Annotated in this window: 53 protein-coding genes, 1 tRNA gene and 1 pseudogene (2 of these 55 running past the window's edge); 39 read left to right on the top strand and 16 right to left on the bottom strand. The window is 46.5% G+C overall.

The features are described 5' to 3' along the window. From KAI37_RS16660 to aspS, 11 genes are all read left to right on the top strand, one after another. Positions 1–284, top strand: the 3' end of a protein-coding gene (locus KAI37_RS16660; protein ID WP_071641659.1) for a hydroxymethylglutaryl-CoA synthase family protein. 979 nt of this gene lie to the left of the window's left edge; the window shows 284 of its 1,263 coding nt (coding positions 980–1,263); the start codon falls outside the window, past its left edge; it ends in the stop codon at positions 282–284. Continuing rightward, positions 281–1,042 carry an enoyl-CoA hydratase/isomerase gene (locus KAI37_RS16655; protein WP_071641657.1) on the top strand — a complete coding sequence of 254 codons (762 nt, stop codon included), beginning with the start codon at positions 281–283 and terminating at the stop codon, positions 1,040–1,042. Before KAI37_RS16660 ends, KAI37_RS16655 begins: the two co-directional genes overlap by 4 nt. 45 nt (positions 1,043–1,087) lie before the next feature. Beyond that, positions 1,088–1,837 carry a polyketide synthase gene (locus tag KAI37_RS16650; protein ID WP_023989389.1) on the top strand — a complete coding sequence of 250 codons (750 nt, stop codon included), beginning with the start codon at positions 1,088–1,090 and terminating at the stop codon, positions 1,835–1,837. A gap of 186 nt (positions 1,838–2,023) precedes the next feature. After that, complete coding sequence (locus tag KAI37_RS16645) at positions 2,024–13,165, top strand: hybrid non-ribosomal peptide synthetase/type I polyketide synthase (RefSeq protein ID WP_220029851.1); 11,142 nt, start codon at positions 2,024–2,026, stop codon at positions 13,163–13,165. Beyond that, on the top strand, positions 13,149–32,837 hold the full coding sequence (locus KAI37_RS16640) for an SDR family NAD(P)-dependent oxidoreductase (RefSeq protein ID WP_220029850.1): 19,689 nt from the start codon (positions 13,149–13,151) through the stop codon (positions 32,835–32,837). Before KAI37_RS16645 ends, KAI37_RS16640 begins: the two co-directional genes overlap by 17 nt. A gap of 50 nt (positions 32,838–32,887) precedes the next feature. Beyond that, the gene (locus KAI37_RS16635) at positions 32,888–46,288 is read left to right on the top strand and encodes an SDR family NAD(P)-dependent oxidoreductase (RefSeq protein ID WP_220029849.1); all 13,401 of its coding nucleotides are present in this window, start codon (positions 32,888–32,890) and stop codon (positions 46,286–46,288) included. 31 nt (positions 46,289–46,319) lie between these two features. Further along, positions 46,320–55,196, top strand: a complete 8,877-nt coding sequence (locus KAI37_RS16630) for a hybrid non-ribosomal peptide synthetase/type I polyketide synthase (protein ID WP_220029848.1) — start codon at positions 46,320–46,322, stop codon at positions 55,194–55,196. 60 nt (positions 55,197–55,256) lie between these two features. Continuing rightward, entirely contained in the window at positions 55,257–56,132 is an 876-nt protein-coding gene (locus KAI37_RS16625) for an SDR family NAD(P)-dependent oxidoreductase (protein ID WP_025718361.1), read from the top strand. A gap of 60 nt (positions 56,133–56,192) precedes the next feature. Continuing rightward, a complete protein-coding gene (locus KAI37_RS16620; protein WP_220029847.1) occupies positions 56,193–57,146 on the top strand; it encodes an acyltransferase domain-containing protein in 954 nt (317 codons plus the stop codon). Between the two features lie 31 nt (positions 57,147–57,177). Continuing rightward, positions 57,178–59,451 (top strand): ACP S-malonyltransferase, encoded by a 2,274-nt coding sequence (gene fabD, locus KAI37_RS16615; RefSeq protein WP_071641644.1) that lies wholly within the window; start codon positions 57,178–57,180, stop codon positions 59,449–59,451. Positions 59,452–59,516: 65 nt separating this feature from the next. Further along, the gene (aspS, locus tag KAI37_RS16610; protein ID WP_220029846.1) at positions 59,517–61,286 is read left to right on the top strand and encodes an aspartate--tRNA ligase; all 1,770 of its coding nucleotides are present in this window, start codon (positions 59,517–59,519) and stop codon (positions 61,284–61,286) included. 185 nt (positions 61,287–61,471) lie between these two features. On the opposite strand, the gene KAI37_RS16605 is transcribed toward aspS, so the two are convergent. Then, the gene (locus KAI37_RS16605) at positions 61,472–63,415 is read right to left on the bottom strand and encodes a serine hydrolase domain-containing protein (protein ID WP_220029845.1); all 1,944 of its coding nucleotides are present in this window, start codon (positions 63,413–63,415) and stop codon (positions 61,472–61,474) included. Between the two features lie 254 nt (positions 63,416–63,669). Between KAI37_RS16605 and KAI37_RS16600 the strand changes: the two are divergent. The 5 genes and pseudogenes from KAI37_RS16600 (at position 63,670) to KAI37_RS16580 (ending at position 69,888) form a co-directional block, all read left to right on the top strand. Beyond that, positions 63,670–65,731 (top strand): annotated as a pseudogene (locus tag KAI37_RS16600) (glycosyl hydrolase 115 family protein). Between the two features lie 120 nt (positions 65,732–65,851). Continuing rightward, the gene (locus KAI37_RS16595; RefSeq protein ID WP_220029844.1) at positions 65,852–66,514 is read left to right on the top strand and encodes an S-layer homology domain-containing protein; all 663 of its coding nucleotides are present in this window, start codon (positions 65,852–65,854) and stop codon (positions 66,512–66,514) included. 259 nt (positions 66,515–66,773) lie between these two features. Continuing rightward, on the top strand, positions 66,774–67,442 hold the full coding sequence (locus tag KAI37_RS16590; protein ID WP_071641636.1) for a uracil-DNA glycosylase: 669 nt from the start codon (positions 66,774–66,776) through the stop codon (positions 67,440–67,442). 16 nt (positions 67,443–67,458) lie between these two features. After that, entirely contained in the window at positions 67,459–67,881 is a 423-nt protein-coding gene (locus tag KAI37_RS16585; protein WP_076292945.1) for a YolD-like family protein, read from the top strand. A 120-nt stretch (positions 67,882–68,001) separates the two neighbouring features. Then, a complete protein-coding gene (locus tag KAI37_RS16580; protein WP_220029843.1) occupies positions 68,002–69,888 on the top strand; it encodes an Ig-like domain-containing protein in 1,887 nt (628 codons plus the stop codon). A 69-nt stretch (positions 69,889–69,957) separates the two neighbouring features. On the opposite strand, the gene KAI37_RS16575 is transcribed toward KAI37_RS16580, so the two are convergent. Together KAI37_RS16575 and KAI37_RS16570 are read right to left on the bottom strand one after the other, a co-directional pair. Next, the gene (locus KAI37_RS16575) at positions 69,958–70,260 is read right to left on the bottom strand and encodes a hypothetical protein (RefSeq protein WP_013310964.1); all 303 of its coding nucleotides are present in this window, start codon (positions 70,258–70,260) and stop codon (positions 69,958–69,960) included. Positions 70,261–70,647: 387 nt separating this feature from the next. Beyond that, positions 70,648–70,842: a hypothetical protein gene (locus tag KAI37_RS16570; protein ID WP_013310963.1), complete on the bottom strand. Its 195-nt coding sequence runs from the start codon at positions 70,840–70,842 to the stop codon at positions 70,648–70,650. Between the two features lie 140 nt (positions 70,843–70,982). Between KAI37_RS16570 and KAI37_RS16565 the strand changes: the two genes are divergently transcribed. Then, positions 70,983–71,420 carry a NucA/NucB deoxyribonuclease domain-containing protein gene (locus KAI37_RS16565; protein ID WP_076292946.1) on the top strand — a complete coding sequence of 146 codons (438 nt, stop codon included), beginning with the start codon at positions 70,983–70,985 and terminating at the stop codon, positions 71,418–71,420. Positions 71,421–71,425: 5 nt separating this feature from the next. On the opposite strand, the gene KAI37_RS16560 is transcribed toward KAI37_RS16565, so the two are convergent. Next, positions 71,426–71,578, bottom strand: a complete 153-nt coding sequence (locus KAI37_RS16560) for a hypothetical protein (protein ID WP_023989363.1) — start codon at positions 71,576–71,578, stop codon at positions 71,426–71,428. 114 nt (positions 71,579–71,692) lie between these two features. Here KAI37_RS16560 and KAI37_RS16555 point away from each other — a divergent pair, with 114 nt between their 5' ends. The 7 genes from KAI37_RS16555 to KAI37_RS16525 all read left to right on the top strand — a co-directional run bounded on the left by KAI37_RS16555 (position 71,693) and on the right by KAI37_RS16525 (position 82,225). Then, entirely contained in the window at positions 71,693–73,513 is a 1,821-nt protein-coding gene (locus KAI37_RS16555; RefSeq protein WP_220029842.1) for a sensor histidine kinase, read from the top strand. Continuing rightward, positions 73,488–75,113 carry a response regulator transcription factor gene (locus KAI37_RS16550; protein WP_220029841.1) on the top strand — a complete coding sequence of 542 codons (1,626 nt, stop codon included), beginning with the start codon at positions 73,488–73,490 and terminating at the stop codon, positions 75,111–75,113. The genes KAI37_RS16555 and KAI37_RS16550 overlap by 26 nt, the downstream gene beginning before the upstream one ends. Positions 75,114–75,233: 120 nt before the next feature. Continuing rightward, a complete protein-coding gene (locus KAI37_RS16545) occupies positions 75,234–76,916 on the top strand; it encodes a type 2 periplasmic-binding domain-containing protein (protein ID WP_220029840.1) in 1,683 nt (560 codons plus the stop codon). 244 nt (positions 76,917–77,160) lie between these two features. Further along, positions 77,161–78,051: an ABC transporter permease gene (locus tag KAI37_RS16540; RefSeq protein WP_025718416.1), complete on the top strand. Its 891-nt coding sequence runs from the start codon at positions 77,161–77,163 to the stop codon at positions 78,049–78,051. 27 nt (positions 78,052–78,078) lie between these two features. Further along, positions 78,079–78,957 (top strand): carbohydrate ABC transporter permease, encoded by an 879-nt coding sequence (locus KAI37_RS16535; RefSeq protein WP_023989359.1) that lies wholly within the window; start codon positions 78,079–78,081, stop codon positions 78,955–78,957. 28 nt (positions 78,958–78,985) lie between these two features. After that, positions 78,986–81,073 carry a beta-galactosidase gene (locus KAI37_RS16530; RefSeq protein WP_275955736.1) on the top strand — a complete coding sequence of 696 codons (2,088 nt, stop codon included), beginning with the start codon at positions 78,986–78,988 and terminating at the stop codon, positions 81,071–81,073. A gap of 102 nt (positions 81,074–81,175) precedes the next feature. Beyond that, positions 81,176–82,225: a glycoside hydrolase family 53 protein gene (locus KAI37_RS16525; protein WP_071641623.1), complete on the top strand. Its 1,050-nt coding sequence runs from the start codon at positions 81,176–81,178 to the stop codon at positions 82,223–82,225. A 97-nt stretch (positions 82,226–82,322) separates the two neighbouring features. Here the strand turns inward: KAI37_RS16525 and KAI37_RS16520 are convergent, their stop codons facing one another. The 4 genes from KAI37_RS16520 to KAI37_RS16505 all read right to left on the bottom strand — a co-directional run bounded on the left by KAI37_RS16520 (position 82,323) and on the right by KAI37_RS16505 (position 88,808). Continuing rightward, positions 82,323–84,086 carry a methyl-accepting chemotaxis protein gene (locus KAI37_RS16520; protein WP_076292951.1) on the bottom strand — a complete coding sequence of 588 codons (1,764 nt, stop codon included), beginning with the start codon at positions 84,084–84,086 and terminating at the stop codon, positions 82,323–82,325. A gap of 325 nt (positions 84,087–84,411) precedes the next feature. Then, positions 84,412–85,371, bottom strand: coding sequence for an AEC family transporter (locus KAI37_RS16515; RefSeq protein ID WP_025718424.1), 960 nt, complete (start codon positions 85,369–85,371; stop codon positions 84,412–84,414). A 98-nt stretch (positions 85,372–85,469) separates the two neighbouring features. After that, positions 85,470–87,188 (bottom strand): NAD-dependent malic enzyme, encoded by a 1,719-nt coding sequence (locus KAI37_RS16510; RefSeq protein ID WP_220029839.1) that lies wholly within the window; start codon positions 87,186–87,188, stop codon positions 85,470–85,472. A 378-nt stretch (positions 87,189–87,566) separates the two neighbouring features. Beyond that, positions 87,567–88,808 (bottom strand): nitrate/nitrite transporter, encoded by a 1,242-nt coding sequence (locus KAI37_RS16505; RefSeq protein ID WP_071641616.1) that lies wholly within the window; start codon positions 88,806–88,808, stop codon positions 87,567–87,569. 418 nt (positions 88,809–89,226) lie between these two features. On the opposite strand from KAI37_RS16505, the gene nirB (KAI37_RS16500) reads away from it, so the two are divergent. Both nirB (KAI37_RS16500) and nasC read left to right on the top strand, forming a co-directional pair. Next, positions 89,227–91,401 (top strand): nitrite reductase large subunit NirB, encoded by a 2,175-nt coding sequence (gene nirB / locus KAI37_RS16500; RefSeq protein WP_220029838.1) that lies wholly within the window; start codon positions 89,227–89,229, stop codon positions 91,399–91,401. Between the two features lie 83 nt (positions 91,402–91,484). Then, positions 91,485–93,665 (top strand): assimilatory nitrate reductase catalytic subunit NasC, encoded by a 2,181-nt coding sequence (gene nasC / locus KAI37_RS16495; protein WP_220029837.1) that lies wholly within the window; start codon positions 91,485–91,487, stop codon positions 93,663–93,665. A gap of 132 nt (positions 93,666–93,797) precedes the next feature. On the opposite strand, the gene KAI37_RS16490 is transcribed toward nasC, so the two are convergent. Both KAI37_RS16490 and KAI37_RS16485 read right to left on the bottom strand, forming a co-directional pair. Further along, a complete protein-coding gene (locus KAI37_RS16490; protein ID WP_071641613.1) occupies positions 93,798–94,871 on the bottom strand; it encodes an anthranilate phosphoribosyltransferase in 1,074 nt (357 codons plus the stop codon). Between the two features lie 19 nt (positions 94,872–94,890). Continuing rightward, complete coding sequence (locus KAI37_RS16485) at positions 94,891–95,493, bottom strand: ANTAR domain-containing response regulator (protein ID WP_025718435.1); 603 nt, start codon at positions 95,491–95,493, stop codon at positions 94,891–94,893. A 446-nt stretch (positions 95,494–95,939) separates the two neighbouring features. On the opposite strand from KAI37_RS16485, the gene nirB (KAI37_RS16480) reads away from it, so the two are divergent. Together nirB (KAI37_RS16480) and nirD are read left to right on the top strand one after the other, a co-directional pair. Beyond that, a complete protein-coding gene (nirB, locus tag KAI37_RS16480; RefSeq protein WP_220029836.1) occupies positions 95,940–98,372 on the top strand; it encodes a nitrite reductase large subunit NirB in 2,433 nt (810 codons plus the stop codon). 12 nt (positions 98,373–98,384) lie between these two features. Then, positions 98,385–98,714: a nitrite reductase small subunit NirD gene (nirD, locus tag KAI37_RS16475; RefSeq protein ID WP_025724005.1), complete on the top strand. Its 330-nt coding sequence runs from the start codon at positions 98,385–98,387 to the stop codon at positions 98,712–98,714. Between the two features lie 288 nt (positions 98,715–99,002). Here nirD and KAI37_RS16470 read toward each other — a convergent pair. Beyond that, positions 99,003–99,074 (bottom strand) — tRNA-Val (locus KAI37_RS16470). Between the two features lie 141 nt (positions 99,075–99,215). On the opposite strand from KAI37_RS16470, the gene KAI37_RS16465 reads away from it, so the two are divergent. Both KAI37_RS16465 and KAI37_RS16460 read left to right on the top strand, forming a co-directional pair. Next, entirely contained in the window at positions 99,216–99,659 is a 444-nt protein-coding gene (locus tag KAI37_RS16465; RefSeq protein WP_025724006.1) for a GNAT family N-acetyltransferase, read from the top strand. An 87-nt stretch (positions 99,660–99,746) separates the two neighbouring features. Continuing rightward, entirely contained in the window at positions 99,747–99,983 is a 237-nt protein-coding gene (locus KAI37_RS16460) for a DUF3892 domain-containing protein (protein ID WP_025724007.1), read from the top strand. 122 nt (positions 99,984–100,105) lie between these two features. On the opposite strand, the gene KAI37_RS16455 is transcribed toward KAI37_RS16460, so the two are convergent. Further along, positions 100,106–100,864, bottom strand: a complete 759-nt coding sequence (locus KAI37_RS16455; RefSeq protein WP_071641606.1) for an MBL fold metallo-hydrolase — start codon at positions 100,862–100,864, stop codon at positions 100,106–100,108. A 202-nt stretch (positions 100,865–101,066) separates the two neighbouring features. Here KAI37_RS16455 and KAI37_RS16450 point away from each other — a divergent pair, with 202 nt between their 5' ends. Together KAI37_RS16450 and KAI37_RS16445 are read left to right on the top strand one after the other, a co-directional pair. Next, positions 101,067–101,624 (top strand): hypothetical protein, encoded by a 558-nt coding sequence (locus KAI37_RS16450; RefSeq protein ID WP_023989343.1) that lies wholly within the window; start codon positions 101,067–101,069, stop codon positions 101,622–101,624. A gap of 79 nt (positions 101,625–101,703) precedes the next feature. Then, complete coding sequence (locus KAI37_RS16445) at positions 101,704–102,009, top strand: DUF1292 domain-containing protein (RefSeq protein WP_007431055.1); 306 nt, start codon at positions 101,704–101,706, stop codon at positions 102,007–102,009. Positions 102,010–102,116: 107 nt separating this feature from the next. Here KAI37_RS16445 and KAI37_RS16440 read toward each other — a convergent pair whose 3' ends face one another. Beyond that, entirely contained in the window at positions 102,117–103,592 is a 1,476-nt protein-coding gene (locus tag KAI37_RS16440) for an aminotransferase class I/II-fold pyridoxal phosphate-dependent enzyme (RefSeq protein WP_013310938.1), read from the bottom strand. A gap of 187 nt (positions 103,593–103,779) precedes the next feature. Between KAI37_RS16440 and KAI37_RS16435 the strand changes: the two genes are divergently transcribed. After that, positions 103,780–105,063, top strand: coding sequence for an MFS transporter (locus tag KAI37_RS16435; RefSeq protein ID WP_071641604.1), 1,284 nt, complete (start codon positions 103,780–103,782; stop codon positions 105,061–105,063). Positions 105,064–105,088: 25 nt separating this feature from the next. On the opposite strand, the gene KAI37_RS16430 is transcribed toward KAI37_RS16435, so the two are convergent. Then, positions 105,089–105,721, bottom strand: coding sequence for a YktB family protein (locus KAI37_RS16430; RefSeq protein WP_025724011.1), 633 nt, complete (start codon positions 105,719–105,721; stop codon positions 105,089–105,091). Positions 105,722–106,000: 279 nt separating this feature from the next. On the opposite strand from KAI37_RS16430, the gene KAI37_RS16425 reads away from it, so the two are divergent. Next, positions 106,001–106,600 carry a hypothetical protein gene (locus KAI37_RS16425; RefSeq protein ID WP_025724013.1) on the top strand — a complete coding sequence of 200 codons (600 nt, stop codon included), beginning with the start codon at positions 106,001–106,003 and terminating at the stop codon, positions 106,598–106,600. A 173-nt stretch (positions 106,601–106,773) separates the two neighbouring features. After that, a complete protein-coding gene (gndA, locus tag KAI37_RS16420; protein ID WP_013310934.1) occupies positions 106,774–108,180 on the top strand; it encodes an NADP-dependent phosphogluconate dehydrogenase in 1,407 nt (468 codons plus the stop codon). Positions 108,181–108,427: 247 nt separating this feature from the next. On the opposite strand, the gene KAI37_RS16415 is transcribed toward gndA, so the two are convergent. Beyond that, the gene (locus KAI37_RS16415) at positions 108,428–108,733 is read right to left on the bottom strand and encodes a rhodanese-like domain-containing protein (RefSeq protein WP_010345522.1); all 306 of its coding nucleotides are present in this window, start codon (positions 108,731–108,733) and stop codon (positions 108,428–108,430) included. Between the two features lie 269 nt (positions 108,734–109,002). On the opposite strand from KAI37_RS16415, the gene aroA reads away from it, so the two are divergent. The 4 genes from aroA to ptsP all read left to right on the top strand — a co-directional run bounded on the left by aroA (position 109,003) and on the right by ptsP (position 114,689). Continuing rightward, positions 109,003–110,295 carry a 3-phosphoshikimate 1-carboxyvinyltransferase gene (gene aroA / locus KAI37_RS16410; RefSeq protein WP_071641602.1) on the top strand — a complete coding sequence of 431 codons (1,293 nt, stop codon included), beginning with the start codon at positions 109,003–109,005 and terminating at the stop codon, positions 110,293–110,295. A 33-nt stretch (positions 110,296–110,328) separates the two neighbouring features. Beyond that, on the top strand, positions 110,329–110,763 hold the full coding sequence (locus tag KAI37_RS16405) for a CoA-binding protein (RefSeq protein ID WP_076292959.1): 435 nt from the start codon (positions 110,329–110,331) through the stop codon (positions 110,761–110,763). Between the two features lie 300 nt (positions 110,764–111,063). Then, on the top strand, positions 111,064–112,947 hold the full coding sequence (locus KAI37_RS16400) for a glucose PTS transporter subunit IIA (protein ID WP_023989337.1): 1,884 nt from the start codon (positions 111,064–111,066) through the stop codon (positions 112,945–112,947). Beyond that, the gene (ptsP, locus tag KAI37_RS16395; RefSeq protein WP_071641601.1) at positions 112,944–114,689 is read left to right on the top strand and encodes a phosphoenolpyruvate--protein phosphotransferase; all 1,746 of its coding nucleotides are present in this window, start codon (positions 112,944–112,946) and stop codon (positions 114,687–114,689) included. Before KAI37_RS16400 ends, ptsP begins: the two co-directional genes overlap by 4 nt. A 187-nt stretch (positions 114,690–114,876) precedes the next feature. Here the strand turns inward: ptsP and KAI37_RS16390 are convergent, their stop codons facing one another. Beyond that, positions 114,877–115,343: the 3' portion of a type 1 glutamine amidotransferase domain-containing protein gene (locus KAI37_RS16390; RefSeq protein ID WP_071641599.1), read on the bottom strand. It continues 70 nt past the right edge of the window; the window shows 467 of its 537 coding nt (coding positions 71–537); the start codon falls outside the window, past its right edge; it ends in the stop codon at positions 114,877–114,879.

Genomic DNA, 115,343 nt, shown 5'->3' with positions numbered 1-115,343 from the left:
GCTCAGGCTGCTGCTCTGAATTTTATAGCGGGGTTGTTATGCCGCAAAGCCAGGAACATCTGCGGCGTTTTGAAATTGAGCGTAATTTGAATGATCGCTATCAGTTAACTATGGATGAATATGAATCCCTGCTAAAAGGCAGTGGCGCCGTACGGTTCGGAACCCGCAACGCCAAGCTGGATTTTCAATTGATTCCGGGGGTGATAGCTTCCGGGAAAGGTAGACAGCGGTTGTATTTGGAAGAAATCTATGAATTCCACCGTAAATACAGGTGGGAATCATGAGTTATCAAACGATTCAGGTTCGTTTTCAAGAATCGATTTGTTATATTCGCTTTTACCGACCGGAGGCAAATAATACGATTAATAATACCCTCATCGAGGAGTGCTTGCATGTACTTACACTGTGTGAGGAGTCAGTTACGATCGTAGTTTTGGAAGGTTTGCCGGAGGTGTTCTGTTTTGGTGCGGATTTTGAGGGAATGCGTGAGAAAGTGGAAAGTGGACAAGAACATGCAATGAGTCCAGAGCCTATGTATGATCTGTGGTTAAAACTAGCAACTGGGCCCTATATCACGATTTCTCATGTGCGAGGAAAAGCAAACGCTGGCGGTGTCGGATTTATTGCTGCCAGCGATATTGTGATAGCCGACGAGACGGCACAGTTCAGCTTGTCAGAATTGCTATTCGGACTTTTTCCTGCTTGCGTTCTACCGTTTTTAGTCCGCAGGATTGGATTCCAAAAAGCGCATTATTTAACACTAATGACGCAGCCCGTTTCGGTTCAACAGGCCCATGTATGGGGGTTGGTTGATGCGTACGATGCTCAGAGTGAGATGGTGCTACGCAAGCATTTATTACGCCTCAGACGATTGAGCAAGCATGGGATTTTACGCTACAAGCGCTTTATGGATGAACTCAACGATTTGCGTCAGTGTAAACCACTAGCGTTGGCGTCCAATCAAGAGGTGTTTTCAGACGCTCAAAATCTTAAGGGCATTTTCCGGTACGTCGAAACGGGGCAATTTCCGTGGATGGATTGATGGCGTACGCCACAAGATGGGAATGCAGGAGGGAAGAAGATCATAATGTCACAATCCGTGGTTGAATTACTTGAAATCGAACGAGGTATTATTCAAGTGAAAATGCAAGATAGAGTTCATAAAAATACATTTACGCTTGAAATGACCCATGGACTAAGACAAGCGTTCAAGACGATCCAAGAAGATTCAACCTGCAAAGTCGTAATTCTAACAGGATACGATAATTACTTTGCCACGGGTGGGACGCAAGAAGGACTGTTGGCTTTACATGAAGGAATCTCGAAGTTTACCGATGAAAATATTTACTCACTTGCATTGGGCTGCAAAGTTCCAGTGATAGCTGCCATGCAGGGACATGCGGTGGGCGGAGGCTTTGTAATGGGGCTATTTTCTGATTTTGTAGTCCTAAGCAGGGAAAGTGTGTACACGACTAATTTTATGAGATACGGATTCACACCGGGAATGGGTGCCACGTATATTATTCCTAAAAAACTAGGGTTCAGCTTGGGAGAAGAGCTATTGTTAAATGGGGGCAATTATCGAGGGGTTGAACTGGAAAAACGGGGAGTTCCATTTCCGACCCTGCCCCGCAAAGAAGTGATGGGCTATGTAATGGATCTTGCCCGGCAGCTAGCCGAGAAACCCAGATTTTCTTTAATCACGCTAAAGGATCATTTGGTTGCTCCACTCCGGGAACAGCTTCCCAAAATCGTAGAACAAGAGCTTATCATGCATGAGAAGACCTTTCATCAAGCGGAGGTTAAAGAACGAATTATCAACTTGTTTGGAAAATAACCGAATTTTATATACAAGAGCATGCAATAGGCATATAGCCTTCCTCATCACTCGTTTTTTCTTTGATATATTTTAGCAGGCAACTCCTGGAAATGCTTCAAATGTGAATAATAGCTCAAAATGGACAGGGTGACAAGCCTTTAGCTCATGTTATATAAACTTTGTGTTTTGAGGAGTTGGTGGAGAATGATGCGAAAACATGACCAAACATGGAACCTTGATATTCCGATCGCTTCTTTTATTGAAACTTGCCGGGAATTTCCTGAAAAAGAGTTATTTACGTTTGAGAAAGAAGGCCAGAGTCCTCAAATTCTTTCCGGAAATACGCTTCTACATCAAATACAGGCTTTGGGCAGTATCCTATTGAAAGAACTGGCTGAGCAGGAACGGGCACTTCTTGTATTTCCTCAGGGCCTGGAATATATCAGCAGCATGCTAGCATGTTTTTATGCAAATATCGTGGCCATACCTACACCTATTACAGATTCGGAGCCGGATGAAAAAATCTTTGAGAAGATGATGCCTATCTATAAGGATTCCCAAGCTGTATGTATCATAACTAATACGGACTTCAAAGCATTTCTCCAAACACGGAAGGAGTTTAATTCAATCCGCATCCTGAATATTGATGAAATCTTTCAAGAAGACACCGTTGACGTTGAGATAGAGATGAGAATGCCAGCGCCGCAGGATACTGCTCTTTTGATGTATACATCGGGTTCAACATCCTTGCCAAAAGGCGTAATCCTTAGTCACAGCTGCTTGATGAATCAGGCCAAGGCCGAGCAATGGAGAATTGACCGGAATAGTCGTGTTGTTTCCTGGACGCCGCAATTCCATGCTTTTGGACTGCATAACAATATTTTAGTCCCACTTTTAAACGGGGCGTCGAGCATTATTCTCCCGCCAGAAAGCTTCGCTAAAAATCCGGAAAATTGGATTCATATGATTGACAAGTATCAGGCTACCCATACGGCAGCGCCAAATTTTGCGTTCGATTATTGCTGCTCCACGCTGGACATAGCTTCAATTAAGCAATATTCACTTCGTCATCTCCAAGCGATTATATGTGCAGGTGAGCCCATCCGGAAGGAAACTTACGAGAACTTCATCCATAAATTCTGGGCATTAGGGCTACGAGAGGATATATTTTGTCCCCTCCTTGGCTTATCGGAGCTGTGCCCTGTCGCCAGTATAAAACCAGGTCAGTCGATGAGATTCCTAAATTTGGATATTCCTAGCTTGGAGCAACGAAGAGTCCAATACACGGATGAAAAGAATAAATCGAAGTCTGTAGTGAGCTGTGGGGAGATCGAAGATCCGACGCAAATACGGATTGTTCATCCAGAAAGGCATACACAATGCTTACCGGAGGAAGTCGGCGAGATTTGGATTAAATCCGCACGGATGGCAGAGGGTTATTTAAACAGGAAGGAAGAAACGAATAGCACTTTTGAGGTAGCCCTTTCTGATACAAAAGAAGGCGGCTTTTTTCGTTCCGGGGACCTTGGCTTCATTGCGGATAATCATATCTATGTCATCGGCAGAGAGAAGGAAGTCATCATTATTCGCGGCAAAAACCATCACCCCGTCGATATTGAATGGACCATCCAAAAGAATATGCCAGAGTTGACCTTGCCCATCGCTGTATTTTCCTCTGAAATCAATGGTCAGGAAAAAGTAATCGTCGTACAGGAAATTGAAGTGCCCCTTCATGAGCAGAAATATAAACGTCTGGTCGAAAACATACTGAATGCCGTATCCAATACGCATCAACTTGAAATTTACGATATTTATTTGCTGCTTAAGGGAAGTATACCCAAAACAGGAAGTGGGAAAATCCAAAGAAAGATCTGCCGCAATGCTTACATCAAACAAGAGCTTCAAGCACTTTATCAATATCGGAGTGCGTTCTCACCATCACATTCGAATATGGAAGAAACCGCCGCAGAAAACCATGACAGTACGATTAATGCCGTTTCGTTGGTTCAGTCGAAGATTCAGGAGTATATAGTGCAATTTTTGTGTTGGGAACTGAATCTCAAGCACGAGGAAATGAATTTGAATACAAATCTTCATGGTTATGGCATCGATTCTATTCTTGTCATGAAGCTTATACGCGGCCTTGAGAAGTCCTATCCGATCAAGGTTAAAGCAAGAGAAATTTTAGAGAACCCGACGATTCAACTATTATCGGCATATTTAGCCCAAAAGGTGGAAGAAGATAAATCCACTGTACAGGTCAATACTGAGAAAAATTCGCTCAGTTTCCGAAGGAATCCGCTTTCTGAAGTGCAGAAAGGGTTGTGGCTATTACATAAAATGTCCCCTGAGATGAATGCTTACAATATACCAATATGCCTCCGGTTTAATACGAAGATTGAGATTGAGAGCATTAAACGGGCTTTTCACATCGTTTTAGAACAGTACCCTATTTTAAAAAGTGTGATTGAAGAGGAAAATGGGATACCTTATCAAAAGCTGCAGCCCACGCAGCCGCTTCATGTGCAAGTGGAGGATATTTCAGCCTTGGAAGCAGATGATATTATTCCATTTATTAGGAATAAAGCAAAGCAACCATTCATGCTGGAACAGGATCCTTTGATGCGTATTTATGTTATGTCCAGATCTGAACAGGAACATTTCATACTGGTTGTCATCCACCATATTATTTTTGATGGAAGTTCTTTCGGCATGTTTACACAAAGCTTTTTAGATGCCTATAAAAATGTGGTACAGGGAAAGTCATCGACGGTGTTGCCACCCGCAGCGAGCTACGGCGATTTTGTTAAATGGGAGCAAACGATGTTAGCGAGTGCAGAAGGGGAGAAGTATCGTTCCTACTGGACACAACAGCTGTCAGGTGCTTTACCGACCCTGGAGCTGCCATATGACCGCTCTAGTTTTCCGGCTCAAAGTATGGAAGCACAAACATATTCCAAGCCGCTTCCGCTTAAATGGGTCAAACGGGTAAAGTCTTTTGCCCAAGCGCAATATACGAGCTTGTCCACAGTCTTGTTAGGTATGTATACGGTATTGCTTAACCAGTATTCGGGACAGGAAGATATCATTGTTGGAATGCCAGTTATGGTGCGCCCGGAGCAGCGTTTTGATAAGTTAATCGGCTACTTTGTCAATATGCTTCCAATACGGAGTCAGATATCGGAAACAGAGACATTCCTGGATTTCATGAAAAAATTGCAGCTGACAGTAATCGATGGAATGGATCATGCCTCGTATCCTTTTCCGGCTCTGGTCCGAGAATTGAATGTGCCGCGGATGCAGATGAGCTCACCTATTTTCCAAGCAGCCTTTTCATATCAAAACTTCCTTCCAACTTCAAGCTTTCAGCAACTTTGCAAGCCATATAAAGATATCTTTTTCGTCGAATTGGTTGAAGAAATTCACCAAGAAGGCGAATATGAGTTGGTATTGGAACTGCAAGAGCAGGAAGAGGAAATGATATTAAATATCAAATATCGCTCCAATTTGTTCGATCATTCAACCATCATACAGATGGCAGAGCGTTATATAGAATTAGCGGAAGCAATTATGGAGAATCCCGCTTGGCCCTTGGAGGAGCATTCATTACTCTTACCAGAGGAAAAGGACATCATCCTTAATGACTGGAATGCTACCGGAACAAGTTATTCTGATAAGTGCTTCCCTGAATTATTCGCAAAACAGGCAAGAAAAACACCTGAAGCTATTGCAGTTGTATATGAAAAGGAATCGCTTACCTATGGGGAACTAAAAGAAAAGAGCACTTTGCTGGCCTTATATTTGCAGAAACATGGGGTAACTCCTGATACTCTTGTGGGGATTTGCATGGAACGTTCTTTAGATATGGTGATTGGGCTATTAGGAATCCTGATGGCCGGTGGAGCCTACGTGCCGCTCGATCCGGAATATCCGGAGGACCGATTGGAGTATATGCTTCAGGATTCCAATGTTTCACTGGTTATTACGCAATCGGGGTTGTTGGAGAAAGTGTCACGCTTGGAAGGGAACAACGTTAGCTGTATTGTCCTTGATAAAGACTGGGATCATCTGAAAAGTGATGTGAAGGGTAGAAAGACAATCAAACGGGAAGTGCAACCTCACCATTTGGCATATGTGATATATACCTCTGGAAGTACAGGGAAACCCAAGGGGGTCATGATTCCACATAAAGCGTTGACCAACTTTCTTATGTCCATGGGAGAGCAGCCCGGTTTAACAGAGCAGGACAAGCTACTTGCAGTGACAACGTATTGCTTTGATATAGCGGGACTGGAATTATATCTGCCTTTGATTAAGGGGGCTCAATGCTATATTTGCAGCTCCAAAAACATAAAGGATGCCGAAAGACTTAAGCGGGAAATTCAAAGAATAAAACCGACAATTATGCAAGCTACTCCTGTGACTTGGACCCTGCTCTTTCAAGCCGGCTGGAAGAACGAAGAGAACATAAAAGTTCTCTGCGGAGGGGAAGCCCTTTCGGAAACGTTGAAATCTTATTTTGTTCATAACAGCTGTGACGCATGGAATATGTTCGGTCCGACTGAAACCACAATTTGGTCTACAATTCAAAAGATCGACACAGATAAGCCTATTTCGATCGGTAAGCCTATCGCAAACACCCAGATTTACATTTTGGACAAACATCTTAGACCTGTGCCTGTCGGTCTTCCGGGAGAGCTTTTTATTTCGGGCAGCGGATTGGCCAGAGGCTATTGGAACCAGCCAGAGCTTACGGCTGAAAAGTTCATAGACAACCCATTCAATCCGGAAACCAAGCTCTACAGAACTGGAGATTTATGCAGGTGGCTTTCGGACGGCTCTATTGAGTATGTGGGACGGATGGATTATCAAGTGAAAATTCGCGGGTTTCGGATCGAGCTGAGTGAAGTTGAAGGTCAGGTCAGAACATATCCAGGAATCGATGATTGTGTTGTGATTGCCAAGGAACAGGGGGGGAATAAGCAGCTTGTTGCCTACTGTTTGCTGAACAATTCCGAGTCCGGTAAGCCTCCTCTCGATCCGAAGGAAGTGCGAAACTATTTAAAAACTTTCTTGCCCTATTATATGATACCAGCATTTTTTATAGAGCTAGATAAGCTGCCTTTGACCCCAAATGGGAAAATAGATCGAAAAGAATTAATGAGTCGCAGGATAGAGTTAGCAACAACAAGAAAGATCCATTTACCACAATCGGATGTTGAACATCAAGTTCTAACGGTATGGAAAAAACTTCTAAATATTGATGATCTAAGTACAGATGATGCTTTCTTTGACGTAGGCGGGAATTCTTTTTCAGCAGCAGAGATGATCGGAAGGGTCAAGGAATTGTTGGAATGCGATATTTCGGTGACAGCATTGTTCAAGTATCCGACAGTTAAGGAACTCAGTGCCTACATTACAGAAACAAGAAGCGAGAATGTTGATTTTCAAACAGAACAGTCACATACACCGGAACAAACAGATACAGCTGAAAATACAGCCTTACCGAAAATGGATTCAGGCGAAGATGACCTCAAGCCACCCTACCCAGATTATTTTGAGGATAGTCTCGCAATTATAGGGATTTCATGTCATTTTCCGGGGGCCAAAAACCATGCCGAGTTTTGGAACAATTTGAGGGCAGGGGTAGAGAGTGTCCGCTTCTTTTCCGAGGAAGAATTGGTTGGATTAGGGTTGGAAAAAGAAATCGTCGGGAATCGAGGCTATGTTCCCGGACGATGCACAATTGAAGGAAAAGAGTATTTCGACCCTGAGTTTTTCAGCTTATCACAGAAAAATGCAGAGTTTATGGACCCTCAAATGAAATTGCTGTTGCAGCATTCATGGAAAGCCGTTGAGGATGCTGGCTATATTAGCAAAGAAATTCCTGAAACCAGTGTGTATATGTCGGCAAGCAGCAGTTTCTATCAAGCATTTATCCCAAATTTGGCGTCGCAATCACCTAATGTCCTGAAGAACGCGGATGAATATGTAACCTGGATTTTAGCACAGGGTGGGACAATTCCTACCATGATCTCTCACAAATTGGGATTTAAAGGTCCGAGTTTGTTTGTGCACTCGAACTGCTCTTCCTCATTAGTCGGATTGCGTCTGGCTTCGCAAAGCCTGTTATCCGGTGAGGCCAAATACGCTTTAGTCGGAGCATCGACGATCTTTCCTTTCACTAGTTTAGGCTATGTGCATCAACCTGGCTTGAATTTCTCCAGTGATGGACATATTAAAGCCTTTGACGAGTCAGCAGATGGAATGATTGGCGGAGAAGGGGTTGGGGTTGTTCTACTGAAGAAAGCGCCAGATGCCATTAGAGACGGTGACCATATTTATGCGCTTTTACGGGGAGTAGGTGTGAACAACGATGGAACCGACAAATTAGGATTTTATGCCCCAAGTGTCAAAGGTCAGGCTGAGGTTATTCAGAAGACGATAGAATCAACCCGAATTCATCCCGAATCTATCAGTTATATCGAGACGCATGGAACCGGAACAAAATTGGGCGATCCTGTTGAATTTGCCGCCTTAAATGAAACGTACAGGCAGTATACAACCAAAAAACAATTTTGCGGTATTGGATCGGTCAAAACCAATATCGGGCATCTGGATACTGCAGCAGGTTTGGCGGGGTGCATTAAAGTTGCTTTAAGCTTATACCATAATGAGATTCCTCCTTCACTTAATTACGAAAAACCGAATTCTGATATCAATTTTCCTGATTCACCCTTTTATGTTGTTGATAGTCTCCAAAAATGGGAGAATGCGTCGGCTCCCCATCGGGCGGCGTTAAGCTCCTTTGGAATAGGCGGAACTAATGCTCATGCCATTTTTGAACAATTTGTAGTCAATGCTGAATCAGAACGATTTAAAGATAGTTCTGTGAACGAAGAAGCTGTCTATCTGATTCTATTATCTGCAAGGAATCATCATCGTCTTAAAGTGTATGCACAAGAGCTTTCAGATTTTTTGATAGCTTCTGAAGACATTAATTTGTCGGATGTATCCTTTACGCTTCAGACAGGACGAATGGTAATGAAAAACCGGGTAGCTTTTATCGTAAAGAATACGAGCGAGCTGGTACAAAAGCTCAAATTGTTCACGAGTGAACAAGAACCTATCGAGAACTGCTGGAGGGGAGAAAACAATCAGTCAAAAAATTCAGTGCAATTATTTGAACAGGAAGAAGTTTTCAAGGAATTAATGAGCAAATGGATTGCAAATCGTGAAATGAACAAGCTGGCAGAGTTGTGGGCCAAAGGCTTCTATATAGATTGGCGATTGCTATATTCCAATGTCATACCGAAAAGAATAAGTCTACCTACGTATCCTTTTGCTCAGGAGCGTTGTTGGGCTCCTGAGGTTGAGGCCGGAGTAGTTAGAACCGGAACAGCGGAAGCGCCTGCCGTTACGAGTAGCCGTACACTGCTATTTGAGCCTGCCTGGAAGGAGCAGGACGTACCGCTGGAAGCCGAAGCCCCTGCCTATGATTGGCGAATGGTCTTGCTTTGTGAGCCGGAAGAAGCTTTGCACGAGCGACTCGAAGCGAGCTTGATTGGAGCTGCGCAGGTGCTTGCCTTTCAATCCGGGAAGAGCCGGGTCGATGAGCGGTTCCAGGCCTATGCTGTTCAGGCCTTTGAGAGCATCCAAAGTATGCTCAAAGACAAGCCGAAGGGAAGAGTACTGGTCCAAATTGTGGTGTGGAACGCCGGGGAAGGACAGCTCTATTCGGGACTTTCGGGACTGTTGAAAACAGCCCGGCTGGAAAACCCGAAATTCATCGGGCAGCTGATTGAAGTGGATCAGGGAGAACAGGCGGAAGGTATCCTGGCGAAGCTGGAGGACAACAGTCGAAGCCCGATGGATGGCTGGATTCGCTATGAGGAAGGTCAACGGAAAACCGCTTTCTGGAGCAGGCTTGAAACATTTGGGCAAGAAGAGGGGCATCCATGGAGAGATGGTGGGGTCTATCTGATCACTGGAGGCTCCGGCAGTCTGGGGCTGCTGGTTGCAGAAGAGATTGCCCAGCAGACGCGAGCAGCGATCTTCATTTTGACGGGCCGGTCGCCGCTGGACCGAGACAAGCAGACGAGGCTACAGGAGCTGGAGTCTTCAGGAGCCAGCGTGGTGTACAGGCAAGGCGATATCACCGACAGGAAGACGGTTATCGATTTACTGAACAGCATCAAGCAGGAATATGGGCGTGTCCATGGGATCATCCACTGCGCAGGGGTGATTCAAGATAACTTCATCATCAAAAAAACAAGGAAAGAATTTATAGAGGTGCTGGGACCGAAGGTGAGCGGACTGGTCCATCTGGATGAGGCGAGTAGCGGTCAGGACCTGGACTTCTTTGTGCTCTTTTCTTCCATATCGGGTAGCCTGGGCAATCCGGGACAGGCTGACTATTCGACCGCCAATGCCTTTATGGATGCATACGCCGAATACCGGAACGCGCTGGTAGGGGCCAAGCAACGGCGGGGACAGACGTTATCCATCCGCTGGCCGCTGTGGAAAGAGGGCGGTATGCGGATCGATGCGGATTCGGAACAGATCATGACGCAAAACATGGGCATTACAGCCATGCAGACTCGGTCGGGAATGAGGGCGTTGTACCAAAGCTTGGCCTCCGGCAAGGAGCAGGTGATGGTCATGGAGGGGGAACCTGAGAAAATTGAGGCCTACCTGGCGAAAGCCGTTTCACAAGCCAGTGTCCGTGCCATTCAGGCAGTACCTAACCAGGCAAGCGTACCTATGCTGGATGCAGGCTTGCTCTACGACAAAACCTTGCATTGTCTCAAGGTGCTGTTTGGAGAGGTAACCCGGCTGAGCGTCGGCAGCATTGAAACCAATGAACCGCTGGAAACCTATGGAATCGACTCGATTATAATTACCCAGCTCAATGCCAAGCTGGCGGGCTTTTTTGGAGAACTGTCCCAGACGCTGTTTTATGAGTACCAAACTTTGCGTGCTTTGACGGAATATTTTGTGGCGGAATACCCGCAGGAATGTATGCAGTGGGCCGGGATGAGCCATGACATGCATTCTGTAGAGGAAATACTTGCGGCACCGTTGTACGCCGAGGAAGAAGCCGTGCCGGCTCCGGTAAAGGCGGAAGCGAAGCCCGTCCAAAGCTTGGCCGGGTCTGCTCCTGCGGAAATGCGTGAACCGATAGCGATCATTGGAATGGCTGGAAAGTATCCCTGGTCCAGGGATATGAACGAATATTGGGAAAATCTAAAAGCAGGGAAGGACTGTGTCACCGAAATCCCGCGTGTCCGCTGGACGCTGGAAGGGTTCTTCCATCCTGATCCACAGGAAGCGGTGGTGAATGCAAAAAGCTACAGCAAATGGGGGAGCTTTATTGAAGGTTTTGCAGAATTCGATCCACTGTTTTTCAATATTTCGCCACGGGAAGCACTCGGTATGGACCCGCAGGAAAGGTTGTTCATTGAAGCCTGCTGGGAAGCACTGGAGGACGCGGGCTATACTCGGGAACAGCTTGCGGTGCGGCATAACCGCCGGGTAGGCGTATTTGCTGGAATTACTAAGACGGGCTACGAACTCTATGGGCCGGAATTATGGAAGAAGGGAGCGCAAATATTTCCCCAAATATCCTTTAGTTCAGTAGCGAATAGGATTTCGTACCTCTTTAATTTGCAAGGGCCAAGCATGCCGATCGACACGATGTGTTCATCCTCGTTGACCGCGATTCATGAAGCCTGTGAGCATCTGTACCGCGGAGAATGCGAAATGGCTATTGCTGGCGGAGTAAATCTGTATCTCCATCCGCTCAGCTATGTCGGACTTTGCGCCAACCACATGCTGTCGATAGACGGGCAGTGCAAGAGCTTCGGCAAAGGAGGCAACGGGTTTGTCCCTGGAGAAGGCGCGGGGGTCGTCCTATTAAAGCCGCTGTCCAAGGCGATCGCTGATGGGGACCTCATCCATGCGGTGATCCGGGGGACGAGTATCAACCATGGAGGCAAGACCAACGGCTATACGGTGCCGAACCCGACAGCCCAAGGGGAACTGATCCGGTCGGCACTGGAGCGAGCGGGGGTCCATGCGCGGACGGTCAGCTATATTGAAGCTCACGGGACAGGTACAGAGCTGGGAGACCCGATTGAAGTGACGGGTCTGACCCAGGCATTCAAGAAGGATACACCGGATACTGGATTCTGCGCCATAGGCTCTGTGAAGTCCAACATCGGACACTTGGAGGCGGCAGCGGGCATCGCCGGGGTTGGGAAAATCATCTTGCAGATGAAAAACCAGACGCTGGTTCCCAGCCTGCATGCCCAAGAATTGAATCCGAACATCCATTTCGGTCAGACGCCGTTCGTCGTCCAGCAGGAGCTGGGGGAATGGAAGCGGCCGGTGGTTGAGATCGATGGAGAGACGCGGGAATATCCGAGGATTGCTGGGATTTCATCGTTTGGAGCGGGAGGCTCCAATGCGCATGTCATCATCGAAGAGTACATTGCGGAAGAGAAGGTGCCGATGAGCGTTACGGCTCAAAAGCCTGCAATCATCGTATTGTCGGCCAAAAATGAAGAACGACTGAAAAAGCAGGCCGAGAGATTGCTAGCTGTTATGCGGGAAGGACAGCTCAGCGAAAGCAGTCTGGCCGATGTGGCATACACGCTGCAGGTGGGACGCGAAGCCATGGAAGAGCGGCTGGCAGTGATTGCAGGGTCTATGCAGGAGCTGGTGGACAAGCTGGAAGGATTCCTGGAAGGACGGGACGGAATCCCTGAGTTGTACCGGGGCCAGGTCAAACGGAATAAGGAGGCGCTGACGGCGCTGATCGAAGATGAAGACATGGAGAAAATGATTGCTGCCTGGATAGGGAAAAGGAAATATTCGAAGGTAGTTGATCTCTGGGTCAAGGGACTGGCGATGGATTGGAACATGCTTTATGGGGATGCCAAGCCGCGGCGAATCAGCCTGCCAGCCTATCCTTTTGCGAGGGAGCGGTACTGGATCACGGATATTAAAACTAAATCGGCTTCCATTGAATCTGCAGATGCTGTAAAGCCAATAGATTCGTTCATTGCCCAAAAGACACTTGCCAAAACGGCAAATGTTTCGGAAATGAATAAGGAAGACATCGCTGCTTCAAATCCCGAAGCTATTCCTTCGTATATCCAAAACATCCAGAGTCATATTTCTGCCAGTGTAAAAATAAAGAAGATGCCAGATCTTTCTTATCTAGCGGCTGCATACGAGACAATGTCCTCGACTACAGTCGACAGCAAAGCTTACTCGGAACAGGACGGAGCGACACGAGGGGCTGAACGGGAATGGAGGCTTACAGATGAAGGAAATGAATGATATCTTATGCAGGCTGTTATGGAGCCATTTGCGCTTGATGGGATTATGTCCATATGCGCAAATGGAAAAGAAAGCTATGATCTCAGATTTTAAAACAAAAACCGCCTTACTGAATTTATACGATCGTTGGCTTGAAGAAAGCATAGAGATTTTGGTACGGAATCAGTATTTGTACTGTAATGGAGAGTCATATAGCGTAGCGGGTACCGCTCCGGTCGATCTGCAGGCTGTATGGAAGGAGTGGGAATGGAAAAAAGGGGCGTGGCTGAAAAATCCGGATCTCTCAGCCTGGGTATTTTTGGTGGAATCAACCTTGCGCAAGCTGCCGGAAATTTTAACCGGGAAAATACCAGCCACCGATATCATTTTTCCTAATTCCTCTATGAAACTGGTAGAGGGTATATATAAGAACAGTCCTGCAGCGGATTACTTTAATGAAGTGTTGGGAGATATCGTAGTTTCCTATCTGAATGAGCGGATTAAGCATGACCCGTCGGTACCGATTCGAATCATTGAAATTGGTGCAGGCACTGGAGGTACTAGCGCTTTGGTCTTCCAGAAGCTCGAACCTTATCGGGAGTATATTCAAGAATATTGCTATACCGACAAATCCAGAGCATTTTTATTACATGCACAAAAAGAATACGGTCCGAAAAATCCTTACCTGACTTATCAAATTTTTAATGTGGAAGAGTTGGCTCAGGGACAAGATATTGATACAGGTGGATATGATATTGCGATTGCCACCAATGTATTGCACGCCACACGGAACATTCGCCAAACGTTACGCAATGTCAAAGCGGCGCTGCGAGAAAACGGTCTGATTCTTATAAATGAAATCAGCGGTAACTCTCTGTTAAACCATCTATCCTTTGGCCTTTTAGAGGGATGGTGGCTTTATAATGACCCGGAGCTGCGCATTCCAGGCTCTCCCGGGTTATATCCCGAAAGTTGGCAAAGGGTATTGGAAATGGAGGGTTTCCGGTCCGTTTTCTTCCCCGCTCAGGAAGCGCATGATATAGGTCAACAAATTATTGTGGCGGAAAGCGATGGTATGATTCTGAACAAACAGGAGCCTGAACACGACAAATCTCAAATGAAACAGCGTGACGAAGGAATTCGATCAGATATTGATGTAACAAGCGAGATGGCTGAAGAGTATGTCCAGGAGCTTATCGTAGGGAAGCTGGTAGAGGCTTTGAATGTGGACTTTACTATGATTGATATTCATGAGTCATTCGCAGATTATGGGCTGGACTCCATTCTTGGCGTTAACTTTGTGCAGGCTGTCAATCAGGGGCTGGGGATTCATTTGCAAACTACCGACATCTTCGATTACAGTTCGGTAAAACAACTGACGCTATACATTTTAAGCCAATATGGAGATAAAGTTTCACAAGTCTTGGACCAGAGCGCTAATCCAATAGACAACATGGAAGATGCTAGTCGCGACATCCAAAAACTTAAAGACACGGATTATACGATTCATCCTGTTGAAACGGCAAGTATATCCTTTGAGCAGGACAGACCCAATAAGAAGGATAAAGAGAAAGCTTTAACACCAAGGGAGCCCATTGCGATTATTGGAATGAGCGGGCGGTTTGCTGGATCTGATAATGTACATGAGCTTTGGAATCACCTTAAGAACGGTGACGATTTAGTGGAAGAGGTAACCCGGTGGGATCTTTCGAAATACCAGGAAAAACATGCAAGCTACTGCAATCACGGCAGTTTTTTGGGGGATATTGATAAGTTTGATCCACTTTTTTTCAATATCTCAGGATTGGAAGCGACCTATATGGATCCGCAGCAGCGATTGTTCCTGGAGGAAGCGTGGCATGCTCTGGAAGATGCTGGCTATGCGGGGACAGGGATGGAGGGTCGCCGTTGTGGAGTGTATGTGGGCTGTGCCGAGGGAGATTACCAACAATTGCTGGGTGAAGACCTGCCTCCACAAGCGCTTTGGGGTCATATGGGTTCCGTGATTCCGGCTAGGATCTCCTACTACTTGAATCTTCACGGACCAGCAATAGCTGTAGATACAGCTTGTTCCAGTTCGTTAGTTGCAGTTCATCTGGCTTGCCAAAGCTTATGGACCGGAGAAACGGATATGGCTTTAGCGGGTGGTGTCTATATTCATACGACCCCTCGCTGCTATTTGTATGGTGACAGGGCAGGGATGCTGTCTCGCTCGGGACGCTGCTATACCTTTGATGACAGGGCAGATGGAATGGTTCCGGGAGAAGCGCTTGGCGCGATTGTGCTCAAGCGACTTCATGAAGCTGTTGCTGATGGAGACCACATCTATGGAGTGATTTCAGGCTCAGCGATCAACCAGGACGGTACCACGAATGGACTTACTGCGCCAAGTCAGAAATCTCAGGAGCGACTCGAGCAAAATGTATACGATACATTTCATATCCACCCAGAGCAAATCCAGATGGTGGAAGCACATGGAACTGGCACCAAATTGGGAGATCCCATTGAATATCAGGCACTGACTCGAACCTTTAGAAAGTATACCGACAAGAAGGAATATTGCGCTATAGGGTCCATTAAGACGAATATTGGCCATACGCAAATTGCGGCAGGAATTACGGGAATGATCAAACTGTTATTGTCATTAAAGAATAAGCAAATTCCTCCTACACTTCATTTCCGGTCGGGCAATTCAAATATTCAGTTTGCGGATAGTCCTTTTTATGTCAATACGTATCTGCAGGACTGGGAGGTTGAGCCTGGAGCCAGACGCTGTGCTGCGGTCAGCTCCTTTGGTGCCAGCGGTACGAATGCTCATATGGTTATAGAAGAGGCTCCACAGACGGAACGGAGACATTCCGAAAAGCCAGGTTATTTCATTCCGCTGTCGGCACGGACTTCAAAACAATTGCGCCAGCAGGTAGAGCAACTGCTTGCTTATTGTGAACAGGAGCCTAAGGCGGATTGCGGTAATATGAGTTATACATTATTGCTTGGGAGAAAGCACTGTAATCATCGGCTTGCCTGTGTTGCCCGTAATCAAGGCGAGCTTGTTATGTCCCTTAAAAAGTGGCTGGAAAAAGGCAGTGCTTCTCAAGTTTATCATTCTGAACTGCACGAAAAAGATCAACGCATACAAACATCTTTGAAAAGATACGGGGATGAATGTATTTACAATTGTCAAAATGCAAGCGATACCCGCGAGTATTTGGAGCTTTTGACTACGATTGCAGATTTGTATGTTCAGGGATATTCGTTAGACTTTGAGTGTTTGTTTTCAAATGAACAGTACTCTAGGATTCCGTTGCCAACTTATCCTTTTGCAAAAGAGCAGTATTGGGCGCCTAAGAGTGAGGACAAAATTACAGGCGGCAGAGCGGCAGAGCGTGAACCAAAATTTACGGTCGCCAGAGCTGCGGAAGCGCCTGCCGTTACGAGTAGCCGTACACTGCTATTTGAACCTACATGGAAAAAGAAGAATGTACCGCTGGAAGCCGAAGTCCCTGCCTATAATCGGCGAATGGTCTTGCTTTGTGAGCCAGACGAAGCTTTGCACGAGCGACTCGAAGCGAGTTTGAACGGAGCTGTGCAGGTGCTTGCCTTTCAATCCGGGAAGAGCCGGGTTGATGAACGGTTCCAGGCCTATGCTATTCAGGCCTTTGAGAGCATCCAGAACATACTCAAAGACAAGTCTGATGGGAGGGTGCTGGTCCAAATTTTGGTGCGGAACGCCGGGGAAGAACGGCTCTTTTCGGGACTTTCGGGACTGTTGAAGACAGCCCGGCTGGAAAACCCGAAATTCATCGGGCAGCTGATCGAAGTGGATCAGGGAGAACAGGCGGAAGGCATCCTGGCGAAGCTGGAGGACAACAGCCGTAGCCCGATGAATAGCTGGATTCGCTATGAGAACGGACAACGGACAATCGCTTGCTGGAGCAGGCTTGAAACATCTGGGCAAGAAGAGGGGCTTCCATGGAGAGATGGTGGGGTCTATCTGATTACCGGCGGCTCCGGCAGTCTGGGGCTGCTGGTTGCAGAAGAGATTGCCCGGCAGACGCAAGCAGCGACCTGCATTTTGACGGGGCGGTCGCCGCTGGACCGAGACAAGCAGACGAGGCTACAGGAGCTGGAGTCTTTAGGAGCCAGCGTGGTGTACAGGCAAGCGGATATCACCCATAGAAACACCGTTATCGATTTATTGAACAGCATTCAGCAGGAATTTGGACGTGTTCATGGGATTATCCACTGTGCAGGGGTGATTCACGATAATTTCATCATTAAAAAAACTAGTGAAGAATTTATGGAGGTGCTGGGACCGAAGGTAAGCGGACTGGTCCATCTGGATGAGGCAAGCAGTGGCCAGAACCTGGACTTCTTTGTGCTCTTTTCTTCCATATCGGGTAGCCTGGGCAATCCGGGACAGGCTGACTATTCGACCGCCAATGCCTTTATGGATGCTTACGCCGAATACCGGAATGCCCTGGTAGGGGCCAAGCAACGGCGGGGACGGACGTTATCCATCCGTTGGCCACTATGGAAAGAGGGCGGAATGCGGATTGATGCGGACACGGAACAGATCATGACGCAAAACATGGGTATTACTGCCATGCAGACCTGGTCGGGAATGAGGGCGTTGTACCAAAGCTTGGCCTCTGGCAAGAAGCAGGTGATGGTCATGGAAGGAGAACCTGAGAAAATTGAGGCCTACCTGGCAAAAGCTGTTTCACAGCCCGATGTCCATGCTATCCAGGCAGCTGTCCCTAGCCAGGCAACTGCACCTAAGCTGGATTCGAACTTGCTCTACGATAAAACCTTATATCGACTCAAGGTGCTATTGGGAGAGGTGACTCGGCTGAGCGTCAGCAGCATCGAAGCCCATGAGCCGCTGGAGAGGTATGGAATCGACTCGATCATGATTACCCAGCTCAATGCCAAGTTGGCGGGCTTCTTTGGAGAGCTGTCCCAGACGCTGTTTTATGAGTACCAGACCTTGCGCGCCTTGACGGAATATTTTGTAGCGGAATATCCGCAGGAGTGCATGCAGTGGACCGGGATGAGCCATGACATACAGCCTGTGGAGGAAACACTTGCGGCACCGCTGTATGTCAAAGAAGAAGCCGTGCCATCTGCGGCAAAGGCGGCAGCGAAGCCCGTCCGAAGCTTGGCCGGGTCTGCCCCTGCGGAAATGCGTGAACCAATAGCGATCATTGGGATGGCTGGAAAGTATCCCTGGTCCAGGGACATGAACGAATATTGGGAAAATCTAAAAGCAGGGAAGGACTGTGTCACCGAAATCCCGCGTGAGCGTTGGAGGATGGAAGAGTTCTTCCATCCTGATTCACAGGAAGCGGTGGCGAATGGAAAAAGCTACAGCAAGTGGGGGGGCTTTATCGAAGGATTTGCGGATTTCGATCCGCGCTTTTTCAATATTGCGCCACGGGAAGCACTCGGTATGGACCCGCAGGAAAGGCTGTTCATTGAAGCTTGCTGGGAAGCGTTGGAGGACGCAGGCTACACCCGGGAACAGCTTGCGGTGCGGCATAACCGCCGGGTAGGCGTATTCGCCGGAATTACCAAAACGGGCTTTGATCTATACGGACTTGATTTATGGAGAAAAGGAACACAAATATACCCTCACACATCCTTTAGTTCAGTGGCTAACAGGATTTCGTATCTCTTTAATTTGCAAGGGCCAAGCATGCCGATCGACACGATGTGTTCGTCTTCGTTGACCGCGATTCATGAAGCCTGTGAGCATCTGTACCGTGGAGAATGCGAAATGGCTATTGCAGGCGGAGTAAATCTGTATCTCCATCCGCTCAGCTATGTCGGACTTTGCGCCAACCACATGCTGTCGGCAGACGGGCAGTGCAAGAGCTTCGGCAAAGGAGGCAATGGGTTTGTCCCTGGAGAAGGCGCGGGGGTTGTCCTATTAAAGCCGCTGTCCAAGGCGATCGCTGATGGGGACCTCATCCATGCGGTGATCCGGGGGACGAGTATCAACCATGGAGGCAAGACCAACGGCTATACGGTGCCGAACCCGACAGCCCAAGGGGAACTGATCCGGTCGGCACTGGAGCGAGCGGGGGTCCATGCGCGGACGGTCAGCTATATTGAAGCCCACGGGACAGGTACAGAGCTGGGAGACCCGATTGAAGTGACGGGTCTGACCCAGGCATTCAGGAAGGATACGCCGGATACGGGATTCTGCGCCATAGGCTCTGTGAAGTCCAACATCGGACATCTGGAGGCGGCAGCGGGCATCGCCGGGGTTGGGAAAATCATCTTGCAGATGAAAAACCAGACGCTGGTTCCTAGCCTGCATGCCCAAGAATTGAATCCGAACATCCATTTCGGTCAGACGCCGTTCGTCGTCCAGCAGGAGCTGGGGGAATGGAAGCGGCCGGTGGTTGAGATCGATGGAGAGACGCGGGAATATCCGAGGATTGCTGGGATTTCATCGTTTGGAGCGGGAGGCTCCAATGCACATGTCATCATCGAAGAGTACATTGCAGAAGAGAAGGTGCCGATGAGCGTTACGGCTCAAAAGCCTGCGATCATCGTATTGTCGGCCAAAAATGAAGAACGACTGAAAAAGCAGGCCGAGAGATTGCTAGCTGTTATGCGGGAAGGACAGCTCAGCGAAAGCAGTCTGCCCGATGTGGCATACACGCTGCAGGTGGGACGCGAAGCCATGGAAGAGCGGCTGGCAGTGATTGCAGGGTCTATGCAGGAGCTGGTGGATAAGCTGGAAGGATTCCTGAAAGGACGAGACGGTATCCCTGAGTTGTACCGGGGCCAGGTCAAACGGAATAAGGAGGCGCTGACGGCGCTGGTAGAAGATGAAGACATGGACAAAACGATCGCTGCCTGGATAGGGAAAAGGAAATATTCGAAGGTAGTTGATCTCTGGGTCAAGGGATTGTCGATGGATTGGGACATGCTTTATGGGGATGCCAAGCCGCGGCGAATCAGCCTGCCGGCCTATCCTTTTGCGAGGGAGCGGTACTGGATCACGGATATTATGAGTCCATCTGTAGAAAGAGCTGTTACGGAAGCTCAGGAAAAGGCAATTCCCGTCCAGACTCATGCGATGCAGCCAACAACCCTAATACAACCCAGTTTTTTGAATAGTTCTGAAAAACCAAACGCCATATCCTTATCGAATTTGTTGGACCGTCAGCCGCACCTAAGCAAGTCTGCCAACCAGGAGGGGACGACGATCATGTTAACTTCACTGGAGGAGACATCGCACACATTAGAGGATGAGAAGAAGACGGAAGCGCTGTCGTCTGTTCCATCTGCAATATCGGCGGAAATATTGCAGGAGGAGCTGACAACAAGCCTGGCGCAGGCTTTATATATAGATCGGAGCGATATCGATTCGGATAGAAATTTTGTTGATCTTGGATTGGATTCCATTATAGGCGTAGAGTGGGTTCGTAGCATTAATAAGCATTACAATACAGCCATAACAGCGACAAAAGTCTACGATTATCCAACCATCCGAGATTTTAGCAAATTTGTAGAGAAGGAATTGTTGAGCAAATCAATTGCGCCATTCTCTGCCCAGTCTATTTCGGATCATTCTCCAGCAGAGTATTCACTGTCATCGGTTGCATTAGAGCCGGAGAAATCGGCAGAGTCTTCCATTCAGGTGAATTTGATGCCGATTTCGTTTGAAAAGCAGGCGCAGGCCAGCATGGCTGAGTGCAGCGCCTCTGCAGAGCTGTTACAGGAAGAACTGACGGTAAGCCTGGCTGAGGCTTTGTATATGGAACGGAGCGAGATTGAGGCGGATAAAAACTTTATAGATACCGGACTAGATTCCATTATAGGCGTAGAGTGGGTTCGAAACATTAATAAACGATATGGTACATCTATAGCAGCGACCAAGGTCTACGACTATCCTACCATTCGCCAATTCGCTACATTTTTGGCACAAGAAATCAATAAGCGTGGAGGAAGCTCCAATCAACAGTCCTTGAGCACAGTTCCGGACATGGACAAACCTATTGCGAAAGTCCATTCGAAGGGACCTGACACGCTGCATTGCTCTCCAAGGCTAACGCCTAAGGAGGATTCCGAGCCATTCCACCTGGTAAAGGTAGCAGAAGATTCATCGACTTTGCCTTCGGAAAATAAAGAATTAATTGCAATTGTCGGGATTTCGGGAAGGTATCCTGGTGCGGAAGATGTGCAGCAATATTGGGATAATCTCGCTCTAGGCAAAAATTCCATTATTGAAATCCCGAAGGACCGTTGGGATGTAAGCGAATATTATGATCCTCGTCCAGCGCAAGAGGGGAAAATCAATTGCAAGTGGCTGGGTGTTTTAGAGGATATGGAATATTTTGATCCGTTATTTTTCAATATTTCTCCTACCGAGGCGGAAGGGATGGATCCCCAGCAGCGCATTTTTATGCAGGAAGCATATAAGGCAATTGAGGATGCAGGCTATAGTGGCTCACAGTTGGGAAATAAAAAATGCGGGGTTTACCTTGGAATTTTAAATAATGAATATAGTATGCTGCGGTACAAGCATCAAGCGCAGTTCACCAATACTACTGGGAACAGCAACGCTATTGCAGCGGCTCGCATCTCTTATTTCCTCAATCTGAAAGGTCCAGCCATATCCGTAGATACGGCATGCTCCTCATCGCTTGTGGCAACCCATCTGGCCTGCCAGGCGTTATCTAACGGAGAGATAGAAATGGCGTTGGTTGGCGGGGTGTCGCTATATCTGACTCCTGAATCGTATGTAGGCATGTCTGCATCTGGAATGTTGTCGCCAGATGGCCGCTGTAAAACGTTTGACAATAGCGCCAACGGCTTTGTTCCGGGGGAAGGAGTAGGGGCGCTAGTTCTGAAGCGGCTGAAGGATGCTGAAGCTGATCGGGATCATATATACGGAGTTATTATCGGGTCCGGAATCAATCAAGATGGAAAAACCAACGGGATTACCGCTCCAAGCACAAACAGCCAAATTGAGCTGGAGCGGGAAATATACAACAAATATCAGATTGAGCCTGAAAGCATTAGCTATGTTGAAATGCATGGGACAGGAACCAAGCTGGGCGACCCTATTGAATTGGAAGCTTTATCAACCGCCTTTAAAGAGAAAACCGATCAGAAGAACTACTGTGCCATAGGTTCGGTAAAAAGCAATATCGGGCATACTTCTGCAGCAGCGGGCATAGCAAGCGTGCAAAAGGTGTTGCTATGCATGAAGCATAGAAAACTAGTACCGACACTGAATTTCAAGAACCCGAATGAGCATTTTGATTTTGATAATTCTCCTTTTTATGTCAATACAGAATTGAACGCCTGGGAACCTTCCCGCAGGAACCAAAGGCGCGCCGCTGTGAGCTCTTTCGGATTTAGCGGTACGAACGCCCATCTTATTATTGAAGAATATCGCCCCGGGACTGGAACATCTGTGACATCACCAGCTGCCGCCGATATTCATAATCCCGTTCTCTTCGTTTTATCTGCTAAAGGTGAAAAGCAACTAAAAACGTATGCCGAAAGAATGAGGAGCTTTATTGCATCCCAGGAAAATCTTAACCTCTCGGATATGGGGTATACGCTGCAAGTGAGCCGCGAGCCGATGGATTACCGGCTGGCTTTTGTGGCAGATTCAAAAGTGGCATTGCTAAAAGCGCTCGAAGGATTTGCGAATCATGATCTGCTTTCTGGCGTCCTAACGGCACAGGTGAAAAAGAGCAAAGACGGGATTGTGATGTTTGAGGCGGATGAAGATGCCAAATCGTTGCTTGAAACCTGGATCAAGAAGAGAAAACTGAAAAAAATAGCGGAGTTGTGGGTAAAGGGGCTAACTATTGACTGGAACAAGCTGTATGGGGACTTCAAACCTTACCGGATCAGTCTACCTACCTATCCTTTTGCGAGAGAACGCTGCTGGGCGCCTGAGCTTGACAGCAAGGCAGGCAAAGGCATGACTTCTGTCATTGCTGCTTCGCTCCATCCTTTACTGCATCAAAACACCTCCGATTTCTCGGAGCAGCGGTTCAGTTCGACTTTTACAGGCCAGGAGTTTTTCCTGAAGGATCATGTGGTGAATGGACGCAAGGTTCTATCCGGAGCTGCTTGCCTTGAAATGGTCCGGGAGGCCGTGGATCAGGCAACAGGTTCTGATGAGGGCGGGCCAACCGGAATTTGCCTTAAAAACGTGGTTTGGGCACGGCCTATTATCGTAGAAGATGGGCCACTACAGCTACACATCGGACTTTTCCTGGATGATCATCAAGAGATTTCCTATGAAATATATGGGGAGAGCGCAGAAGCTGATGCAGGGATTGTGATATATAGCTACGGCAGTGCTACACGAAGATTGGCTACGGAGGTTCCAGCACTGAATATTAAAGACTTGCAGAATATATGCAGTCGGAACTTCGATCCCTCACAATTGTATGGAGTTTTCAGAGATATGGGAATTGATTATGGCCCTGGACATCAAGGAATTGAGATGGTGTATGCGGGAGAGGGTCAAGTGCTGGCTAAGTTATGCTTGCCGTCTTCCGTTTCTGACAACCAAAGCCAATTTGTCCTGCATCCAAGTATGATAGATTCGGCCTTGCAGGCAACCGTAGGCTTGACGCTGGGGTCTGGCGAGATCAAACCTTCTCTGCCTTACGCCATTCAAGAAGTTGAAATTAGAAAAAATTGCAGCTCCATCATGTGGGCGTTGATTCGCTATAATGCAGACGGTCTAGCTGAGGAAAAGGCACAGAAGCTGGATATTGACCTGAGCGACGAGACCGGAGCCATCTGTGTCAGGATAAAAGGATATTCATCAAGAATTCTGAATAGGGACTCGATTTCTTCGGATGTTCAGTCAAATTCCAGTAACTTGATGCTTGAACCCGTATGGAAAGAGCAAGGGATTGCTCTAGAGGCCGATATGCCTGTATATGATCGCCATGTCGTGTTACTCTGCCAGCCGTCCGGGATTTCCCGTGAACAAGTTGAAGCTCGAATGGACGGCGTGCAATGCATTGTACTGCAACCCGACCGAAACGGAATCGCGGAACAGTTCCAGCGTTACGCCGTCCAGGTGGTTGAAGAGATTCAAAGCATTTTCAGGGAAAAACCCAATGGTAAGGTGCTGATCCAGATTGCCATAAGCGGACAGGAGGAGCAGCAGCTTTTCTCGGGACTTTCCGGTCTTTTAAAAACGGCCCGGCTTGAGCATTCAAAACTGGTAGGTCAGTTAATAGAATTGGGACAGGATGAGGACTGGGGAGCAATCATAGACATTTTAAAAGAAAACAGCCGTAGCCTCGGGGATATCCAGATTCAGTACGAGAAAGGCACACGGTGGGTTTCCTGTTGGAACGAAGTTCACATCTCTCAGGAAGCAGCGGGTAACCCGTGGAAGGATGGCGGAGTGTACCTGATTACCGGCGGTGCTGGTGGATTGGGACTCATTTTTGCCAAAGAGATTACGGATAAAGTCCATAAAGCCGTCTTGATTTTAACGGGGCGTTCCGCGCTGGATGAGGGCAAACGGGCTGAGATAAAGAAAATGGAGGCATTAGGGGCACGAATAATATACAGACAGGTCGATGTGACTCAGGAGCAGGCGGTGACCGAATTAATCCAGGAAATTCAGGAGGAATTCGGAAACATCAATGGCATCATTCACAGTGCAGGAGTCATTCGTGACAACCGCATACTCCAAAAAAATAGCGAGGAAATGCTGGAGGTTCTCGCACCCAAAGTAATAGGGACAGTGAATCTGGATCAGGCAAGCAAGAACCTGCCGCTTGATTTCTTTGTTCTATTTTCGTCTGTAGCCGGAGGATTAGGTAATCAGGGACAGGCCGACTATTCTGCAGCTAATGCGTTTATGGATGCTTATGCCGGATACCGGAACACTCTGATAGCATCAAAGCAGCGCCAGGGTCAAACGCTATCCATCAATTGGCCGCTATGGAAAGAGGGCGGGATGCGTATTGATGAGGAAACGGAGAAGCTGGTAAGGCAGCGTACAGGCATGAGCGGCATGTCAACCTCTTCCGGCATTCAGGCCTTGTATCGTGGCATGATCGCGGGCGTTGATCAAGTTATGGTGATGGAAGGCAATCTCGCAAAAATGAAGAAAACCATGGGTTTAATCACGACTCCAGAGATTAGGCAGCCTGAAAAGGTGAAGGGAATTTCAGATGCTTCCCCTGAAAGCAATGCCGTACCGGATCTGCTGGACAAGGTGCAGGCCGCTATGATACAGGCCGTGTCAAAATTGCTGAAAGTCAAACTTGAAGATATTGATGAACATGTAGAACTGAGTGAGTATGGCTTCGATTCCATCCTACTTACACAATTTACCAATAACATCAATCACTTATACCAGCTTGAACTGACGCCGGACATATTTTTTGAATACACAACGATTCATGACTTCACCAGGTATTTGGTGGACGAATATGATGCCGTGCTTGGCGAGCAGTTTGCCGTGCATGCCCGGACTGAGCCTGCTGTCCAGGCCGTGGAGGATGATAGGGAAGACAGTACCCACGTTAGACGGCAGCGTTTCCGGTTTGCAGGCGGGAATGTGTTGTCCATGCCGCAACAGACTCAGGCTGTTCCTGAACCCATTGCCATTGTGGGAATGAGCGGTGTATTTCCCATGGCTCGGGATGTGGATGAGTTTTGGAAAAATCTTGAGGAAGGCAGGGACTGTATCACTGAAATCCCTGAAGATCGCTGGGATTGGAAGACGTATTACGGTGACCCTGAGCAGGAGGCCAATAAAACAAACATCAAGTGGGGCGGGTTTATTGACGGGATCTATGAGTTTGACCCGCTATTCTTTGGAATTTCACCACGGGAAGCCGCACTCATGGACCCGCAGCAGCGTCTGTTGATGACCTATATCTGGAAGGCGATTGAAGATGCAGGCATTCAGGCAGGGAGTCTGTCGGGGACCCGCACAGGAATCTTTGTAGGTACCGCGAACAGTGGCTACAGCGGTATGATCTATCAGGGAAATGTGGGTGTTGAGGCGTATTCCTCCAGCGGTATGGCACCGTCTGTTGGGCCCAATCGAATGAGCTATTTCCTTAATATTCATGGTCCGAGCGAGCCTATCGAAACGGCGTGCTCCAGTTCGCTGGTCGCCATTCACCGAGCCGTTAGAGCCATAGAGGATGGAAGCTGTGAGATGGCGATTGCAGGCGGTGTCAATGTGATTATCACACCTGAACTCCATATCAGCTTCAACAAAGCAGGGATGCTGTGTGAGGACGGTCGGTGCAAAACCTTCTCCGATAAGGCTAATGGCTACGTGCGTGGTGAAGGGGCTGGCATGCTCTTCCTGAAAAAGCTGAAGGATGCAGAGAAGGATGGAGACCATATTTATGGTGTAATTCGGGGTACTGCCGTCAATCACGGAGGCCGGGCCAATTCCCTGACAGCGCCTAATCCGAGGGCTCAGGCGGATGTGTTGGTAAATGCATATACAAAGGCCGGAATCGATCCAAGGACTGTCTCTTACATTGAGGCCCACGGGACAGGCACCGAGCTGGGCGATCCGATTGAAATTAACGGACTGAAAGCAGCTTTCAAAGAGCTTTATGAGAATACAGAGGGACCCGGGATCACAGAATCCCATTGCGGATTGGGCTCGGTGAAGACCAATATCGGACATCTGGAACTGGCTTCTGGAATCGCGGGCGTCATAAAAGTACTGCTTCAGTTAAAGCATAAAAAGCTGGTCAAAAGCCTTCATTGCGAGGCAATTAATCCCTATATAAAACTTGAAGGTAGTCCGTTCTATATCGTTCAGGAGGCGCGGGAGTGGAAGTCACAGCGGGATACTCAAGGGAAAAATATTCCTCGGAGAACGGGTGTTAGCTCCTTTGGATTCGGGGGTGCCAATGCCCATTTGATAATCGAAGAATATATTCCTGGAAAGCAGGAGCAGAATTCTATTACCCTTACCACCCCAAAATCGGCTATTGTGGTGCTGTCAGCCAAGAGTGAAGGGCAACTGAAAGAGCAGGCGCAGCTATTACTAGCTGCAATCGGGGAGCATCCGTTCACAGACAGTAGTCTGGTAGATATAGCGTATACCCTTCAGGTGGGGCGCGAAGCGATGGAAGAACGTTTGGCCTTCGTTGCAGGCTCTCTCCGGGAGCTTGAAGAGAAATTGAAAGGATTTGTGGAAGGCCGGGATGGTATCCACGGCTTACACGTGGGACACGCCAAACGCCATAAAGAAGAAAATAGAGCTCGTGAAGACGGAGAGGGTGCGGGCACGACGATTGATGTTTTGGTTAGCGAAGGCAGCTATGGCAAAATCGCAGACCTTTGGGTAAAAGGAGTCGTTATTGACTGGGCCCTGTTGTACGGAGAGGCTAAACCAAACCGTATCAGTCTGCCAACCTATCCCTTTGCCAAAGAACGATATTGTATAACCGATATCAATAAACGGACGGGAGCAAGCGGTGTTGTGTTGGAACGGGAGACAGCAGTCGGCATTCATCCCTTACTTCAGCGTAATACGTCCGATATTTATGGATTGCAGTTCAGCTCCACTTTTACGGGGAAGGAATTTTTCCTGTCTGACCATGTGATAAGGGGGCAGAAGCTCTTGCCTGGAGTGGCCTACCTTGAAATGGCGCGGGCGGCAGTAGAGCAGGTCGCAGGATCTCCAGAAGACAAGTGGACGTCCATCCGGTTAAAAGATGTGGATTGGATCCGTCCAGTTGTGGTTGGGGAGGAGTCGGTTGATGTCAGTATTGGGCTCTATCCGCAAGATGGCGGGGAGATCGCCTATGAAATTTACAGCAAGTCTGGAGCAACGGAGCCCGAGCTGGTGGTGCATAGTGAAGGCAGGGCAGTAATTGTTCCGGTGGCAGAGGTCCCTGCTATAGATATTAAAACCTTGCTGGAGCAGTGCAGTCTGGGCTCCGTTTCATCCCGTCAGTGCTATGAGGCGTTTGCGGCGATGCGAATTTCCTATGGGCCGGGACATCAGGGAATTGAGAAAATATATATTGGGGTGGGTCAAGCGCTTGCCAAGTTGTCCTTGCCTTCTTCCGTTTACCATACGATGGAACGTTTTGTGATGCACCCCAGTTTGATGGATTCCGCTCTTCAGGCGACGATAGGCTTGATTATGAGTGCAGGTGATCGCAAAGCTTCCATTAAGCCAGCTTTACCATTTGCATTGGAAGAGTTAGAGGTATTTAACAAATGTACATCAGAGATGTGGGCCTGGATTCGTAATAGTGAAGACAGCAGGCAAGATGGCCCGCTGCAAAAGTTAGATATCGATTTGTGTGACGAGCAGGGGAATGTTTGTGTGAGGATGAAGGGATTCTTATCACGAGTTGCTGAAGGAGGAACAGAGGGTCCAGATGAATGGACTGCACCTGAGACTTTGATGCTTGAGCCTGTGTGGGAAGAACAAGCGATTGCTCTGGAAGGAACAACACCTGACTATCAACAGCATCTGGTAATTTTATGCGAACCGGGATATATTTCCGGGGAAATTATTGAATCGCAGATGAACGGGGTGCAGTGCCTCGTTCTCCAATCCGAAGAGAAGAGCATTGATGCACGGTTTAGGACTTATGCGACACAGGTGTTTGCGGCAATTCAACATATTCTTAAAACGGAATCCAAAGGCAAAACATTGGTTCAGCTTGTCGTTCCGGTGCAGGATCACCAACAGGTATTCTCGGGACTTTCCGGACTCTTAAAAACGGCATGGCTGGAGAATCCAGCACTGGTTGGCCAACTGATAGAAATGGATGTGGAGCAGAATTCAGCAGGTATGATAAATATCCTGCAAGAAAACAGTCGCAGTTCTATAGAACCACATATTCGCTATCAATCAGGTAGACGGCATGTTGCCGTATGGACGGAAATTAAAGCCTACGGGGAAGCGATCAGTATTCCGTGGAAGGACAGGGGAGTATATTTGATTACCGGCGGAACCGGAAGTCTCGGTTTGATTTTTGCCGAAGAAATTACACGACAGGCCAGAGATACTACTTTAATTCTTGTTGGACGCTCCCCGCTTCGTGGTGACACCAAAGCAAGGATTGAGGAGATAGAGGCTTTAGGTGCAAGAGTAGTATTCCGACAAGCCGATGTCGCCGATAAAAGGGCGGTTGAAGTTTTGATTCGGGATATTCAGGAAGAGTTTGGGAAGCTGGACGGAATTGTGCACAGCGCAGGAATAGTTAGCGATAATTTCATTATTAAAAAAACACGGGAGGAATTGCAAAACGTTTTGGCACCAAAGGTTACGGGATTGGTGAATCTAGATCAGGCTTGCAAGGAAATCCCGCTGGACTTCTTCATCCTTTTTTCATCCGTTGCAGGGAGCCTCGGGAATATAGGGCAGGCTGACTATGCTGCTGCCAATGCCTTTATGGACGCCTATGCCAAGTACCGTAATACGCTGGTAGAGCGAGAACAACGCCAGGGGCGGACGATTTCAGTCAATTGGCCACTCTGGAAAGAAGGCGGAATGCGTATTGATGGAGAAACAGAAAAGATCATGGAAGGGATGGGGATGTTTGCAATGGAGACTGGTGCAGGAATTCGGGCTTTGTATCAGAGCCTGGCTTCCGAAAAGAATCAAGTCATGGTGTTGGAAGGGCATGCCAGTCAGCTAAGAGAAACGCTCTTGCAGCAACCGTCCCTGAATCGGGCTGGAGATGCCTCCTCTATGATAAGGGAAAGCGAGATAGATTCGGTTATCGGACAAGACCAGCTTGCCGAAAAAGCGGCAAATTATTTAAAGCAATTGCTCGCTACATCCATCAGGCTGCCGGCAAGGCAGATTGAAACCGATGCACCTATGGAGAAGTATGGCATTGATTCCATTATGATTAAACAGCTAACCCGTGAGTTGGAGAAAACATTTGGAACACTGCCCAAAACTTTATTTTTTGAATACCAGAATATCCGGGAATTGACTCAATATTTCCTTAAAGTCCACCAGAAGCAGCTGATTAAATTGCTTGGAATCGAGACGGAGGTCAACGCTGCGAAAGAATTCAAGCCTTCTACGATGGAAAACGACCCGGGAAGGTCACTTTCTGATAATCGGAAGCAATCGCGTTTCATGCCAGTTCAGGCAAGTTTCCAACCGCAACCGGAAAGAGCAGGCGGATCGGAGGAAATTGCCATTATCGGTTTGTCAGGCATGTATCCCGATGCAGAAAACATTCGGGAATTCTGGAACAATCTGCGCGATGGGAAGGATTGTATTACGGAAATTCCCAAAGATCGCTGGGATCACAGCATGCACTTTGACGAGGACCAGAACCAGTCCGGAAAAGCTTACAGCAAGTGGGGAGGCTTTATCAAGGGTGTGGATCAGTTTGACCCCATGTTTTTCAATATCTCTCCTAGAGAAGCACAGATAATCGATCCTCAGGAGCGTCTATTCCTGAAATGCGTCTACGAAACGATAGAGGATGCAGGCTATACCCGGGAAGCGCTTGGACTGGAGCGGGGCCTTGGGCAGGATAGGAATGTGGGTGTTTTTGTCGGGGTCATGTATGAAGAATACCAGCTTTATGGGGCACAGGAACAAGCTAGGGGCAGAATGATTGCCGTTCCTGGCAATCCAGCTTCCATCGCAAACCGGGTATCTTATTTCTGTAACTTCCACGGTCCGAGCATGGCTGTGGACACCATGTGCTCTTCTTCATTGACGACCATTCATCTGGCCTGCCAAAGCTTGCAACAAGGCGAGTGTGAGCTTGCCATTGCTGGCGGCGTGAATGTATCCATTCATCCGAACAAATACCTGATGCTTGGGCAAGGCAGGTTTGTATCGAGTAAAGGACGGTGCGAAAGCTTTGGACAAGGTGGAGATGGATATGTGCCGGGAGAAGGCGTAGGAGCCGTACTGCTCAAACCACTGGCCAAAGCTATTGCAGATGGCGACCATATATATGGGGTCGTAAAGGGGACCTCGGTGAATCATGGAGGGAAGACCAACGGATTCTCCGTCCCGAATCCGAATGCGCAGGCCAGTGTAATTGGAAGGGCCTTTAAGAAAGCAGGAGTTAACCCCAGAACCATTAGTTACATCGAAGCGCATGGCACCGGGACATCTTTAGGTGACCCTATTGAAATCGCCGGATTGCAAAAAGTGTTCCAGGAATATACGGAGGATAAGCAATTTTGCGCAATCGGATCGGCAAAATCAAATATTGGGCATTGTGAGAGCGCGGCTGGGATTGCCGGAGTTACAAAGGTGCTCCTTCAGCTCAAATACGGACAAATCGTGCCTTCATTGCATTCAAAAACACTAAACCCGAATATCGATTTTAGCGATAGTCCTTTTATAGTTCAGCAGGAGCTGGGAGAGTGGAAAAGACCCGTCGTCACAATAAATGGGAAGACAGTTGAATACCCAAGAGTGGCAGGTATTTCCTCCTTTGGCGCCGGAGGCTCCAACGCACATGTGCTCATTGAGGAATATATCCCTGAGGAGCAGGAGACTAGACAAGTTACCATTCCACTGCAAAATCCTTTAATGATCGTGCTGTCGGCGAGGAATAAAGATCGACTGGATGAACAGGTGCAAAGACTGCTTGCTGAACTCAAAGAGCCGGAATACTCGCAAACCAGCCTGGAGGATATAGCATTTACTCTGCAGGTGGGACGGGAAGCCATGGAAGAACGGTTAGCAGTCATAGTTAAGTCTACCCGTGAGCTTACAGAAAAGCTGGAGAGTTTTTTAGCTGGGAATGAGGATATTGACGGGCTGTATTTGGGTCAGGCAAAGAAGAATAAAGACATCCTAGCTGTTCTTGAGGCAGACGAAGACATGGCAAAAATGGTGGATAGTTGGATAAGTAAGGGTAAGTATACAAAGCTGGCGGAGCTTTGGGTGAAGGGGCTGCTCTTCGATTGGACTAGACTTTATGAGAATACCAGCCCTCGTCGGATTAGTCTGCCAACTTATCCATTTGCCAAGGAGAGCTATTGGATCTTCGCGCGTGGGGGCGAATCCCGGGACGTCGAGGCGGAAACTCCTGTAGTCGATGTGTCGGTACAAGAGTTCGTTTCCAGCCCTCCTGCAGTTAACCATAGCAACGATAATATGCAGAGACAGACTTTGGCGAAAGTACCTGAAAAACCGCAGGGCATTTTGCTAAGCTCCGTTTCCAACATCCAGATGGTAGCAGATAAGCCAGAAAAGTCAGCCGTGCTGGCAGAATCCAAGCCTGCCCCGCCGCAACCTGAGGCCAAGCCTTCTTCGCCGCCGCCCGTTGTTGCCAGGGATGAGGCAAAGTGGTCGACATATGCGCCAACGGCTGTACGGGTAGAAACATTGGAGAAGGAACTGGTAGAAAGTCTTGCGAAATCCTTGAGTATGAATGAAAAGGATATTGGCCGGGATGATCAATTTATTGATATGGGACTGGACTCCATTATAGGTGTAGAGTGGGTGCAGGCTGTGAATAAACGTTTTGGAACAGCTATTCCAGCAACCAGGGTGTACGACTATCCTAACATTAAAGAATTCTCCAAATTTTTGGAAAAGGAAATGAACAAGTCGGCGGGAGATACAAACCAGGCTCCTACAGAGCCGAACCCTAAGCAGCCCATGCAAGCCTTGTTACAGAAAGTACTGCAGGGTGAGTTAGATTTTGAACAGGCCGACCAGTTATTCAACCAATTACACTCGTAGACAGCCAACACGATATTTGTCCTATTTCATACAGCTAGGAGGACATGTTTATGGATTCAAAAGATATTTTTCGTGCGGTGCAAGCAGGGGAAATAAATTATGAAGATGCTGAAAAACAATTGCTTCAATTTATTGACGAGCGCCCGGATGAATCATTGGAAGCCAGTCCACAGGAATTATCAGAAGGACGGGCTTTCACGTTGCAACCATTGGACAGCTTCCACACGCCGGAGGATGGGCAGGAGATAAGCGCCCCCCAAATAAAGGTACAGTCTGTGGTTGAATTGCAGGAATTTGAGCACGGGATTGTCCTGTTGAAAATGAAGGACACGGAGCACAAAAATACATTTTCCGATGAACTGATCATTGGCCTGAATCAAGCATTCGAAACGGTCCAGGCTAACGAGAATTATAAAGTTGTGATTCTGACGGGATATGACACCTACTTTGCCACAGGAGGCACCCAAGAGGGGTTGCTGGCTATCCATGAGGGAAAGGCGAAATATAGCGATACCAATGTTTACAAGATTGCATTGGATTGCAAGCTACCCGTCATCGCTGCTATGCAGGGACATGGGATTGGTGCTGGCTGGTGCATGGGGATGTTTTGCGATTTTATCGTGATGAGTCGGGAAAGCATCTATACCACTAACTTTATGAAGTACGGCTTTACTCCCGGAGCGGGTTCGACCCTGATTTTCCCTGAGAAATTCGGGGTTAGTATGGCACAGGAAATTCTATTTACAGGTACTAGATATAGTGGTTCGGAACTGGAAACCAAGGGGGTTCCTTTTCCAGTTGTACCGAGGAATGAAGTGGTGCCGTACGCCATGCAGCTGGCAAGAAAACTGTCTGAGTCTCCCAGGGAGTCATTAATTGAGCTGAAAAACCATATGGCCCAATCGATAAGAGAAAAGCTGGCGGCTACTATTGAAAAAGAAATAAAAATGCAGGATAAAACGTTTGTGAATCAGCAAGAGGTTAAAGAACGGATTCAATTCGCCTATGGACAGCTGCCGAATAGCAATGATTCCCACAAACCGGTCAAGCATGCTGATTCTAAAAAAGCTATGCCAGATATGCCGCGCGGTCAGGAACATAAGGAGTCTATCGCAATTATTGGTATGGCAGGGCAATTCCCCGAATCCAGGACTTTGGCTGAATTTTGGGACAATCTGGCTCAGGGCAGGGATTGTATATCGGAAATCCCTTCAACGCGATGGTCAATCGATGAATATTACAATACTGATCCCAAGGCTCAGGGAAAAACCTATAGCAAATGGATGGGTGTTTTGGAGGATGTAGATAAATTTGATCCGTTGTTCTTTAATATATCCCCTGCAGAAGCAGAGATGATGGACCCTCAACAGCGCCTGTTTCTTGAAAGCAGCTGGAAATGCATTGAAGATGCCGGATTAAATCCAGCTTCACTGTCGGAGAGCCGCTGCGGTGTTTTTGTAGGTTGTGCAGCCAGTGATTATGGGAGGTCCATGAGTGGGCAGGGGTTAAATGCGCAGGTTCTTATGGGAGGATCGCCTTCAATTCTATCCGCTCGGATTTCTTATCTGCTAAATTTGAAAGGTCCTTCTTTGGCTATTGATACCGCATGCTCTTCCTCTCTGGTGGCTATTGCTGAAGCCTGCAACAGTCTCCTTTTAGAAACAAGTGACCTTGCTTTGGCAGGCGGAGTTATGATTATGGCTGGTCCGGGGATGCATGTTATGACTAGTAAGGCAGGAATGCTGTCCAAGGATGGACGGTGCTTTACCTTTGATGCCCGTGCAAACGGGTTTGTCCCCGGAGAAGGAGTGGGGGTCATTTTATTAAAACGGCTCTCTGATGCAGTCAGAGACAAGGACTCCATATATGGAGTTATTCGGGGATGGGGAATGAACCAGGATGGAAAAACCAACGGAATAACTGCCCCAAGTGTAAATTCACAAATCTCGCTGGAAAAAGACGTATATCGACGGTTTAACATTCATCCCGAAACCATCTCCATGATCGAGGCCCACGGGACAGGAACAAAGCTGGGTGATCCTATCGAGGTGGAGGGACTTACGGAATCATTCCGATCCTATACAAGCAAGAAGGGCTATTGCGCATTGGGGTCACTGAAAAGCAATATGGGTCATATGATGACTGCGGCCGGAGTGGCTAGTGTGATGAAAGTGCTGCTGGCCATGAAGCACCACCAATTGCCGCCTACCATTCATTTCGAATCCTTAAATGAGCATATTTCTCTGGAGGATAGCCCGTTCTATATTAACACCAGCCTGCAAAGCTGGGAGCCCGAACCGGGAGTACCCCGGCGTGCGGGCGTAAGTTCCTTCGGATTTAGCGGCACTAACGCTCATATGGTTATTGAAGAATATGTTCCTGTAGTCTCTGCGGTGAATCTACCCCCAGTGGGTAAAGACAACCCGGGACTATTTGTGCTGTCCGCTAAAAGTGAACAATCCTTGAAAACCTATGCAGCAGATATGATGAATTTTGTTAAGTTGCACGAAAGCGTTAATCTCACGGACCTGACCTATACCTTGCAAGTGGGAAGAGAGGCTATGGACTGGCGTCTCGCGTTTTTGACGGATTCAAGAGAAAATCTGATAGATGAACTTGAATGTTTTATTAACGGAAACTCGTCGGAAAAAGTGCTGATCGGCCGTGTGAACTATGCAGGTGGCGGAATCGAACTCTTGGATTCGGACGAAGACACCGGAACCCTGGTTCGTGCCTGGACTGAGAAGAAAAGACTTGATAAGGTAGCCAAATTGTGGGCCAATGGCGCAAGCATTGAATGGGACGCACTGTATGGAGATATCAAGCCCAGACGAATCAGTCTGCCGACCTATCCCTTCGAAAGGGCACGCTATTGGTTATCCGAAACAGACACTGGACAAGGCAGTGTAAATCTGGCTGTGACTGCCCAAATTCATCCTTTATTGCATCAGAATATTTCCGATCTCTCCGGACAACGTTATAGCTCTACTTTTACAGGCCGGGAATTTTTCCTGTCAGACCACAGAATCAAGGGTCAACAAACATTACCCGGGGTGGCTTACCTCGAAATGGTGCGAGCAGCTGTAGAAGAGGCAGTGGGGGCCGTAGTAGAAGGCGAGACCCATATTCAGCTGAAAAATATCGTATGGGCTCGGCCTGTGGTTGTAGCAGACGGACCGGTCAGGGTACTCATCAGTCTATATCCCCAGGACAATGGAGAGATTGCGTTTGAAATATGCAGCGGGATGGAAGGAGCCGACGCTGAAGGTATTATACACAGTCAGGGAGTGGCTGTGTTGGAGAGGGTTGGGGAGATACAGTATCTGGACCTGAATGTCTTACGGGCAGACTGTACCCGCACACCACTTTCTTCGAGCCAATGCTATGAAGCTTTCAAAGCCATGGGGATAGACTATGGACCCGCACACCGTGGTATTGAGGCAATCTTTCGAGGAAAGGATTACGTGTTGGCCAAGCTGTCCCTACCATCCGCTGTACTCCATACTCAAAGTGAATTTGTACTGCATCCAGCTTTGATGGATTCAACTTTGCAGGCCACAATCGGCTTGGTAATGGGTTCGGAAGAAAATTTGCCTGTAGGCAAGCCTGCGTTACCCTTTGCTTTGGAGGAACTGAAGATATCCGAAAAATGCACTCCAGTGATGTGGGCCCGGATCTCGCAACATGGGAGTGAAGAGACGTCGAATGGATTAAGCAAGGTGGATATTGATCTGTGCGATGAGACCGGGAAGATTTGCGTGCAGCTCAAAGGGCTTTTATCCAGAGCTTTGGAAGGAGATGTGAGGCAAGCCAGCATCACTGAGGATATGGGTACACTGATGCTTGAGCCTGTCTGGCAGGAGATGCCTGTCACCACAGGGGTGAACGCTAACGACGATATCCGGCATGTTGTGATCCTGTGTGAGTTTGATGGTATCACCGGGGAGGATATTGAAGCCCGCATGGATGGTACTCGCTGCCTTGTTTTACAGTCCTCCAGCATGGATATGGACAGTCGTTTTGAAGATTATACCATTCAAATATTTGAAGAATTGCAAAGCATCCTGCTAGACATCCCCAAACAGAAAGTTTTGATACAGCTTGCAACCCATGCTCGGAAGGACCAACAGGTTTATTCCGGGCTCTTTGCAATGCTGAAAACCGCTCAAAAAGAAAATCCGAATGTCATGGGTCAGTTGCTTGAGCTTGATGTGGAAGATGATGTCGAAGGAATCATTGAGAAACTACAAGGGAACCGAAGTGACCGGCATAACGAACGGATACGGTACCAAGGGGACAAACGACAGGCTTTAATGTGGCAAGAAATTGAAGCCTTACGTGAAGATGCAGACCTGCCGTGGAGAGATGGTGGGATCTATCTCATTACTGGTGGCTTAGGCGGCCTGGGGCTTATTTTTGCCAGAGCCATCGTGCACAATGTGAAAAACTCCACCGTCGTATTGGTGGGTCGGTCATCACTTTCTGCGGACCAAAAGGCTCTGTTAAGCGAACTGAGAGCGCTGGGCGGTCATATAGAGTATCAACAGGCGGATGTGGGCCACAACGAATCGGTTACCGGGTTAATTCATGGCATCGTCGAGCAATTTGGCGGCCTTAACGGTATTTTGCACACAGCCGGAGTGATTCGGGACAACTTCATCATCAAGAAGACTAAAGAAGAAGTTAGAGAAGTGCTGACTCCGAAGGTCTCAGGGGTGATGAATCTGGACCAGGCCAGCAGAGACTTGCCTCTAGACCTCTTTATCTTATTTTCCTCGGGCGCAGGAAGCCTTGGCAATGTAGGACAGGTTGACTACTCCGCTGCCAATGGCTTTATGGATGCGTATGCCTCCTATCGAAATGCTTTGGTAACAGCAAAGCAGCGCCAGGGGCAAACGCTGTCGATAAACTGGCCTCTGTGGAAGGATGGAGGCATGCATGTCGACCTGGAAACGGAAAGGGCGATGCAAGGCTTGGGCATGATTGCCATGCAAACGGAGAATGGAATCAAAGCTTTGTATCAAAGCCTGTCTTCCGGCAGAAGTCAGGTTATGGTGATCGAAGGGTATCCCCAAAGGATTAAAGCGGCAATTTTAGGCCAGCTCTCGGAAACTGATGTCTCAGGCCGATCTGTAATGGAAAGCGGGGGAGCACCGCTTATTGGAGAAGGATGGCTAAGGGAAAAAGCGGAGGGTTATTTGAAAACGGTACTTTCAACCGTGATCAAGCTGCCCGCTGAAAGTATAGATGTAAATGCACCAATGGACAGGTATGGGATTGACTCCATACTGGTTATGCAGCTTACCAATGAATTGGAAAAGACTTTCGGCTCATTACCGAAAACATTATTTTTTGAATACCAGAATCTCCGGTCATTGACAGGTTATTTCCTTGAATCGTATCGCGGTCGGCTGATTGATGCTGTAGAAGCGACAGAGAAGAATGCAGCTCCTGATGCAGGCCCGAAAGTACCTATAAAAGCAACCATAGAGCCTTTAGCCTCGATATCGGCTAATCGTAGGCGTCCATGGCTTCTCCCTACAGGTATACAGCCACATCAGGAGAAGAAGGCATTAGACATTGCAATTATCGGCGTGTCAGGAAGATATCCGGGAGCATTAGGTATCCGAGAGTTCTGGGAAAACCTAAGGGATGGAAAGGATTGCATTACAGAGATTCCCAAGGAACGCTGGGATCACAGTCTATACTTTAATGAAAACAGAGGCAAGTCCGGAAAAACCTACAGCAAGTGGGGAGGGTTCATCGATGGAGTGGACTGGTTTGACCCGTTGTTTTTCAATATATCGCCAAGGGAAGCGGAAACGATGGACCCGCAGGAGCGCTTATTCCTGGAATGCGTTTATGAAACGATAGAGGATGCAGGTTATACGAGAGAAACCCTTTGTGCAGAGCGGGAGCTTGGCGGCATAGAAGGCAATGTCGGGGTTTACGTCGGAGTGATGTACCATGAGTATCAACTCTATGGAGCCCAGGAACAAGCCAAGGGAAGGATGATTGGACTTCTCGGGAATGCCTCGGCGGTTGCCAACCGGGTATCGTATTTTTGTAATTTTCAAGGGCCAAGTATCGCTGTAGATACCATGTGCTCCTCGTCACTGACGTCAGTTCATATGGCCTGTCATGGACTACAGCATGGAGAATGCGAACTAGCAGTAGCAGGAGGGGTCAACGTCTCCATCCATCCTAACAAATACCTATTGTTGGGACAGGGAAGTTTTGCATCAAGCAATGGGAGATGTGAAAGCTTCGGACAGGGAGACGGATATGTACCGGGAGAAGGAGTCGGGGCTTTGCTGCTCAAGCCATTAGCCAAAGCCATAGCAGACGGAGACCGGATATATGGAGTTATCAAAGGAACTGCAGTGAACCACGGGGGGAAAACGAACGGCTATACCGTACCTAACCCCAACGCACAGGCCCGTGTGATTGGTCAGGCAATTAAGGATGCAGGAATCAACCCCAGAACCATCAGCTATATAGAAGCCCATGGAACAGGTACTCCACTGGGAGACCCGATTGAAATTGCAGGCTTACAAAAGGCCTTCCGAAAATATACCGGCGATAAGCAGTTCTGTTCAATCGGGTCGGCGAAGTCTAATATCGGGCATTGTGAGAGTGCAGCTGGTATCGCCGCGGTGACAAAGGTGCTTATGCAGTTGAAATATAAACAAATCGTGCCTTCTCTGCATGCAAGCACCTTAAATCCCAATATCGACTTCAGCGATAGTCCCTTTAAAGTTCAGCAGGGATTAGAAGAGTGGAAAAGACCTGTAGTTGCCATCAACGGTGAAACCAGAGAATACCCAAGGGCAGCAGGAGTATCGGCCTTTGGTGCTGGGGGCTCTAACGCTCATGTGGTCATCGAAGAATATATTCCAGAAGAAGCTAGTCAGCAGCAAGCTGCGCCTGCATCCCTGAATCCTGTCATAGTCGTGTTGTCGGCCAAAAATAAGGAAAGGCTGGACGAGCAGGTGCAAAGATTGCTGTCTGCAATCAGAGAGCTGAATGACCCGCATACAAGTCTCTCAGATATCGCCTACACGCTGCAAATCGGGCGAGATGCGATGGACGAACGTCTGGCGATCATTGCAAAATCCATCCAAGAGCTTGACTGGAAATTGGAAGGCTTCCTACAAAAAAAGGAAGGCGTAGAAGAACTGTATAGAGGACAGGTAAAGCGTAATAAAGGAGGGCTTGTCACTCAGGAAGTCGATGAAGATATGGCTAAAATGATTGATGCATGGGTGGACAAAGGGAAGTATGGAAAGCTCGCTGAACTTTGGGTTACGGGACTGGTTTTGGATTGGAACAAGCTTTATGAGGATGTGAAGCCTCGCAGGATGAGTCTGCCAACCTATCCTTTTGCCAGAGAAAGCTATTGGATACCCGTACATGAGGGAAAGAACGCCGCAATAACAGAGGCCGCTTCGTCCCAATCATCCTTTTTGACACCTTTACTGCATCAGAACACTTCAGACTTTCTGGAGCAGCGGTTCAGTTCAACGTTTACAGGCGAGGAATTTTTCCTCAAGGATCATGTTGTGAAAGGCCAAAAGGTTCTGCCTGGCGTAGCCTATCTTGAGATGGTACGGGCGGCTGTAGAACGTTCCACAGGAGAAATGGACAACAGCTCAACAGGAATCCGTTTGAAAAATGTAAACTGGATTCGGCCTATTGTAGTGGACAACCAGCCAGTTTCTGTACACACCAGGCTCTCCCTGGAAGACATCGGAAAAATCAGCTTTGAAGTGTACAGCGGGCAAGTAGGAAGCGAAAGAGGGCATACCGTGCATAGCCAAGGTGATGCGGTGCAGGTTTACGTAGAGCAAAAACCGACACTAAACCTTAAGGCGTTACAGGCAGATTTTGGTCAACACAGGTTTAACGGATCGCAATGTTATGAAATCTTCGAGGAAATGGGAATGGATTATGGCCCGGCATACAGATGTGTGGAGAAGGTATATACACATCCGGGCAGGGTGCTAGCCAAGCTGGCAATACCTTCCTTCATTTCTAATATGGCGGACAGCTTAGTCCTTCACCCTAGCTTGCTGGATTCGGCCTTGCATGCATCCATCGGGCTAATTATGGGCCAAGAGAACGGAGGGCTACCGGGCAGCACTGTACCAGCTACGCCTCATATGCCGTTTGCCCTCCAAGAGATTGAGATTTATGGGACATGCACCCCGACCATGTGGTCGTTGATTCAATACAGCGAGGGCAGCAAGAAAGAAGACAAGGTACAGAAGCTTAATATTGACTTGTGTGATGAGGAAGGAACTATTTGCGTCAGAATAACAGGATTATCCACCCGGGCGCTGGACGGAGAAGTCGGCATTGAAAATGCACAAGGCGCAGCGGCAGGAGAAAGTGCCGCCGACCCGCTTGTAGGATCCGTAATGCTCATTCCGAAATGGGACCCGGCTGCTGTAAAAAAAGATATCGTTTCCCCGTCACCGACAGACCGATTGGTCATTGCAGGTGGTACTGACAAAGACAGACAGGCCATCCGGGAGTATTATCCTAGGGCGCATTTCTTGGAGCTTCAGGCGCACGATTCCATTGAAACAGTTGCCTCAAAGGCAGAAGAATATGGAGCCGTTGACCATATTCTGTGGATTGCACCCTGCGCTTCCGTCGAATCGGTGACTGCCGAATCCTTGATCAAGGAACAGGAGCAGGGAGTCCTTCTCTTCTTTAGAATGGTCAAAGCGATGCTTCTATTGGGATACGGGACGAAAAAGCTAGGTTGGACAACGATAACCAATCAAGCTCAGCCGATGGATCAGAACGATACAGTCAACCCGACTCACGCAAGTCTTCATGGGCTGGTAGGCACCATGGCCAAAGAATATCCGAACTGGAAAATCCGTATCCTTGACCTGCAATCCGATGCTGACTGGCCGTTATCCGATATGTTTACGCTGCCTTCGGACCGGCAAGGACGGATGTGGGTTTTCAGGAATGGGCAGTGGTACCGGCAGCACTTGATCCCATTCAAACAGACTTCAGGTTTAAAAGGACAGAGGCTATACAAAACCGGAGGCGTCTATGTGGTCATCGGGGGCGCTGGCACTATCGGAGAGGCTTGGAGCAAGTATATGGCCTGTACCTACCAGGCCCAGATGGTGTGGCTAGGCAGAAGGCAAAAGGATGCCTCTATCCAGGCCAAACTGGACAGATTTGAAGGCCTGGGACCTGTTCCATGCTATATCACGGCGGATGTAGCAGACGAAAGGGAGCTGCAGCGGGCATATGAGGAAATAAAACAGCGGTACTCCAACATAAACGGAGTGGTCCACTCAGCCATTTCATTTTTGGAGAAGGGCTTGGAAGATTTGACGGAGGAAGAGTTCCGGTCAGGGCTTTCAGCAAAGGTTGATGTAAGTGTACGCATGGCTCAGGTCTTCCAAAATGAGCCGTTGGATTTCGTATTGTTCTTCTCTTCCATTATTACCTATGTAAAGAATCCGGGACAAAGTAGCTATGCTGCCGGAAGTACCTTTAAAGACGCGTTTGCGCATCGTCTTTCGCAGGAATGGCGTTGTCCGGTGAAGGTCATGAACTGGGGATACTGGGGGAGCGGCGAAAACAATGCCTCTCAAAATGGAGGGCAGGAGGTAGAAAATTACTCCAGACTGGCGCAAATAGGTGTTGGGCTCATTGACCCGCAGGAGGGGATGGAGGCGCTGGAGACGCTTCTTGCCTCACCGGTGGACCAAATGGGGCTTATGAAAACAACAAGACATTTGGAGATGGAAGGGACTAATCCGACGGAAGAGATTGATCTTTGCCCGCCTAATTCGGATCCGAATCTCAGGGATATACAGGAAAATATTGCTACAGCAATACAATCAAGAAGCCATTTTATCGAAAACTATGCCGCAGACGATATGGGCGACCTCCAGGAAAGGGAGATGGAACATCTCCTACGCAGGTTGTTGCAGGAGCAGCTCTTGTCCATGGGGTTATCAGGGACAGATCGTCAGTCTGTCGACGAGTTCAAAAATAGACTCGGACTACCTGAGCTATATGGCAAATGGCTGAAAGAGAGCATGGCGATTTTGACACAGATGGATAACGACCTATCAGGTAGAAACTCCAGCTTGACGGATCGAGATGATGTCTGGCAGGAATGGGAAGAGCGTAAGCGTACTTGGCTGCAATATCCGCAGATGAGAGCAAAGGTCAATTTGGTTGAGACAACGCTACGGGCTTTACCGGAAGTGCTTACCGGAAAATCGCCTGCGACTGAAGTCATCTTTCCCAATTCCTCAATGGAACTAGTGGAAGGAATTTATAAGAACAATCTGGTGGTGGACTACTTTAATGAAGTACTTGCCGATACTACTGCCGCTTATATTCAGGAGAGGATTATGGCCGACTCCACTGCGAAAATCAGAATTCTGGAAATCGGCGCAGGCACCGGAGGGACCAGTGCTACGCTTTTCCTGAAATTGCGCCCATACCGCAAACACATTGAGGAATATTGCTATACCGATATTTCCAAAGCCTTTTTGATGCACGCGGAAAAAGAGTATGGGCCGGATAATCCGTATCTGAGCTATCAGATTTTTAATGTTGAAGAACCTATTGCCGGGCAAGGTATTGAGACGGGTAAATATGATATTGTCATTGCCGCTAATGTGCTTCATACCGCAAAAGACATCCGTCAGGCGTTACGTAATGCAAAAGCGGTTTTGAAAAGTAACGGCTTGCTCCTGCTCAATGAAATCACAGGTAGTAGCGTGTTTACCCACCTTACCTTCGGATTGCTAGATGGCTGGTGGGCGTATGAGGATCCGGAATGGCGTATTCCTGGATGCCCAGGGCTTCACCCTCAAATATGGAAAACCGTATTGGACAAAGAAGGTTTCCATGCAGCGTTCTTCCCGGCGCAAGAGGCGCATGATTGGGGCCAGCAGATTGTTGCAGCCCAAAGCGATGGCTTGGTTCGGCAAAAGCGACAGCACAAACGAAGAACAATATCGGTGGAGAAAAGAAACGTAGAGACGGTATCAGTGAAACAACAATCTCAACCCAAAATAGAGGTAGCACAAGCAGAGGTAGAGCATGTGCTGCGTGAAAAAAGTACGGCGTACTTTAAACATTTGCTTGGTGAGACGCTAAAAATGGAACCAGGAAGTATCGACTCAACGGTTGCCCTGGAAGAGTATGGAATCGACTCGATATTGGTTGTGCAAATCACAAATGTTTTGCGTGAAGTCATCGAGGATTTTGCCAGCACGCTGTTTTTTGAGTACAACACTATAGATGATCTAGTAGCATACCTTCTTCAAACGCAAAAGGACTCGTTGAAGAAGCTGGTAGGAATGAAGGAACAGGAGTTGACCGAAGAGACTTCCAGAGTTGAAGAGGTTTCTGCTTCACAATTACTCGCTACTGTCCCAACGAAGTTTGACCGGGGAGGGCGTTTCCTTAAGCCTTCTGACAGCACAATGGAAAAGCCAACGACACGATCCTCCACTATCAGGGATGTTGCGATTGTTGGGATGTCAGGACGCTATCCGGGAGCTCGTAATATAGAGGAATATTGGAACAATCTAAGAGAAGGTAAAAATTGCATAACTGAAATTCCGAAAGACCGTTGGGATTGGAAGACCTACTTTGACCAAGAAAAAGGGAAAAGGGGCACAATCTATACGAAATCGGGCGGTTTTATCGAAGGTATTGATTTATTCGATCCGCTATTTTTCAAGATTTCTCCCGCAGAAGCCGAAACAATGGATCCGCAGGAAAGACTTTTCCTGGAAGCAGCATATGCAAGCATAGAGGATGCTGGGTATACCCCTGCCAATCTTTGTGAGAGTAGAAGAGTCGGTGTATTTGCAGGCGTTATGAACGGAAATTACGGTTTGGGACCTCAATATAATTCCATCTCGAACCGGGTTTCCTATCATTTGGATTTCCAAGGTCCGAGTATGTCCTTAGATACCGCTTGCTCTTCCTCATTGACGGCGATCCATTTGGCTTTGGAAAGTCTGTATAGCGGTACAAGCGAGTGTGCCATTGCCGGGGGAGTCAACTTGATTGTAGACCCTATCCACTATATCAAGCTGTCGGCTATGACGATGCTTTCTAAAACGGGTGAATGTAAGTCATTCGGAGATCAGGCAGATGGATTCGTCGACGGAGAGGGTGTCGGCGCGATCGTGTTGAAGCCGTTGGAGAAGGCCATTGCAGATGGCGACCATATTTATGGAGTAATCAAAGGGAGCATGCTTAATGCTTCAGGTAAAACCAGCGGTTATACAGTACCTAGCCCTCAAGCTCAATCCTGGTTGATTGAAGAAGCGCTCCAGCGTGCGGATGTCGATGCAAGGACAGTTAGTTATATTGAAGCCCACGGAACCGGAACAGCTCTGGGAGATCCTATTGAAATTGCAGGATTGACAAGGGCATTCGAAAAATTCACAAAGGATAAGCAGTTCTGCGCCATAGGGGCAGTCAAATCCAATATAGGCCATTGTGAGAGTGCAGCAGGCATTGCAGGAGTGACTAAAATATTGTTGCAGCTTAAGCACAGTCAGCTAGTACCATCCTTACATTCAAGGAAGTTGAACCCTGAAATTAATTTCAACAATACTCCTTTTGTCGTTCAGCAAAGCCTGGAGGAATGGAAGAGACCGGTAATTACAACCGATGGAATCACAAAAGAATATCCAAGACGGGCTGGAATATCGTCTTTTGGTGCAGGCGGGGCAAACGCCCATATCGTGATTGAAGAGTATATTCCCGAGTATCAGGAACAGTCTGAAACAGAATCCGCTTCTCAGGGACCTGTCATGATCGTGTTGTCAGCCAAGAGCGAGGAGCAGCTTAAGGAAAAGGGACGGCAGCTGCTGAATGCTCTTCAGGGTCAGCTATCATCCGCAAGCCTATCGGATATTGCCTACACGCTTCAGGTGGGGCGCGAAGCGATGGAGGAGCGTTTAGCCGTACTTGTGGAATCTACCGCAGAGCTTGAGGGAAAATTAAAGAGTTTTGTGGATGGACGTCATAACATGCTCAACCTATATAGGGGACAGGCTAAACGCAACAGAGAATCGTTGTCTATTTTTTCGGGGGACGAAGACTTGCAACAAATGATCGATCTTTGGATTTCCAAAAAGAAATATACCAAGCTTTTGGAGCTGTGGGCCAAAGGGATAAATTTGGATTGGAAAAAACTTTACACAGGGAAGATGCCTCACCGTATCAGCCTGCCTACCTACCCTTTTGCTAAAGAGCATTACTGGACTTCTGAAAGCAAGGATCAAGTAAAAGCCTATGCATTATTTTCGCAAGGTGAGAGCGATGTAGACTTTGATGATATATTGTGCGGCAGACTCTTGGATGAAATGATGAACGATACCCTGTCTGTTGATGAGGCTGCCAGTGAAATCCTCAATATATGTATACGTAAATGAGAAGTTTCTACGTGCTGGGAGGCAATAGAAGATGAAGGACTTTTTTCAATATATTCTAGGCGAGGTAAAAAGCGGACGGATACAGAAAGAGGATGCCATTGTAAAAATACGCCAATTTCAAGCTCAAATGGCTTCACATGAGGCCCCGCAAAGAGGAACAAGGACTGCTGGGCCCTTGGCGGATACGGGAGTCCTTATGCTTGAGCCTTTCTGGAAAGAGCAAGTTGCTCTCCAGAAAATGGCACGCCCTAAATTTAGCCAGCATCTAGTGGTGCTTTGCGAACTGGATCATTTCGCGGAGCGCAGCATTGAATCGCTCATGAAAGGAACCCGCTGCATCAAGCTGCATGCCAGCCAAAGCAGCATGGATGAACGCTTTCAGGCGTATGCCCTCCAGCTGCTTACGGAAGTGCAAATGGTTCTCAAAGAGGACTCCAAGGGCAGCGTACTGATACAGATTGCAGTTTCCGCACAAAGCGCGCAGCAACCTTTCGCAGGACTGTTGGGATTACTGCAGACAGCTGAGAAAGAAAACCCGAAAATCGTAGGGCAATTCGTAGAATTGGAATCAGCTGGTCTGGAAGAAATGATTGAGAATTTAAAAGAGAACAGTCAATATCCAGAGGATAAAAGGATACGGTATGAGGATGGCAAACGTTTGGTTCTCGGCTGGAACGAGATGAAACCCACCGAGACAACGGGAAGAGTACCCTGGAAGGATCGGGGGACTTATTTGATTACGGGTGGTGCAGGAGGTTTAGGACTTATTTTTGCGGAGGATATCGCCCAGCGAGTCAGGGAAGCCACGCTAGTTCTTGTAGGACGTTCAAATCCGGACGAAGGCAAACAGGCCATATTGGAGAAGCTGAAGGCGCTGGGGGCCCGCGTTGAGTACAAACAGGTAGATGTAGCACAGAAGGAAGAGGTCTCCAAATTGATCCTTGAGATCAGAGAAGAGTATGGAGGCCTTGATGGTATCCTTCATAGTGCTGGAGTAATACAGGATCGTTTTATTATGAATAAATCACAGGAAGAGTTCGCGGAAGTAATGGCACCAAAGGTTGCCGGACTGGTGAACTTAGATCAGGCGACCAAGGAGCTACATCTGGATTTCTTTATTCTCTTCTCCTCAATAGCTGGGATTATGGGCAACCCCGGTCAAGCCGACTATTCTGCCGCAAATGCCTTTATGGATGCCTATGCCGCGTATCGAAACAGCCTTGTATCCTCAAAGGAGCGCAAAGGGCAGACGCTATCTGTCAATTGGCCTCTCTGGAAGGATGGAGGGATGCATGTGGACGATGACACAGAGAGGGCTTGGCAAAGTATTGGCATGGTAGCCATGCAAGCTTCAAACGGTATCCAGGCTTTATATAACGGTCTGACCATTGGTCTGAATCAGTTATTAGTAATAGAAGGTGAGCAATCCAGATTGCGTAAGTATTTTCTGGAGTCCCGACCGCAGGAGAAAGAATATGTTGAAGAGTCAGTTTCTTCAGAGGTGAATCTTGAACTGCTTCTGGAAAAAACCTTATATCAGCTAAAACTATTGTTTGGAGAAGTTACCAAGCTGAGCATTGACAAGATTGATGTCAGCGAGCCTTTGGAGAGCTATGGCATAGACTCCATCATGATTACAAGGCTTAATCAAAAGCTGCAGGGCATTTTTGGAGACATATCAATGACCTTGTTTTATGAATATCAGACGTTGGAGGCAGTGGCCGAATATTTTATTGCTGATTATTACAAGGAATGCGTACGGTGGACAGGACTCGGAAGCCCGATAAAGATGGAAGAGAAATCCGTCTCCATTTCCGCAACTGTGCATGCTGCCAGCGAGTTTTCTTTGTCACCTCTGCCAAAGGAAGAAAACAATCATATCCGCAACACGGCTACTAACAGAGATCGTGTGAAACACGAGCAAATAGCCATCATTGGTATAAGCGGACGATATCCGCAGGCCAAAAATATGGAAGAGTACTGGAGCAATCTGGAACAGGGAAAAGACTGTATAACAGAAATCCCTGCGGAACGCTGGAAGAGGGAAGGGTTCTACTGTTCCGACATCAAAGAAGCTGTTGAGAAGGGCAAAAGCTATAGTAAATATGGAGGATTTGTGGAGGATTTTGCAGATTTTGATCCTCTCTTCTTTAATATATCTCCCCGGGAAGCGATGAGTATGGATCCTCAGGAACGAATATTCCTGGAAGAATGCTGGAAGGTTTTCGAGGATGCAGGATATAGCAGGGAACAGCTCGCCGAACAGTATAATGGCCGGATTGGCGTCTTTGCAGGAATTACCGGAACGGGGTTCAATTTATACGGGCCAAAGCTGTGGGAACAAGGACAACCCGTCTTTCCGCGAACCTCCTTCAGCTCGGTAGCCAACAGAATATCCTATTTCTTGAACTTAAAGGGGCCCAGTATCCCGGTTGATACCATGTGCTCTTCCTCATTAACTGCAATTCACGAGGCCTGTGAGCATATCTATAACGGTGAATGCGAGATGGCTGTTGCTGGAGGAGTCAACTTATATCTTCATCCTTCAAGCTATATCTTTCTCAGTACGATGAGAATGCTATCGCCTGACGGGCGGTGTAAAAGCTTTGGGGAAGGCGGGAATGGATTTGTCCCTGGCGAAGGTGCAGGGGTCGTACTGCTCAAATCTTTGTCACGAGCCATTGCAGACAAGGACCATATCTATGCCGTTATTCGGGGAACCCGTATCAACCATGGAGGAAAAACAAACGGGTATACCGTGCCTAACCCGGTAGCACAGGGTGAACTGATTAGAGAGGTTTTTGATAAAGCAGGCGTAAATGCCCGGTCAGTCAGTTATATTGAGGCCCACGGTACTGGAACGGAGCTCGGCGATCCTATTGAAATCACCGGGCTTACCCAGGCATTTAAGAAAGATACGCAGGACACGGGATTTTGCGCTATCGGCTCGGTAAAATCAAACATAGGCCATTTAGAGGCGGCCGCAGGGATTGCAGGCATTGCTAAAATCATCTTGCAAATGAAAAACCGGAAAATTGCCCCTAGCCTGCATTCCCAAAAACTGAACCCTAATATAAACTTTTCCAAAACGCCATTTGTAGTCCAACAGGGTCTTTCTGAATGGGAGCGTCCGATAGTGGAGGAGGACGGCGAACAACGGGTATACCCGAGGATCGCCGGGATATCTTCCTTTGGAGCCGGTGGGGCTAATGCCCATATCGTCCTTGAGGAATACCTCCCTTCGGAACAGGATGATGACTTTCAAAATCCCTTTACTCCTCCAAGACCGGTCGTCATAGCTCTGTCGGCAAAAAGTGATGGAGCATTGAAGGAGCAGGTAAGCCAATTGGCTGCTGCAATGGATCGGAATGAGTTTTCCGATCACGATCTGGTGAATGTGGCTTATACCTTGCAGACAGGACGTGAGGCGATGGAAGAGCGCCTCGCTGTGGTCGTTGAATCAGTGGAGGAACTTAAAAACAAGTTGCGGGACTTTATTGGAGGAAGACAGAGTATTGCACAGCTTTACCGGGGACAGGCCAAGCGAGACAAGGAGAGCTTGAACATGGCCTCAGAGGAGAAAACGCTCGATGAAACGGTTGATTTACAGATTCTAGCGGAAAAGTATGAAAGAATCTCAGACTTGTGGGTTAAGGGTGTCCATATGGACTGGAGCAGACTTTACGGTGATGTCCAGCCCCGCCGTATCCCTTTACCCACATATCCTTTTGCCAGAGAACGCTATTGGATACATGTAGATGAAGAAAAGCCTGTCGCCAATACGGCTGCACATCTACATCCATTACTGCATCAAAACACCTCCGTACTTTCTGAGCAAAGATTTAGTTCAACCTTTAGCAGCCAGGAGTTTTATCTGAAGGACTCCGTAGTTGACGGAAAGCTTGTCCTGTCAGAAGCGGCATGCCTTGAAATGGTGCGGGCAGCGGTTGAGCAGTCGTTAACAGTACAGGAGAAGGGTCAGTCAAACATCACTATTAAAGATATTGTATGGACACATGCTCCCGCTATAGGAGATCAGCCGTTAGAAATACATATAGGGCTCTTTCCGGGAGATCAAGGAGCGATTGGCTTCAAAATCTACAGCAGATTAACAGAAGCCGGGGACCCTGTCTTACACAGCCAGGGTAGTGCCGAACTGAAGATGTTAAATGAAGCGGAAACGTGGGATATACAGGCTTTGCAGATGGAGTGCTTTCAGCATGTTTCGCCTGGGATAGACGATGAAGCAGTGTGGGGCATGGGAGCCGACTACAGTCCGGGACATCAGGCCAATGAACAAGTGCATATAGGACAGGGGTTAGTGCTGACCAAGCTATCGTTGCCTTCCGGTATTAGGAATACTGAGGGCTTATTTGTTTTGCATCCCTTTATAATAAACGCTGCTTTGCAAATGCCGCCGGCATACTTGTTTTCGAATGATGAAAATATCATGCGGCCTTCAGGCATCGACCCTCTACAGAAAATACGGCCGACTGCCATTGAGGGACTCGAAATATTTCGGGAATGTCCCTGTGAAATGTGGGCGTTGATTCGGTATAGCAAAGGAAGCGGGGCTGGTCATAATACGCAGAAGTATGACATTGATTTGTGTGATGAGGCAGGCCAGGTCTGCGTGCGCATAAAAGGATGCTCCTACAAGGAAGTGGGCGCATGTGAGCAAACACTTGGTGTAATGATGCTCCAACCCTTCTGGAAAGAACAGGCGGTTGCGGAGGACACGATGGTTCCCATCTACGAACGACATGTGGTAATGCTCTGCGAAACAGATACCATTGCTGCTGGAGATATCGAGTCCTCCTTGGCAGGAGTGGAATGTATCACTCTGCAATCCGGTATGGAGGAGGTCGATCGCCGCTTCGAAATGTATGCTGTCCAGGTTTTTGAAAAAATAAAAAGTATCCTGAATGACAAACCCAAAGGCAAGGTGCTGGTGCAGATTGTAACGATGCCTCAACATGAAAAGCTGCTCTTCGCTGGGCTGTGCGGCATACTCAAAACTGCGCAAAAGGAAAATCCAAAGATCCATGGTCAGTTAATTGAAGTTGAGGGTACAGAAAAAATGGAAGGGCTCATCGAAAAACTAAAGACGAGCAGCCGACACCCTGCGGATAGCCGCATCCGGTTTGCAGAAGGCAAACGTTGGATTCCTGTCTGGAGTAAAGCAGAAATGCCATCAGAGACACCGGATATTCCATGGAAAGACCGCGGGGTTTATTTGATTACTGGAGGAGCAAAGGGGTTAGGTCTTATTTTTGCTAAAGAGATTGCGCGTCAGGCCAAGGAAGTGACTTTGATTCTTAGTGGACGTTCCCTATTGGACCAGGACAAGCAGACCTCATTGGAGGAATTGAAGGTATTGGGCGCCCGGGTGGAATACAGGCAGGTGGATGTCACGCGGAAGGAAGCTGTGGTTGGCTTATTTGAAGATATCAAACAGACATACGGCGGAATCAACGGCATCCTGCACAGTGCTGGAATAATCCAGGATAACTACATGATTAAAAAGACTAGCCTGGAATTCAGGGCAGTGCTGGCGCCCAAGGTTGCGGGACTGGTAAATCTGGACCAAGCCAGTAAAGACATTGCTCTTGACTTCTTTATCCTGTTTTCGTCAGGTTCGGGAGTGGGTGGTAATGCAGGTCAGTCTGACTATGCTGCCGCGAATGCTTTTATGGATGCATATGCCTGGTACCGCAATACCTTGGTATCCTCCATGGAGCGTGCAGGCAAAACGCTGTCCATCAATTGGCCGTTATGGAAAGATGGCGGAATGCGGCCTGACCAGGAGACGGAGAAGGCCATGCAGAAGGTGGGTATGCATGCAATGAGGACAGAGACAGGAATGAGTGCTCTGTACCAAAGTATAGCCTGTATACCGGATCAGGTCATGGTGATTGAAGGAGACGTAGAGCTAATCAGTAAAATGATGATCATGGAGGGACAGCTTGAAGAAAGCGGCAAAGCATCCCGGGATCAGGCGCTCGGGTCAGAAGCTAACAACGTTCTCTCCACAGCAAACAAGACAGAGTCCGGCCAGGAAGAAGACCTGTTGCGTGAAAAGACGGCCCATTACTTGAAGACTCTGCTATCATCGTCCATTAGCCTGCCCGTATATCGAATCGAAGAGGATACACCTTTTGAAAATTATGGGGTGGATTCTATAAAGTCTATGGAGTTGACCGACCAGCTTGAGAAAACGTTCTATCAGGTGTCGAGGACTCTATTTTTTGAATATCCAGATATTCGGAGTTTGACGGAATATTTTATGGAGGCCTATCGAGACCAATTAATCGCTTTGTTTGGCATAGATCAGGTAGCGGTTGCAGGCGCGAAAGCCGACACAACTTTTGCAGCAAACAAGGAAGTGTTCGGCAGAGAAGGGGACCTGCTGCGTGAAAAGACGGTCCATTACTTGAAGACTCTGCTATCATCGTCCATTAGTCTGCCCGTATATCGAATCGAAGAGGATACACCTTTTGAAAATTATGGGGTGGATTCTATAAAGTCTATGGAGTTGACCGACCAGCTTGAGAAAACGTTCTATCAGGTGTCGAGGACTCTATTTTTTGAATATCCAGATATTCGGAGTTTGACGGAATATTTTGTGGAAGCCTATCGAGACGAGTTGATCGCTTTGTTTGGCATAGGTCAGGCAGCAGCAGCAGCGGGTGCAAAAGCCGACACAACTTCTATAACAAATAAGGTAGTGTCCAGCCAGGAAGAAGAGCTGCTGCGTGAAAAAATGACAAGTTACCTAAAGAGCCTGCTCTCTTCGTCCACTGGACTGCCGGAACATCGCATTGAAGAGGACAAAAATCTGGAAAACTACGGTGTTGACTCCATAAAGTCAATGGAATTAACCGATGAGCTGGAAAAAAACTTCGGACCGCTATCGAGGACCTTACTTTTTGAATATCCGAATATCCAGAGTTTAATAGAATATTTTCTGGAATCGCATCGAGGCGAATTGATTGAATGGTTTGGTATGGAGCAGGTAAAAGCCCCTTCTCCGATATTCCGTCGTCCCCAATTTTCGGCAACCGAGGTAGAGCCTCAGGAGGAGAAGAAACAAGAAACAGGAGCGATGGACATTGCTGTCATCGGGGTGTCCGGGAAATATCCAGGTGCGGAAAATCTTCAGGAGTTCTGGAGCAATCTCCAAGAAAGCAAGGATTGCATTACCGAAGTTCCAAAAGATCGTTGGGAGCACGATCTTTATTTTGACAAGGAGAGAAACAAGCCGGGAAAAACCTACTGCAAGTGGGGCGGTTTCATGGAACGAATAAGCCTGTCAGAGCCAGCATTCTTTCATCTCACCCCTTATGAGATCAGTTTAATGGACCCGATGGAGCAACTCTTCCTGGGAATAATATGGAATTTGCTTGAAAGTGCAGGGTATACGAGAGAGGCCATACAGAAGAAGCACCAGAACAAGGTTGGCGTCTATGTGGGCGCTACGTATCACAAATACTGCTCCTGTGATATCGAACCGGACTCTGCCCAACGGGTAACATCATTTGGATCTGTTGCAGTCGCAAACCCCATGTCGCACTATTTCAATTTCCAGGGACCGAGCATATCCATTGATACGATGAGCTCTTCCTCAGCTGTAGCTGTCCATATGGCATGTGAAAGCCTGATCAGGGGAGAGTGTCAAATAGCGGTAGCTGGCGGGGGGAATCTATTGACCAGCCCCAAAAAGTATATTGAATCCAGTCAAAATCAGTTGATTGGAAGTCATGAAGATAGCAGAAGCTTTGCAGATGGGGATGGGTACCTTCCAGCGGAAGGAGTCGGAGCGGTACTCTTAAAACCGCTTCATAGGGCTGTACAGGATGGAGATTGCATTTTAGCGGTTATTAAATCCACGGCAACCAATCATGGGGGACATAGCAATGGATATACAATCCCTAACCCAAATGCGCAGGCGCAACTAGTCGAAGAAAACTTTTTGAAAGCCGGTATAGACCCCCGGACGATCAGTTATGTAGAGGCAGCCGCAAATGGTTCTACATTGGGAGATCCTATTGAACTTGCTGCTTTGAATAAAGCATTCCAGAAATTTACGACTGAGCAGCAATTTTGTGCCATTGGCTCAGTCAAATCCAATATAGGGCATGCAGAAGCGGCTTCGGGAATATCACAGCTAACCAAGGTCATATTGCAATTGTGGCATCGAAAACTGGTTCCTACCATTAAGGCCGAGAAGCTTAACCCTAATATTAATTTCAGTAATACTCCATTTTATTTGCAGCGGGAGGTTCAGGAATGGGAGCGGCCTGTAATTGAGATTCAGGGAGAAGAACGGGAATTCCCGTTGCGGGCAACCGTAAGCTCCTTTGGTGCGGGAGGCTCTAATGTGCATTTCATTCTGGAAGAATATATCCCTTTAGAAAAAGACAACATTCATTTACGAGTGGCAGATCAGCCCCAAGTGGTGATTCTCTCGGACATAAACCGTGAGAGACTGATGGCGCTTGCCAATCAATTACTGGGATATTTGGAGCAGCAGAGCGATGATGCCTTACAAGATATTGCCTTTACACTTCAGACAGGCCGCGAAGCAATGACATGCCGGGCGGCAATCGTAGCGAGTACGCGGCAGGATCTACTCACAGGTCTTAGGGAACTTCTCGAAATAGCCGATAGCGGCAACGGGCCCGAAGGGGCATCTATTCCTTTATTTATAGGAGAAAGTGCAGAAGACTCAAACACGAGTGCGCTTCTCTCAGGGAAAATAGGAGAGACCGTTTCTCAATTGCTGCTAGAGGAGAAAAATATGGAAAATATAGCGATGTATTGGACCCAGGGGGGCAGGATTTCATGGGACGCACTTCATAAGGATAAAGATGTCCGCAGAATCCCCCTACCGATAACCCTGTTTTAAACATAAACAGGGAACCGATCACTATCAGATGGAAAATACAAAATATTCTGGAGGTAAATCATGAGGGAATTTAAAGATAAGATAGCCGTAGTTACGGGAGCTGCCAGTGGGATTGGCCGCGCTATTGCGGACCGATGTGTAAATGAGGGCATGAAAGTCGTCCTCGCGGATATTGAGGAAGAGGCCCTTCTAAGGGCAGAAAAACAATTGAAAGACATGGGTGCAGAAACGTTATCCGTGGTGACGGATATTTCCAAAGAAGCTGATATACGTGCATTAGCGCAAAAAACGGTTCAGACATTTGGAGCTGTGCATCTTTTGTTCAACAATGCAGGAGTGGACGCCGGTACGGGCTGCTTATTGTGGGAAAATACGGTGGCGGATTGGCAGTGGGTAATAAACGTAAACATATGGGGGATTCTCTTTGCAACTGAAATTTTTGTTCCTATTATGCTGAAACAGAAAACCGCATGTCATATTGTGAATACAGCTTCCATCGCCGGGCTATTGTCCGGCCCTGGTAATGGCATATATAGCGCGTCAAAACATGCCGTTTTAAGCTTGTCTGAAACGCTACACCAAGAACTCAGATTGATAGGTTCCAATGTAGGGGTTTCAGTTGTCTGCCCCGGGTTCGTACGCACCCAAATTATGGATGCTGAACGGAACCGACCGACGGAGCTGAGTAAGCAGACCGGACTAGGAAATCTTCCCCCGGAAAGACAAGTCATTAATCAATTGGCCCGCAAGGCTGTCCAGAATGGAATACTTCCAGAGGATGTAGCAAATCAGATGTTTGAGGGAATCAAAAAAGGGCAGCTATATATCATAACAGAGCCGAAATTCAAACCTGCAATAAGACAACATATGGAGAATGTCCTTAACGAAAGCAATCCCACACCTTCCCAAATGCAATTAGTTCGCAATTTACTGTGAAATATTTGTTTTAAATCGTTTTAATGGGATTTTATCAATGAGTATGTTGTGGAGGTTAGAATGGACAGATCTGTGATTTTTATGTTTTCAGGCCAAGGCTCACAATACTACGGCATGGGAAGAGAATTATTTAAGTTAAATCCAGTTTTCCGAAAATGGATGACCAAGCTGGATGAGATTCATACGGATATTACAGGCAGGTCCGTATTAAAAATGCTGTACGACGACAACCGTGGGAGAGGAGACGTGTTTGATAGCCTGTTATATACTCACCCTGCAATTTTCATGGTGGAGTATGCCCTCACACAGGTATTACTGGAAAAGGGGATTTATCCTGATTATGTTTTGGGTTCCAGCCTCGGTGAGTTTGCATCTGTTGCTGCGGCTGGTTGTATGAGTTATGAAGATACTCTTCAATGCCTTGTCAAGCAAGCAGAAATGGTAGAAACCTACTGTCCAAAGGGTGGCATGCTGGCCGTAATTGGCGACCTCAGTCTGTATGACCAAATATCCGTATTGAATGCCAACTCAGAGTTAGCATCAATCAACTATGACTCGCATTTTGTCATTTCTGGCAGCTGTGAGGAACTGGAAGAAATTGAACGCTACTTGATAGCAAATGAGGTTATATGTCAAAGATTACCGGTCCAGTTTGCTTTTCACTCTTCCTTAATGGACCCTATAGCCTTGGAATATACAGCGTATTTAAAGCTTAAAACCCTAAGGAATCCGACTATAAATATGGTTTCATCTATGTACGGAGGAAAGGCGGCATCCCTTGACAACCGTTTTCTTTGGGATGTTGCTAGAAAACCTATCCGTTTTCGGAACGCTTTAAAATGTCTGGGAGACGGGGACGAGGTTATCTATATTGACCTTGGCCCCTCTGGCACTCTTGCTAATTTTGTGAAGTACAATTTTGGTAGCAAGAAAATGGCAAGTATTTGTTCTATTCTTTCACCTTTTCAAAACGATATGAAAAATTTGGATCGTCTATTTGAAATATTCAACTAATATGCATTCACTAGCAAAAAGGAGGACACAAATGATCGCATATCTGTTCCCTGGACAAGGGGCTCAAGCCAAAGGCATGGGAGTAGGGCTGTTTGACGAATTTCAGGAATTGGTTGCAAAAGCAGATGCTATTCTTGGTTATTCTATTAAGAAACTGTGTCTTGAAGATCCTGCCAATCAACTAGGACAAACGGATTTTACCCAACCGGCGCTATTTGTCGTAAACGCTTTGAGTTATCTAAATAAATTAAAAGAGACTGGAAGAAAACCCGATTATGTTGCAGGACATAGCCTGGGTGAATACAATGCCTTATTTGCCGCAGAGGCATTTGACTTTGAAACTGGCTTGAAGCTGGTTAAAAAAAGAGGAGAACTGATGGTCAAGGCTACCGGTGGTGGTATGGCAGCGGTCATAGGCTTGAACGAGGAAGTATTTAGAGAAGTTATCGGGAAAAATAATTTAAGGGAGATTGATGTTGCCAATTTTAATTCGCCCAGCCAGATTGTCATCTCAGGACCGAAGGACATGATTGAGCAGGCGCAGCCAATTTTTGAGGATGCAGGAGCCACAAACTATGTGATTTTAAATGTAAGCGGAGCATTTCACTCCAGGTATTTGGAAGATGCCAGACAGAGATTTGAGGCCTATGCGTCACAGTTCGAATTCTCAAAATTGAAAATACCGGTCATTTCAAATATCTATGCCAGACCCTACAGGCAGCAAGATGTAAGGAGTACGCTGATCAACCAGATCGTAAGTCCAGTCAAGTGGTCGGAAAGTATAAGATATCTAATGGGTAAAAATGTAACCCAGTTCATACAGGTTGGGCCTGGAAAAGTCATAACAGGGTTGGTTAACGCAATACAACGAGAAGCAGAACCGCTGATTGTGAGGGAGGATGAGGAACGTAGCGAGCAGGCACAGGAAGTAAAGTCGAAGAATGGTATAGCCGGCCAACGATTTACGGCGGAGTCTCTTGGTCATGGCGAATTCAAACAATATTATGGACTTAAATACGCGTATCTTATGGGTTCGATGTATAAGGGGATATCTTCAAAAGAAATGGTCGTAAAGGCTGGTAAGGCAGGAATGATGGGATTCTTTGGGGCAGGGGGAGTCAAGATTGAGGCCCTTGAAGAAGCTATAAAGTATATTCAGAAAGAATTGAACCAAGGCGAAGCCTATGGAATGAATCTTATTCATGTTCCCGATCACCTGGAAATAGAAAATAACATCGTTGATTTGTACATAAAATACGGTGTTAGAACTATTGAAGCCTCTGCGTTCATGAGTATAACGCCTTCTTTGGTAAGGTACAGATTGAAGGGGTTGAAACGAAATGAAAAGGGGATCGTAACACCGCAGAACAGGATTATAGCGAAAGTATCAAGACCCGAGGTTGTGGAGGCATTCTTAAGTCCTGCGCCTCAGAATATCGTAAATAAACTGCTCGAGGAAAATAGGATAAGCCGGGATGAGGCACGGATGGCGATGGAAATTCCTATGGTAGACGATCTGTGCGTCGAGGCTGATTCAGGCGGGCATACTGATCATGCGGTTGCATATGTACTGGTTCCGTTAATGCTTAAAATGAGGGATGAAGCGTTACTTAAGTATCAATACAATAAAAGTATAAGGGTAGGGGCAGCCGGAGGGATAGGGACTCCACAAGCAGCTGCGGCAGCGTTTATACTGGGTGCGGATTTTATCATGACAGGCTCAATCAACCAATGTACGGTTGAAGCAGGGACAAGTGATGATGTAAAGGATTTGCTCCAGCAGTTAAATATACAGGATACAGACTACGCTCCCGCAGGGGATATGTTTGAAATGGGAGCGAAAATTCAGGTTATGAAAAAAGGAGTTTTTTTCCCGGCTAGGGCAAATAAATTATATGATCTTTACCGTAATTATAACTCCATAGATGAAATTGATAGCGGAACCAAAAAATATATCGAAGAAAAGTATTTTAAGAAGAGTATTGAACAAGTATATGAAGATATTAAAGCTTATTACCCGGCTGAGATCATTGAAAAAGCTGAAAGAATTCCTAAACGTAAGATGGCGTTGATATTTAGATGGTACTTTACTTATTCTACACGACTTGCAATGAATGGAGACAAACACAGTAAGGTTGATTATCAAGTACACTGCGGACCAGCCCTCGGCGCTTTTAACCAATGGGTCAAGGGAACAATCTTTGAGAATTGGAAGAACAGGCATGTTGATGAAATAGGACAAAAAATAATGGTTGAAACTGCGGAATACCTGAATGAAAGGTATAAAGCTTTAACGATAATGTGAGTATAGGTGTGGAGAAAAATAGTAATCATTAAAGATGATAGGGATAAAAGAAAGTGGGGTTTTTCATGCATAGTTATAGGACTCATAACTGTGGAGAATTGGATCAAAAACATGTCGGTGAAGTAGTGAGAATTGCAGGATGGATAAAAAATATGCGTGACCATGGCGGGGTTATTTTTATTGACCTTAGGGATCATTATGGAGTAACGCAGATTGTTGTTTCTGATAATAACGAATTGAAAGATTTTGTATCAAAGATCACCAGAGAGTCAACTATTTCTGTTACAGGTACTGTATGTAACAGATCTGAAAATACGGTTAGTCCCACTATGAAAACCGGGCATATTGAGTTAGCTGCTAATGAGATAAAAGTTTTAGGGAAGGTAGTGAATCCATTACCTTTTGAAGTATCTTTAGCAAATGAAGCTCGGGAGGATTTAAGATTAAAGTATCGTTTCTTGGATCTACGAAATGAAAAAATACACAATAATATTATACTTCGTTCTAAAGTAATTCAAAGTATCAGAAGAAAGATGATCGATTTGAATTTTTTAGAGATCCAGACACCTATCCTGACAAGTTCATCTCCAGAAGGCGCCAGAGACTATTTAGTTCCTAGTAGAGTGCATCCAGGCCAATTTTATGCTTTGCCTCAAGCACCTCAACAATTTAAACAATTGTTAATGGTTTCGGGCTTTGATAAATATTTTCAAATTGCTCCTTGCTTTAGAGATGAGGATGCAAGAGCAGACAGATCACCCGGCGAGTTTTATCAGCTGGATTTGGAAATGGCTTTTGCAACACAGGAAGATGTCTTTAATGTAGTTGAAAATATGTTATATGAAGTTTTCTCTGAATTTACAAATTTTAAAATTTCAAAGCCTTTTAGCAGGATTCCATATCAAGAAGCCATGCTCAAATACGGGAGCGATAAACCTGATTTAAGAAATCCATTAATTATCCATGATGTGACAGAGCTGTTTACAGAGACTGATTTTAAAGTATTTAAAAATAAAACGATAAGAGTTATTGCTGTTCCTGATTGTGGAACACAGCCAAGAAGCTTTTATGATGATATAGTAAACTTTGCTGTTGAGGCTGGAGCGAAAGGCCTCTCATGGATTAAGTTCAATGATGATATGTCTCTTAGTGGCTCTATTGCAAAATTCATCTCTGAAGAGGTGAAAAACGAATTAATACATGTTACGCAAGCTAGTTCAGGATATGCACTGTTTTTTGCTGCTGACCAACTTAAAAATGTCGAAAAAATAGCCGGTGCTGTCAGAAATCAATTAGGAAAAAGACTGGATTTGCTGGAAAAGGATATATATAAATTTTGCTGGATAGTTGATTTTCCTATGTTTGAATTGGATCCTGATACTCATAAAATTGGGTTTAGCCATAATCCTTTTTCAATGCCACAAGGTGGTATGGATGCGCTGCTGAATATGAATCCTCTTGATATCCTTGCGTACCAATATGATATTGTATGTAATGGGATTGAACTGTCCTCGGGTGCTGTCCGTAACCATGATACGGAGATTATGGTAAAGGCCTTTGAGATTGCAGGTTATACATATGGAGATATCAAGAGTAAATTTCCTGCACTCTTTAATGCTTTTCAATTTGGGCCGCCGCCTCATGCAGGTATAGCACCTGGAATTGATAGGATTGTTATGATCATTGCAAATGAATCGAATATCCGAGAGGTTATTGCTTTTCCAATGAATAGCAAAGCGCAGGATCTATTAATGGGAGCACCTTCGGAGGTTACTGAGAAACAATTGAGTGATGTTCATATAAAATTGGTAAATACTCAGCCAGAAACAGAATAAACAGATTCAATCACATACTGAAAGCAAAGGCTGAATTCGGCACGTATTTGAATCTCATTGAGTGTGTTAAAAACTCTCCCTGCTAGATGCAGAGGAGAGTTTTTTTATTTAGCTCAGATTGGGTTTGTTCACGATGACAATTTTCATCGGTATACTGGATGGTATGGCAGGCTTATCGAGTAGATCTATGCCAAAAAGTAGAAATTATAGGAATACAGGAAAATCGAAATAGCTAGAAACGAAAGAATCAGCGTTGCGTTGTATACCTTTCTTAACAATGGAGTTTTGGTAACATTGCATCTTCTCACAGCAAGATAGGCAGCCGGTACAAAGGCAAGCCCAAGTACCCAGAAAAAGATAATATTCAAATTGAAATTGGACATAGGCTGAAAGGGGTCGCCTATCAATTGGATGCTGGAAGCAATGAGATTGACGATCACAAGCAGACCCAGCAATGGTATTACGGTTACACTGTCAGGCAAGGGAAACCGCGAAGTACTCTTTTGCTTTCTTGCGTCCTTGAGCTTCCGCAGCCATCCAATAATACCGAAAATAGACCCAAACGCAAACCCAATACCGCATCCTCCGACCAGAATATAACTGAAAATGGATGTTTGTAGGAAGGATATCGGCAATTGGTCATCGATGACTCCATATGACAACTGCGTCACTTTGCCATCGGCATTGGTTAAGAAAAAAAGACGACTGATGTTTAAGCCTGCGTAATCATAAGGAGTGCTCCCGGGAGTCACGCGTTCAAAAAAATAGGGTTTGGTTTCTACATAATCAACATGAATATTCATGGATGGAATACTCAGAGTGATTCCGCCATTGCCGTTGGCTGTGACCACTTCTTCTGCATTGGATAATACGGGGATAAGCTTCAATATACCAGATGATACTGCGCGAGCAGAACGGTATTTCCCCGCCACATCCGCGCTATGTTTCAACGTACTGTCCGCTTGCGGAGTAGCGTGGGAACCCCCGACAAACAGGTCAATGAGTTCGCTTCTCGCCCCGGACATTTCATTTTCCACATTGGTCAGGATGCTGATCCCAAAGTTTTGATCCGGCACGATAGAGACCAGAGAGGAGAATGAATCTGTATTTCCACCGTGCTCGATAACACGGTAATCCCCCGCGAACCGTTCCCAAAAGCCATGGGCATTCCCCGGAAGCTCAGGATAGTGGGTATATGAAGCCTCATGCATTTCTCGCAGGGTTTCATTCTTATTGAACAGCGAATATTTTAAGGAATGGTCCATGTTCAGATGAGCAAGCATAAAATGAGCCATGTCCTCCGAAGTAATGTTTAACGCACCAGCCGGCACATCATTAAAGAAAACATTCGGCTTTGCAACCCAGTCTCCATCCTTCTTGGAGTAGCCTGTTGCTTTATGTTCGATAACCTCTGGGATAAGATCGTACCGTTGTGTAAAGTAAGAATGTTTCATGTCTAGAGGCTCAAATATATGTTTCTGAATATAGGTTTCAAAAGGCATTCCGGATACACGTTCTATAATATAACCGGCCAGGTTGGTCCCATAGTTGGAATAAGCAATCACTGTTCCAGGCTCATAAATCTGTTCAGGCTGATTTCCGGGTGCGATATGCTCCTTGAGAGGCCTAAGATCAGCAGGATCATGAACCAAAAGTTTTTCCAGGCGCTCCTCAAAACCTGCCGTGTGGCTCATCAGTGATTTCAGGGTAATAGGCTTATCAAAAGAAGGCTTGAGAAAGCCGTCAGGCAAGTATGTGCGGATGTCCGTATTCAAATCCAGCTTTCCTTGCTCAACCAGTTGCATTACTGCCGTCCAGGTGAACAATTTCGATACGGAACCAGCCTCCATATAGGTTGTTTCCGTACTCATGGGTGTTTGTTTCTCAATGTTTGAGTATCCGTAACCTTTTGAAAAAACAATTTTCCCGTCCTTTACTATGGAAACGGCAGCACCAGGAATCGCTGTTCCTATATATTTCTTCATAATTTGATCTGTTCTGTTTTCGATTTCGGAAATTGGAATTCCAGAGGGAGTGGTTGGAACGGACCCAGAAGCATACGCCTGGACCGGGATAAATGCCATCAATGCCAACAGGAACAAAGAGGCAAATCGTTTTTTCAATTTCATATCAAGTCTCCTTTGCTGCGCTTGAATCTTTAAGGGCAGTCTGTTTTTTGGAACATTTTTAGTGTAGCAATCAAGTCTTTCTTATTTCTCTCCTGTTCCTTACTTTTTTCTTTCTCGAATTAAGCTTCAACTCTCAAGTAATTTACCAAAAAAAGCTATATTTACGTTGGAACAGCTTTATATGTATGTTGCCAACCTATAAAATAAAGACAAGAAGAATCCTCATAGTTGAAAAAAATAGGAGATGACAATAAATGAAAGCCTGTGAACCTCTAACTATTTCATCTGAAAGCGGATACAATCTTCAAACCGATGAAAGTGTGCCAATTGCCCACGCTTGGAACATGATTGCGCGAGATCATAAGCGAGTGTTTGGCCGCGAGCCATTGCAAACAGAAGTAGAGCCCTCGATCATTATCCGTTATGCGCAGGAAGGAGATAGCTGTCCGCATTGGCCAGAGGGCTATTGTCTGCGTTTTGTTGCTGGTAGCAAGGGAACGGTACTCCATATTATTGGCCGTGATGAATTAGGAATTATTTATGGACTGCTTCATTACAGCCGATTCGCTCTGGGTGTGGAGCCGTTCTGGTTCTGGGCGGAGCTTATCCCGCCTAAGCGGGATACCATCGTTTTGCCGAGTCAGAATGTTGACAGTATACCGTCCAAGGTCCGATATCGGGGATGGTTTGTCAATGATGAGGTATGCTTGATTGGCTGGAAGGATGATTATCCACCGACGGAGCAGGTGTGGCAGCCCGTTTTTGAAGCGTTACTGCGCTGCGGTGGAAATATGGTGATTCCCGGAACCGATTTACCACGCACAGGTATCCATCATAGGCTTGCAGCAGACATGGGCTTATGGATTACACATCATCATGCTGAACCGTTGGGGGCGGAGATGTTTTTGCGCGCCTTTCCGGGTAAACAAGCTAGTTACAGAGAGCATCCCGAGTTGTTTGAACAGCTTTGGCAGGAAGCGATTGAACGGCAGAAGAAAGAGAAAATTGTATGGGTACTGTCTTTTCGCGGGCAGGGTGACAAGCCTTTTTGGGAAGATGATCCTTCCTTTAATACGCCGGACAAACGCGGACAATTAATCTCATATGTGGTTCGCAAGCAGTACCATATGATCTCTAAATTTGTGGAGCATCCCGTGTGCTGTATGGCGATGTATGGTGAGATTGCTGAGTTATACAAGCAGGGGCATATTGAGGTACCCGAAGGGGTGATTAAAATATGGGCGGACAATGGTTACGGTAAAATGGTATCTCGGCGCCATGGGAATCTTAATTATCGTGTACCAGCATTGCCTGAGGCGCAGGATGGGGGGGGGGAATGGAGTATATTACCATGTGACCTTCCACGACTTGCAAGCGTCGAACCATCTTACCCAATTTCCCTCCTCAGCCAGCTTGATTGTAGAGGAATTGACAGCAGCGTTTACTACAGGGGCGGACGAGTACCTGCTGGTCAATTCAGGAAATATTTTGCCACATCTATATACGCTGGATTTAGTAGCAAATTTATGGACGAAGGGTAACGTGGATGCCGAAGAGCAGCTTATTGATTTTATCGGGCGGCTGTACAGTAGTCAGCTTCAAGAGATTTCCCAATTATACCGGGATTATTCCCGCTGCACTATCGTGTATGGCCCGCATAAGGATGATCGAGCAGGGGAGGAATTCTATCACCATCCGGCTCGGCAAATTATGGGGTATTGGCTACAAGGCAAAGAAGGCAGTGATGAACGGCTGTACTGGGCTACTGGAGAAAGGCCTTTTCCTGAACAGGTACGCTGGTTCAAGGAAAAAGCCGAGTCGGCAATCCCGGGCTGGGTTGAACTGCGAGAGCGGTGTCTACGAATCATGAAGCAGTTGTCTGAAGATGAATGTCAAAGGCTGTATAATCAACTGCTTGTGCAGATTGAACTGCATCTGAGTGGTTCACGTGGACTGGCAAGCTTATGTAGCGCTTATGGGCTGTTCCTTGAAAAAGATTATCCACGGGCTTTTATACAAGCTTCTCATGCCGTTTGGAGCTACCGGATGGGTAAAGAAGCGCTCTCGCTCGCAGGAACTGGAAGATGGGAGCATTTCTACCGGGCAGATTGGTTAACCAATCTAGATAACACTATTTCTCATGCGGACACTGTGCGGGGATTTCTTCGTCTTCAGGGTGACAGTCCAGATATGTTCCTGTGGTCCAAACAATATTTAATGCCAGAAACAGAGAAATATATCTACCTAGAGAATACGCATCGCAAGCCCCTTCCTGATGATGAGTTGGCACGCTGTCTGGAGAAGGTATTATATTAAAAAGGAAGATATGTAGCATCAGAATCAACAGCGTCTGCCTGCAACCTTTCCAGCTTATACTACGTCAATGAAGTTGTTAATGGCCAAGCGGCCTAATTCAACTACAAGGTGGAACTTAACATGAGTATGAGAAAAAGTGCATTTGCAGCCATTACAACTGTAGCCATTTTGTCCTTCTCCGTTGGAGGTCAAATGTCTGCGGCAGACCGTCAATTCAAGGATTTGGACAATGTAAGCGGCAAAGAAAAAATTATATCCCTTAAAGATCAAGGTCTGCTCAAAGGTGCCTCTGACACGCAGTTTCTCCCGTCATCTAAAGTGACCACTGCCCAGGGCATTCAGTTGATCTCCGGCGGACTCCAGCTTAGTTTGGCCGCTATTGATTTTAATAAGGCGCCACAGGCCAGCGGACTGTTTACCCATGTTAAGGATACTGCATGGTATGCCGAAGCCTTTATCAACGCGCATTATAATGGCGTAGAGATTCCAAAAGATATCGTTCCTTCAAAAACCCTGACTAAGGAAGAGTTCACCCACATGCTGATTCAGGGCATGGAAAAAGCAGGCGCTCTTCCGATGATTAAAATCGCACCTGCGAATATTGCGGATGACAGCGAACTGGAGCCTTCTTACCAAGGTAGCATTCAACGCTCGCTAGTCTACAAGGTCAATACCTTGGATGTAAGTGAAAAGTTTCATCCAAAAAGCGAGATTACACGTGCCGAAGCTGCTGTTATGTTATATAATGCATTGGAATACCTGAATGCTCATACAAAATCGTAATAAATACAGCAATAAAGAGCTTTTCTTCTGAGGGAATTAAGCTTTCAGTTACTTGACATCATTATCGTTAATGTTATAATAAGGAAATCGAATTTAGACCTGCGGTAGCTGATTACCGTAAGGATATTTTCCTGGTCCTTCGGCATATAACACAGGTAACGAATAAATAAGCTGGCTCCGGATGAGGAGTTCAGCTTATTTTTTTGGATCAAAAAGCTTACCGTTTTCACAGATCTACATATTGAGAGGAGACAGGGGTATGTTTGAGAATGACTGGGATGATGTACTACGAGAAGAGGTCGAAAAGCCATACTTTAATGAATTAAGGTATACGTTAGCCCGAGAGTACAAGTTACATAAGGTATATCCTCCAAAGGAAGACCTGTTTTCCGCACTTAAATTAACGCCATTTCATCTGACCAAAGCGGTTATATTGGGACAGGATCCATATCATGGAGAGGGACAAGCTCACGGTTTGAGCTTTTCTGTTAGACCTGGTGTGCGAACACCGCCATCTTTACTAAATATATACAAGGAGCTTCGCGATGATATCGGCACTCCCATTCCGAATCAGGGATACCTCGTGCCTTGGGCTGAGCAAGGTGTGCTGCTGCTAAACAACGTGTTAACCGTGCGTGAAGGACAACCGCAATCTCACCAGGGAATAGGTTGGGAACGTTTCACGGATGCTGTCATTGAAGCGATTAATGAGCGCGAGCAGCCAGCAGTGTTTATTTTGTGGGGGAGCCATGCTCAGAAAAAAGCAAGCTTCGTGAATACCAGCAAGCATTTGGTGCTGAAATCCGTTCATCCGAGTCCATTGGCGGCTCACAGAGGCTTTTTTGGCAGCAAGCCTTTTTCGCGTACCAATGCATTTTTGCAGGAGCATGGAATGGAGCCGATTCGGTGGGAGATTCCTAACCGCTAGCACTGGAGGTGAGGACATGCGTCAGTGGAAGGGACGTCAGGTCATTTTATATCACGGCAACAACGGTCATACCCAGAAGGTGCGCGGCACGCTTGAAAAATGGGATGATATACGAAAGTGTGTTATTTTAGGCCCGAAAATGCTGGCTATTCCTTTTGAAAATATTACGCATATTACCATGCTTCCTCCGGGGCGTGAGCGTAGAAGCCGCCATCCGGCGAAGCTGAACGCTATCGGTTATGTAATGAGCGTTCCGTTACAGTTTGATAATGCCATTCATTTTCAGTCGGCGGTGACGATTTGGAGAGAGGATCATCTGATCGCTTATAATGTAAAGCTGGTTAGTCACTCGGCACACGATGTAATTCTTGAAGATGGACAAGCCTTATCTAAAGAAGAGCATCTGTTTGTGGTAAGGTCACTGCGTGGAGAACTTTAACTGTAATTATTCACCTTTTTTTGATGAAGGGTTCAATTTAGTTAGCTACTAACCGATAAAAGTAATGGGATTGTTAATTATATCCTATTTTATAGAGATGAAACTAAGGGAGAGAAACGAATGGAGCGTATGAAACGTATGAGCAAACGGAGTACCTTCTTACTTGCTTTGCTGATGTTTGTATTTGCAGCATGGCCAGCGGGTTTGATCCGGGCTGAGGAGAGCACGACCTCCACGGTACAGTGGGACAGTCAAAATCCGACTACATTGAATCTGGGTGGAAGCCCCGCTCAATTAAAAGTGTGGTCATTGACAGAAAAGGGCAAAGAAGATGTTACACAAAAGGCAGAATGGATCTCTGGGGATTCAAGCATTTTAAAGGTAGATAAGGGACTTATTACTCCTGTGTCAAAAGGGCAAATTAAGATTGTTGCCACATATGAACAGCAAACGGTAAGTACAACGATTACAGTAAAATCGCCTTACAGCAAGCTGCAATTAAATCCGTCTAGTCCCATTAATTTGACGATTGGTGGAGAATCAAAGCAACTAACTGCTCAAGGTGTACTTACTGGAGGTGGGACGGAAAATGTATCCGGTGTCGAATGGACTTCTTCGAATGCGGCTGTTGCTACCGTTGAAGATGGTCTGGTTCGTCCACTTGCCAAAGGCGTGACTTACATTAAAGCAAGCAAAGATGAACTCAAAGCACAAACGATTGTGTATGTGCGTTCTTCTTCTCAGGCATTAGTATTGAATGCAACTGGGTCCAAATCGGTCTTTCTGGGTAGCTCCCCAATTCAGGTTAGTGCAACCGATGTCAACCTGACTGGTGGCAAGACAGATGTGACCAACACGGCAGAATGGACTTCCTCCAATCCGTTGGTTGCCACAGTCGAGCAAGGTAAAATCACACCGATGGATGCAGGCAATTCGACGATTACAGCGTCCTATCACGGTTTGAGCAAGACTCTGAAGATTAATGTACTTCCAACGGTTGAAAAACTGGTTTCAAGCAAAGCCAGTCTGACTCTCGAAACAGGAGGCAAAACTTCTCTTCCGAGTATATCTGCTTATTTGGTCAATGGAGCAAAAAAAGCAGTTCAATCCGATGTAAAATGGAGCTTAAGCAGTGAAAGTGCAGTTAAAATAGCAAATGATAAGCTGATTGCAGTGAACCCAGGCAGTGCAACATTGACAGCAACGGTAGGTGCGCTCAAACTGGATATTCCAGTGACTGTGCAATACAAAGTGCTCAAGCTGACAGCTTCTGAGAAAAAATATGTATTGGTTGCAGGCCAAGAAGCAAGTATTCCGACAGTAAAAGCACACATGGCTGGTGGCGGAATCCTGGATGTTACCAGTCAGGTAAGCTGGGTAGGTACAACAGCCGCAGTAACAGTAGCAAATGGTAAAGTAAAAGCGGTGAGTGGCGGTAACTCTGGAATCAAGGCTATGTATATGAACAAATATGTGAAAGTACCTGTCATTGTGGAAGGAGCCATGTCTACATTGACACCAAGCTTTTCGAGTGCTGATATGAATTTGAAAGGAAGTAAGTCCATCAAAGTCATCGGCATATATACGGATGGTAAAAAAGCTACGCTGAGCAGTAAAGTGAAATGGACATCATCGAATGCTTCCGTAGCGATCGTAAAAGGCTCTTCCATTAAAGCCGTTGGAATTGGAACAGCAACGATTACGGGCACATATCAGGATAAGTCGTTTAACGTTGAGATCAAGGTCACACCTAAGCTGCTCAAACTGGTATTGAGCAATAAAAACCTGAAGCTGCCTAAAGGCTCCTCTCAAGTGCTTAGTGTGAATGCAGTTTATGATTCAGGCGCTACTACTAATGTGACAAGCTCAGCGGTATGGACATCTTCCAAACCGTCGATCGTACAGGTTACTGGCGGTCAGGTGAAGGCGATTGATACCGGAAGTTCCAGTATCAAAGTAGTCTATGGTGGTAAGACTATAGCGACATCGGCCAGAGTGTTAAAATAGTCTACGCATATTGCCACATCCACTTATACAAAATAACCCCCGGTCCAAAGACCGGGGGTTATTTTCAGCTTATTCTACGCCGTCCTGATAATGATTTTTCCAGTGCTTATCGCCTTTGTGTGCGAAGTCTTCAACTGTCTTTTCCAAAGTAGCTACCAGTTGGGCTTTAATCTCAGAAATTGTGTCTCGGAACAGTCTTTCTTCCGTACCATTGATTTTTTCACCGTATAGAGCCTGAGCGGCTATAAATTGACGATGTTGCTCCACAAAACTGTCAATCGAATGCAATGCATGCTCCACGTATTGGGAAATGCTATGATGCTCGTTAGGCAGTTGCAATTTTAATTCATGAACTCTGTTTAATAATGCCATGATGATCACCTCGTGCGTTTTGTTATGTCAATAATTATACATCATTTTCGGAAAACTTTCATTAAATTTTGATTAAAATGTGACTTTTATTATGTCATGATTGCATTTTCACTGGTGATCAGGCCTAATTTTCGGAATTATTTCATTTTTTTCTTTGTGTCGTGATTTTAAAAATTAATATATATGGTACGAAGATGATATAAGAGCAAGCTGCGACAGCTGTCTTTCTGACATGTTATAATGGGGAAAAAGCCCAGTCGGAAAGGTTGTCAGTATGGTATGAAGCTTTTTAAAGGTTTATTTTGGGGGATTCTGATCAGTCTTCTCCTGTGGTGTGCCTTGTTTGGGCTTGTCCGCTGGATGTCTCATTAAGTCGCTTCCTGTATCTTATACAATAACTCTTGCGACTGTATCCACGTCATTAACGGAAATCGTATATACGTGTTCGTCATCATAGAGCTTGAATTGCTGAGTTTCTTGGTCAGATAGGAGCTTAGGCCAGCCAATTACGGTACTTCCATTCAGTAACCGGATTACAACGGCTTGCATTTGGCTCACGGCCAGTTTGATCTCATCGTTCATTCGTACAACCTCCTCTCTATACTATTTGTCGTCGAATATTCAACCTTTTTTTATAGTCAGTAAGGGGTTACAAAAAATAAAATCCGGGGATTACCTTAATTGAAGGCATCTACTGGAATAGCTTGAAGGGAAGAGGAAAATTGAAGAAAAAATTGCTAAGTTTTATAGCTTTAGTGCTGCTAGCTTTGGGCGCGTATTGGTTTGAAGGAGGCAATCTTCTTACGAAAATGACAGGAGAGAACCCGCCTTCATCGGCTCAGGTTACGCTGCAATTCCCGTCAGGTCGTTACCCTGAAACGGCGCAGCATATAAAGGAAGCTATTCAGGCGGGAAAATCTCCGGTATGCACAATTGACCGTGAAGGAGCCGAGCAAAATCGCAAGCATTCGCTTGCAGGTGTTCCCACTCGTAAAGGATACGATCGTGACGAATGGCCGATGGCTATGTGCTTAGAAGGTGGCAAAGGTGCAAATATCAAATACATAGCTCCTAAGGATAATCGTGGGGCAGGATCATGGGTCAGTCACCAATTGGATGAGTATGAGGATGGAACTCGTGTGAAATTTGTTGTGAAATAGTGCTATTACTTTTTATTACCTTGGGCTGTTTCCTGTCTGGCCTTAATCAACGCCAGAAAATCAAAAAAATCACCTAGTGTATTGAAGCCGGCACCTAAAATGGCCAAGTCTTCAGCGGATAGTTGGTTAAACCATTCCATTTGCTTAGCATCAAACATATTATCACCGCCAACCATTGATAATGTATAGTATGTACTGACGGCAACGAAGGTCAGGGCTCTGGCATACCATTTAAGTATGCCTGTTTTATGTGCAGAGGATGTGTAGAACTCATGTTTAAATTTAATTTTTATACTAAAATCGTCTCCATCGTTATCGTATTGCTTATACCTATGCTGATCCTGTATGTCTATTCTAATCAGACAACGACAGGTGTATTACGTGAGGAGCTGAATCAATCTAATTATAATCAGCTGACTTTTTTTCAAAACCAGGTGAATACGAATATTGAAATGATTTCCTCCTGGCCGCATCTGCTGATTCATGATCCCGATGTAGCCAGTTTTCAAGCGATTTTTTTGAAGGACAAGGTTCTCAATCTGGATGGAATTAACCTTGTCAAACGGATTCAAACCAAGCTCGGGCTTCAGGAAAGCTCTTCTAATTGGAGAACCGGGCTGAGTATCTATTCTCCTTCGCTTGGACGGGTTGTATCGGAGAATGGAGCAGGTTTATATGACCAGAAAAAACTAAATCAGCTGATAAAAGACGGCTGGCAGGTATCCAAAAAAAGATCATACGGGAAAGACCAATTTATATTTTCATTGTATACATTATCCCCGTTTTCTTCACTTGGTAATCCAGAAACCGCTAACACGATTATTAAGGTTGAATTTGACAGCAGTAATATTCAGGACATGCTTGACCGCTTCAAAGGTGATGGTCGAAAGGAGCCTTTTTATTATAAAAAAGGCGTAGGAGTGATCTTTAATCGTACTGCAAATGAAGAGCTGTCTGGAAAGCTGATTTCTAAATTGGAAAAAATGGGACTCCATGAAGTTGATAATCTGACCGTGAAAATTGGAGAAGAAAGCTACCTGGTTCATGCCGTTCTTTCGCAAACGACTGGTTGGTATTTGATTGATTACATGCCTTTGTCCGATATGATGTCTCCGATTTACTCATCGAATCGACTGTTTTATATAACGGTTGTTGGCTCGCTGCTGGTAGGCTTGATTGGCGCTTACTTGCTTCATTCACAGGTACAAGTGCCGATTCTTCAGCTTGTGCGGGCATTTCGGAGACTAAAGGATGGAGACTATGCTGTTCGATTAAGTCTAAGGGGGAGTCACGAATTTGCTTTCCTGTCTAGTCAATTTAATCTGATGGTCGAACAGATTCAGGAGCTGTTTGAGAAGGTGTATGTTGAGCAGCTACATGTCAAGGAAGCGCGACTAAAGCAGCTCCAGTCACAAATCAATCCGCATTTTTTTTATAATTGTTTTTCGTTTATTACAAGTATGGCAAAGCTGCGCAATCATGAGGCGGTTGTTGCCATGGCTCATAATTTATCCAGGTATTATCGGTATACGACAAGACAGGAGCGGGATTTGGTTCCATTGTCAGAAGAAGTCGAGTTTGTTCAATATTATTTGAACATACAGCAGATGCGTATGCCGAGGCTAACGTTCTTAATTCATGTTTCTTCACAAGCCAGCAATCTACTGATTCCGCCGCTTGTAGTGCAGCCACTGGTGGAAAATGCGGTGCTGCACGGGATAGAGCCTCAAGCGGAGGATGGTATAATTCATATTTTAACCGAGCGTGTTGGCTCGTATATGTACCTGATTGTGGATGATAACGGACTCGGTTTGAATAGAGAGGCTATAACTGCCCTGACGTCAACGCTTGACAAGCCTGTGGAAGAGGATCATGGATACGGTTTGTGGAATGTGCATCAACGCATGCGATTACATTTTGGGGAGGATGCAGGGCTGGAATTCTCTTTGTCTCCATTGGGAGGATTGCGTGCAGTTTTAAAATGGTCGATCTCAACAGAGGCAGAGCATGCGAATGGTTTAATTGAGCCTTCGCCAAATTCGAATATAGTTAAAACGGAGGGTCCAGATGGTTCAGATATTACTAGTAGATGATGAGAGTTATGTAACAGAAAGTCTGGCAGCTACCATTCCGTGGGAGACGCTAGGCATCGAGAGGGTTCATCAAGCGGCTTCCGCATTAGCAGCGGTGGATGTGCTGGAAGCGTACGATATTGATATTCTGGTTACGGATATTCGTATGCCTGGCATGACGGGACTGGAGTTGATTGTTGAGGTAAACGAACGATGGCCACACATCCGAAGTTTGTTACTGACAGGCTATGCCGATTTTGAATATGCTAAAAAAGCGCTCCAGCTTAAGGCTTTTGATTACATTTTAAAGCCGGTGGATGATGAAGAATTTATCAAATGTGTGTCAGCCGCCATGGATTCGCTAAAGGAAGAATGGGAAGCATTTGACAAGGTTCATCAATTACAATATAGCCGCAGAAACGATTTTGGTGTACTGCGGACCCATTTGATGCATGATTTGCTACTCGGGCGTGATTTGCCAGTACCAAAAATAGAGAGCAAAATGTCCGAGTACGAAATCAAGCTACGCACGGGACATCCTGCCAGTATGCTGCTTATTCAGCTAGGGAAGCATTTTTCTGATATGGACTATCATTCAGTCTCCTTAATTGAATATGCGATTGGAAATATTGCCGAAGAAGTATTCGCACCTGATTTTCACGTATGGCATTGCAAAGCGCCGCATGACTGCTTAATTGTATTAATAGAAGGGAATTGGAATTCATTTCCTGAACGGAGTGTGGATGAGCAGAATCGTTTTCTGAGTGCGGCGATTGAGAATTTTCGAAAAAATGTGAGCAATTACTTGAAAGGGGAAATTTACGTTGCATTAACCGAATGGTTTAATTTTCCAGAGGAGCTGCCTAAGCTATATCAGACAGCGATTAGATCCTTATACTGGAACCATCAGGAGGAGACGGATACACTGCTATTCATAGAAGAACAGACAGAACAGCCACACAGCTCAGTTAAGTCACTGGAGGGGCTTTATATGCATCCTACGCTTACTCATCTGCTAGAGTCCAGGCAATGGGAAGAGGCCGAAGCGAAAGTGAACCGTGTATTTGGAAAAATGGAAGAGGTGGGATATACACGCGAGCATTTATATGAGCTGTTTATTTCGGTGACGAGCGCCTTTATGTATACAGCGCACAAACAAGGACGTTTTATTACACAGATGGATCAAGTAGGCTTCGATCCGTTACATGCGCAGAAAATGGTTCATTCGTTTCTCCACCTCAAAGAGTGGATACTTTCCATGATGAACAAACTTAAATCTGAATGGTCCGCAAGCGAGCAAAGCGCTAAAAGCTATGTGGTCAAGCAGGTTCAGGAGCTCATCTCCCAGGATAAAGGTCAGGAGCTGTCTGTTAAGACGATTGCTGATCAGGTTTATCTTCATCCAGTCTATCTGTCTAAAATTTATAAAGCTGAAACCGGAGAAGGTCTGGGTGACTATATTATCCGAATGAGAATGGAGCGGGCTCTTTATTTGCTTAAATATTCCAACAAAAAAATATACGAAATTACGACGGAACTGGGCTATCAGAATCCCCAATATTTCAGTAAGATGTTCAAAAAGCATTACGGAATGACTCCGCATGAATTTCGGGACCAGTAAAATGAGATGAGTAAAGATCAGTTGGGAAAGGTGCAGAAATATTTATTTTGTGACATAGGCTGCGAAGAAAAGCCCTCTTATAATAAAAGAGTAGAAAATGATTTTTAGAGGGGGAACAATATGCGAGTTCATTCGAAAAAAAAGTTGTTGTCGTTGCTCGCCGCAACTATGGTATTAGGAGTTGGCCTTGTGGGCTGCTCAGGTGCGGGAAATGATGGGAATGCGGATAGCACAGCTAAAACTGAAAACGTATACAAAGAAAAATACAATCCAGAAGTCACAATTTCCACGGTATGGGGTGTAGATCCCGCCTTAAAATTTAAAAATGGTGAATCTATCGAAAATAACATTGCGACAAAATGGGCTAAAGAGAAATTCGGTATTAATATCAAATCACTCTGGTCCGTCACAGATACGAATGGCGCATTTGCTACGAAGCTGCGATTGGCTATGTCCTCCGGTCAGGAGATGCCGGACGTCGTTGTATTGGGGACGGAGAATGAGCAACTGGCACAGGACATGATCGATTCTGGTATGTTTGCAGAGGCTGGTCCGTTGTTTGACAAGTACGCTTCGGATACCTGGAAGCAGGCGATGAATCAAGATACGAACGTATGGAATCAGTATAGCCGAGATGGCAAAAAAATGGGTATTCCTGTGCTTGATTTTGCCTATAACCATGATTATGTATTGTGGGTACGACAAGATTGGTTGGATAAGCTGGGTATGAAGGCTCCAGAGACGATGGATGATCTGGAAAAAGTGATGGATGCCTTTAAAAATAAAAATCCGGACGGACTGGCTCCGAACAAAGTGATTCCGCTCAGCATCGGTTTCAAAACATCCATGAACACTTGGATGGGTGACCCGTCCTGGATTTTCGGGGCATATGGCACTCTACCTCAGCAATGGAACAAAGGCACGAATGGCAGTTTGGAATATGGCTCCGTGCAGCCTGGCATGAAGCCGGGTTTGCAAAAGCTGAGCGAGTGGCTCAAAAAGGGATACATCCCTCAGGAAGCAGCATTGTGGGATGAAAATAAAACGTCAGAACCTACAATCGCAGGCATAGCCGGTATGATTCCTGGGCCATATTGGATGAGCGGCTGGCCGCTTAAGGATACAGTCAAAAATGCGCCGGGTGCCGTATGGAAGCCGATCAAGATTCCAGCGGGTCCTGACAACAAAGCCATGCGTCACGGAACGCAATACACCAATGGTGTTGTACTAATCAACAAACAAATGCAGCATCCTGAAGCTTTTTTCACTTATCAAAATTATTTGTTTGACCATTATGCTAATGCTAAACCGGACGGTGATTTGTCGAATGGGCTGTTTAAGGGCTACGATTATGATTTGGATGCGGGCGGAAAGCTAATGTCTATCGACAAAATACCAGGCGGTTATGTAAACTCTTTTCGTTATTTGCTAGTTCGTGATGGTGCGCGTATACCTGATGCCCAAATGAAGGCTTTGTTAAGTTTGGCTAACGGCGCAGAACCCAAAACCCGTCTGGAGAAAGATGTAATGGTGAATTACGGGAAAGATACTCCTGCAGCTGCCAAAGTGCTTATGGAACAGAAGGATATCTCCATGAAAGATCAGTTCACAGGCCCTACTACGCCAACCATGAAGGCTAAAAAGGACTATCTGGATAAGATTGAAAGTCAGACCTTCAATGAAATTATTTATGGCAAGCAGCCGATCTCTACTTTTGATACCTTTGTACAGACGTGGAAAACAGCTGGTGGCGAACAAATTACAAATGAAGTAAACGAATGGTATAAAAGCGTCGAAAAGTAAAATCATGATGTTGTAATAGATTAGGAGGGCTGTCCCAAGGTGGACAGCCTTTTTACTACAGCTTTATCAGGATTGAGTGGAAATGAATGCGCTATTATGATGTGTGTGAAAAAAAGTTTCATTCGTTTGGCGTGCTTAAAAAATGATTGCTTTTGTGCCATGTATGTTGGTTTTTTGAACTGTTGGGACAGCGAAAACGCTTTTATAATTGAAGTATACCATGAGAGTTACAGGAGGAACTGCAATGAGAAGTCTGCAACGTACGTGGCCATTTCATATTATGCTGCTGCCAGCCATCATTTTCTTAATTGTATTCAGCTACATTCCGATGGGCGGCATCGTGATGGCCTTTCAAAATTACAAACCTTGGCTAGGCATAACTGGTTCCGAGTGGGTTGGACTGGATAACTTCCGCTTTTTGTTTCAACGGGAGGACAGTCTTCAAGTCGTCTGGAATACACTAATTATTGCTGTGTTAAAGATGTTTTTCAATCTGGTGGTTCCGTTTGTTTTTGCTATACTGCTGAATGAAATTCGCAAGGTCGGCCTTCAGCGATCCATTCAGACACTGGTTTATCTGCCACACTTTCTTTCGTGGGTCATCTTGGGCGGAATTCTGATTGACCTGTTGGCTACAGATGGATTTATGAATCGTATTCTCGGTAGTTTCGGGATTCAGCCTATCTTTTTTCTGGGAGAAAATAACTGGTTTAGGTTTACTGTCATTGTATCGGATATATGGAAGGAGTTCGGATACAACACCATCGTATTTCTTGCTGCACTGGCGGGTATTAATCCTTCGTTGTATGAGGCTTCTGAAATGGATGGAGCGAGCCGCTGGAGACAGACGCTGCACATCACTGTACCTTCGTTAATTCCGATGGTAGTTGTTGTTGGAACACTTGCACTTGGCAATGTACTGAATGCTGGTTTTGACCAGATTTTCAACCTTTATAATCCGCTGGTTTACCAAAAAGGCGATATTATTGATACATTCGTCTACCGGACAGCGTTAATCAATGGGGAAATGGGCTTTGCCACCGCAATCGGCTTGTTCAAATCCGTTATTAGTATGATTCTCATTCTGATATCTTATCGACTTGCTTACAAATGGGCAGGTTATCGCATATTTTGATTCCACGAGGCTGAAAGAGGGAGAGTCATGTATCATAAAACAACGCCATATCGCATCTTCAATGTGTTCAACATTTGCTTGCTTGTGATTTTGTCCATCATGTGTATCGTTCCGCTGATTCATGTGTTGGCGGTATCATTTAGTGCTAAATCAGCAGCAGATGCCAATCTGGTTGGACTGTGGCCGGTGCAATTTTCATTAGAAGCCTATAAGAAGACGATGAATAACCCGATTTTTCTGCACTCCATCTGGATTTCTGTCTGTCGGACTGTATTGGGAACCGGCTTGACATTGCTTATTACCTTTTTAGCTGCTTATCCACTTTCAAAGGAAACATCTGTGTTCCGTAGCAGAAACGTATATTCATGGTTGTTCGTATTCAGCATGATTTTTAACGGTGGTCTGGTTCCATTCTATATGGTTATTCAAAAGATCCATCTTATGGACAGCTTCTGGGTACTTGTTTTGCCAGGAGCGGTCAACACATTTCTGGTCATCCTTATGTTGAACTTTTTTAGAGGAATTCCTAAAGAGATGGAAGAGGCCGCATTGATCGACGGAGCAGGACATTTTCGGACATTGTTTAGTATCTTTTTACCGATATCCCTGCCTTCCATTGCCACGATTGCGCTGTTTAGTATGGTATTTCATTGGAACTCCTGGTTTGACGGTCTGCTCTATTTGAGCAATGCAAAGGACTATCCGCTGGCGACGTTCCTGCAAACTGTAATTATTCAGAAGGACATGAGTTCCATGAGCATGAGTCCCAAAGAGATGGAATTACTTTCTCAAACGACCGTTAATGCTGCGCAAATTTTCATTGGTGCAGCGCCTATTCTCATTGTATATCCATTTTTACAAAAGTATTTTGTTAAAGGTATGACGTTAGGTTCCGTCAAAGAGTAACAGAATTAATAGAAGGAGATGATTTGTAGTGACGAAGCAAAACATAATCAAGTACCCTCCCATTAGTGAGCGAGTTCCACGTATGCTGCATGGAGCGGACTATAACCCGGAGCAATGGCAGCATTATCCTGAGGTGTTAGCGGAGGATATCCGTCTAATGAAACTAGCCAAATGCAACGTGATGTCTGTCGGCATTTTCTCATGGGTTTCATTGGAGCCTGAGGAAGGTGTATTTACGTTTGATTGGCTGGATCGTATTCTGGATTCGTTTGCTGAGAACGGAATCTATGCATTTTTGGCCACTCCTAGTGGAGCAAGACCAGCCTGGATGTCACAAAAATATCCTGAGGTGCTGCGTGTGGAGGCTAACCGTGTCCGTAACCTGCATGGGTTTCGCCATAATCACTGTGCTACATCGCCTGTTTACCGGGAAAAAGTACGTATCATGAACACGAAGCTAGCCGAGCGTTATGCTAACCATCCTGCTGTGATTGGCTGGCATATTTCCAATGAATTTGGTGGAGATTGCCACTGTGATTATTGTCAGGAGGCATTTCGTGCTTGGGTCGAGGATAAATACGGTACGCTGGACAAGCTTAATCACGCATGGTGGACGACCTTTTGGAGTCATACGATTACGGATTGGAGTCAAGTTGAGTCCCCGGCACCTCACGGTGAAACACAGGTCCATGCCCTGAATTTGGACTGGAGACGGTTTGTGACCGATCAGACGGCAGATTTTATCAAACATGAGATTGTGCCGCTCAAGGCTACAAATCCAGCAATTCCGGTCACAACCAATTTAATGGAGTTTTTTGAAGGGTTGAATTACTGGAAGTTTGCTGATCTGCTCGATGTTATATCCTGGGATAGTTACCCAACGTGGCATGACCGTGAGGGAGATGATAGCCGTCAGGCTGCTAAAGTGGCCATGATGCACGATATTATTCGTTCAATCAAGGGAGGCAAGCCTTGGATGCTCATGGAGAGTACACCGAGTTTGACGAACTGGCAAGACGTAAGCAAGCTGAAGCGACCAGGAATGCATCTGCTATCGTCTTTACAGGCTGTGGCACACGGGTCAGACACCGTTCAATATTTTCAGTGGCGGAAAAGCCGCGGTTCGAGTGAAAAGCTGCATGGTGCGGTTGTCGATCATGTCGGACATGAGCACACCCGTGTATTTGGAGATGTGACAGAGGTCGGCAATGCGCTGGAAAAACTGGAGGAGGTTATCGGTACATCGGTACCGGCGGAGGCCGCAGTCATTTTTGACTGGGAGAACCGTTGGGGAATCAACGATTCACAGGGACCACGCAACAAAGGTGTGAAATATGAAGAGACAGCTGAAGCGCATTATTTGGCACTTTGGGAGCAGGGTGTACCTGTAGATGTCATTCATATGGATGCAGATTTCTCCAAATACAAACTTTTGGTAGCTCCGATGTTGTATATGGTCCGCAGCGGTGTGGGGGAGCGTATACAGAAGTTTGTTGAAAACGGTGGCGTTTTCGTAGCAACCTATTGGTCTGGTATCGTAGATGAACATGATTTGTGCTTCCTTGGAGGCTTTCCGGGGCCGCTTCGTAAGACGCTGGGGATCTGGTCGGAAGAGATTGACGGGTTGCATGATCATGACCGTAATCACATTTTGCCGGTTGAAGGCAATGAGCTGGATCTGCAAGGGGAGTATGAAGCTGTAGAATTGTGTGATCTCATTCATACGGAGGGTGCAGAGGTACTGGCTGTGTACGGCTCAGACTTTTATGCAGGACGCCCGGCTTTGACGGTGAACCGTTTGGGAGAGGGAAAGGCTTATTACATCGCATCACGCAACACCGGACTGTTTCACAGTCATTTTTACAGAAGTTTAATTGATGATGCAGGAATCAGTAAAGCGCTCAATGTGAAGTTGCCTCATGGAGTGAATACGGCGATTCGTACCGATGGGGTTCATGATTATATTTTTATACTGAATTTCACGCATGAGTCGCAAAAGATTACGTTGGATGGACGAACTTATGCGGATATGCTTGAAAATCATGCGATAGAAGATGGTAGCGTTCAATTGGATGCCTACACTGTTAAGGTTTTAAAGACAGAGCGCAATAAATAGAACATGATATTAAAGTGTGGTCTCTGTCGTTTTCCCGAGTGAGGGAACTGGTAGATTGGTCAGAGGCAATGAGCAGTATACAATTCGGATGGGAGATGACTTATGAAAACAGGTAACCGCACGATGGTATTTGCGATGTTGATCTTGCTGTCCAGCTTATTGTATCCGTTCGGCTCTGTAGGGTTGGGTGCGGCTTCGGCCGCCCCTGCTTTCGCCAAAGGAGCAGATATAAGCTGGGTAGCAGGAATGGAAGCGCAAGGTATGACTTGGAAGGATAAAAAGGGTGTTCGTCGAGATATACTGCAAATTTTGCGAGATGACTATCAGATCAACTCGGTACGTATCCGTGTGTGGGTAAACCCTGACATGAAAGATTATGCAAGCGGATACATGAATGCCGAAAAGGCAGCAGAACTGGCGCAGCGAGCTAAAAAATTGGGTATGAGCGTGATGCTGACTCTACATTATAGTGATTCCTGGGCAGATCCAGGGCAACAGAACAAACCTTATGCGTGGCGCAATTTCACTTTTACACAACTCATGGATGCAGTCTGGTCTCATACGGTCTATGTTATGAACACGATGAAAAGCAAGGGGGTAACACCGGACTGGGTGCAGATCGGTAATGAGACGAACAACGGAATGCTCTGGGAAGACGGCAAAGCTTCGGTGAACATGAAAAACTATGCCTGGCTCGTTAATACAGGTAATAATGCTGTAAAATCGGTAAGCAGCAGTACTAAAACGATAGTACATTTAGCCAACGGGGATAACGGTTCCGTGTTGAACTGGAATATCGGCGGGCTGATTGATAATGGAGCTCAGTTTGATCTCATCGGGCTGTCTCTGTATCCGTCTCCTTCTGACTGGCAGGGCAAGGTGGATCAGACGATTACCAATGCCAATAACCTCATTGCAAAATACGGCAAAGGCATTGTCATCAGTGAAATCGGGATGGAATATAATGAACCAGCAGCTTCCAAGGCATTTATTTCTGCAATCAAAACGAAGGTTCGGAACATCGGAGGCAAAGGCACAGGGGTATTTTATTGGGAGCCGGCTGCAACTCCAGGTTACAATCAAGGTTATAACAAAGGTGCTTGGCAGGCTGACGGTAAGCCAACCTCAGCTTTGGAAGGATTTCTAAACTAAAGAAGTATGTAAGAACATATCAAAGAACCTCTAGTTCGCATTCTATGCAGACTAGAGGTTCTTTATTGTTATCTAGAGTTACTTGAAGGCTATAGGATTAGGCTTCCCGGTTCACCTTGAAGAACGAAATGAGCTCTTCCAGCTCCCCGGACATCAATGTAAGCTTGTCAGAAGCTTGGACAATAGAAGCCATAGACTCAGCCTGTTCTCCAATGGTATGCTCGATTTGTTTGCTGCTGCCGACTGTTTTGCTAACTGTCGAAGACAGCTCTTCAGAGGTAGCTGACATTTCCTGTGTGCTGGCCGAGATCTGCTCTGTTGCGCTGGATACTTCCTGAATTTGTGACGACACTTTATTAGACGCATCTAAAATTTCAGAAAACATTTCGCCTGTCTGCTTCGTGACTTCCAGCCCAATGTGAACTTCTTTTGTACCAAGGCTGATGCCTTTTACAGTCTGCTCAATTTCTCTTTGGATTTCTTCAATGAGCTCTGCAATTTGTTTAGCAGACTCTTGAGACTGCTCAGCCAAATTACGCACTTCTCCCGCTACGACTGCAAAACCTTTGCCCTCTTCACCGACTCTGGCAGCTTCGATAGAAGCGTTCAGTGCAAGCAGATTCGTTTGACTGGCAATGCCTGTAATGATACTGACGATATTACTGATTTCGTTAGAACGGTTCTGCAGCGCATTAACGGAATCAGCTGTACTTTCCATTGTAGTGGAGATGGAGTCCATTTGAGCGGAAAGCTTTTGGGCTACCTGATTGCCTTCAACGGAGCGTTTTTCCATAGAATAAGCTTGATCGGCTACGGAAGAGGAGCTTTCGGCAATCGTTTGGATAACTGTCGACATTTCATTCATAGATCTGGAGCTTTCAAGTGCTGCGTGATCCTGAGCTTCAAGTCCCTGGGTTATTTCTTGAATATTGCTGTTAATGACGTTCGTATTCGTACTGTTTTTCTCGCTAATGCTTAACAATTCTTGGGCGGATCCCGTAACTTCTTGTGTCGTATCCTGTACTTTCACCATTGTATCGTTAAGGCGTTTGATCATAGAATTGAATTTTTGATTGATAATGCCAAGGTCGTCCTCGCCTGTCTTGATTTTTACATTCAGATTACCCTCGCTGACTTCCTCAATTCCCTTCATCAAGCTACGAATCGGGGATAGGGTCCGTTTTACCAATAAATATTGGATCGTTAAGAAGATTGCAAGGAACAGAATGAGCAATGACACACCATATACAAGCAATTTATGAAGTCCGGTAGGTACAGAGCTCGCGTCTACGTCAAAGTATATCGCACTTGTGATTTTACCGCTTTCATCTGTAATTGGGTAAACAATGGTAGTCCATGTACCATATTCGTCCGAGTAAAAGCTGCTCAATGATGAATTATTGGATTGAAGCATTTCATTTACAGCTTGTGCGTTTTCGTCAGGAAGAGTGTACATATCCCCAATATCCAACTTCGCGTTTTGGAAAGCTTGGACTAAATTTGTGGGAACGCCAATAATGGAAGTTTGATTTCCTTCTGTTAGTTCTGTGCCAAATATGTAAGCTTGGGCAACATTAGGATAAAAGGTGTGGATAGAATCTAGGAATTTGCGTAAATCCTGTTGAGCAGAACCGTTATAATCTTTTTCGCTTAATGCTTGTTGTACTTTTGTTTTGTCAACATCTTCTGCCCATTTTTTAGTCAATACTTTAACTTGGTCTTGCAGCTGCGTGGTGAGGATGTTCTTTTGAAGTATATAGCTGGATGTGATGAGAATAGCACCTATTAATACGATGTTAAGAAAAGAGATTAATAGATTTTTACCAAAAAAGGACATAGTTCTCCACTTCAAGTTTTTCACGTTTTCTTCTCCTTTGAATTAGCAATTTAGTTTCATATACAACCTACCCCATATATATTTCGACAATTTGCTTTCTAAATGTTAGGTATTTATTAAAAGGGAGAGAAGAAGGTTATTCAAAAAGAACGGCGGCCCCCTAGTGAATGAAACGATGGGACCGCCGCTTGTCGGCAAAACTGGATTTTATATTGTTTTTCCAAATAATCTTACTAAATCACTTTATTGTTCAAACAATATTTAAAAAATAAGATAAATCAGAGCGGACGGGTATGCTTTATATCTATAAATACCTGGATTGCATTAAGGGTTCTTAAGTTTCTGTCCCTTATAAAAGAAGTGAAATGAGCAAGGGTAGTGAAATGAGCGATAAGACTGAGCTAATGACAAATGCAGATGCAGCTTCCGTTTCCAGTGTTTCATAACGGGTAGCAATCATAGCGGCCACAGCCGAGCCGGGAAAAGCGACAAGCAGTACAGCTTTGGTTACATCCTCATGGGATAGTCCTATCAGAACAGCAATACCGAGCATAACAATAGGCATCACGATGGCTTTCAGTACAGCGATGCTAAGTGCTTTTGGACTGAACGTAATCTTTTTGATACCAATGGTTACCCCAATGGCAAATAGGGCTGTACCAGCAGTAATATTGCCGATTTGATCAAACATGGATTGCAAAAGTTTCGGAGCGTGGAATCCACATAGAGTCAATACGACACCAAACAAGGGTACGCAGGCAAGCGGCTCGCTGAGTCCATGAAGGACTGATTTCATAGTGACTTTAAATAAGTTGCCTTTAGTACCGTCGGATTCTGTTGTTTTGCGCTGGCCGACCGTTCCCAAAATACTTGCAAGCGGATCAAGAATGGCATTAACGACGATCCCAGTAATCGCAATCGGGATGGCGACTGCCGCACTTCCGAACAAGCTTCCCAGAACCGGAATTCCCATGAATGCAAAAGAAGGCTGTGTTGAATTCAATGCGAACATGGAGGATTCAGTCAGGCCTTTTTTGGCAATTAAGCGATAAACAATGAGCAATACAATATAAAAGCCGATTACACCAAGTAGCAAAGCCACAAGAAAGGGCCACTTTTGAATCAATGTCTCTCTTGGTGTCGTCGTAATACCAATAAACAAGTGTGCAGGTAGAGCAAACTTCGTCACGAGTGTATTTAATCCCTTAGAAGAAGCAGGGTTAAAAGCTTTAAACAATCCTGCGAAATAACCAATTAAAATGACAAAGAAAATAGGAATTAAGATAATAAAAATATGACCTGTAGCCATGATGTCGCCTCCAATGAAGATGTCCGCCAAAAATGGCGGACATCAGTTAAATAATCACTTTGCGTATGCAAGTACAAATTTGATGTTGTCGCTATTTTTTAAACCAGGACCGCTTCCTGACCATATTGTTTGATTGGTTTATATTTGCAGTCCCACATCGCATCTCGAACCGCTTGTGCGATATCGTCCGGTTGATGACGCGCTACTCTATCCTGAACTGCAGCCTTAGCTACAGCCAAGGCTACCGCTTCAGATACTTCTCGTAGCTCGCTGATTTTTGGCAACAGGGAAGCACCAGGCTGTGACAAATCAACCATTTGAGCTACTGCATGGGCAGCTGCTGCAAACATGCTATCTGTTATAATTTTGGATTTCACCACGATTGCGCCAAGACCAAGACCCGGGAACACGAAAGCATTGTTAGATTGCCCAATTTCAAACTTAATATTGTTATAGATCACCGGCTCAAAAGGACTTCCTGTTGCAATGAGGGCTTTTCCTTCGGTCCAGTGGATCAAATCTTGCGGAGTTGCTTCTGCCAGTGGAGTCGGGTTGGACATAGGCATAATAATAGGACGTTCTGTATGCTTGGCCATTTCTTTAACGATTTCCTCGCTAAATGCCCCAGTAACACCAGAAGTACCGATCATAATCGTCGGTTTTACGCGGCGAATGACTTCAAGCAGTGAGATTTTGCCATCCTCAGCATGTTCCCAGTCACGGCATTCTGCAACATCACGCACATAAGGGACTTGGAATGGAAAAAGTCCTTCTGTTTCATTGGTAAGCAGGCCGCGGTAATCATAAGCCCAGAAGTTACGTCTTGCTTCTGCTTCTGACAGTCCTTCCAGCATCATGGCTGCGCTAATTTGGTCTGCATTGCCGATTCCAGCAGCTCCTGGGCCAAAAACTAGAACCCGATGCTTGCTCAGTGGGATTCCGGACAATTGAACACCGGACATCACACCTGCCAGTGTAACCGCTCCAGTACCTTGAATATCGTCATTAAAAGTCAAAATACTATCTCCATATTTATTGATAATGTTCCGTGCGTTGACATTGCCGAGATCTTCCCAGTGCAGCAGGGCATTCGGGAAAAAGGAAAGTGCAGCTTGAACATAAGTGTCAATAAATTGGTCATATTGTTCTCCGCGTACACGTTTATGACGATTCCCCATATATAAAGGATCTTCCAATAGCTTCTCGTTGTTTGTACCTGCATCAAGAACAACTGCCAGTACTCGGCTAGGATCTATACCAGCAGCAGCTGTATACACAGCAAGCTTACCAATAGAGATATTAATACCTCCGACTCCCCAGTCCCCAATTCCCAAAATACTCTCGGAATCTGTGGCTACGATCAGGTCGATATCATCAGGGCCTAGGTTCAAATTCTTAAAAGCCTCTTCAACACCCGCCAGATTATCAATAGATAAATACATACCGCCTGGCTTGTGATATTCATGACTGTATTCCTGTATAGCCTGGCCTACTGTTGGTGTATAAACAATCGGGAGCATTTCGCTTAGGTGCTCAGAGAGCAAACGATAATAAAGGACCGTATTCCGATTAAAAAGATCATTTAACGCAACATTTTTACGCAAATTATCCGGTTGGCTCTGAAATTGCTCGTAAACCCGTTGAACCTGCTCCTCAATAGTTAATATCGTAGGAGGAAGGAGACCGTCAAGTCCAAGCTGTTTCCGTTCTTCCAGGGTAAAAGCCACTCCTTTATTCAGCAGCGGGTTGGCAAGTAGATCTTTTCCGGTTAATTTAGTTTCGATAGATCCGTCTTCCGTAAAATGAAAAGCACGCATTTCCAATTCCTTCTTTCTAAAAAAATACATTTAATTAATCCTTGAACAATTCGTGACAAGTATACGCCTTATTTTAAACCAAGTGAACAAGTATGTTGTGTGAAAAATGGTTATATAAGTGTTTACATAAGAAAAAATATGAAAATGAAAGCGATTTTCAATGTTTTTTGAATGAAAATTTCATTTAATTTTCATAATATTTTCGGAAAATATTGATTTAATGTGATAATTATCATAGTTTTTATAGGTGCGATTCGATTGAGTGCGCATGGAAAATAGCTTAACTTCATTTTATATAAACGAAGTTAAGCTATTTTTTTGGCTATAGGGATGGTTAAGGGACAATTCAATGCTTCGCAGCTCTATGTTTAATGAACATCAGGCATTTAATTCTCCGATGCGATTGACGGCTTCATCAGTAACTGTAGCAGAGCGTCGCATCCAGCTGTTACGCCATTTCAATTGCATTATGATGACGAGGGTAAAGGCACAGAACGTGATTAGGCTCAGAGAGATGAAGCCTGGCATATAGGAACCCGTTAATTTGTACAGATGACCCAGTATAAGGGGAAGAAAGTACCCGCCTATGCCACCAGCAGCGCCGACGATACCGGTCATGAGCCCGATTTCGTTGCCGAACCGCTGCGGAACGAGCTGGAATACGGAGCCGTTGCCAGCGCCAAGGCACATCATGCCTACGAACAGCAGCACAACTACCACGGTAAGTGGCGGTAAAAACGCAATGCCGGCGAGCATAATACCGGCTCCCGCATACAAGTACATTAACATGCGTGAACCACCAATCCGATCAGACAAAAAGCCACCTACAGGACGAAAGAAGCTTCCGGCAATCACACAAACGGTCGCAAAATCGGCAGCATGTACCGCGGAGAGGCCATATTGGGTATTGAAGAAAATAGTCAAATAATTAGAAAGGCCAACGAATCCACCAAACGTCACGCAGTAAAAGGCACACAATACCCAGGCATCCCTCTGTTTGAGCACCGAAGCATATTGCGACAGACTTTTTGGTGCCGGGCGGTGAGGGCTGTTGCGGGCAAAAATACTGAACAGAATGAAGACGGTTAAGATGGGGAGGATAGCCAATCCGAAAACGGCTTCCCAACTGCCAAAATGTTGAGCAATGCGGTTGGCGAACAAAGTCGCAAGGACGGTACCGCTATTACCAGCACCGGCAATTCCCATAGCCAAGCCTTGATGCTCTTTGGGGTACCATTGGCTGGCCAACGGCAGCGCAGCTGCAAATGATGCTCCGGCTACGCCTAGAAGCAGGGCAACAACGTACAAGTGCTCCAGCGAATCAACCCACAGCCAGCCGAGCAAGAGAGGGATTATCGTAACAAGCATACCAATTTGTCCCGTGAGCTTCGGACCGATATAATCCGACATGAATCCGAGCACGAGCCGCAGCAGGGAACCACCGAGTATGGGTAGGGCGACAAGATTGGCTTTTTGTACAGGGTCCATTGGATAATCATTGGCAATTACAACGGCTAACGGTCCGATCATTCCCCATATCATAAAACTGATATCAAAATACAGAAAGGAGCCAAATAGGGTGGGCTTGTGTCCGCTTTTCCAAAAACTTTTTTTGTTCATTCTCCATCTCTCCTGTTCTAATTGTTGTTCTTTGTCTGCAAAATGTAATTTGAACATGAAAAAGCCGCAAATCGCCCCTACATGGTATCTAGGAAACGGTTTGCGGCTTCATTGCCGTGGTTGACACACCTCATTGTGAGTCGACTTGGTATGATCACGTTGGAGTGATTTTAATCAAATTATAAAAAAGGATCTGTTTTATGTCAATATACATAACACAAAATCGCAAAAAATTAAATATAAGGTGAAAAATATAGCTTTCATGTATTGAATGTTGACATGACATTCACAATTCAGTAATCTTAGATACATATCGGCACAACGATGTGCCGACATTTACGGCAACGGTGCCCTTTCCCATTGAATGGAGAAGGGCTTTTTCTGTCTTATTTTATTCGGAGAATGGGGCTGGTTTAATATGATGAAAAAACTGGTCGTCGTCGGCAACGGTATGGCAGGCATCAAATGTGTGGAGGAAATACTCGATTTGGAGCCAGAGCGGTTCCAAATCACGATATTTGGTGCAGAGCCCCGTCCCGGGTACAACCGAGTGCTCCTGTCCAAAATGCTTCAGGAGGCGAGCTCATTTAAACATATCGTTACCCATGACTGGGACTGGTATGAAGAGAACGGGGTAAAGCTGTACGCGGGTGAACGCGTCTGTCGTATTGATGTTGCAGCCGGGATGGTGGAAACGGAATCCGGCATGAAAGAACCTTATGACATGCTCATATTGGCAACGGGCTCATTGCCTTTCATGCCGCCCATTCCCGGAGCTCGAAAACAGGGAGTAATCGCTTTTCGTGATGTGAATGATTGTGAAACCATGGCGAGATATGCCAAAACATACCGTAAGGCCACGGTTATCGGAGGGGGGCTGTTAGGACTTGAAGCCGCTCAAGGCCTGCTGAATCTAGGGATGGAAACTGAGGTTGTTCATAATGCGCAGTATCTTATGAACCGTCAGATTGACCGGACGGCGGCTGTGCTTCTGCAGCGAAAGCTGGAGCAACAGGGCATGAGGTTTCATTTGGCGAAGGAAACGGTCAACATCATAGGCAGAAACAGAGCGCAAGGATTGATGTTTGCGGACGGGGCCAGGTTGGAAACGGATTTGGTTGTGCTGGCGGTTGGTATCCGACCGAATATCGAATTAGCTCAGGACAGCGGTCTGACCGTAAACCGTGCCATTGTCGTGGATGATTATATGCGCACGAGTATTCCCGGTATTTATGCCGTCGGCGAATGTGCTGAGCACCGCGGGATTTCATACGGACTAGTGGCGCCGCTATATGAGCAGGGCAAAGTGCTGGCAAAAGTTATTTGTGGTCGTGAAACGGCTCCCTATGAAGGGACGGTTCCGTATGCGCAGCTCAAGGTAGCGGGGATCCATGTGTTTTCCGCAGGAGACATTCGTGATGAGGGAAACGAGACAGCAGTCATGGAATATAACGGGATGCTGGAAGTTTATAAAAAAGTGATGATGCACGGCGGTGCTGTCACTGGCGCCATTTTGTTCGGAGATACGGCGGAAAGCACCTCGCTCCTAGCAATGGTACGGCGCGGCGCGCACGCTACAGAGCTTACATCCCGGGATAACGGCGGAAGCAAAGCGGAGGATGCGGCAGCCGCACTGCCGGAAGAGGAAACGGTGTGTGCGTGCAACGGCGTGAGTAAGGGGGCTATTTTGCGAGCGATTGCCACGGATAAGCTGAAGACGGTGGAAGAGGTGAAGAGCCGGACCAAAGCATCCGGTTCCTGTGGAGGCTGTCGGCCGCTGGTGGCTGCACTGGTCAAAAATAGTTTGTCCCGATCGACAGTTTCCGGGCCTGTAGTTACTCCGACCTTCCAAGAAGTTATCCCTGTGTGTGGATGTACGCATTACGATCATGATTCGCTTAAAACTGCTATGGTGGAGGCAGTCTGTCAGACTCCAGATGAAGTAGTGTCCCGTCTCGGTTGGACTAGACAGCAGGGGTGTGAATTATGTCGTCCGGCTGTACTTTATTACTTAGAATCCCTTGGGTTGCGCGACAGATCTGCGACAAATCCATTAGGGGCTGGCGTTGCGGTTCAGGTCATACCGCAGTACGGAGGAGAAGCGCCCTCTGCGGGTCTGCGCTTTACGAACCTAAATGCCGAGAATCGGGCTTTTGTTGAGTCGAACCTGATGGATCAGGCATTTGTAGAAGTAGCCTGGCTCAGAGAACGGTTGGCAACTTTATGGGGAAGTCTCGCATTGCCCGCGTTGGTTACAGTTGCTATTTGTCCTGGATCGGCGTATCCCGGAGGTGTACTTGTCCACGATATTGGAATATCCCGATCTCCAGCAGGCTGGGAGGTTTATGCCGGTGGCCATGCAGAGCATCCGGTTCGTCAGGGGCAACTGCTTGGATTGGAGGAAGACCCGGCAGAAGCGGTCCTGCTGGTTGCAGCCTGCTTGCAAATATACCGACATAGTGCCCAGTATGGGGAGAAAATGTGGGAGTGGATTGAAAGGACTGGCGTTCTGGCATTACGGGAAAGTGTGCTTGATGCTGCTCTTCGAAGTGAACTGGCGGGCAGCCTACGGACCACAATGCTGACAGGATGACGGGTTGAGTTGGAGTTGTGGCGATATATCTGGCGTGTGCAGACAATAAAATTTCGAAAAATGGCGAAGGGGAGGTGACTTTGATGTGTCAGTCAGGAGAAAGCAAACCGGAAGCTGGGCTACATGTAGCGTCAGTAATGGATACGCAGTGCCCGTTTTGCAGTGTGCAATGTAAGATGACCGTTAGCACGGGCACAGAGACACTCGCAGGTATCATCCGTACAGTGTATAAGGCGGAAGGAAAACCTAATGCAGCCTCGCAGGGTAGGCTGTGCATCAAGGGGATGAATGCGCATCAGCATGCGACTCATGCGGAAAGGCTGGTACAGCCTCTCATACGCAAAGAGGGCAAACTTGTTCCCGTCAAGTGGGAGGAGGCATTGGATACTATAGCTAGCAGTTTCTCTACGCTACTGTCTACACAGGGTGCCGATACAATCGGAATTTACGGTGGAGGTTCACTCTCCAATGAAACGGCTTATTTACTCGGCAAATTTGCAAGAGTGGCTGTAGGTACGCGATATATCGATTATAACGGGCGCTTCTGCATGTCGGCAGCGGCATCCGCTGGCAGTAAAGTGTTTGGCGTTGATCGCGGACTGACCTGCAGACTGGCTGATATTCCATTAGCTCGTTGTATTGTACTCGCAGGTACAAATATCGCAGAATGCCAGCCGACGTTAATGCCTTATTTTCACGAGGCGAAGGAAAACGGCGCGTTTATCATCGTGATTGACCCGCGCGCGACACCAACGGCGGCGGCCGCCGATTTGCACCTGCAAATCAAGCCAGGTACGGATGCTGTGCTGGCCAATGCCTTGCTAAAGGTCATCGTGGACGAAGGATTTGCGAATGAAGAGTTTATCCGCAAGCGCACCAACGGCTATGACCAGCTGTTGACTCATTTGAAAGGTGTAGATCTGAGCGAATCGGCTGCGTTGTGCGGAATTGAGGTAGAAATGATCCAGCAGGCAGCACGTACCTTTGGCGGTGCGGAGACCGGCATCGTTTTTACGGCCAGAGGTGTCGAACAGCAGACAGATGGACATATGGCGGTGCGTGCATTTCTTAATCTGGTGCTGGCCACTGGCAAGATTGGAAGGGAAGGGTGCGGTTATGGAGCTATTACAGGTCAGGGAAACGGGCAAGGGGGGCGAGAGCATGGTCAAAAGGCTGACCAGCTTCCTGGTTACAGATCAATTGAGAATGAAGAGGATCGAGCCTATGTGGCGTCCGTGTGGGGAGTAAAACCAAGCAGTTTGCCGGGTAAGGGAGTGTCCGCCTATGAAATGATGGAGCTTGTCCATCAGAGAGAAATCCAAGCTTTGTTTGTGATGGGCTCTAATCCTGTTGTATCTAATCCGAATGTCCGGCTGGTGGAGGAAGCCCTCAAAAAGCTGAATCTGCTGGTTGTGGCGGATATGTTTCTCACTGAAACCGCGCGGATGGCCGACGTTGTTTTGCCTGTGACGTCTTATTTGGAGAATACGGGGACGATGACCAATCTGGAGGGCCGCGTTCTGCTACGGGAAGCGGTGAGGCCCGCGCCAGGCGAGGCTAGAGATGACTGGAACATTTTGTGTCAGGTGGCTGCAAAGCTAAACAAGGGCAGCTATTTCTCTTACAGGGATGCTGAGCATATCTTTGAAGAACTGCGGCTTGCCAGCCGCGGCGGTCCTGCCGATTATTATGGGATCACATATGACAGGTTGCGTCGTGAAGAAGGGGTATATTGGCCGTGCCCGTCTACGGACAAAGCCGGTATGGATACAATGTTTCGGGAAACCTTTGCCCATTCCGATCAAAAGGCTATTTTTACGGTGGTTGAAAGCTGTGGAGCAGGAGAGGAGATATCAGAGGAGTACCCGCTTATTTTGACGAACGGCCGCGTTCTGGCTCACTATTTGACCGGTGCACAAACGCGCAGAAGTCCGTCGCTGGCCGCGCGCGAGATTGAAAATTATGTGGAAATTCATCCGCGGACAGCGCGACGCTGGCACATCAGGGACGGGGAGTGGGTAGAAATAGCATCACAGCGCGGCAGCTTCACTGTCCGCAGCCGAATCAAACCACATATCCGCGAAGATACGCTCTTTGTGCCCATGCATTGGGGTGGGATACAAAATGTAAATCGGGCGACCCGCCCCGATCTTGATCCGTTCTGCCGGATGCCTGGCTTCAAAACGGCTGCTGTGTGCGTCCGTCCCCTTCACCTGGCTGTAACGGCAACCAGTGCAGTCAACGGGGAGTGGTCTGAATTCTAGAGCAGGACTGAATAAGCGGCTTTTACTTTGCATAAAAGGCCAGCCCCCTTTGTATGAGTGAGGAAGCTGGCCTTTTTGGGTTGGGCAGTTTAGTTTAGGGCCCACAATCGCTAGACTGCGTAACGCCAATAATTATAAATGCAATCGGGTTTCGGATCTGCTTGCTCCTGTTTTTATTTCTGTTCTGAGCATAGCTTCCCGCCATTGTTTATACAAATCCCAGGCGTCCCCGTTTTCTAGCAGCGGTTTGCAGGTGTACAAACCTTCCTCTATGGAGTCGACTCGCCCTGCAACGAACAGTCGGACCGCACTGTTGAGTAACACCTGATTCGAAAAGGCTATAGAAGCTGTGCCTTGTAGCACTTCCTCCGTAATGCGTAGTTGTTCAGCGGGGGTCCAGTTATGCTCGGGTACCACCGAATCCAGCCCGTACATTTCCGGATCGATAACCTGTAGTGATACCTCGTCGTTAGCAAGCAGGTAAGTCCGGGTCGGCCGATCGATGAACAGATCCTCCGATCCTTCGCTCCCCTGGACGATCAGAGCCCTGCGGTAATTCAGATTTTGCATGAGTTTCGCCGTCTTCTCGAACACAGTATTGTGGAAAACGCCGAATACAATATACGGTGAAGAACCGTAATCAACCAGTTTCTCGGCAGTATTCAGCACTGTGCGAAGCCCCAGTTCTTCGCGAATGGGCCGCATATCTCGCAGGGGCGCGCACCACTGTTCGGAGGCTACGAACAGTACACCAGTCAGCTTCGCGGCATGAATGGCGGTTTCACGTGTCATGTTCCGGGTCGTTACCCCCATTTCCTGCAGTAAAAGCGGGAGCGTAACACCCCATTTAGGAGGGAGAGGTGCACTGCCATGCATCGTTACAGGAATCCCGCATGAGGCGAGTAGAAAGGCCGTTGCGAAGGTGGCGATAAATGAAGACTTCCTGCCATCGTACGGACCAGCGAAATCAATACCTTCCTGCATCGAAAAGCGATGGGTGTATTTACGGCAGATGTTTACGAATGCTTCCAGCTCGGCAACACTCTCCATTTTAATGCGCTCCGCGGCAAAGAAAGCTCCGATTTGAGCAGGGGTTGCTGACTGGGTCATAATAAGTTCGGCAGCAGCTTCGGCTTCGGCGTAATTCAGATCCCGGGCGCCCCTTTTGCCGCGACCCACTTCTTTTAATATTTCAATGATATTCATGTTCAGGCCCCCTTCAGATTTATGCTTTTAGCATTTGCTGTGCTTTGACGATGGAGATGGCTACATCAACGATACGTTTGCGTTCGTTCATTGCTTTTTTGCGTAGCACATCATATGCTTCCGCTTCCGGGATACCGTTTACTTCCCCAAGTATTCCTTTCGCCATATCAATCCATTTTCGTTCTTCCAGCCGAGCGGTTAGTTGCTTGCGTTCACTTTGCCAGTGCTGGCGTTCAAAAAAGCGTTTGGCACTAAAATGAAGAGCCCAATTCAGCTCATGGGCTGCCATAGAAGGGGTTAGAATGCCATCGACAGTAACATCAGCTTCACAGGCCTCTGTCGATGATAGCGCTGATTCTGCGCTGCACCACCAGAGCAACGGGACCGCTTTGGCTTGCTCCAGCCTGCCACCCCACATGCTGATAGTGCCGACAGGTATGTTTAGTACTGCCGCGTCTGCATTAAGGATTAGCTGTTTGATTTCAGATTCATTGCGGCAGGGTAGAGTTAGGTATCCGTTGGACTCTAAAAGGTGCTCAGGTCCTGCCTGCCATGAGGAAACGGCGTGTGTCTGCTCAGATACATGGTCAGAATGTAAGTGAATTACCAACAAGGAACGCAAGCGGGCTCCTCCTCTCTGTAACATGAAGGGTAGTTAGCGATGGGGATAGTAATCATTGATAACAAATATGACATAAGATTTTGTCTACCTGCTTATTTTTTTCATCATCATCAAGTTAAAACGGACTTTTAAACCATTTTGGCGTGTTTTGGACTGAAAATCAATCCTAATTTTGTAGGGGAGTGATATTTTATACGTCATAGATATGTTACATGGTGATAAAATATTATTTTTTATAAGTTTATGCGTAAGGAATGTTGACATATCATTTGAACCATTATATATTAGCTACAATACTTTTTAATTCCATACTCTGATGGATACAACGGCGTATTCGATGAAACGGCAATGGAGCCTGTTTTCTCATGTGGAGGGATATTTTGAATCCCCATATGTGAAGCAGGCTTTTTATGTTTTGAGGATACAAATGGAAGGAGAGTGACCTGATGAACGATATTCAAAAGTTAGTGTTGATCGGCAACGGAATGGCAGGGATACGCACTCTCGAACATTTGCTGAAGCTTGCACCAGGTAGCTATGAGATTACGGTATTCGGGGCCGAGCCCCATCCAAACTATAACCGGATCATGCTGTCCTCCGTTCTGGCGGGAGGGGCTGGTTTGCAGGATATTGTCATCAACGACTGGAGTTGGTATGAAGACAACAATATTCGATTGTATACCGATGATCCTGTCACAGCCATCGATACGGAAAAACAGCAGGTGACGTCGCGCTCCGGCGTATGCATCTCTTATGATTTGTTGTTGTTGGCAACAGGTTCTAAAGCCTTTATTCTGCCACTTCCAGGGGCCGACAAGGAGGGTGTTATCGGTTTTCGGGATATTCGTGACTGTGAAACGATGATGGAGACGGCAAAGACGCACAAAAAAGCAGCTGTTATCGGCGGCGGATTGCTTGGACTAGAGGCAGCTAGGGGGCTGCTTAACTTGGGGATGGACGTCACGGTTATTCATATTAACGGATATATTATGGATCGGCAGCTGGATGAGGCTGCTTCCCTTATGCTACGGCGCGAGCTGGAGGAGCAGGGAATGACTTTTCTGGTCAATAAGCGGACGGCGGCTATTACGGGCCGTCGTCGCGTGGAAGGATTAAAATTTGCTGATGGCAGTGAGTTGGAAGCAGACCTGATCGTTATGGCGGTAGGCATCAGACCAGACATTGAACTGGCGGTGTCGGCGGGAATCCCTGTAAACCGCGGCATCATCGTAAATGATTACATGGAAACGAATATCCCTGGCATATACGCCGTTGGCGAATGTGCAGAACACCAGGGAATCACTTACGGACTGGTAGCTCCATTATATGAGCAGGGTGGTGTGCTGGCTCAGCAGCTCGCGGGAATGGAGACTCCCGGCTACAGTGGTTCCGTCACTTCTACAAGGTTGAAGGTTTCGGGCGTAGACGTGTTTTCAGCAGGGAGTTACAAGGACGAGCCGGAAACACGTTCCTTGCGGTATCAGGATGATATTGGCGGCGTCTACAAAAAAATCGTGATCAAGGACGAAAAACTGATCGGAGCTGTTCTGTTTGGGGACACGTCTGACGGAGCCATGCTGTTTTCTTTGATCAAAAGCGGCGAGTCGGTGGTTGGCCGAGAGAAAGAGTTATTACTTGGCTTGAATCCCGGTCAACCTGAAGCTAGTGGCGCCATGATGCTGGAGCAGATGCCTGATGACGAAATTGTATGCGGATGTAATGGTGTATCCAAGGGTGACATTGGAGAGGCGGTTGCCGCTGGCCGCCGGAGTGTCGGGGAGATTAAGACATGCACGAAGGCATCGGCATCATGTGGCGGCTGCAAGCCATTAGTGGAGGGACTCTTACAGCTATACGCAGGCGCAGAAGCCGGAGAAACGATGAAAGAGGGAATTTGTAGTTGTACGACGCTTGACCGGGAAGCGATCATTGATGGCATTCGGGAGATGGGATTGAAGAGCGTCAAAGAAGTGATGAATGTGCTGGGATGGAACGAACCGGAAGGTTGCACTAAATGTCGGCCGGCCCTCAATTATTATCTAGGTATGGTATGGCCACTGGATTATGAGGATGAGAAGGAATCCAGATTCACGAATGAACGGTACCATGCCAATATACAGAAAGATGGCACCTATTCTGTCGTGCCCCGCATTTATGGAGGAGTTACTTCACCTGCCGACCTGAAGAAAATTGCTGCTGTCGCAGAGAAATACAATGTGCCTCTGGTTAAATTTACGGGTGGTCAACGTCTTGACCTGCTTGGTGTGAAAAAGGAGGATTTGCCGGGGATCTGGGCCGAGTTGGATATGCCGTCTGGATATGCCTATGGAAAGACGCTGCGAACGGTTAAGACGTGCGTAGGTAACACCTTTTGTCGCTTTGGCACCCAGGATGCTATGGGTATGGGCATTCGGTTGGAAAAGGCATTTGAACGTCTGAATGCGCCATCCAAAGTCAAACTGGCTGTATCTGGTTGCCCGCGTAACTGCGCTGAAGCGACGATCAAGGATTTAGGCGTCGTTGCTATTGACGGTGGCTGGGGGATCTACGTTGGAGGTAACGGCGGTATTAAGGTTCGGGCAGCTGAACTGCTTTGTACCGTTAAAACTGAAGATGAAGTGATGGAATGGACCGGTGCCTATCTGCAGTATTATCGCGAGCAGGCCAATTGGAACGAACGCACAGCCCATTGGGTGGAACGGGTCGGAGTTGAATCCATCAAACAGGCACTCGCGAATGCAGAGACGAGGAAGCAACTGGTGACCAAAATTGAGGAGACATTAAGCGCGACGACTGATCCGTGGCACGAAATTATTCACAACGAAGAGCTGCGCAAAAATTTTGTGCAGTTGCCGGAACTTAAGCCAGTAATGGAATAGGGGGCTGACAAAATGGAGACCAATACGACAACCAACAGAGTCAGAATAGCTGATCTGAACGAAATTGACCGACGTGGAGCAAGGACAGTTCGCATTCATAATACAGAGATAGCTGTATTCCGTCTGAGCGATGGCAGCGTGCATGCGCTTGAGAATCGTTGTCCGCACAAAGGGGGGCGGTTATCCGAAGGAATGATATGTGGCTCAGCGGTCCATTGTCCGCTCCATGACTGGAAAGTCGACCTTTCCACTGGTCGGGTGCAAGAGCCGGATACTGGATGTGTGACCGCTTACCCCACGGAGATTGATAGTGAGAGCGGGGCGGTTTATATCGTAATCTAAGAGTCTTATACGTATTGTGCTGATGGTTCTGCTTTTTTTCTTCTATATAATAGAAGAATCAAGGTGAAAGGCTTTGTTGAAGAAGTGGTGCTGTTAAAGTGCAATGATCTGAGTATACAGAAAGTCGACCCTATTTTTCCGGGCGGCTTTTTTATTTTATAAGTATGATTTTAATTAAAAAATTTTCTTGATTAAATCTTAGTGAATGACCTGTTTTCTTTTCTCAGGATAACTCGCTTTATCTCTAGACAAATAAAAAAAGCCTTGAGAATCAAGGCTTTTGACGAATAGGACGGATGGGGATCGAACCCATGACCCTTACCCTGTCAAGATAATGCTCTCCCGCTGAGCTACCGTCCTGCGGTTACTAGATAATATCATGTATTAACCATATATGTAAAGTGAAAAAATAGAAGTCAGCCTGTACTTCATGACCATTTATATATATAATTCGAATTTAGCGAGTTTGCAATTTGGAATTAATGATAGGGGGAACAGATGATGGCCGCAGAAATTATAAGTGTAACAACAGAGGAACAGCTACAGGAGGCAATATCGATCCGTACCAAAGTGTTTGTCGAAGAGCAAAAGGTTCCTCTCGATTTAGAAATTGACCATTATGACAAGCTGGGAGATACGGCCCATCATTTGCTAATTTGTGAACATGGTGAAATGGTGGCTACTGGTCGATTGACATACTATGAGGAAGATACAGCTAAAATGCAACGTATTGCCGTTCTCAAGGAGCATCGTGCCGCAGGCTATGGACGTGTATTACTGCTAGCACTGGAGGAACGTGCACGTGAATTGGGGTTAAGATACTCGCTGCTAGATGCCCAATGTCAAGCCGAGAAGTTTTACGAAAAGCTCGGCTACGAGACGATCTCCGATGAACCTTTTGACGATGCGGGAATACCGCATGTACGTATGCGCAAAAAGTTGTAGTCGACAGCGTAAGGTGCATACAAATCTGTACAATGTGCATGCTAGTAAAAGTTCCTCCACTATACTATGGATAAGGAGCGATACAGTATGGCTGATACAGAACGGGAGCAAATTACAGCAGTACGTAAAAACGGGGATGGCGACCTTACGTCTTTTCAGACATCTACTGGTCGGGTTTTAGATTATAGCCAAGCATTGAACGAGATTGAAGCAGGCTCAATTGCAGGCGTTAACGTTTTCAAGGCCAAGGATGGAAGCAAACGAATTCGGGGAGATGCCGATGGAGATCCATCTAATAACCTGGATCAACTGCCATTGTTCTGACCTTAACTCGCAACATTAGAATGCAAGTTCATCATTATATTCAAGAACAGCAAGCCGCCTGGCTATCCTTTGTAGGAAAGCCAGGCGGCTTTTTGTTAATTGTTCAAACTGTATTTAGCATGCTACTCTGCACGTTCCAACTCTGTAAGTTGATATACTCGTTGCTGCTCCAGAAAGGACATGACTCCTGCTTTCTCCCTGAACTGTTCCATATCATCACTATAGTGCATCAGATGAATCCGCTCTTGAAGAGATGGCGCCAAGCTTAGCAGCTCGTCCAACGTCGTATGGACTTCTCCAGCGCCTTGTAATTGAACCTCATGCAGAATACCCCGACATCCTCGTTCATGCACCAGATGATGAAGCAAATCAGGGTCAAAAACCATATCTGCACTATAAAAAAGGCGGTCATTAATGAATATGGAATAACTGTTTTTACCCGGAATATGCCTTGTAGGGATTAGCTCCACCTGGATACCTGATACTAATGTAGTGGGTACACCAGGCGTTATTACGTTTACCTCGAATACATCTTCAAGCTTGTCAATCATACCTTGCTGTGACATTCCGCCCTTGAGCGTATGTTCCCACAAAGGGTGGATTAGTGGTTCGGCGATATAAAGTAGAGGCTTGCGACGATGGAGAATGTTCATTTGAAAACCGAATTCCTCCAAACCTCCGACATGATCTGCGTGAATATGTGTGATTAAAATTGCGTCAATATCAGGCAAAGGGACGCCCATTTCGTGTAATGCTAAAGAAGCGGTTGTACCGCAATCGATCAGCAGTTTGCCTTCTCCGCTGTCCAGCAGCGCGTTGTTGTTGTAATAATGCTTGGCAAAGGCACTGCCTGTGCCAAGCATTTGTATCGTTAGACTCATTATGGATTTTTCCCTCCGGACTTTGTGTACTAGGACATTCTACAGTCGTATTTTATCACCTATGCTGCTGGAACTAAAGATTTGGCTCCTTATGTAAAAACTTTGGACAATTTGTGAAACACAGCGCAACTTGTGCGGCTGAGCTAGGTATAAATGTACGACAGAAGGTTTTAAACAGATAACGATGGAGGGATTAGTAGTGATGAAATGGAGAAAAGTGATGGCCCTAGTGATGGCCTTTTCAATAATGGGAGGGACCGCCATTTCGGCGGAATCCGCCAAGGACCAAGTGCAGTTGATTATTAATGGAGAAGTGTCAAAAGATGGCGCAGTTGTCATTGATGGGAAAACCTATGTGCCCATCCGTGATTTTAACGGACTTGTAAATTTTGATCCATCCGGTGGAAAAGTTGTTTTCGACCAGCCTAACGTGCATATGTTCCTGTTCAAGGGAGATACGGTGTTTGGTAACGTGAATAAAGGCAATAAAGTGAAATTTAATGTATTCAGTCAAATTGATACCTTGAAAACAGATATCTCCGGAGTGAAGGTAGCGATCACCGACCCTTCGGGCAACGTGAAGGATATTCAGTCTCAAGATATCAAAGGAGCGCAAAAGGATAACTTCTGGTTCCGTACGAACGACTTTACGTATGATTTCAAAACAGCAGGGAATTACCGGGTTGGTTTCTACATTAAAGAGAGCAAAGACGGCAGCTATACCCTGGTGTCCGAAAAAGTCATTACAGCGATAAATTAGGCATACCACAAATTGACCTGCACCCTTGATCATGTTACGATACGGGGGAAAATAAAACAATTTGAAGGTAGGTATTTCCATGAGTGATCACAAACATGAACACGGTGAAGCCTGCAACCACGATCATGACCACGAACATGAAGAAATGGTTCTTACGCTAACTGATGAAAATGGTAAAGATGTAGAAATGGTGCTGGTAGAGACCTTTGACGTAGAAGATCACGTTTATGCTCTTCTGCTTGAGCGAGGCAATCCCGAAGCGGATGGCATTATTCTTCGTATGGAAGAAGAAAACGAAGAAATGGTGCTTTACAATATTGAGGACGAAGATGAGTGGAAACGTGTAGAAGCCGCATATAGCGAGCTTGTTGCCCAATACGAATAGAATTGGATGTAGCAGCTGCATAGCTCTTCAAGAAAAAAAGCCCCCAAATGGGGGCTTTTTTTGTTGGCTATCAACATATTTTGTAAGCATGTGTTGACAGTTCAATATTATGAAATAGCGTCAGTCTCGACGATAACCTTCACCTGATGTACTGTTCGGTCCTCAGGTCCTTTAACAGGCAGGCCTACTTCTACATGATCAACAATATAATCAATATTGTCCTGCGAAATAACTTCTCCTGGCAGTAAGATCGGAATACCAGGTGGATACACATAAATGAATTCTGCAATAATGCGGCCAGCAGATTCCTTGAAAGGCACGATTTCCGTATCTCCATAAAAAGCGTCTCTTGGAATAAGGGAGAGCTGAGGGATATCCGGTATCTTTACAACCAGCTCATGCTCCTGACCTGTGGAATAGTGCAGAGAAGCCAGCTCACGCAGAGCTTTCAATAAAATTTCAATTTCCTCTTTGGTATCACCAGGCGTCACCAAACAGAGAATATTGTACATATCGCTAAGCTCAACCTCGATATTGTAGTGATCTCTCAGCCAATTTTCCACATCGTATCCAGTAAGACCTAAATGGCGGATATGAACCGTAATTTTGGTTGGATCATAATCGTAAGTAGCTTCCGTGCCGAGAATTTCACTACCAAAGCAATATAGCCCTTCAATCTTGTTAACCTCTGAGCGGCAATATTCAGCCAAATCAAGGGCTCGTTGTGCTATTTCATGACCGTTAAGTGCTAGGTTGCGTCGGGATGTGTCCAAGGAAGCCAACAGGAGATACGAAGTGGATGTTGTTGTCAGCATACTGAAAATCGTTTGTACACGTTGTGGGTTAACGTATCCGTTTTTCGTATTTACATTCAAGATCGAGCTTTGTGTCAAGGAACCGCCCAGCTTGTGGACACTTGTAGCTGACATGTCTGCTCCCGCCTCCATGGCGGACATCGGTAGATCAGGATGAAAATGAATCAGTACCCCGTGAGCCTCATCGACCAGGACCGGCACATTATAGCTGTGAGCGAGATCTACAATTTCTTTTAAGTCGGCGCACACACCGTAATATGTCGGGTTGATAACAAGGACGCCCTTGGCGTCAGGGTGGCGTTCCAATGCCCGGCGTACGGACTTGGTTGTAACCCCGTGGTGAATACCGAGATTCTCATCACTGACTGGAGAAATGAATACTGGTTTTGCACCAGCAAAGATAATGGCAGACATTATAGATTTGTGTACGTTTCTGGGTACAATAATTTTATCACCTGGCAAGCAAATGGACATAATCATGGTGATGATGGCTCCGCTTGTCCCCTGTACACTGTAGTAAGTATAATCTGCTCCGAAGGCATCTGCTGCAAGCTTTTGGGCTTCTTCGATGACACCTGTTGGTTGATGCAGATCGTCCAATGGAGCGATGTTGATCATATCTATGGAAAAGGCATTATCCCCCATAAATTCGCGAAATTCCGGATCTGCTCCGACTCCCTTTTTATGACCTGGGATGTGAAATTGAACCGGGTTGCTCTGAGCGTGCTTCTTCAAAGCAGTAAAAAGCGGGGTGTTGCTTTGATTCATTAGTGTTGTCACAACCTTTCGTGCAGGATTTCGACAATCCTGTGCAAGTGATAATAGAACAAAATTGAGTATAGCAGTTTGAAGTAGGAATGCAAGCGATTGAGGGCGCATTTATTTGCGAAAGAGTGGAGTAGGCGGAGAACCCGGTCTTTATAGCCAAAAAACGAAGGTGGAGGATGTGGATTAGATGTGGCAAAAAGGACGAAAAAAAGCTCGGCAGCGGCTGTGGACTCCTTTTTTTAGCAAATTGTGGATTCTGGTATTTCTCGTCGAATTTATGAAAGGATCTCTTCTGGTATCCATCCTGCCGGTATATATGGGAGAAACGCTTGGTTTGTCAGCCGGGATTATTGGTTTAGCCTTTTCACTTCAATATTTTGGAGACAATGCGTTCCGGGCACCGGCGGGCTGGATGGCTGAACGGCTTGGCTACCGTGGAACGATGTCGACCGCACTGTTGTTTACGCTTGTAGCTATTATTATGCTGAGCGTACTGACAGAGCCCGTGTGGCTCGTCGTCGCGTGTCTGCTGCTCGGTCTGGGTACTTCTCCGCTCTGGCCTTGTGTTATGACCGGAACGACCGAAATGTCCGGGCCTAATAACAGCAATGGCGCGGCGATGGGCACACTGGAAATTGCGTCTATGGGCGGAACGGGATTGGGTCCGCTCATTATGAACTTCGCCATATCCCACTATGGGCATTCTTACGGCATGGTGTTCATGATTTTGATAGGATGCAGTGTTGTATTGTTGTTGGTTGCTCTCATGCTGCCAGGACCGAAAAGGTCTGCTGACAAAGGTGACCTCAAACAGAGCGCTCTAGTGTCGTCTGATGGGCACATAAAGCAAAAGCGGGGAGTTCTGAAAGGAATCCAGGAGACGATCGGCGTGCTCAAAACAAAGCTTAACGTCAACCCGTTAATTTACCCGGCGCTGTTTTTGCAGTCTTTTGTTATCGGTTTAATCAGCCCGGTACTGACGCTATACGCTCGAACGGACCTCGGGATTTCACCAAACCTGTACAGCGTGCTCCTGATTGCAGGCGGTGGGGTGACTGTGCTGGCACTGATCCCTTGCGGCAAGTTGGTCGACCGACTTGGAACGGAGTATTTTCTACATGTTGGCTTTTTGCTAGCCGGAATTACGCTGTTTCTCTTTTCAATCGTTCGATCTATTCCGCTGGTGTTTGTATCCGTAGCGCTTATTGGTTTGGGATATGCGCTCATTTTGCCTGCATGGAACACATTTCTTGCCCGACTGATTCCGGAAAGCGAGCGAGCAACGGTATGGGGCTTTTTTTTAACACTTCAAGGCTCCGGCATGGTTATAGGCCCGCTCGTTTCAGGAGTGCTATGGGACCGTGCCGGACACACAGCTCCATTTATCATCAGTGGGGTCGTGATGCTGCTCATGTTTGGCTGCCACCTGGCTCTGGCACGTAATCCACGCAGGAAGACTGTGGAGGCCTGAACAGCACCTTGAAAAGCGGCGAGGGCTACTCTTTCGAGAAAGACATTCGGTACAGCGGCAGCAAATGCTCAAAGGTAGAACGCACTGCCTGTAATAGTGCAGCCCCGTCACTGGCGAGTGGATCTTCTCGGTCAATACGGATTCCACACATGACCTCCGCTTTTTTTACCTGTTGCAGCTTGTGGATGATCGTTTGAAAATCTTCATTATCCATGTGTTGTTGTTCTGTGCCTTCTGGAGCCATATGATCCATGGACCAGTAAAAATGATCCGGTAGGTTAGAACGTACATCACTCAGGTTGGCTTCGAGCGCCTGGGCAAATGTAGCTTTGTTCGGGCTTTCATAAATAATTGCGAAGATGACGAAAAGATGGGAAGCGAACATGCCTACCTCAAAATGCGGCAGCGCCTTGTATCCGCGCTTGTTTGCCGCCCAGGCAACCCAAGTATCTTTGGGGGGATTGACTTTGCGTCGTGCATGCTTGGCAACGTGAACGTGCATAGGCTCCCCACATAAGTCTGTCAGGAACGGGGCCAATTCCTCGCCAATTGCCTCCAGCTTGGGCCGAACCTGCTGAATCAGCACTTCCATACGAGGCTCCAACCCCGGTATTTCAAAAACATCGAAGTCCTTTGCAGTAAATCCACTAAATGTCATTCCTTTTCCTCCTGTAACTGGGTTAAGCCATGTCGTGTGGCGTAATATGTCCGATTATAGCATAATGCCGCCGGGCTTGGCCGACTTTAGACCAGGTTTGAAACAAGCATATAAGGCAAAAGTAGGATTGTGCGCTGTTACTCATAAAAATAGGTCAAATAACCAAGTACCCTTACATAAAATGAAGTATAAAATAGAGCAAGGGAAGATCAAGCGGGAAAGCCGCAGGCTTGCTGTAGCCGGACTTCTTGAATCGGACTTGAAAAAGGAGGGAATGCCGTGAACAAGGGCTGTGAGGTAGAATATTGCAATCTAGAGCTCCGGTTTAGCCGTCGGCATATCCATAATCTGATCAAGGATTTGATATCGGAAGGGTATTCGCTGTACTGGAGCGAGGATGAGTCGTACCTGGTTTTGTCGGTGAGAACCGGGCGCAAGCTGGTGAAGCTCCGTTTTCAACAGCTGCGCACAGGACACTACAAGTTGGCTGGAGATTATGTAATCCGCGATGCCAAGCTGGCTGAGTGGTTGGAGAAGCTGATTGGAAGCACCCGAGGTCATGCCATTGTCAAAAGAGTTAAGGATCATCATATTTTAGTAGAAAATATTTTGTTCGGTGAGGTCATTCGTCTGGTCGAGGTTACAGGCTTTAAACAGCGTGTCATTTATCAGAAAGGACCGGTGCTGTCCGCACAGGAAATGGAGGATATGTACGCTTCCAATGAAGGGGAAACCCGGCTGCTGCTGCTTAAAATGGAAGTGGACGATGAATTGGAGAAACTGTTCACAGCGATGACAGCGGGAGATACAGCTAAAATCGGGAATTGCCATGAACGCCTGCAAACGCTATCCCACCAACTGCTGATGATGGAAGCGTAGTACATCTGAACACCTCATGAAAATGAGGTGTTTTGGTCTGTGAATAGACAGGGGTTCACTTCTTACACCAAAAACGTTAAAATAGAAGTGCACGTGTTCCGATTCACATAAAGTGTAATGCGGTAAAGCGGCGATATAGAAGACAAAATATGTTGCAAAGGATGAGGAACCAGATGGCAAAACAGCAAATTGGTGTGATCGGCCTGGCGGTAATGGGTAAGAATTTAGCCCTTAATATTGAGAGCAGAGGCTTCACTGTCTCGGTTTTTAATCGCTCTCCAGAAAAAACGCACGATCTTATCAAAGAAGCAGAAGGTAAAAAACTGACGGGTACTTTCTCTATTGAAGAATTTGTGAACTCACTGGAATCACCCCGTAAAATCCTGATCATGGTTCAAGCTGGTAAAGCAACAGATGCCACGATTGAACAGCTTGTGCCTCATCTGGACAAGGGCGACATTATTATAGACGGAGGCAATGCCTACTTCCCTGATACACAGCGCCGCAGCAAGGAGCTGGAGGAAAAAGGACTTCGCTTTATTGGTACAGGCGTATCCGGTGGTGAAGAAGGTGCCTTGAATGGTCCTGCCATCATGCCGGGTGGACAAGAAAGTGCCTATAAACTGGTAGAGCCAATTCTGACGGCAATCTCTGCTAAAGTAGAAGGCGACCCATGCTGTACATATATCGGTCCCGACGGTGCTGGTCACTATGTAAAAATGGTGCATAACGGTATCGAGTACGGCGACATGCAATTGATCGGTGAAGCTTATCACCTGTTAAAATCAGTCCTGAACGTGAATGCGGAAGAGCTTCATGAAATCTTCACGGAATGGAATAAAGGGGAACTGGACAGCTACCTGATCGAAATTACAGCTGACATCTTCTCCCAATACGATGCTGAAACAGGCAAGCCAATGGTAGACGTTATCTTGGATGCTGCTGGTCAAAAAGGTACAGGTAAATGGACAAGCCAAAGCGCTTTGGATCTGGGTGTGCCATTGTCCATGATTACCGAATCCGTATTCTCCCGCTTCTTGTCTGCTATGAAAGACGAGCGCATTGCGGCAAGCAAAGTGCTGAGCGGTCCTAATGCTGAGTCCTTCAGCGGCGACAAAAAAGAATTTATCGAGAGCGTACGTAAAGCACTGTTTGCAAGTAAAATCGTATCCTATGCTCAAGGTTTCGCTCAAATGCGTGCAGCTTCCGATGAATATGATTGGGATTTGAAATACGGAAAAATTGCTATGATTTTCCGTGGCGGTTGCATTATCCGCTCGCAATTCCTGCAAAACATCAAGGATGCATATGACCGCGACCCTGCCTTGAAAAACCTGTTACTGGATTCTTACTTCAAAAATGTAGTTGAAACGTATCAAGATGCATGGCGTCAAGTGATTTCCGTGGCTGTATCTCAAGGTATTCCAGTGCCTGGCTTCTCCAGCGCGCTTGCATACTACGACAGCTACCGCACTGAGCGTTTGCCAGCAAATCTGCTACAAGCACAACGTGACTACTTCGGTGCCCATACGTTCAAACGTGTGGACAAAGAAGGCGTATTCCATCATCAATGGTTCTAATGAACGGACGGATATGCATGAATAGCATTATGTAATACAACGGAAGCTTTTTTGCCCTATGGGTAGAAGAAGCTTCCGTTTTTTAGTTTTTAATTATGGATATCATTCTGATGGAAGTAGAGGATTGTGTAATCTTTTGACGCTATGGTATGATAGGGATAGAATATTTTAATGCATTACCGCGTCTAAGCTTTGAGTTAAAACAAAAGAGACGGGAAGTTCCCGTCTCTTTTGTTAAGTAGGTTTTCTATTGCTCCTGTGACCATTGCAGCATGCCGCCGGTCATGTTAGTACAGCCTTCATAACCTAGCTGCTGTAGATATTCGCAGGCTCGTTCACTGCGATAACCGCTCCGGCAAATAAAGATAATTTCACCGGTGCGTTCAATTTCTTCAAGACGACCCGGAAGCTGTCCGAGCGGAATGTGCTTGGCACCTTCAATCATGCCTTCCGCTACTTCTTCCGCTTCGCGGACGTCGATTAATTGCAATTGCTCTCCTGCTTGCAGACGTGCGCGCAACTCAGAAGGTTCAATCAGGGCGATTTGCGTCATGGCCGGACCTCTTTTCTGATAAATAGTGGGTGCTACGTATGTTTTTGATGTGTGCAAAATGTCACACACACTCTATGTATGATAGCTAAGCTATCTCTAGGCTGTCAATCGGCTTAATCCTAAAGTTAGGTATAGATTAATTAACCGACGGGATTCACTCGGGCGACCTAGATTAATATTTCTTATTTTTTGGGTGGAGAAATGAATGCTATAACTTGTATAATTAACGTAAAATAGGATGGTTTGAACCGAAAAGGAGCATGTACATTATGGATGTTATCGTTAGACCTACCCCTTCCTTGCAAGGAGAGATTGGGGCCCTGTCCTCCAAAAACTACACTACTCGTTATTTGCTCACTGCGGCACTTGCTGAGGGAAAAAGTACCATTTATTATCCAGCCCATAGTGAAGACAGTGATGCTATGCGTCGTTGTATCGCCGATCTGGGTGCAGTACTGGAAGAGGACGATGAAAAAATAGTTATTACAGGTTTTGGTAAACATCCTCAAGCTGTGAAGGAATTGAATGTGGGAAACGCAGGAGCGGTGCTCCGTTTTTTGATGGGTATAGCATCTCTATGTCCGGATGTTACATTTGTTAATACATATCCCGACTCATTGGGCAAGAGACCACATGATGATCTAATCGATGCACTGGGGCAACTGGGCGTGAAAGTAGATCATCGTGAAGGTAAGTTGCCAATTCGTATTCAGGGTGGTCAGGCGAAGGGCGGTAAAATTCAGGTGTCCGGCTCGGTTAGCTCACAATATTTGAGCGCCTTGCTATTCCTTACGCCTTTACTGGAGGAAGACAGTGAAATCGAAGTGCTGCATGATTTGAAATCCAAGGTGGTCATTGGGCAGACCCTGGAGGTATTGCAAGAGGCTGGTATTATCATTCATGCAAGCGATGATTACATGTCTTTCCGTGTCCCAGGGCGGCAATCCTATCAGCCACGTACGTATACTGTACAGGGAGACTACCCAGGGAGTGCAGCGGTGCTAGCGGCTGCTGCAGTAACGAATTCTGATGTTACCATCCATCGTCTTAAAGAGCAGAGCAAACAGGGAGAACGCGCTATTGTAGATGTGTTGCGCATGATGGAAGTGCCACTGACACATGAGAACGATACCGTTGTCGTGAAGGGCAATGGCCGATTGAAAGCTGTCGAGTTTGACGGTGATGCTGCAACAGACGCTGTGCTTGCAATGGTGGCTGCGGCTGTATTTGCTGAAGGCACGTCCCGCTTTTATAACGTGGAGAATTTACGGTATAAGGAATGTGACCGCATTACCGATTATTTGAATGAGCTGACCAAGGCTGGAGCTCGGGTAGAAGAACGCCAGGCGGAAATTATCGTACATGGCAGACCGGAGGGTGTCGAAGGTGGCGTGGAAATTAACGCGCATTTTGATCACCGTGTTATTATGGCCTTGACGATTGTAGGTTTGCGCGCACAGAAGCCGTTAGTGATCAAGGATGCACATCATGTCGCCAAATCGTATCCGCAGTATTTTGACCATCTAACGACGCTTGGTGCTTCTGTAGAATGGGTAAAATAAAAGCAAACGAAGATGCGAATAGGAGGGAACGGGATGGCTTTTGAAAATCCGTCGAGAGAAGAGATTAAAACCATTTTGGAACAAGTAGGCAATATTGCGGTTGTTGGTTTGTCTGATAAATCAGATCGAACCTCTTATATGGTTTCTTATGCCATGCAGAAGCGGGGATACCGGATTATTCCGGTTAACCCTGCGGCGGCAGGGCAAACGATTCTTGGGGAGACTTGTTATGCCAGTCTTGCTGAAGTACCTGAGCCTGTGGAGCTGGTCAATGTATTCCGCCGCAGTGAATACTGTGCAGAGGTTGCGCGTGAAGCAGCAACTATTGGAGCTAAGATTTTGTGGCTTCAACAGGGAATTATAAGCCAGGAAGCCGCTGACATTGCGCAGGAGCATGGAATGACGGTTATTATGGATCGTTGCATTAAGGTGGAGGACTCAGTGACCCAGGCTGTACGTAAAGGATAAACAAGGATCAGTGACTCGTGCTATATGCACATGAAAACCTTCTTCCCTTGCTTCACAGGGTTGAAGGTTTTTGGTGCGAAATGAGGAATATGTACCGTATATTATACTTTCAGCAATCCATATAATGTATGTATGCCTTAATGATGAAAATGGTCTAGACGGATTCATAGTGTTATCTGTTGTGGTGATAAAGTTTTTTGACCTGTAGAAGCGTAAATAAATATTTTGGCAGATGGAATCATTGCTTTGACAAAAGTATTTATTCGGCTTACCATCAGGGATAGAAAGGAGAGGAATGCCATGAATTGGCTCGGATCCTTACAACAGCTCGGTCGTGCTGTCATGCTCCCGACGATGGTGCTACCAGCCGCTGCAATATTGCTAAGTCTCGGCAGCCTTCCTTGGTCCACATGGGGGTTCCCTATGGTGTCTGATATGGCAAATGCGGCGGGACACGGGATTTTTTATTTTTTGCCATATTTATTTGCGGTTGGTGTTGCACTGGGTATGTCGAATCAGGCAGGTCAGGCGGGACTGGCAGCATTAGCTGGTATGGCTATATATGATCAGGTCACATTGAGATTTGGAAACGGACTCATTCAACCGGCGACGCTCATTGGTATCATTTTGGGGGTCATTTCAGGGGTGGCCTATAATCGCTTCAAAAGCATCAAATTGCCCGAGGTGCTTCAGTTTTTTGGGGGTACCCGATTTGTTCTGCTGCTTATTGGCCTCTTCTCGGCTGTGTTTGCAGGACTCATGCTAATTATTGCCCCACTCATACAGAGAGGGCTGCAATTTATAGTAGGTCTGGAATCGAGCTTGGGCGGCTTTGGACTGTTTATCTACGGTATTCTATATCGGTTGCTGGCGGCCTTTGGTCTGCACCATCTGCTTAATAATATTTTTTGGTTCCAACTGGGTACATATAAAACGCCGTCTGGCAACGTTGTGCAGGGAGATTTACCCCGGTTTTTTGCTGGCGATCCGACAGCGGGCTATTTCATGTCCGGATTGTTCCCCATTATGATGTTTGCGATCCCTGCCATTGCGCTGGCGATCATTCAGGAAGCACGTGAAGACTTGAAGCCAAAGGTGCAAAAAACATTTTTGACGGCTGCGCTTGTCTGCTTTTTTACCGGAGTGTCGGAACAGATCGAGTTCGCCTTTTTGTTTGCAGCACCTTATTTGTTCCTCGTTCATGCGGTTATGTCTGGGCTGGCCATGTGGCTTACCTTTGAGTTGGATATTCATCACGGATTTTCCTATTCGGCGGGTTTTATAGATTATGTCCTTAATTTTCATCTCTCACATAACGCCTGGTTGTTAATTCCAGTGGGAGTGGCGTACGGGCTTGTGTATTATGTACTGTTTCGATGGGCTATCCGGCGGTTCCGTATTCCAACTCCTGGGCGCGAGGAAGGTTCGGTTCTGGAGGATTGGGCCGGCAATATTCCTTATAGTGCTCCGCTTATTTTGGAAGCACTTGGCGGGAAGGAAAATATTGTGCAGGTTGAGGCCTGCATCACACGTTTGCGGCTGACCGTCCACAATGACAGACTGATCGATACCGGAGCGATGAAGGCTTTGGGATCGGCCGGGCTTATCAATCTGGGTGGAGGTAATTTGCAGGTTGTATTCGGAACGTATTCAGAACTGATTCGTGAGGAAATCGCGAAGCTGATGGAGCGTGATCTCCCTCAAATTTTGTTCAACGCTCCTGTACATGGAAAAATGCTCCCGATTCATGAAGTGCCTGACAAAATTTTTGCGACAAAGCTGGTCGGGGACGGTGTTGCTTTTGTTCCTGAACGTGGTGAACTTGTGTCTCCAGTGTATGGTACTGTGATGCACTTGTATCCGACTATGCACGCTTTAGGCATCTCCACACGAGAGGGACTTGAGGTTCTGCTCCACATAGGGATTGATACTTCACAGCTAAAAGGGAATTTTACTGCTATGGTAGAAGCAGGCGATACGGTGGAACCGGGGCAATTGCTAATCAAATTTGATTTGCAGGCGCTGCGAGAGCAAGCTCCATCACTGGTGACTCCTATGGTCATCACGAATCCGGATCGCGTCAAGTCGTGGAGCTTTGCTCCGTTTAAAACAGTGAAAAAAGGTCAGGCCTCGGTAATGTCCGTTGTGCTGCATGACAGGAATGTTGGAGGGGTAGAAACATGATAGAAGGCATCGGCGCCGCAGCAGGTGTGGCAATCGGGAAGGCATTTGTCCTGCCGAGCTGGGAGTGGGATTTACCTGATCAAAAAATGGATGCGGTAGATCTTGCGAAGGAATTTGAACGGTTGTATGAAGGGATACGCACATCCAAAAGTGAGATCCAGTTTATTAAGGATGAGTTTCGAGAGATGGTGGGGCCGGAGGAATCCAGCATCTTTGATGCTCATCTTGCGATATTGGAAGATCCGGAATTCATGAATGAAATTCGCGGAATTATTGAGCGTCAGTACAAGGCGGCCGAGGTGGCCGTGAAGGAAGCCATTGATCATTTTGTAACAATGTTTGATTTACTGGATGATGAATATATGAAGGAGCGGGCAATCGATATCAAAGATGTGGGAAACCGGCTGCTCAAGCATTTGCTGGGTGCACCGGAAGTGACTCTTCCCAAGGATACACAGCCCTATATTCTGGTAGCCAAGGAGCTCTCACCCTCCCAATCGGCACACTTGAATCCTAGCTATGTTTTAGGGATTGTAACTATGAATGGTGGGAAAACATCACATTCTGCGATCATGGCCCGCGCACTTGGTATTCCACTCGTTTCAGGACTGGAGAGCAATCTGAATTTGCCCGTTCAAACGGGAGATATGATGGTTGTGGACGGAGACCTGGGCAAAGTTTATGTGAATCCGGAAAAAACTGTAACTGATCATTATAAAATTTTGCGCGACGAGCAGCGACGCAGAAAAGAGCAGCTTCAGGTACTTGCTTCTGTAGATGCCGTGACCAAGGATGGAACCACCCTGAGGCTGGCGGCTAATATTAGTTCGATTAAAGAGCTGGAGGCAGCTTTGAAGCATGGCGCTCAAGGTGTAGGACTGTTCCGCACGGAATTTTTATACATGGATCGCAAATCTGCTCCAGATGAAGAGGAGCAGTATGAAGTATATCGGCTGATAGCGGAAAAGGCAGGGAACCACTCTGTAGTCATCCGTACATTGGATATCGGTGGAGATAAGCCGTTGGACTATCTTCAACTACCAGAGGAAGAAAATCCTTTTCTAGGTTACCGTGCTATACGGATCAGTCTGGATTGGAAGGAATTGTTTAAAACCCAGTTGACTGCAATTTTGCGAGCCAGTGCAACGGGAAATATCAAGGTAATGTATCCGATGATCTCATCCGTGGAGGAGGTCCGCCAGGCAGATGTTCTTTTGAAGGAGGCTATGGCGGATTTGGATGCAAGAGGGCTTGCCTATAATCCGAACATTCAGCGAGGAATTATGATTGAGGTACCGGCTGCAGCGATGATCGCTGATCTATTGGCAGCTGAAACAGATTTTTTTAGTATCGGAACGAATGATCTGGTTCAGTATGTGCTGGCTGTAGACCGTATGAATGAGCAGATTGCACATATGTACCATCCATACCATCCAGCTGTACTTCGAATGCTGCGCATGACTGCACAAGCGGCACATCAAGCAGGAATTGATGTGAGTGTATGTGGTGAGATGGCTGGAGATGAACGTTCCGTTCCTCTTTGGCTAGAACTGGGGATACATCAACTCAGCATGTCTCCCCAATCTTTATTGCGGGTCAAGCATCGTGTGCTGAATACGACTGCATCTGAGGCAACGACAGTCGCTCAGGTTTGCTTTGGCATGTCCACTGGTGCAGCAATCGAAGACAAGCTGACTGCAGCTAATGTCAGCTGCACTCCGGCCGGGCCTGGACGGCAGTAATATGTAATGTCCGCAAAGCTTTGCACAGCCAATACCCCGTACTGTTGAGCTTGTCGTAGCAAACCTTAATGTCGTAGCACGGCTTGGACGAAAAAGAACCTTCAAAACCACTTATTCATGGTTTTGAAGGTTCTTTTTTTCATCTTGTTGACAGCCTTTTGAGATTACGGAAAATTAACTTAATCTCTTATTTCCGGGTGTTATCTGCTAACAAATCGCAGAACGCTTTTCCGTAAGGTGGAAGATCGGGTGGTCGACGAGCAGATACAATATGTCCGTCCGTCACAACTGCCTCATCCTTCCAAATAGCTCCTGCATTCTCCATATCATCACGAATACCTGGTGTGGAGGTTACCGTAACACCATCCAAAATTTTAGCAGAGATCAGTACCCAGCCTGCATGGCAGATCTGTCCAATCGGCTTATGAGCAGCATGAAACTCCTGTACGAGTTGAATTACCTTGGGATAGCGGCGCAGCTTATCAGGTGCCCAACCGCCAGGGACGAGAATTCCGTCATAATTACTGCTATTCAGTTCCTCAAAGGCATATTCCGCTTCCGCAGGTACGCCATATTTTCCAATATATTTCTTACCCTTTTCCGCACCAGCTAAATGCACCTCTGCGCCTTCTTCACGAACACGGTAAATCGGAT

Source organism: Paenibacillus sp. S25, from assembly GCF_019454085.1.
Taxonomy (GTDB): domain Bacteria; phylum Bacillota; class Bacilli; order Paenibacillales; family Paenibacillaceae; genus Paenibacillus; species Paenibacillus polymyxa_B.
This window is presented reverse-complemented; position numbering and strand designations above follow the sequence as displayed.

Bases quoted from the DNA above. Each gene is read 5' to 3' on its own strand.
- KAI37_RS16580 (WP_220029843.1), top strand. From the start codon at position 68,002: ATGGAGCGTATGAAACGTATGAGCAAACGGAGTACCTTCTTACTTGCT.
- aspS (WP_220029846.1), top strand. From the start codon at position 59,517: ATGCATAGTTATAGGACTCATAACTGTGGAGAATTGGATCAAAAACAT.
- KAI37_RS16510 (WP_220029839.1), bottom strand. From the start codon at position 87,188: ATGCGTGCTTTTCATTTTACGGAAGACGGATCTATCGAAACTAAATTA.
- KAI37_RS16645 (WP_220029851.1), top strand. From the start codon at position 2,024: ATGATGCGAAAACATGACCAAACATGGAACCTTGATATTCCGATCGCT.
- KAI37_RS16555 (WP_220029842.1), top strand. From the start codon at position 71,693: ATGTTTAAATTTAATTTTTATACTAAAATCGTCTCCATCGTTATCGTA.
- KAI37_RS16400 (WP_023989337.1), top strand. From the start codon at position 111,064: ATGAATTGGCTCGGATCCTTACAACAGCTCGGTCGTGCTGTCATGCTC.
- KAI37_RS16505 (WP_071641616.1), bottom strand. From the start codon at position 88,808: ATGAACAAAAAAAGTTTTTGGAAAAGCGGACACAAGCCCACCCTATTT.
- ptsP (WP_071641601.1), top strand. From the start codon at position 112,944: ATGATAGAAGGCATCGGCGCCGCAGCAGGTGTGGCAATCGGGAAGGCA.
- fabD (WP_071641644.1), top strand. From the start codon at position 57,178: ATGATCGCATATCTGTTCCCTGGACAAGGGGCTCAAGCCAAAGGCATG.
- KAI37_RS16630 (WP_220029848.1), top strand. From the start codon at position 46,320: ATGAAGGACTTTTTTCAATATATTCTAGGCGAGGTAAAAAGCGGACGG.
- nirD (WP_025724005.1), top strand. From the start codon at position 98,385: ATGGAGACCAATACGACAACCAACAGAGTCAGAATAGCTGATCTGAAC.
- KAI37_RS16540 (WP_025718416.1), top strand. From the start codon at position 77,161: ATGAGAAGTCTGCAACGTACGTGGCCATTTCATATTATGCTGCTGCCA.
- KAI37_RS16635 (WP_220029849.1), top strand. From the start codon at position 32,888: ATGGATTCAAAAGATATTTTTCGTGCGGTGCAAGCAGGGGAAATAAAT.
- KAI37_RS16415 (WP_010345522.1), bottom strand. From the start codon at position 108,733: ATGACGCAAATCGCCCTGATTGAACCTTCTGAGTTGCGCGCACGTCTG.
- gndA (WP_013310934.1), top strand. From the start codon at position 106,774: ATGGCAAAACAGCAAATTGGTGTGATCGGCCTGGCGGTAATGGGTAAG.
- KAI37_RS16440 (WP_013310938.1), bottom strand. From the start codon at position 103,592: ATGAATCAAAGCAACACCCCGCTTTTTACTGCTTTGAAGAAGCACGCT.
- nirB (WP_220029836.1), top strand. From the start codon at position 95,940: ATGAACGATATTCAAAAGTTAGTGTTGATCGGCAACGGAATGGCAGGG.
- KAI37_RS16455 (WP_071641606.1), bottom strand. From the start codon at position 100,864: ATGAGTCTAACGATACAAATGCTTGGCACAGGCAGTGCCTTTGCCAAG.
- KAI37_RS16450 (WP_023989343.1), top strand. From the start codon at position 101,067: ATGAAATGGAGAAAAGTGATGGCCCTAGTGATGGCCTTTTCAATAATG.
- KAI37_RS16550 (WP_220029841.1), top strand. From the start codon at position 73,488: ATGGTTCAGATATTACTAGTAGATGATGAGAGTTATGTAACAGAAAGT.
- KAI37_RS16435 (WP_071641604.1), top strand. From the start codon at position 103,780: ATGTGGCAAAAAGGACGAAAAAAAGCTCGGCAGCGGCTGTGGACTCCT.
- aroA (WP_071641602.1), top strand. From the start codon at position 109,003: ATGGATGTTATCGTTAGACCTACCCCTTCCTTGCAAGGAGAGATTGGG.
- KAI37_RS16650 (WP_023989389.1), top strand. From the start codon at position 1,088: ATGTCACAATCCGTGGTTGAATTACTTGAAATCGAACGAGGTATTATT.
- KAI37_RS16605 (WP_220029845.1), bottom strand. From the start codon at position 63,415: ATGAAATTGAAAAAACGATTTGCCTCTTTGTTCCTGTTGGCATTGATG.
- KAI37_RS16445 (WP_007431055.1), top strand. From the start codon at position 101,704: ATGAGTGATCACAAACATGAACACGGTGAAGCCTGCAACCACGATCAT.
- KAI37_RS16535 (WP_023989359.1), top strand. From the start codon at position 78,079: ATGTATCATAAAACAACGCCATATCGCATCTTCAATGTGTTCAACATT.
- KAI37_RS16525 (WP_071641623.1), top strand. From the start codon at position 81,176: ATGAAAACAGGTAACCGCACGATGGTATTTGCGATGTTGATCTTGCTG.
- KAI37_RS16575 (WP_013310964.1), bottom strand. From the start codon at position 70,260: ATGGCATTATTAAACAGAGTTCATGAATTAAAATTGCAACTGCCTAAC.
- KAI37_RS16590 (WP_071641636.1), top strand. From the start codon at position 66,774: ATGTTTGAGAATGACTGGGATGATGTACTACGAGAAGAGGTCGAAAAG.
- KAI37_RS16465 (WP_025724006.1), top strand. From the start codon at position 99,216: ATGGCCGCAGAAATTATAAGTGTAACAACAGAGGAACAGCTACAGGAG.
- nirB (WP_220029838.1), top strand. From the start codon at position 89,227: ATGATGAAAAAACTGGTCGTCGTCGGCAACGGTATGGCAGGCATCAAA.
- KAI37_RS16405 (WP_076292959.1), top strand. From the start codon at position 110,329: ATGGCTTTTGAAAATCCGTCGAGAGAAGAGATTAAAACCATTTTGGAA.
- KAI37_RS16430 (WP_025724011.1), bottom strand. From the start codon at position 105,721: ATGACATTTAGTGGATTTACTGCAAAGGACTTCGATGTTTTTGAAATA.
- KAI37_RS16620 (WP_220029847.1), top strand. From the start codon at position 56,193: ATGGACAGATCTGTGATTTTTATGTTTTCAGGCCAAGGCTCACAATAC.
- KAI37_RS16625 (WP_025718361.1), top strand. From the start codon at position 55,257: ATGAGGGAATTTAAAGATAAGATAGCCGTAGTTACGGGAGCTGCCAGT.
- nasC (WP_220029837.1), top strand. From the start codon at position 91,485: ATGTGTCAGTCAGGAGAAAGCAAACCGGAAGCTGGGCTACATGTAGCG.
- KAI37_RS16595 (WP_220029844.1), top strand. From the start codon at position 65,852: ATGAGTATGAGAAAAAGTGCATTTGCAGCCATTACAACTGTAGCCATT.
- KAI37_RS16655 (WP_071641657.1), top strand. From the start codon at position 281: ATGAGTTATCAAACGATTCAGGTTCGTTTTCAAGAATCGATTTGTTAT.
- KAI37_RS16585 (WP_076292945.1), top strand. From the start codon at position 67,459: ATGCGTCAGTGGAAGGGACGTCAGGTCATTTTATATCACGGCAACAAC.
- KAI37_RS16545 (WP_220029840.1), top strand. From the start codon at position 75,234: ATGCGAGTTCATTCGAAAAAAAAGTTGTTGTCGTTGCTCGCCGCAACT.
- KAI37_RS16490 (WP_071641613.1), bottom strand. From the start codon at position 94,871: ATGAATATCATTGAAATATTAAAAGAAGTGGGTCGCGGCAAAAGGGGC.
- KAI37_RS16570 (WP_013310963.1), bottom strand. From the start codon at position 70,842: ATGAACGATGAGATCAAACTGGCCGTGAGCCAAATGCAAGCCGTTGTA.
- KAI37_RS16515 (WP_025718424.1), bottom strand. From the start codon at position 85,371: ATGGCTACAGGTCATATTTTTATTATCTTAATTCCTATTTTCTTTGTC.
- KAI37_RS16640 (WP_220029850.1), top strand. From the start codon at position 13,149: ATGAAGGAAATGAATGATATCTTATGCAGGCTGTTATGGAGCCATTTG.
- KAI37_RS16460 (WP_025724007.1), top strand. From the start codon at position 99,747: ATGGCTGATACAGAACGGGAGCAAATTACAGCAGTACGTAAAAACGGG.
- KAI37_RS16560 (WP_023989363.1), bottom strand. From the start codon at position 71,578: ATGTTTGATGCTAAGCAAATGGAATGGTTTAACCAACTATCCGCTGAA.